Annotated in this window: 103 protein-coding genes; 59 read left to right on the top strand and 44 right to left on the bottom strand. The window is 66.2% G+C overall.

The genetic code is table 11. The features are described from left to right. Both D9X30_RS16425 and D9X30_RS16430 read left to right on the top strand, forming a co-directional pair. The coding region (locus D9X30_RS16425) for an IS30 family transposase (protein ID WP_249640989.1) at positions 1–713 on the top strand (713 nt) is incomplete at its 5' end. A gap of 69 nt (positions 714–782) precedes the next feature. Further along, complete coding sequence (locus tag D9X30_RS16430) at positions 783–1694, top strand: LysR family transcriptional regulator (protein WP_502799641.1); 912 nt, start codon at positions 783–785, stop codon at positions 1692–1694. A 99-nt stretch (positions 1695–1793) separates the two neighbouring features. Here D9X30_RS16430 and D9X30_RS16435 read toward each other — a convergent pair whose 3' ends face one another. The 4 genes from D9X30_RS16435 to D9X30_RS16450 form a co-directional block, all read right to left on the bottom strand. Further along, positions 1794–3182 (bottom strand): nucleobase:cation symporter-2 family protein, encoded by a 1389-nt coding sequence (locus D9X30_RS16435; RefSeq protein ID WP_153948265.1) that lies wholly within the window; start codon positions 3180–3182, stop codon positions 1794–1796. Positions 3183–3400: 218 nt separating this feature from the next. Then, entirely contained in the window at positions 3401–4843 is a 1443-nt protein-coding gene (locus D9X30_RS16440) for a UbiD family decarboxylase (RefSeq protein ID WP_153948266.1), read from the bottom strand. Between the two features lie 125 nt (positions 4844–4968). After that, positions 4969–5892 carry an amidohydrolase family protein gene (locus tag D9X30_RS16445; protein WP_153948267.1) on the bottom strand — a complete coding sequence of 308 codons (924 nt, stop codon included), beginning with the start codon at positions 5890–5892 and terminating at the stop codon, positions 4969–4971. A gap of 40 nt (positions 5893–5932) precedes the next feature. After that, positions 5933–6835: an amidohydrolase family protein gene (locus D9X30_RS16450; RefSeq protein WP_153948268.1), complete on the bottom strand. Its 903-nt coding sequence runs from the start codon at positions 6833–6835 to the stop codon at positions 5933–5935. Positions 6836–7222: 387 nt separating this feature from the next. On the opposite strand from D9X30_RS16450, the gene D9X30_RS16455 reads away from it, so the two are divergent. The 6 genes from D9X30_RS16455 (at position 7223) to D9X30_RS16480 (ending at position 14652) form a co-directional block, all read left to right on the top strand. Beyond that, positions 7223–8056 carry a p-hydroxycinnamoyl CoA hydratase/lyase gene (locus tag D9X30_RS16455; protein ID WP_153948269.1) on the top strand — a complete coding sequence of 278 codons (834 nt, stop codon included), beginning with the start codon at positions 7223–7225 and terminating at the stop codon, positions 8054–8056. A gap of 61 nt (positions 8057–8117) precedes the next feature. Then, a complete protein-coding gene (locus tag D9X30_RS16460) occupies positions 8118–9569 on the top strand; it encodes an aldehyde dehydrogenase (protein WP_153948270.1) in 1452 nt (483 codons plus the stop codon). Positions 9570–9679: 110 nt separating this feature from the next. After that, positions 9680–11542: a feruloyl-CoA synthase gene (locus tag D9X30_RS16465; protein WP_153948271.1), complete on the top strand. Its 1863-nt coding sequence runs from the start codon at positions 9680–9682 to the stop codon at positions 11540–11542. A gap of 47 nt (positions 11543–11589) precedes the next feature. Further along, complete coding sequence (locus D9X30_RS16470) at positions 11590–12693, top strand: porin (protein ID WP_153948272.1); 1104 nt, start codon at positions 11590–11592, stop codon at positions 12691–12693. Between the two features lie 89 nt (positions 12694–12782). After that, complete coding sequence (locus tag D9X30_RS16475; protein ID WP_153948273.1) at positions 12783–13772, top strand: tripartite tricarboxylate transporter substrate-binding protein; 990 nt, start codon at positions 12783–12785, stop codon at positions 13770–13772. Between the two features lie 19 nt (positions 13773–13791). After that, the gene (locus tag D9X30_RS16480) at positions 13792–14652 is read left to right on the top strand and encodes an amidohydrolase family protein (RefSeq protein WP_153948274.1); all 861 of its coding nucleotides are present in this window, start codon (positions 13792–13794) and stop codon (positions 14650–14652) included. A gap of 150 nt (positions 14653–14802) precedes the next feature. On the opposite strand, the gene D9X30_RS16485 is transcribed toward D9X30_RS16480, so the two are convergent. From D9X30_RS16485 to D9X30_RS16525, 9 genes are all read right to left on the bottom strand, one after another. After that, a complete protein-coding gene (locus D9X30_RS16485) occupies positions 14803–16140 on the bottom strand; it encodes an MFS transporter (RefSeq protein WP_153948447.1) in 1338 nt (445 codons plus the stop codon). An 81-nt stretch (positions 16141–16221) separates the two neighbouring features. Continuing rightward, positions 16222–17160, bottom strand: coding sequence for a PDR/VanB family oxidoreductase (locus D9X30_RS16490; protein ID WP_153948448.1), 939 nt, complete (start codon positions 17158–17160; stop codon positions 16222–16224). Beyond that, complete coding sequence (locus tag D9X30_RS16495; protein WP_153948275.1) at positions 17160–18224, bottom strand: Rieske 2Fe-2S domain-containing protein; 1065 nt, start codon at positions 18222–18224, stop codon at positions 17160–17162. The genes D9X30_RS16490 and D9X30_RS16495 overlap by 1 nt, the downstream gene beginning before the upstream one ends. Positions 18225–18302: 78 nt before the next feature. After that, positions 18303–19079: a GntR family transcriptional regulator gene (locus D9X30_RS16500; RefSeq protein WP_153948276.1), complete on the bottom strand. Its 777-nt coding sequence runs from the start codon at positions 19077–19079 to the stop codon at positions 18303–18305. A gap of 250 nt (positions 19080–19329) precedes the next feature. After that, positions 19330–19833 carry a MarR family winged helix-turn-helix transcriptional regulator gene (locus D9X30_RS16505; protein WP_153948277.1) on the bottom strand — a complete coding sequence of 168 codons (504 nt, stop codon included), beginning with the start codon at positions 19831–19833 and terminating at the stop codon, positions 19330–19332. Between the two features lie 245 nt (positions 19834–20078). Beyond that, on the bottom strand, positions 20079–20582 hold the full coding sequence (locus D9X30_RS16510) for a hypothetical protein (RefSeq protein WP_153948278.1): 504 nt from the start codon (positions 20580–20582) through the stop codon (positions 20079–20081). A gap of 226 nt (positions 20583–20808) precedes the next feature. Then, a complete protein-coding gene (locus tag D9X30_RS16515; RefSeq protein ID WP_194946527.1) occupies positions 20809–21336 on the bottom strand; it encodes a GNAT family N-acetyltransferase in 528 nt (175 codons plus the stop codon). Positions 21337–21696: 360 nt separating this feature from the next. Beyond that, entirely contained in the window at positions 21697–24372 is a 2676-nt protein-coding gene (locus tag D9X30_RS16520) for an excinuclease ABC subunit UvrA (RefSeq protein ID WP_153948280.1), read from the bottom strand. Positions 24373–24420: 48 nt separating this feature from the next. After that, complete coding sequence (locus tag D9X30_RS16525; RefSeq protein ID WP_194946528.1) at positions 24421–24642, bottom strand: hypothetical protein; 222 nt, start codon at positions 24640–24642, stop codon at positions 24421–24423. 242 nt (positions 24643–24884) lie between these two features. On the opposite strand from D9X30_RS16525, the gene D9X30_RS16530 reads away from it, so the two are divergent. Together D9X30_RS16530 and D9X30_RS16535 are read left to right on the top strand one after the other, a co-directional pair. Beyond that, entirely contained in the window at positions 24885–25754 is an 870-nt protein-coding gene (locus D9X30_RS16530; RefSeq protein ID WP_153948281.1) for a DUF72 domain-containing protein, read from the top strand. Between the two features lie 291 nt (positions 25755–26045). After that, positions 26046–26963, top strand: a complete 918-nt coding sequence (locus tag D9X30_RS16535) for a manganese catalase family protein (protein ID WP_153948449.1) — start codon at positions 26046–26048, stop codon at positions 26961–26963. 237 nt (positions 26964–27200) lie between these two features. Here the strand turns inward: D9X30_RS16535 and D9X30_RS16540 are convergent, their stop codons facing one another. The 4 genes from D9X30_RS16540 to D9X30_RS16555 all read right to left on the bottom strand — a co-directional run bounded on the left by D9X30_RS16540 (position 27201) and on the right by D9X30_RS16555 (position 30232). After that, the gene (locus tag D9X30_RS16540; RefSeq protein WP_153948282.1) at positions 27201–27815 is read right to left on the bottom strand and encodes a DUF4142 domain-containing protein; all 615 of its coding nucleotides are present in this window, start codon (positions 27813–27815) and stop codon (positions 27201–27203) included. Positions 27816–27849: 34 nt separating this feature from the next. Next, positions 27850–28035 (bottom strand): hypothetical protein, encoded by a 186-nt coding sequence (locus D9X30_RS16545; RefSeq protein ID WP_153948283.1) that lies wholly within the window; start codon positions 28033–28035, stop codon positions 27850–27852. A 58-nt stretch (positions 28036–28093) separates the two neighbouring features. After that, the gene (locus tag D9X30_RS16550) at positions 28094–28558 is read right to left on the bottom strand and encodes a hemerythrin domain-containing protein (RefSeq protein ID WP_153948284.1); all 465 of its coding nucleotides are present in this window, start codon (positions 28556–28558) and stop codon (positions 28094–28096) included. A gap of 357 nt (positions 28559–28915) precedes the next feature. Beyond that, a complete protein-coding gene (locus D9X30_RS16555) occupies positions 28916–30232 on the bottom strand; it encodes an Nramp family divalent metal transporter (RefSeq protein WP_153948285.1) in 1317 nt (438 codons plus the stop codon). A 399-nt stretch (positions 30233–30631) separates the two neighbouring features. Between D9X30_RS16555 and D9X30_RS16560 the strand changes: the two genes are divergently transcribed. The 4 genes from D9X30_RS16560 (at position 30632) to D9X30_RS16575 (ending at position 33762) form a co-directional block, all read left to right on the top strand. Continuing rightward, complete coding sequence (locus D9X30_RS16560; RefSeq protein ID WP_349632234.1) at positions 30632–32290, top strand: RecQ family ATP-dependent DNA helicase; 1659 nt, start codon at positions 30632–30634, stop codon at positions 32288–32290. A 210-nt stretch (positions 32291–32500) separates the two neighbouring features. Next, positions 32501–32935, top strand: coding sequence for a BON domain-containing protein (locus tag D9X30_RS16565; protein ID WP_194946529.1), 435 nt, complete (start codon positions 32501–32503; stop codon positions 32933–32935). A 343-nt stretch (positions 32936–33278) separates the two neighbouring features. Beyond that, positions 33279–33479, top strand: a complete 201-nt coding sequence (locus D9X30_RS16570) for a hypothetical protein (protein WP_153948287.1) — start codon at positions 33279–33281, stop codon at positions 33477–33479. Between the two features lies 1 nt (position 33480). Beyond that, positions 33481–33762, top strand: a complete 282-nt coding sequence (locus D9X30_RS16575; RefSeq protein WP_153948288.1) for a hypothetical protein — start codon at positions 33481–33483, stop codon at positions 33760–33762. A gap of 43 nt (positions 33763–33805) precedes the next feature. Here D9X30_RS16575 and D9X30_RS16580 read toward each other — a convergent pair whose 3' ends face one another. Together D9X30_RS16580 and D9X30_RS16585 are read right to left on the bottom strand one after the other, a co-directional pair. Next, positions 33806–34042: a hypothetical protein gene (locus tag D9X30_RS16580; RefSeq protein WP_153948289.1), complete on the bottom strand. Its 237-nt coding sequence runs from the start codon at positions 34040–34042 to the stop codon at positions 33806–33808. Between the two features lie 136 nt (positions 34043–34178). Then, a complete protein-coding gene (locus D9X30_RS16585; protein WP_153948290.1) occupies positions 34179–35348 on the bottom strand; it encodes a zinc-dependent alcohol dehydrogenase in 1170 nt (389 codons plus the stop codon). A gap of 190 nt (positions 35349–35538) precedes the next feature. Between D9X30_RS16585 and D9X30_RS16590 the strand changes: the two genes are divergently transcribed. The 4 genes from D9X30_RS16590 to D9X30_RS16605 all read left to right on the top strand — a co-directional run bounded on the left by D9X30_RS16590 (position 35539) and on the right by D9X30_RS16605 (position 42250). Beyond that, positions 35539–35898: a hypothetical protein gene (locus tag D9X30_RS16590; protein ID WP_153948291.1), complete on the top strand. Its 360-nt coding sequence runs from the start codon at positions 35539–35541 to the stop codon at positions 35896–35898. Between the two features lie 524 nt (positions 35899–36422). Then, positions 36423–39884: an autotransporter outer membrane beta-barrel domain-containing protein gene (locus D9X30_RS16595; protein ID WP_153948292.1), complete on the top strand. Its 3462-nt coding sequence runs from the start codon at positions 36423–36425 to the stop codon at positions 39882–39884. Between the two features lie 83 nt (positions 39885–39967). Further along, entirely contained in the window at positions 39968–40645 is a 678-nt protein-coding gene (locus tag D9X30_RS16600) for an HD-GYP domain-containing protein (RefSeq protein WP_194946530.1), read from the top strand. Between the two features lie 159 nt (positions 40646–40804). After that, positions 40805–42250 (top strand): DUF1254 domain-containing protein, encoded by a 1446-nt coding sequence (locus D9X30_RS16605; protein WP_228770949.1) that lies wholly within the window; start codon positions 40805–40807, stop codon positions 42248–42250. 96 nt (positions 42251–42346) lie between these two features. On the opposite strand, the gene D9X30_RS16610 is transcribed toward D9X30_RS16605, so the two are convergent. The 4 genes from D9X30_RS16610 to D9X30_RS16625 all read right to left on the bottom strand — a co-directional run bounded on the left by D9X30_RS16610 (position 42347) and on the right by D9X30_RS16625 (position 46772). After that, the gene (locus D9X30_RS16610) at positions 42347–43504 is read right to left on the bottom strand and encodes a DUF3300 domain-containing protein (RefSeq protein ID WP_153948294.1); all 1158 of its coding nucleotides are present in this window, start codon (positions 43502–43504) and stop codon (positions 42347–42349) included. Next, entirely contained in the window at positions 43501–44409 is a 909-nt protein-coding gene (locus D9X30_RS16615; RefSeq protein ID WP_228770950.1) for a DUF2950 domain-containing protein, read from the bottom strand. The genes D9X30_RS16610 and D9X30_RS16615 overlap by 4 nt, the downstream gene beginning before the upstream one ends. Positions 44410–44553: 144 nt before the next feature. After that, entirely contained in the window at positions 44554–45789 is a 1236-nt protein-coding gene (locus D9X30_RS16620; protein ID WP_153948296.1) for an NADH:flavin oxidoreductase/NADH oxidase family protein, read from the bottom strand. A gap of 152 nt (positions 45790–45941) precedes the next feature. Then, positions 45942–46772 carry an alpha/beta fold hydrolase gene (locus D9X30_RS16625; protein ID WP_153948297.1) on the bottom strand — a complete coding sequence of 277 codons (831 nt, stop codon included), beginning with the start codon at positions 46770–46772 and terminating at the stop codon, positions 45942–45944. 254 nt (positions 46773–47026) lie between these two features. On the opposite strand from D9X30_RS16625, the gene D9X30_RS16630 reads away from it, so the two are divergent. Beyond that, a complete protein-coding gene (locus D9X30_RS16630; RefSeq protein WP_153948298.1) occupies positions 47027–48331 on the top strand; it encodes an MFS transporter in 1305 nt (434 codons plus the stop codon). A 44-nt stretch (positions 48332–48375) separates the two neighbouring features. On the opposite strand, the gene D9X30_RS16635 is transcribed toward D9X30_RS16630, so the two are convergent. From D9X30_RS16635 to D9X30_RS16655, 5 genes are all read right to left on the bottom strand, one after another. Then, positions 48376–49155, bottom strand: a complete 780-nt coding sequence (locus D9X30_RS16635) for a DUF2894 domain-containing protein (protein WP_153948299.1) — start codon at positions 49153–49155, stop codon at positions 48376–48378. After that, positions 49148–49813 (bottom strand): OmpA family protein, encoded by a 666-nt coding sequence (locus D9X30_RS16640; RefSeq protein WP_153948300.1) that lies wholly within the window; start codon positions 49811–49813, stop codon positions 49148–49150. Before D9X30_RS16640 ends, D9X30_RS16635 begins: the two co-directional genes overlap by 8 nt. Beyond that, entirely contained in the window at positions 49810–52185 is a 2376-nt protein-coding gene (locus tag D9X30_RS16645) for a DUF802 domain-containing protein (RefSeq protein WP_153948301.1), read from the bottom strand. The genes D9X30_RS16640 and D9X30_RS16645 overlap by 4 nt, the downstream gene beginning before the upstream one ends. Before the next feature lie 6 nt (positions 52186–52191). Continuing rightward, positions 52192–52890, bottom strand: a complete 699-nt coding sequence (locus D9X30_RS16650) for a DUF3348 domain-containing protein (RefSeq protein WP_153948302.1) — start codon at positions 52888–52890, stop codon at positions 52192–52194. A gap of 186 nt (positions 52891–53076) precedes the next feature. Next, positions 53077–53805: an IclR family transcriptional regulator gene (locus tag D9X30_RS16655; RefSeq protein WP_153948303.1), complete on the bottom strand. Its 729-nt coding sequence runs from the start codon at positions 53803–53805 to the stop codon at positions 53077–53079. A gap of 222 nt (positions 53806–54027) precedes the next feature. Between D9X30_RS16655 and D9X30_RS16660 the strand changes: the two genes are divergently transcribed. The 7 genes from D9X30_RS16660 to D9X30_RS16690 all read left to right on the top strand — a co-directional run bounded on the left by D9X30_RS16660 (position 54028) and on the right by D9X30_RS16690 (position 60596). Next, complete coding sequence (locus tag D9X30_RS16660; protein ID WP_153948304.1) at positions 54028–54951, top strand: tripartite tricarboxylate transporter substrate binding protein; 924 nt, start codon at positions 54028–54030, stop codon at positions 54949–54951. Positions 54952–55000: 49 nt separating this feature from the next. Further along, entirely contained in the window at positions 55001–55699 is a 699-nt protein-coding gene (locus D9X30_RS16665) for an RraA family protein (RefSeq protein WP_153948305.1), read from the top strand. Next, a complete protein-coding gene (locus D9X30_RS16670) occupies positions 55696–56640 on the top strand; it encodes a hydroxyacid dehydrogenase (RefSeq protein ID WP_502799642.1) in 945 nt (314 codons plus the stop codon). The genes D9X30_RS16665 and D9X30_RS16670 overlap by 4 nt, the downstream gene beginning before the upstream one ends. A gap of 126 nt (positions 56641–56766) precedes the next feature. After that, on the top strand, positions 56767–57774 hold the full coding sequence (locus tag D9X30_RS16675) for a Bug family tripartite tricarboxylate transporter substrate binding protein (RefSeq protein ID WP_228770951.1): 1008 nt from the start codon (positions 56767–56769) through the stop codon (positions 57772–57774). Positions 57775–57783: 9 nt separating this feature from the next. Beyond that, a complete protein-coding gene (locus D9X30_RS16680; RefSeq protein ID WP_153948306.1) occupies positions 57784–58707 on the top strand; it encodes an SMP-30/gluconolactonase/LRE family protein in 924 nt (307 codons plus the stop codon). Beyond that, complete coding sequence (locus tag D9X30_RS16685) at positions 58704–59561, top strand: amidohydrolase family protein (protein ID WP_153948307.1); 858 nt, start codon at positions 58704–58706, stop codon at positions 59559–59561. Before D9X30_RS16680 ends, D9X30_RS16685 begins: the two co-directional genes overlap by 4 nt. Before the next feature lie 66 nt (positions 59562–59627). Then, positions 59628–60596, top strand: a complete 969-nt coding sequence (locus D9X30_RS16690; RefSeq protein WP_228770960.1) for a Bug family tripartite tricarboxylate transporter substrate binding protein — start codon at positions 59628–59630, stop codon at positions 60594–60596. Positions 60597–60697: 101 nt separating this feature from the next. Here the strand turns inward: D9X30_RS16690 and D9X30_RS16695 are convergent, their stop codons facing one another. Continuing rightward, entirely contained in the window at positions 60698–62260 is a 1563-nt protein-coding gene (locus tag D9X30_RS16695; protein ID WP_249640990.1) for a serine hydrolase, read from the bottom strand. A gap of 304 nt (positions 62261–62564) precedes the next feature. Between D9X30_RS16695 and D9X30_RS16700 the strand changes: the two genes are divergently transcribed. The 5 genes from D9X30_RS16700 (at position 62565) to D9X30_RS16720 (ending at position 67174) form a co-directional block, all read left to right on the top strand. Further along, positions 62565–63710 (top strand): DUF4382 domain-containing protein, encoded by a 1146-nt coding sequence (locus tag D9X30_RS16700; protein WP_194946535.1) that lies wholly within the window; start codon positions 62565–62567, stop codon positions 63708–63710. Between the two features lie 28 nt (positions 63711–63738). Continuing rightward, the gene (locus D9X30_RS16705; RefSeq protein ID WP_153948309.1) at positions 63739–63900 is read left to right on the top strand and encodes a hypothetical protein; all 162 of its coding nucleotides are present in this window, start codon (positions 63739–63741) and stop codon (positions 63898–63900) included. Between the two features lie 206 nt (positions 63901–64106). Continuing rightward, positions 64107–65141 carry an IS110 family RNA-guided transposase gene (locus tag D9X30_RS16710; protein WP_153948310.1) on the top strand — a complete coding sequence of 345 codons (1035 nt, stop codon included), beginning with the start codon at positions 64107–64109 and terminating at the stop codon, positions 65139–65141. Between the two features lie 545 nt (positions 65142–65686). Further along, positions 65687–66280, top strand: a complete 594-nt coding sequence (locus tag D9X30_RS16715; RefSeq protein WP_153948311.1) for a tetratricopeptide repeat protein — start codon at positions 65687–65689, stop codon at positions 66278–66280. A gap of 66 nt (positions 66281–66346) precedes the next feature. Then, on the top strand, positions 66347–67174 hold the full coding sequence (locus D9X30_RS16720; RefSeq protein WP_153948312.1) for a CsgG/HfaB family protein: 828 nt from the start codon (positions 66347–66349) through the stop codon (positions 67172–67174). A 111-nt stretch (positions 67175–67285) separates the two neighbouring features. On the opposite strand, the gene D9X30_RS16725 is transcribed toward D9X30_RS16720, so the two are convergent. Next, on the bottom strand, positions 67286–68020 hold the full coding sequence (locus D9X30_RS16725; RefSeq protein WP_153948313.1) for an ABC transporter substrate-binding protein: 735 nt from the start codon (positions 68018–68020) through the stop codon (positions 67286–67288). 260 nt (positions 68021–68280) lie between these two features. Here D9X30_RS16725 and D9X30_RS16730 point away from each other — a divergent pair, with 260 nt between their 5' ends. After that, positions 68281–68658, top strand: a complete 378-nt coding sequence (locus D9X30_RS16730) for a hypothetical protein (RefSeq protein WP_153948314.1) — start codon at positions 68281–68283, stop codon at positions 68656–68658. Here D9X30_RS16730 and D9X30_RS16735 read toward each other — a convergent pair. After that, positions 68652–69239 (bottom strand): histidine phosphatase family protein, encoded by a 588-nt coding sequence (locus D9X30_RS16735; protein ID WP_153948315.1) that lies wholly within the window; start codon positions 69237–69239, stop codon positions 68652–68654. The genes D9X30_RS16730 and D9X30_RS16735 overlap by 7 nt on opposite strands. A 261-nt stretch (positions 69240–69500) precedes the next feature. On the opposite strand from D9X30_RS16735, the gene D9X30_RS16740 reads away from it, so the two are divergent. The 5 genes from D9X30_RS16740 to D9X30_RS16760 all read left to right on the top strand — a co-directional run bounded on the left by D9X30_RS16740 (position 69501) and on the right by D9X30_RS16760 (position 73143). Beyond that, positions 69501–69713, top strand: a complete 213-nt coding sequence (locus tag D9X30_RS16740) for a CbtB domain-containing protein (protein ID WP_153948316.1) — start codon at positions 69501–69503, stop codon at positions 69711–69713. A 12-nt stretch (positions 69714–69725) separates the two neighbouring features. Next, positions 69726–70463 carry a CbtA family protein gene (locus tag D9X30_RS16745; RefSeq protein ID WP_153948317.1) on the top strand — a complete coding sequence of 246 codons (738 nt, stop codon included), beginning with the start codon at positions 69726–69728 and terminating at the stop codon, positions 70461–70463. Between the two features lie 159 nt (positions 70464–70622). Continuing rightward, on the top strand, positions 70623–71378 hold the full coding sequence (ydfG, locus tag D9X30_RS16750) for a bifunctional NADP-dependent 3-hydroxy acid dehydrogenase/3-hydroxypropionate dehydrogenase YdfG (RefSeq protein ID WP_153948318.1): 756 nt from the start codon (positions 70623–70625) through the stop codon (positions 71376–71378). Between the two features lie 118 nt (positions 71379–71496). Further along, positions 71497–72579, top strand: coding sequence for a catalase family peroxidase (locus D9X30_RS16755; protein ID WP_153948319.1), 1083 nt, complete (start codon positions 71497–71499; stop codon positions 72577–72579). Positions 72580–72591: 12 nt separating this feature from the next. After that, the gene (locus D9X30_RS16760) at positions 72592–73143 is read left to right on the top strand and encodes a cytochrome b (RefSeq protein ID WP_153948320.1); all 552 of its coding nucleotides are present in this window, start codon (positions 72592–72594) and stop codon (positions 73141–73143) included. Between the two features lie 36 nt (positions 73144–73179). Here the strand turns inward: D9X30_RS16760 and D9X30_RS16765 are convergent, their stop codons facing one another. After that, entirely contained in the window at positions 73180–73929 is a 750-nt protein-coding gene (locus D9X30_RS16765; RefSeq protein ID WP_153948321.1) for a creatininase family protein, read from the bottom strand. Positions 73930–73986: 57 nt separating this feature from the next. Beyond that, positions 73987–75273: an MFS transporter gene (locus D9X30_RS16770; protein WP_153948322.1), complete on the bottom strand. Its 1287-nt coding sequence runs from the start codon at positions 75271–75273 to the stop codon at positions 73987–73989. 164 nt (positions 75274–75437) lie between these two features. Here D9X30_RS16770 and D9X30_RS16775 point away from each other — a divergent pair, with 164 nt between their 5' ends. Continuing rightward, entirely contained in the window at positions 75438–76355 is a 918-nt protein-coding gene (locus D9X30_RS16775) for a LysR family transcriptional regulator (protein ID WP_153948323.1), read from the top strand. Between the two features lie 36 nt (positions 76356–76391). Here D9X30_RS16775 and D9X30_RS16780 read toward each other — a convergent pair whose 3' ends face one another. Continuing rightward, positions 76392–79520 carry an efflux RND transporter permease subunit gene (locus tag D9X30_RS16780; protein WP_153948324.1) on the bottom strand — a complete coding sequence of 1043 codons (3129 nt, stop codon included), beginning with the start codon at positions 79518–79520 and terminating at the stop codon, positions 76392–76394. Positions 79521–79928: 408 nt separating this feature from the next. Between D9X30_RS16780 and D9X30_RS16785 the strand changes: the two genes are divergently transcribed. From D9X30_RS16785 to D9X30_RS16810, 6 genes are all read left to right on the top strand, one after another. Further along, entirely contained in the window at positions 79929–81230 is a 1302-nt protein-coding gene (locus D9X30_RS16785; RefSeq protein ID WP_153948325.1) for a dicarboxylate/amino acid:cation symporter, read from the top strand. Between the two features lie 4 nt (positions 81231–81234). Continuing rightward, positions 81235–82149, top strand: coding sequence for an amino acid ABC transporter substrate-binding protein (locus D9X30_RS16790; protein WP_153948326.1), 915 nt, complete (start codon positions 81235–81237; stop codon positions 82147–82149). A 329-nt stretch (positions 82150–82478) separates the two neighbouring features. Beyond that, positions 82479–84791 (top strand): FdhF/YdeP family oxidoreductase, encoded by a 2313-nt coding sequence (locus D9X30_RS16795; protein ID WP_153948327.1) that lies wholly within the window; start codon positions 82479–82481, stop codon positions 84789–84791. Between the two features lie 22 nt (positions 84792–84813). Beyond that, positions 84814–85644, top strand: a complete 831-nt coding sequence (gene fdhD, locus D9X30_RS16800; protein WP_153948328.1) for a formate dehydrogenase accessory sulfurtransferase FdhD — start codon at positions 84814–84816, stop codon at positions 85642–85644. A gap of 51 nt (positions 85645–85695) precedes the next feature. Then, positions 85696–87132: an aminotransferase-like domain-containing protein gene (locus tag D9X30_RS16805; RefSeq protein ID WP_153948329.1), complete on the top strand. Its 1437-nt coding sequence runs from the start codon at positions 85696–85698 to the stop codon at positions 87130–87132. Next, positions 87129–87455, top strand: a complete 327-nt coding sequence (locus D9X30_RS16810; protein ID WP_228770952.1) for a helix-turn-helix domain-containing protein — start codon at positions 87129–87131, stop codon at positions 87453–87455. Before D9X30_RS16805 ends, D9X30_RS16810 begins: the two co-directional genes overlap by 4 nt. A 54-nt stretch (positions 87456–87509) precedes the next feature. Here D9X30_RS16810 and D9X30_RS16815 read toward each other — a convergent pair whose 3' ends face one another. Genes D9X30_RS16815 through wrbA form a run of 3 tightly spaced genes read right to left on the bottom strand, consistent with a single transcriptional unit; the run spans position 87510 to position 89940 of the window. Continuing rightward, positions 87510–88934, bottom strand: coding sequence for an FAD-binding oxidoreductase (locus tag D9X30_RS16815; protein ID WP_249640994.1), 1425 nt, complete (start codon positions 88932–88934; stop codon positions 87510–87512). Positions 88935–88948: 14 nt separating this feature from the next. Next, the gene (locus D9X30_RS16820) at positions 88949–89347 is read right to left on the bottom strand and encodes a DUF2069 domain-containing protein (RefSeq protein ID WP_153948331.1); all 399 of its coding nucleotides are present in this window, start codon (positions 89345–89347) and stop codon (positions 88949–88951) included. Then, positions 89344–89940, bottom strand: a complete 597-nt coding sequence (gene wrbA / locus D9X30_RS16825) for an NAD(P)H:quinone oxidoreductase (protein ID WP_153948332.1) — start codon at positions 89938–89940, stop codon at positions 89344–89346. The genes D9X30_RS16820 and wrbA overlap by 4 nt, the downstream gene beginning before the upstream one ends. Before the next feature lie 263 nt (positions 89941–90203). On the opposite strand from wrbA, the gene D9X30_RS16830 reads away from it, so the two are divergent. Then, on the top strand, positions 90204–91535 hold the full coding sequence (locus D9X30_RS16830) for a YihY family inner membrane protein (protein WP_153948333.1): 1332 nt from the start codon (positions 90204–90206) through the stop codon (positions 91533–91535). 34 nt (positions 91536–91569) lie between these two features. Here D9X30_RS16830 and D9X30_RS16835 read toward each other — a convergent pair whose 3' ends face one another. From D9X30_RS16835 to D9X30_RS16845, 3 genes are read right to left on the bottom strand one after another with little or no spacing between them, the layout of a single operon-like run. Continuing rightward, positions 91570–91887, bottom strand: a complete 318-nt coding sequence (locus D9X30_RS16835) for an Mpo1-like protein (RefSeq protein WP_153948334.1) — start codon at positions 91885–91887, stop codon at positions 91570–91572. A gap of 36 nt (positions 91888–91923) precedes the next feature. After that, the gene (locus D9X30_RS16840; RefSeq protein WP_153948335.1) at positions 91924–92739 is read right to left on the bottom strand and encodes an alpha/beta fold hydrolase; all 816 of its coding nucleotides are present in this window, start codon (positions 92737–92739) and stop codon (positions 91924–91926) included. Then, positions 92739–94049, bottom strand: coding sequence for an O-acetylhomoserine aminocarboxypropyltransferase (locus tag D9X30_RS16845; RefSeq protein ID WP_153948336.1), 1311 nt, complete (start codon positions 94047–94049; stop codon positions 92739–92741). The genes D9X30_RS16840 and D9X30_RS16845 overlap by 1 nt, the downstream gene beginning before the upstream one ends. 234 nt (positions 94050–94283) lie before the next feature. On the opposite strand from D9X30_RS16845, the gene D9X30_RS16850 reads away from it, so the two are divergent. From D9X30_RS16850 to D9X30_RS16870, 5 genes are all read left to right on the top strand, one after another. Next, positions 94284–94739: a CBS domain-containing protein gene (locus tag D9X30_RS16850; protein ID WP_092595912.1), complete on the top strand. Its 456-nt coding sequence runs from the start codon at positions 94284–94286 to the stop codon at positions 94737–94739. A 160-nt stretch (positions 94740–94899) separates the two neighbouring features. Continuing rightward, on the top strand, positions 94900–96804 hold the full coding sequence (locus tag D9X30_RS16855; RefSeq protein ID WP_153948337.1) for an MFS transporter: 1905 nt from the start codon (positions 94900–94902) through the stop codon (positions 96802–96804). A 2-nt stretch (positions 96805–96806) separates the two neighbouring features. Then, positions 96807–97583 carry a glutathione S-transferase family protein gene (locus D9X30_RS16860; protein ID WP_153948338.1) on the top strand — a complete coding sequence of 259 codons (777 nt, stop codon included), beginning with the start codon at positions 96807–96809 and terminating at the stop codon, positions 97581–97583. Positions 97584–97702: 119 nt separating this feature from the next. Beyond that, complete coding sequence (gene aroC / locus D9X30_RS16865) at positions 97703–98806, top strand: chorismate synthase (protein ID WP_153948339.1); 1104 nt, start codon at positions 97703–97705, stop codon at positions 98804–98806. Beyond that, a complete protein-coding gene (locus D9X30_RS16870; protein WP_249640991.1) occupies positions 98752–100017 on the top strand; it encodes an MFS transporter in 1266 nt (421 codons plus the stop codon). Before aroC ends, D9X30_RS16870 begins: the two co-directional genes overlap by 55 nt. Here the strand turns inward: D9X30_RS16870 and D9X30_RS16875 are convergent. Both D9X30_RS16875 and D9X30_RS16880 read right to left on the bottom strand, forming a co-directional pair. Next, on the bottom strand, positions 100014–101117 hold the full coding sequence (locus tag D9X30_RS16875) for an NAD(P)/FAD-dependent oxidoreductase (protein ID WP_153948340.1): 1104 nt from the start codon (positions 101115–101117) through the stop codon (positions 100014–100016). The genes D9X30_RS16870 and D9X30_RS16875 overlap by 4 nt on opposite strands. A gap of 43 nt (positions 101118–101160) precedes the next feature. Continuing rightward, a complete protein-coding gene (locus tag D9X30_RS16880; RefSeq protein ID WP_153948341.1) occupies positions 101161–101862 on the bottom strand; it encodes a FadR/GntR family transcriptional regulator in 702 nt (233 codons plus the stop codon). Between the two features lie 301 nt (positions 101863–102163). Here D9X30_RS16880 and D9X30_RS16885 point away from each other — a divergent pair, with 301 nt between their 5' ends. From D9X30_RS16885 to torA, 4 genes are all read left to right on the top strand, one after another. Beyond that, positions 102164–103126 carry a flagellar brake protein gene (locus D9X30_RS16885; RefSeq protein WP_153948342.1) on the top strand — a complete coding sequence of 321 codons (963 nt, stop codon included), beginning with the start codon at positions 102164–102166 and terminating at the stop codon, positions 103124–103126. Positions 103127–103355: 229 nt separating this feature from the next. Beyond that, on the top strand, positions 103356–104969 hold the full coding sequence (locus tag D9X30_RS16890; protein WP_502799643.1) for a c-type cytochrome: 1614 nt from the start codon (positions 103356–103358) through the stop codon (positions 104967–104969). Beyond that, complete coding sequence (locus tag D9X30_RS16895) at positions 104966–105616, top strand: TorD/DmsD family molecular chaperone (RefSeq protein ID WP_153948343.1); 651 nt, start codon at positions 104966–104968, stop codon at positions 105614–105616. Before D9X30_RS16890 ends, D9X30_RS16895 begins: the two co-directional genes overlap by 4 nt. Further along, entirely contained in the window at positions 105606–108086 is a 2481-nt protein-coding gene (gene torA, locus D9X30_RS16900) for a trimethylamine-N-oxide reductase TorA (protein ID WP_153948344.1), read from the top strand. Before D9X30_RS16895 ends, torA begins: the two co-directional genes overlap by 11 nt. 97 nt (positions 108087–108183) lie before the next feature. Here the strand turns inward: torA and D9X30_RS16905 are convergent, their stop codons facing one another. Further along, positions 108184–109863: an electron transfer flavoprotein-ubiquinone oxidoreductase gene (locus D9X30_RS16905; protein WP_153948345.1), complete on the bottom strand. Its 1680-nt coding sequence runs from the start codon at positions 109861–109863 to the stop codon at positions 108184–108186. Between the two features lie 433 nt (positions 109864–110296). Here D9X30_RS16905 and D9X30_RS16910 point away from each other — a divergent pair, with 433 nt between their 5' ends. From D9X30_RS16910 to D9X30_RS16930, 5 genes are all read left to right on the top strand, one after another. After that, entirely contained in the window at positions 110297–111082 is a 786-nt protein-coding gene (locus tag D9X30_RS16910) for an SDR family oxidoreductase (protein WP_153948346.1), read from the top strand. A gap of 109 nt (positions 111083–111191) precedes the next feature. Beyond that, complete coding sequence (locus D9X30_RS16915) at positions 111192–111791, top strand: TRAP transporter small permease (RefSeq protein ID WP_153948347.1); 600 nt, start codon at positions 111192–111194, stop codon at positions 111789–111791. Continuing rightward, a complete protein-coding gene (locus D9X30_RS16920) occupies positions 111788–113092 on the top strand; it encodes a TRAP transporter large permease (RefSeq protein WP_194946531.1) in 1305 nt (434 codons plus the stop codon). The genes D9X30_RS16915 and D9X30_RS16920 overlap by 4 nt, the downstream gene beginning before the upstream one ends. A gap of 40 nt (positions 113093–113132) precedes the next feature. Next, a complete protein-coding gene (locus D9X30_RS16925; RefSeq protein ID WP_153948348.1) occupies positions 113133–114161 on the top strand; it encodes a DctP family TRAP transporter solute-binding subunit in 1029 nt (342 codons plus the stop codon). Further along, positions 114161–114562 carry an acyl-CoA thioesterase gene (locus D9X30_RS16930; protein WP_153948349.1) on the top strand — a complete coding sequence of 134 codons (402 nt, stop codon included), beginning with the start codon at positions 114161–114163 and terminating at the stop codon, positions 114560–114562. Before D9X30_RS16925 ends, D9X30_RS16930 begins: the two co-directional genes overlap by 1 nt. Before the next feature lie 143 nt (positions 114563–114705). Here D9X30_RS16930 and D9X30_RS16935 read toward each other — a convergent pair whose 3' ends face one another. After that, complete coding sequence (locus D9X30_RS16935) at positions 114706–115251, bottom strand: PAS and helix-turn-helix domain-containing protein (protein WP_153948350.1); 546 nt, start codon at positions 115249–115251, stop codon at positions 114706–114708. Positions 115252–115343: the final 92 nt, after the last annotated feature.

The raw sequence follows: 115343 nt of genomic DNA on the forward strand, positions 1-115343 counted from the left end.
ATGCCCACCAGCATGCCCACCAGCCGGAGTTCCATGTGTCCCACGAGACGATCTACTGCGTGATCTACGCCACGCCGCGCGGTGAGCTGCGCCGCGAGCTAATCGGCAGCCTGCGTAAGGCCCASAAGGAGCGTCGTTCACGGGGCGCGGGGAACGATCGCCGAGGCAAGCTGCAGGATATGCGCTCGATCCACGAGCGGCCCGAGGAGGTGTTCGACCGGCTGGTGCCTGGCCATTGGGAAGGCGACCTGATCAAGGGCGCGGGCAATCGCAGCGCAGTGGCGACGCTGGTGGAACGCAAGACGCGCTTCGTGGTGCTGGCGAAGATGGACGGTTGCGGGGCGGAGGCAGCGCTGGAGGCKTTGACCAAGAAGTTTCGTCGTGTGCCGCTGGCGCTTCGCAAGAGCYTGACCTACGACCAGGGCAAAGAGATGGCGCATCACGCRGARYTGACCAGGCGRGTCAGTATCGAAGTGTTCTTTGCCGACCCGCACAGTCCGTGGCAGAGGCCAAGCAACGAGAACATGAACGGACTGGTTCGRGAGTATCTACCGAARGGCGACGATCTATCGGTCTTCTCGCAGGGGTACTTGAACAGAGTCGCGAAGGCGCTGAACTATCGGCCTCGGGCGGTTCTCGACTTCGCCACTCCCGCCGAAGCCATGGCCGAAGAGATCAACAAATTACGAACTGGTGTTGCATCTCAGACTTGAAACCGCCTCGTGTTACCCTCTGAATCACTGCCGCGACATCGTTGAGGCGGACCACAGAGCAGGGGAGACATGCCGGTCAATATGAGCGTTTCGCTGCGGCAACTGCGCGCCTTCGTGGCCGTTGCCGAGGAACTGCATTTCACGCGTGCGGCGGAGAAGCTGAACCTTTCGCAGTCATCGGTCAGCGCGCTGATCCACGAACTGGAAGGCAACCTGGGTATCAAGCTGTTCGACCGCCATACACGCCTGATGCAAATCACGCAGGCCGGCGCGGAACTGCTGCCAATGGTCAGGAAGGCCGTGGCCGACATCGACAGCGTGATCGACAGTTCCGCCGAGTTACGGTCGCTGGGGCGCGGGCGTGTGTCGATTGCCGCGTCATCGATCCAGGCGGCACTGATGCTGCCGCGTTTCATTCGCGAGTTCTGCGTGGGCCATCCGGGCGTGAAAGTGGAACTGCATGACGTCGCCGAAGATGAAGTGCCCCGCATGGTCAGCGCGGGCGAGGTCGACTTCGGTATCGGCACGATTCCTGAAGGTCAGCCCGATCTCAGCGCGCGCCGGCTATCGTCCGACGCGTTCGTGATCGTGATGCCGCCCAGCCATCCGCTGGCACGCCGGCGGGCGCTGAAGTGGGAGGACGTGGCGAAGCTGCCGGTGATCGGGCCGCACCGCGGTAATCCCATTCGCGACTGCCTGGATGCCGCACTGGCCATGCGCGGCATTTCGCTGACGCGCGTGCACGAGGTGTTCCTGCCGCTCACGATGGTCGGTATGGTCGATGCCGGATTGGGCATCGCGGTGATGAGCACGGCCGTCACGCGTCTGACGTCGGCGCTGGGCCTGGTGACAGTCATGCCGCAAGACCCCGTCATCTCGCGCGAGATCAGCCTGCTTGTGCATACGGACCGATCCCTGTCCCCACCCGCGCAGACGTTCCGTGATCTGCTGATGCGACATCGCAGCGATCTGGAGAAGTAGAAAGGACGCGTCTGCTTGCCGCCGCGGGGATTGCAGCCGCTGCGCCCTTTCTTCCGGCCCTTCTCACGTACGCGGGGCAAGAGCGAAGGCCACGAGCCGCTACGCCACGTTCTTCGCCAGCAACTGCGGGGCACGTTCGGCGCGGACGTTGAACAGCAGGTTCAGCGACACCGCGCACAGGGTGCCGAGCAGGATGCCGTTCTGGCAGAACCTGGCCAGCAGTTCGGGAAGCTGCGCGAAGAACCTGTCGGCCACCAGCGGAATCATCCCCAGCGCCACGCTCACGGCAACGATGTACGCGTTCTTCTTGTTTTCCACGAAGTCGACGTGCCCGAGTATGCGCACGCCCGTGGCCGCCACCATGCCGAACATCACCAGCGCAGCGCCGCCCAGCACGTATTGCGGAATCGACGCGGCGAAGAACGCGAGCTTGGGCAGGCAGCCCAGCACGATCAGGATGCCGCCGGCCGTGGCGCATACCCAGCGGCTGCGCACGCCGGTCACCTGCACCAGCCCCACGTTCTGCGCATACGACGTGTAGGTGAACGTGTTGAACACCGCGCCCACCAGCGCGCCTACGCCGTCGGCGCGCAGGCCGCGCGCCAGGTCGTCGGGCGTGACCGGACGTTCGACGATTTCGCCCAGCGCCAGGAACTGACCCACGCCTTCGATCATGATCACCACCATGACAACGCACAGCGTGATCGATGTCATGAGGTCGAAGGTGGGCCATCCGAAGTGGAACGGCGTGATCAGTGCCACCCAGCCGGCCGCATGCACGCCGGCAAAGGTGACCTTGCCCAGCACCACGGCGATCGCGAATCCCACCGTGATGCCGATCAGCACGGCAATATTGCAGAGGAAGCCCTTGAAGAACGCGATCATGCAGAGCACCGTCAGCAACACCACGGCCGCGATGCCGATATGCAAGGGCAGGCCGTAGGCGGGATTTGGCACGGGGCCTGCGGCCGTGTTCAGCGTGGGGTTGCCGCCGGCTGCCCAGTTCACACCGACGCGCATCAGCGAAATGCCGATCACCAGTACCACGGTGCCGGTCACCACAGGCGGAAACCAGCGGATGAGCCGGCTTACGTACGGTGCGGCTAGGAATGTGAACACGCCGGCCACCATCACCGCCCCAAAAACGGCCGGCAGCCCCAGCGACGGGTTCGAGCCGGTGGCGATGATCGGCGCGATGGCCGTGAACGTGACGCCCATCATCACAGGCAGACGGATGCCGATCTTGCCGATGCCGATGCTCTGGATCATCGTGACCAGGCCGCAGCAGAACAGGTCCGCCGCGATCAGGAACGCGATCTGGTCCTTTGGCAGATGCAGCGCACCACCGATGATCAGGGGCACCGCAATCGCGCCCGCGTACATCACGAGCACGTGTTGCAGGCCAAGCGCGGCCAGCCTGAGCGGGGGCAAGACTTCATCGACCGGGTGCGCCGGGCCGAACCCATGGGGGGTAGGGTTGTGGGTCATGCTGTCTCCTTCGTCTTCCAGGCCGGTATTGCCCGCGCGGTTGGTTCGGAAGGGGACAGCAGCTGTATCCCCATGGTCTGCGCCACGTGTTCCCGCCACCTGCGTGTCATTGTCAGGGCAGCATGCCAGCGTCCGGACATTGGGTAAATGGGGCGTTTGGATGAATGGATCGGGTTGCCCGATCAATGCCGCGCGCCTTCGATCAAGTGCTGTGAGACTCAGTGTTTTCCCGCATCCATGCGCGTGAGCAGCGCGGCGGCACGCGCCATCGCATCGTCATCGATCCGAGCGCGGACGCCGTCGAAGTGCGGCCCGCGCGTGGCGTCGAGTCCCATGCGCGACGTCGTGCCGACACCCGAAGCCGACGGGTCCAGCGCGCTGCCGGGCAAGCCGTCCACGATCACCACGTCCAGATGCGGCTGCAGATGCGTGGCCAGGGCCCATAGCACCTGCTCGTCGTTCGTGATGTCGATGTCGTGATCCACGGCGACCACGGTTTTCAGGTACGGGTCCCAGCCAAGGAGGCCCAGCATGACCTGGCGAGCCTCGCCCGGGCGCGACTGCCGCAGTGCCACGTACGCATGAAAATGCGTGCCCGAGCTGGGAAAGTGCACGGCGGTGACCGACGGAAATCGATCCTTGAGCTTTTCCACCATCTCGGATTCGCGCGGAATGCGCCCCAGGTTCAGGTGCTCTGCAGAGTTGCCGCCGACCACGTCGACCAGCCACGCGTCGCTGCGTCGCATCACGGTCTGCACGCGCAGCAGGTTGTTGGTGGAGCGGTCGGAAGAGTAGCCGGTGAACTCGCCGAACGGCCCTTCGTCCACGCGCGCGCCGGGATCGAGCACCCCTTCGAGCACGATTTCCGCATGCGCCGGGACCTCGATGCCGTATCGCGGAGTGCGCACGACTTCGAGCGGTGCACCGAACAGCCCGCCGGCCACCTGCCGCTCATCCACGCCATAAGGCAGACGTGCGGCGCCGGCGAGCATGAACAACGGATGCGCGCCGATCACCATGGCCACGGGCAGTGGCTTGCCCAGTTCGGCCGCGCGCTGGTACATGCGCCACAAGTGACCGCGCGAATGCAGGCTCGTGGCGATCTCGGTTGGCGAATGCAGCATCGAACGGTGGTAGCTGGCGTTGCCGATGCCCAGCTCCCGATCTTCGGCGATCAGGATGGCGTTGGTGATATACGGCCCGCGATCGGTGGCGAAATGCCGGATGGCAGGCAAGGTGGTCAGGTCCACCTGCTCCTGCACGATACCGGTTACCGCGCCCGAATCGAGCACGCGAGGCAACAGCAGACGTCGCGCGCGCGCCTGGTATTCGGCGTGGAGGCCGCTGGGCGAGACGCCGCCGAGCATGCGGCCCACGCGTTCGCGCGATGCGAACAGGTTGGTGATCAGCGGCGCGCCTAGCCCCGCCACGTCGTCGAACTTCACGACGGGATGACGCTGTTGCGCGGCCAGCGCCCATACCAGCGCAGTGGGGTCCTGGTTGGCGGTGACCGGCTCGCGCACGGTCAGGACGTCGTCGGGAAATGCCGCGCAATAGGCGGCCAGGAAGGTGTGAAAGTCCTGCGAGGTGTCATCGAACACCGGGCCGGAACCCTGGCCGGCATGTCGGTCGATACCTGGCTGGGAAGGTGAGGCAGTCATGGCATGGCTCCGCTTGGGATGCTTCAACGGGACACCGTTGCCGCGCACGGGCGCGCGCGTCGAGGGTGACGACGCGCCCGTGTGTGACCAGACGGGAAGAAAAAACGTCAGTGGCTGCGGCCGGATCAGGCGTAGCTGTGCTTGCTGGCGTAGGTGTCTTTCAGGCGTGCCTGAGCGTCTTCCTGGGTTTTCGGCGGCGGCGTGGTCTCGATGCCGACCAGGCGCGCGATGTTGTTGCCCATGTAGTCCTCCAGGCCGTCCTCATCGAGATCCATGCCTTGCGGCGCGGGGCCGCACAGCATTTCCAGCTCGCGTAGCCACATGCCGGGTTCGTTTGGCGGCGTGTCGGTGCCGAACACGATCTTGTCGCGCGGCAGCTGGCGCGCGAATTCGACTATGCGCGACTGGAAACACCAGCCCGATTCGCAATACACGTTCGGCGTGTCCATGGCCATCCAGAACGCCTCGAACGAATAGTTGCCGCCGGTCTGGATGCCGAAGTGTCCGATGACGAAATTGACCATCGGAAATTCGCGGATGACCGGATAGAACATCGTCGGAATGGTGTAGGGGCCGTCGCCGGTATGGATCAGCACCACGATGTTGTATTTGGCGCAGACCTTCATGGCGGGACGCAGCCAGTCCAGTGCGCGGTCCGGGCGGTAGCCGTGCATGTTGGCATGCAGCTTGAGCATCTTGAAGCCATATTCCTTGACGTGGAATTCCAGCTCCTGCGCCCCTTCCTCCGGGCCCCAGCGCGGGTTGAACGTGAAGTTGCCGATAAAGCGGTCAGGATACTTCTGGCACAGGCTGGCCACATAGGCCATGTAGTCGCGAATGCCCTCGCGGCCGCGGCGGTTGCCATCGCGATAGCCGGTGTTGCCCGGCGGCGGCTGGATGAATCCCATGTCGATGCGGCGCGGCTTGCCGTTGATGATGTAGGGCCCGTCCATCATCTTGAGCAGGCGTTCGCCGGTGAACGGCTCGCCCGTGTGTCGCCAGGCCTCGTCGACAAGGTTGGTCGGGTGCAGGTGGGTGTCGATGATCATGTTCGTATGCTCCGTCGGAATCTCTTGGGGGTGTCCGCGTTCATGCGGCCAGGCGCGCCTTGGCTTCTTCCAGCGAGCGCGGCACGGGCGTCGGCTCCAGGCCGATCATGCGGGCGACGTTGTTGCCGAGGTAGTCCTCGAGCGTGTCCTCATCGAGATTGAGTCCCTGGGGCGGTTCGAAGCACAGCACCTCCAGCAGGCGCAGCCACATGCCGGGTTCGTTCGGGGGCGTGTCGGAGCCGAACAGGATCTTGTGCCTTGGCAGCACCTTGGCGAATTCGACGATGCGGGATTGCAGGCACCAGCCGGATTCGCAATAGACATTAGGCATGTCCATGGCCATCTGGAACGGCTCGAAGCAATACACGCCGCCGGTCTGCACGCCAAAATGGGCCATGATGAAGTTGAGGGTCGGAAACTCCTTCATCATCGGCACCCATTCGGTGGGAATGCTGTAGGGGCCGTCGCCAGTGTGCAGCTTCACCAGCACGCCCAGTTCCGCGCATTTCTGCAGGGCGGGGCGCAGCCAGTCCAGTGCGCGATCCGGCCGGTAGGCGTGCATGTTGGCCTGGAACTGCACCATCTTGAAACCGAGCTTCCTCACATAGTGCTCGATGGCATTGACGCCATTTTCCACGCCGCACCGCGGGTTGTAGACAAAGCAGCCGATGAAGCGGTCCGGATACCTGGCCACCATCTCGCGCGTGTAGGCCATGTACGCGTCGATGGATTCGCCGCCCGACTTCACGCCATCGGTATAGGTGTAGATCGTGTTGCCTTGCGGCGGCTGGATGAACGCCTTGTCGATGCGACGCGGCTTGCCGTTGATCGTGAACGGGCCATCCATCATCTGGATCAGACGTTCGCCCGTGAATGGGTCGCCGTCATGGCGCCAGGCCAGGTCGACCAGATTGGTCGGATAACAGCTGGTGTCGATGATCATTGAGATTCCCTAACGAAGACTCTGGTGAAAGGCTTGGAGTCCTGCCAGGGGCGGTGGGACCGGTCGGGTCATGGCGCCACTGACGGGAACTCCGTCAGTGAGCAATCTCCAGATGAACCTCGCGGCATTGCGCCGCTGCTGTTCGATCGACCGCTTCTACCCACGCGTTCGTTATATAGCGTGCCGCCGACGCGCGTCAAGCGCGACTTGTGGTGCGATGCACGAAGCGCGAAGACGCCGTCCTGGACATCGGTGGCGCCGTCTCCTCGCGCTGGTGATGGCCGCATCGGGGTTTACGCGCAGAAAGGAAATTCCGCTTGAGATATCAGGTAGGTTGATAATACACTGACAAACATCGCGAAACCGGATTACCGAGGAGAAGCAGAGATGGCTGATTACGAAGGGCGCTGGAAGGCTGTGAAGGTCAGTGTGGAAGCGGGCATTGCGTGGGTGACGTTCAACCGTCCCGAGAAGCGCAACGCGATGAACCCGACGCTGAACGCCGAGATGGTTCAGGTGCTCGAAGCGCTGGAACTGGATGCCGACGCCAAGGTGCTGGTGCTGACCGGCGCTGGTGACGCCTGGACGGCGGGCATGGATCTGAAGGAGTACTTCCGTGAAGTGGATGCCGGTCCGGAGATCCTGCAGGAGAAGATCCGCCGCGATGCGTCGCAGTGGCAATGGCGGCTCCTGCGCATGTACAGCAAGCCGACCATCGCGATGGTCAACGGCTGGTGCTTTGGCGGCGGCTTCTCGCCGCTGGTTGCCTGCGATCTCGCAATCGCCGCGGACGAGGCCACCTTCGGCCTGTCGGAGATCAACTGGGGCATTCCGCCCGGCAACCTGGTCAGCAAGGCGATGGCCGATACGGTCGGTCATCGCAAGGCGCTGCACTACATCATGACGGGCGACACCTTCACCGGTAGCGAAGCCGCCGCGATGGGCCTGGTCAACGAGAGCGTGCCGCGCGCCCAACTGCGCGAGCACACGATTGCGCTGGCCGCAAAGCTGCTCGAGAAGAACCCGGTGGTGCTGCGGGCGGCCAAGATTGGCTTCAAGCGCAGCCGCGAACTGACGTGGGAGCAGAACGAGGACTACCTGTACGCAAAGCTCGACCAGGCGCAGCTGCGCGATCCCGAGCACGGCCGCGAGCAGGGCCTGAAGCAATTCCTCGACGACAAGTCGATCAAGCCGGGCCTGCAGGCTTACAAGCGCGCCTGAGCGGCCGTCAACCCCCGATCGAGACGGCGGCCCGAAGAGCCGCCGCCAGGAGACAACGCTGATGAACGAACTGACCATGCTGATTGGCGGGCAGGATCGGCCCGCCGCCAATGGCGCCACCTTTGCGCGCCGCAATCCGCTGAACGATGCCGTGGTGTCGCGCGCCCCGGCCGCCACGCTGGCGGATGCCGATGCCGCCGTCAATGCTGCCGCGGCCGCCTTCCCGGGGTGGGCCGCTCTGCTGCCGGGCGAGCGCCGCCGCCGGCTGCTGAAGGCGGCCGACCTGATGGACCAGCGTACGCAGGACTTCATCCGCATCGGCGTGGCCGAGACCGGCGCCATGCCGAACTGGTACGGCTTCAACGTGATGCTGGCGGCCAACATGCTGCGCGAGGCCGCCGCGATGACGACGCGTATCGAGGGCAGCGTGATTCCTTCGGACGTGCCGGGCAGTCTGGCCCTGGCCGTGCGCCAGCCGTGCGGCGTGGTGCTTGGCATCGCGCCGTGGAATGCGCCGGTGATCCTCGGCACCCGCGCCCTGGCGATGCCGCTCGCGTGCGGCAATACGGTCGTGCTCAAGGCATCCGAGGCGTGCCCCGGCGTGCATCGACTGATCGGGACGGTGCTGCAGGAGGCGGGGCTTGGCGACGGTGTCGTCAACGTGGTGACGAACGCCCCCGAGGATGCGGCGCAGGTGGTCGAGCGGCTGATCGCGCATCCCGCCGTGCGCCGCGTCAACTTCACCGGCTCCACGCACGTGGGCCGCATCGTCGCCGAGCACGCGGCCCGGCACCTGAAGCCGGCGCTGCTGGAGCTGGGCGGCAAGGCGCCGTTGCTGGTGCTCGACGATGCGGACCTCGATGCGGCAGTCGATGCCGTGGCCTTCGGTGCTTTCTTCAACCAGGGGCAGATCTGCATGTCGACGGAGCGCGTGATCGCCGACCGCAAGATCGCCGATCGCTTCGTCGAGAAGCTGGCCGCGAAGGCGAAGACGCTGCGGGCTGGCGATCCCGCCGATCCGGCCAGCGTGCTGGGTGCGCTGATCAGCAAGGATGCCGCACGGCGTATCGCCGCATTAGTGGAGGACGCGCGCGCACAGGGCGCAAACCTGCCCGTGGGCTTGCATGCAGACGGCGCGATCCTGCAGCCGGTCATCGTCGACGGCATTGCACCGGGCATGAAGCTCTACCGCGAGGAATCGTTCGGTCCAGTGGTGACGGTCGGGCGCGTGGATGGCGACGACGAGGCGGTGCGCATGGCCAACGACAGCGAATATGGCCTCTCCGCGTCGGTATTCAGCCGCGACGTGTCGCGGGCGATGTCGGTTGCCCAACGGATCGAATCGGGTATCTGCCACATCAACGGTCCCACCGTGCATGACGAGGCGCAGATGCCGTTTGGCGGCGTCAAGTCGAGCGGCTATGGCCGCTTTGGCGGCCAGGCGGCCGTGGCCGAATTCACTGAACTGCGCTGGATCACGATCCAGAACACCCCGCGCCACTATCCGGTCTGAACCGGCGGCCGACCCGCATACTCCCCGCAGAGGGAGGCAACACAACAGTGAGGAGACAGGACGTGAAAAACGTCTCGACGCAAGGCCCCCCGGGCCCCGGTGGCGCTGCCATGTCTTACCGCGACGTCGCCATCGGGCGCACGGAGGCCGAGTTCCGCCGCGATGGCGAGATCTGGCGCGTGCGTTCGCGGGAAGTGCTGCAGGACTATCCGGAACGGATGTCGGATTGCCTCGCCACCGGCGCCGCGCGTCATCCGGCGCACGTGCTTGCCGCGCAGCGCGGCCCCGACGGCAACTGGATCAACATCACCTATGGCGAGATGCTGGCGCGTGCACGGTCGATCGGGCAGGCGCTGCTGGACCGTTCGCTGAGCGCCGAGCGGCCGCTGCTGATTCTTTCCGGCAACGATCTCGAGCATTTGCAACTCGCGCTCGGCGCGCTGTGGGCTGGCGTGCCGTTCTCAGCCGTATCACCGCAGTATTCGCTGGTCTCCGGCGACTTCGGCAAGCTGCGGCACGTGTTCGATCTGCTGACGCCCGGCCTGGTTTACGCCGCCGATGGCCCCGCGTTCGCGCGCGCTATCGAAGCCGTGGTCCCTGCCGGCGTCGAGGTCGTGACCCGCGATGGCCATCTGCCCGGCCGCGCCGCGACGTCGTTCGATGTGCTGGCACAGACGCGTCCCGGCAGCGTTGACGCTGCCAACGCGGCGGTGGGTCCCGATACGATCGCCAAGTTCCTCTTCACCTCTGGCTCCACGCGGCAGCCCAAGGCGGTAACGACCACGCACCGGATGCTGTGCAGCAACCAGCAAATGCTGCGCCAGGCGATGCCCGAGCTTGGCCGTGTGCCGCCGGTCCTGGTGGACTGGCTGCCCTGGAACCATACGTTCGGCGGCAGCCACAACGTCGGCATCGTGCTCTACAACGGCGGCACGCTCTACATCGACGGCGGACGTCCGTTGCCGGGCGGCTTCGATGAAACGCTGCGCAACCTGCGCGAGATCGCGCCCACGATCTACTTCAACGTGCCGAAGGGTTGGGAGGAGCTCGGCAGGGCGCTGGAACAGGATGCCCGGCTGCGCGAGACGTTCTTCTCGCGCGTCAATCTCTACTTCTTCGCCGCCGCCGGCCTCTCGCAGGAAGCGTGGGACCGCCTGGAGCGCGTCACCGAGGCGCATTGCGGACAGCGCATCCATATCATGTCCGGCCTCGGCATGACGGAAACCGCACCGTCGAGCATGTTCACGACGGGCCCGGTCGCGCGCTCGGGCTATGTCGGCCTTCCGGCCGCGGGCTGCGAACTGAAGCTGGTGCCGGCCAACGGCAAGTACGAGGCGCGTTTTCGCGGGCCGCACGTCATGCCGGGTTACTGGCGCGCGGAGGCGGACCCCGACCGGCAGGTGTTCGACGAGGAAGGCTACTACTGCACTGGCGATGCGCTGCGCTTTGTCGATCCCGAGCGGCCGGAGCTTGGCTTCCAGTTCGACGGGCGCATTGCCGAGGACTTCAAGCTCAGTACCGGCACGTTCGTGAGTGTCGGGCCGCTGCGCGCGCGCGTGATCGGCGCCGGCGCGCCTTACGTCCAGGACGTGGTGATCGCGGGCGCGGACAGGGACGAGATCGGTCTGCTCGTCTTCCCGCACCTGGCGGAATGCCGCCGCCTGGCCGGCCTGCCGGCGAACGCGGGCACGCGCGAAGTGCTGGCGTCCGCGCCGGTGCGCGAAGCGTTCTCAGCGATGCTGCGCAAGCTCGACCTCACGGCCACGGGCAGCGCCACGCGCGTCAGGCGGCTGCTGTTGCTCGAAGCGGCGCCGTCGCTCGATGACGGCGAACTGACCGACAAGGGCTCGATCAACCAGCGTGCCGTACTGACGCGACGCGCCGCGCTGGTCGACGCGCTCTACGACGACGCCGGCAGCGATAGCCGCGTGATCCGTTTGCACGAAGCCGCGCCACAGAGCCGGCAAGCATGACAACAGCAACGCCGACAACGATCGGCCATGACAAGAGGAGACAGCAGATGAAGTTTGGACGGGCAGGTCTGGCAGCGCTGGCGGCAGCGCCGGCACTCGCGGGCGCGCAATCGGTGACGCTCTATGGCGTCGTCGATACCGGCGTCGAGTACGTCAACAACATCGGCACCGCGAAGAACAGTGTGGTGCGCATGCCAACGCTGACCGGCACGGTGCCGTCGCGCTGGGGGCTGCGCGGCACCGAGGATCTCGGCGGTGGCCTGAAAGGCGTGTTCGTGCTCGAGTCCGGGTTCACGCCCGACGCCGGCGCGTCGGGCCAGGGTGGGCGTCTGTTCGGCCGGCAGGCGCTGGTCGGGCTCTCCGGGCCCTGGGGCCAGGTCGGGTTCGGCCGACAGTACACGATGCTGTTCTGGGCGACGCTGGACGCCGATATTCTTGGCCCGAACGTCTATGCATCCGGCTCGCTCGACAGCTACCTGCCGAATGCCCGCGCCGACAACGCGATCGCATACAAGGGCACGTTCAACGGCCTGACGGTGGGGGCCACCTACAGCTTCGGCCGTGACACGGTCAATGCCGGACCGAGCCCGACGGGCCAGAACTGTGCCGGCGAGAACCCGGCGGACAAGCGGGCGTGCCGCGAATGGTCGGCAATGCTGCTGTACGAATTCAAGGGGCTCGGTCCGACGATCGGCGTGTCCGCCGCCTACGATTCGTTGCGGGGTGGGCCAGGTGCATTCGGGGGCCTCACAAGCAGCAGCTTCACGGACGACCGCCTGTTTGTTGGCGGCTACGCGATCTTTTCGCGAACCAAGGTCGGCCTGGGCTGGATTCGCCGCGACAATGATGGCAGCCCCACGCCGCGCAGCGACATGATCTACGGCGGTGTTTCCCACGACGTGACCCCGGCTTTCAATGTCGCCGGACAAGTCTATTACTACAAGTTCCACAACAGCGATAACAAGGCGATGCTCTACGCGCTGCGCGGCACGTACGCGTTCTCGAAGCGCACTTCCGTCTACGCGACAGCCGGCTACATCAATAACAGCGGCCAACTGACCCTTTCGGTCAGTGGCGGCGCCACGGGTTCCAATACCGGCCCGGGCGGCCAGCAGTTCGGCGTGATGACCGGCATCAAGCATATTTTCTGACCTCCGCCCGCAAGAGGCAGACCGGGGCGCCACGAGGCGGCGACGAGATACGCCAGGGCGCCCGACACACGACAACGAGGAGACAAGTCATGACAACACGCCGCGATCTTCTTCAGGCGTTGATGGCCGCATCCGCATGCGGTGCGCTGTCGCCCCTGGCCGCGCTCGCGCAGGCGGTCCAGCAGGCAAAGGTACTCTATGGTTTCCCGGCCGGCAGCGTGGGAGATCAGGTTGCCCGGCGCGTCGGCGAGAAGTTTGCCAACACGGCGTTCTCGCGCAGCGGCGCGGTGGTGGACAACCGCCCCGGCGCGGGCGGGCGCATCGCGCTCGAACTGCTGAAAGCGTCCCCGGCCGACGGTAGCGTGCTGGCGCTTTCGCAGGCATCGGCGCTGTCCACGTATCCGCACGTCTATACGAAGCTCAGCTATTCGGCCGCGGATTTCGCACCGATCTCCACGGCCGCATACATGACGTTTGCACTCGCCGTCGGACCGGCGGTGCCGGCCAACGTGCGGACCGTGAAGGACTACATCGCGTGGGCGAAGGCGCACCCTGCGGACGCCAACTACGGCTCGCCGGGCGCGGGCTCGACACCCCATTTCGTCGGTGCGCTGTTCGGCCTCAACGCAGGCCTGGACTTGCGCCACGTGCCGTATCGTGGTTCGCTGCCCGCGGTCAACGACGTGGTGGCCGGGCAGATCGCCTCGAGTTTCACGCTGACTGGCGATTACCTGCCATTCGTCAAGAGCGGCAAGCTGCGCGTCCTGGCCACCTCGGGTGCCACGCGTGCGCCATACCTGCCCGAAGTGCCAACGTTCGCGGAACTTGGCTTTCCGGAAGTGGTGGCCGACGAGTGGTTCGGCTTTCTGGCGCCGGCCAGGACGCCGGCCGCCGTTCTGGCCGCGGCCGGCACCGCGATCAACCAGGCGCTCAAGGACCCGGCCATCGTCGATGGTTTCCTCTCGATTGGCCTCGTGGCGAAAGGCTCGTCCGCCGACGACATGAAACGCGCGATGGACGCCGAGTACCGCAAGTGGGGTGTGCTCGTGAAGAAGGTCGGCTTCACGGCCGAATCCTGATAGCGTCCCGGAGCCCATGATGGATCACCAGAACCTTGTGGCGATCGACTTCCATACGCACGCGGAAGTCAGTTGCTGGAACCCGTTCGATAACTACGGCGAAGAGTACGATGCCGCCGCCGACAAATACTTCGGCAACAAGCGCCGGCCGACGATCGAAGAAACTGTCGCCTACTACCGCGAGCGAAGGATCGGCCTGGTCATGTTCACGGTGGACAGCGAGTCGAACCTCGGCCGGCGCCGGATTCCGAACGAAGAAATCGCTGCGGCGGCGAAGGCCAACGGCGACATCATGATGGCCTTCGCCAGCATCGATCCCCACAAGGGAAAGTTCGGTGCCCGCGAAGCGCGCAGGCTGATCGAGGAACACGGTGTGAAGGGCTTCAAGTTCCATCCGACCGTGCAGGGCTTTCATCCGAACGACAGGATGGCGTGGCCGATCTATGAGGTGATCAACGGGCACGGCCTGCCCGCGATCTTTCATACGGGACACAGCGGCATTGGTTCGGGCATGCGTTGCGGTGGCGGGCTGCGGCTTGAGTACAGCAATCCGATGCACCTGGACGACGTGGCGATTGCCTTTCCCGACATGCAGATCGTGATGGCGCACCCGAGCTTTCCGTGGCAGGACGAGGCGATCAGCGTGGCGATGCACAAGCCCAACGTTTGGATTGACCTGTCCGGCTGGAGTCCGAAATACTTTCCGCCGCAGCTCGTGCGCTACGCCAACACGCTGCTGAAGGACCGGGTGCTGTTCGGCAGCGACTTCCCGCTGATCACCCCGGAGCGGTGGATGGAGGACTTTAAGCAGGCCGGATTCCGGCCAGAGGTGATGCCAGGCATTCTGAAGGACAACGCCGTCCGGTTGCTGGGGCTTTGACGGCGCGGCGCATCGCGAAGATCGTCCGGACGCGCATTTCTCTCGCGCACTACCATGCGGCACGCAGGCCTGGACCGGGCTGCGTGCCGCTGTCGTTGAGATAGCCGGCACGCGGCCGGTATCGGATCAGTGCGCGGGTCAGTGCGCGGATCAGTGCGCGCCGACCCGCACGGGTTGGCCAACGGCCGCTGTCAGGCGCCCGAGCAGGCCGACGCTGGCAATGGCCACCAGCAGCGGAATCGCAAACACATAGTACAGATGCGCCGAAGGCCAGCCCGCATCGAGCAGCGACCCCGCCACGAGCGGGGCAAGCACCGCGCCGAACCGCCCCATGCCAATCGACCAACCCATGCCCGTGGTGCGCGTCTGCGCCGGGTACAGAATCGGCGCGTAGGCATAGAGACCGACCATGCAGCCAAAGATGCCGGCGCCAATCAGGACCGCCAGCGCCAGTGCCGCCGCCAGCGTGCTCGCGTACAGGCCAAAGGCGATCATCATCAGCGCGGTCAGGATAAAGCAGCTCCACAGCAGCGGGCGCAGTCCGATGCGCGCGGAGAGGAACGCGAACGCTGTGCCGCCGACGATGCCGCCCACGTTGAGCAGCACCCCGCCCGTGATGCCTTGCTGCGCCGACATCCCTGCAGCCACCAGCAGCTTCGGTGTCCATGAGAGCACGAAGTAGAAGGTGAACATCACGAGGAAGAACGACATCCAGATCATCAGCGTCTGCATGGCCAGGCTGCCTCGGAAGAGGCTGCGCACGTCGCCGGCCTCCCGCGCTTGTGTCGCCTCGTGCGCCGGTAACGCGGCGACAGTCGGGCGTCCCATGCGCGCGAGCAGCCGGTTGAGTTTGTCCAGCGCACCCTCGGGGCGCCGCGCGATCAGGAAGTCGAGCGATTCCGGCAGCCGCGCAAGCACCACCGGGACCATCGCCAGGGTGACCAGGCCGCCAAACACGAACACGCTGCGCCAGCCGTAATGGGCGAGCAGTATGCCGGCGATAGCACCGCCGATCGTCGCGCCAACCGGATAACCGGTCGCCTGCAGCACGATCGCCGTGCTGCGCCACTTGTCGGACGCGTACTCGCCCGTGATCACGTTGATGCTGGCGAGCATCCCCCCGATACCGAGCCCGGTCACGGCGCGCAGCGCCGCAAGCTGCGGCACGTTTTGCGCCAGCGCCGAGCACAGCATGCCGGCCGAGATCGTGCCGAGGCAAATCAGGATCAGCGGTCGGCGACCGATACGGTCCGCCCACGGCGCGAGGAACAGCGAACCGGCGGCCATGCCGAACAGGCCTGCGGAGAGCAGCACGCCGACCTCCTTGCCGGTCAGGTGCCAATCGGTGGAAATGTGCGATGCCGTGAAGGCCATCGCAAGCACATCGAACCCGTCGAGCATGTTGAGTACGATGCAGATGGCGATCGCCATTACCTGGGCGGGGCTCATCGGGCCGCGGTTGATGGTTTCCCGGATCTCTGGCTGCATTTGTCTACCTCCTTGTGTTTGTTGAAGTACCGCCACGTACGGGCGGTTTTTTGGGGTACGGCGTCTTGCAATACAGCGTGGCTACAGGTCCAGTACGAGCATCCCGGTCCTGGCGCGGGAGCAGCAGGGCAGGAACTGATCATTGGCGGCGCGCTCCTCATCGGTGAGGTAGGCGTCGCGATGATCAGGCGTGCCGGACAGCACACGCGTGAGGCAGGTGCCGCAGACACCTTGCTCGCAAGAGGTCTGGATCTGCACACCGTGCGCGGCCAGCGCCTGCACCACGGTCTCGTCCGCGGCGATGTCGATGACGCGGCCCGTGCTCTGCACGGTTACCTGGAAGGCGCCGCCTGGCTCGGATGGCGTTTCGGGCGCCGCGAAGTACTCGCGGTGCAGGTTCGACTCCATCCAGCCGGCGGCGCGCGCCGTGTCCAGTACGGCCGCCATGAAGCCGCTTGGCCCGCAGACGTAGAGATGCGTATCGGCGCGGGGCGCGGCTAGGAGACGCTGCAGGTCGGCGCGCTGGCCGTCGTCGTGGTACAGGAACGTGCGTTCGCGCAGGTCGGCGCCAGCGATCCGGTCCTGGAATGCCGTGCTGGCGGCGCTGCGCGTGCAGTAGTGGAACTCGAACGATGCGCCGCTGCGCGCGAGGCTCTGTGCCATCGCCAGGATCGGCGTCACGCCAATGCCTCCAGCGAGCAGCACCGAATGCCTGGCGTCGGCATGCAAAGGGAAGTGATTCTTCGGCGCGCTGATTTCCAGGATGTTTCCCGCCACGAGCGCGTGCATGGCTACCGAGCCGCCGCGCGATGCGGCATCGCGCAGCACGCCAAGCTGGTAGCGGTGCGTCTCGGCCGGGTCGTTGCAGAGCGAATACTGGCGTACCAGCCCATCGCCGAGATGCACGTCGACATGCGCGCCCGCGGTAAAGGGCGGCAGCGCGCCGCCATCGGCGGCGACCAGTTCGAACAGGGCGATGCCGTCCGCGGCCGCCGTCTTGCTTGCGATCCGGACCTGCATCATGCCGCTCCCGCCTGTGCAACCGCTTGCGCGGCCTGCGCCTGTTCCTGCGCGAGCAGCCGGTCCAGAATGCGGCGGGCCTGCACGCCTCCGGCGTCGATGTTCAGCTTTAACAGCTTGCGCGCGGGATTGGCCAGCAGGTTGCGCTGCTGCGCCTCCAGCATCTCCAGGTCCTCGCCAAAGATCTTGCCCTGGCCTTCGCGGATGGTCGCGGTGAGCGCCGCGTCGTCCGGCTTGAAGTTGCGCGCCATGCCCCAGAAATACCAGATCGACGTCTCCGTTTCCGGGGTGATGAAGTCTACGACGATGCTCGAAGCCTTGTGCTCGGCGGGCGCATCGTAGCCGCCCTTGCCTGCGTGGGCCACGCCGACCTCGATCATCACGTGGCTGGGCGGTGTGAAGCGGCATATCTGCCAGCGGTCGCACGGCACGTCGTCGGCAAGACCGTTGCCGCGCAGCGCGGCGGCCCAGAATGGCGGCGGCAGAATGCCTTCCATATGGCGGCTGGTAATGACCGAGTCACCCTCCACGCGCGTTGCCGGTGCGGATTCCTCGATCTCGGCCTGGCCGATGCTCGACGCGTGCACGTACGTCTCGTGCGTCAGGTCCATCAGGTTGTCGATCATCAGGCGATAGTCGCAGCCGATGTGGTACAGCCCGCCGCCATGGGCCCACTCGGGGCTCACCGCCCATTCGAGATGCGGGATCAGCGCATCATCGGCCAGCGCGGCATCGCCGGGCCAGACCCAGACAAAGCCGTATCGCTCCACGGCGGGGTAGTTGCGGATCGACGGAAAACCGCCCACGCGCTGACCGGCCATTGCTTTGCATTTGCCATCGCGGCCCATGGTCAGCCCGTGATAGCCGCAGACCAGTTGCCCCTCGCGCACGAAACCCAGTGACAGGGGTGCCCCGCGATGCGGACAGAAGTCTTCCAGCGCGGCGACGCTGTCGGTGCCATCCCGGTACAGCACCATCTTTTCGTTGCAGATGGTGCGGCCGAGCGGCTTGCCATCGAGTTCATCGGGCGTGCAGGCGACATACCAGGTGTTTTTCAGGAACATGACTTTCCCCTCCCGGCGCGCGCGGCGCCAGGATACGTTGGTTGACGAAGAGAGTGGTGAAGGAACCCGCGGTGCGGGTCAGGCGGTACGGCGGGCGCGCCGGATCAGGCTGCCGCCAAGTACTTGTGACATGGCCTGCTGGTTCTGCAATGCGAACTTCAGGTTTCGGTTGGCGATGCGGCTGTGCTCGCGCATCAGCGCCTCGGCACGCGCGCCTTCGCGCTGTTCGATGGCTTCGACCACCGCGCAGTGCTGGGACTGCGCCAGCAGCAGCATCTCGCGCGCGCTTTCGTCGATGGACTGCACCATGACGAAGGCGCTCGCGGAAGCGAACGGCAGGCTCGTCACCTTGTCGATCTGGCGCGCGACGAGCCCGCTGCCGCAGGCCTCTGCCAGCAATTGGTGAAACCGGGCGTTGAGGTCGACGTACTGCGAGAATTTCACGGCGGTCAGTTCGCCGGTCAGTGCGCTGTCGATCTGCGCGATGACATCGCGCATGGCGTGAAGAAGGCTCGTGCTAACGCCGCGCTCGGCGGCGAGGCGTGCGGCCAAGCCCTCCATCGTGCCGCGCAGTTCGATCGCGTCGCTGATTTCGTTCTCGTCGAACGAGCGCACGGCGAAGCCGCCGGACGGGATCGGCTCGACGAGCCCTTCCTCCTGCAGCCGGATCAGTGCCGCGCGGATTGGCGTGCGGGACACGCCCAGGCGCTCCGACACCCATACTTCCGAAATGCGTGCACCGGGCGGCAGTTCGCCGCCAAGAACCAGCTCGCGAAGGCCGAGCAGGGCGCGCACGGCCTGGGACGTGCTGGCGCCCGCCTTGCTGTCGCCGAGGTTGTGATTGTCCGTATCCATCAGGGTTGTCTCCGTGGGGGCGAGCCGCGCAGGACCAGGCGGCGTTTCAGCTTTGTTGTATACAGACTGTATTCAGTCTGCCTTGGAATGACAAGAGAAGACCCGGAAATCGAGGGTAAACGTGGATGGGATTGCGGGAATTTCAGGCGGGAAAGCGGTGGGGGTCAGAAAGTTGGATACAGCGCCCGGCGCGACGGCGCTGGTCGCTGCTGGCCAGCGCCGTCCTCGCCTGAGCGAGCGGTATGCGCTTTCAGCGCAGGTTACGCGCGCACGTTTTCAGCAGTTCTTGCAGCATGGCAGCGTGCGCGGCATCGATGCCCTCCAGCATGTCGCGCTCCATCGCTGCAACCGTGTCATCGCATTGCCGAAGCAAATGCCGCGCACTGTCGGTCAGGCTCAGCAGTACGATGCGCCCGTGCAATGGGTCCGGCTGGCGTACGATCCAGCCGCGCGCTTCCATCGTCTTGACCACCTCGTTGGCTGACTGAGGCGAGATGAGCGAGCGTTCGGCCAATTGCGCGTTGGAAGTCGGGCCTCGCGCATGCAACACGGAAAGGGCCGTGAACTGCGGCAGGGTCAGCCCGTGCGGGGCCAGCACCTCGCCCAGGCGGCGCTTGACGATCCGGTCGGTGCGCCCAATCAGGTAAGGCAACCGACTAGGCAGTGCCGTCGGGGCCTGCGCCGCCGACGGCGCGCCTTCTTTTGTCTGCTCGGTCGTTTGTGCCGAAGATGCCTTCGTGGTCCGGCGTGTCATTCTTGTCGTTTGTCCTGTCTTGGGCGGGAAGGTCGTTCCTTCTCCGATTCAAAGGTGCCGGTCAAGGCAATCGCGTCGGGGTTCCCAAGTGTGGATGATATGCCAATGGCAGGTGGCCTGACACCGGTTTGATGCCGATGTGGGTCCTTCGGGCGGCTTGTTTTTGGGCGGGGTTCGGGCGGCAAGTATGCGGCGCAGGGGTTGCACCGATACCTGTGAGAAGCCGCGGCAGGGCACGCGCGGCACTATTGCAACTTCTTGTCTTCGCGTTTTGCCTCTTCCATGGCCTCTGGTTCCAGCTCTTCCGCCGATCGATTCAGGTAGACGAACAGACCCCAGGCGGCCAGGAGCAAGGCTGTCGAGGCAATCAGTCCGGCCGCATAGCCGAGCTGCGACGGATCCTGGTGCAGCGCCTTGAAGGTTGCCACGAGACCTTCGATGGCCAGCGCGACCACGACGACCACCAGGAATCGCGACAGGAAACGTCGTACCCGTGTCGGGGCACTCACGTCAGCCTCCCGTATGACCTCTTCCTCCACGATAGTCTCGGCGATCTGCAATGCGACCACGGCTCCCGCCAGCAATCCAATGGCTTCAATGACCGCTTGCGCGCTGGCCTGGTCCCACTGGCTCACAAACACGGTCGCGCCGATGCGAGCCGCAATCGCAATCAACATCAGCGTTGCGCAGGTGAAGAGCAGGGCCATCAAACCATGGATGACCGTGAAGATGCGCACCGGGATCTTCATGGGGCCTCCGTCGATAGGTGGATCCGAAGGCAGATGCAACAAGCACGCCCGATTGGCGGTGCAGGTCCGGAAAGGGCGCGCGTGGCAACGTCAGCGTGCGGCGGCCCCAGTCTTTTGCGGTTCTTTGTTCGTGCATGACACCGATAGCGGGGACCGCAGAAGTTTCGCCGGCATGCAGTATTGACGTATGAAAATTACCGGGCAGTGCCGTGGGAGCCCGGACCGCTCAATCAAGCCGCCGGCACATGCACAGCATTCGCGCCCCAAACCGTCTTTGGAATTCACGCGACAGTTTTAGTTTTCGCGATACGGCATCCAGCGATGTCAGCGAAAAACCATGACGGGCAAAAAAGGTGGGATGGTCCGTGGTGAGTAATATTGCTGTCGTGCAACGATGGGTGCGGGCGCGCATCAGCAAAGCGCCAACCAGAAGCGTTGCAATGCCTTGCTGTCGGAGTTCGGGCAGGACGAACACCGCACGCACCACAAACGTCTCGTCAAGGCATTCTCCGAATGCCCATGCGACGATTTTTCCCTCCAGGCGGCCCACATGGTGAAGCCGTGTTTCATCCGCCGTGTCTGTCTGTGCCTCGATTTCCCACGCAGCACAGAATTCCGCGACGGCATGCATATCCGCAGCGCGCGCCGCTCCAAACCTGATTTCTCTCAACATCTCGAATTCGCAAAAAAGAGGCGTTATCCGCGCGGGAAACTGAACCACGTGAAACCAAGTGCTCTCTTTGGAGCATCTCATGCGCATTCGACGTCGCTATATCAATGTAGCGTACGCTTACATCGTGGCTGTATTATGGTTAACACAAATACGCGAAATAGATGAGTTGGTATCGCTCAAATTCGGAGAGATTTTGTGACGGGAAGAGCCCCAGCCACAGCAGTTTAGGATTTTTTTGCGGTTATTGCTGCGCAGAAACCCAGCGTTTTTATCGGGAATGGCGGGAGAAACGGCAGCAAAAACAGTCGTCCGCAGTCATGCGTTTCGAAAAACCCACGCGATTCGTGTCAGGAAAGGGCGCAATCAGGACAGCAAAATACAAACGATTATCACTGCACCACTAATAACATACCCTCACGATAATCCGGCTGCTACCTCGGCTTAGCCCAGTTCGTTCGCAAGGTAAGCCGCCGTCACGCTGGCGGGAGAAGTGGCGACGACATCGGGACGGCCGTTTGCCACGATGCGTCCCCCTTTGTCGCCGGCGCCGGGTCCGATGTCGATGACCCAGTCGGCCTGCGCCACCACCCGCATGTCGTGTTCGACCACAACCACGGTGTTGCCAGCGTCCACCAGCGCCTGCAACTGTACGAGCAGGCGGTCCACATCGGCGGGATGCAGGCCATTGGTGGGTTCGTCGAGCACGTACAGCGTGTCGCCGCGCTGTGCGCGCTGGAGTTCGGTGGCCAGCTTGATACGCTGCGCCTCGCCGCCCGACAGTTCCGTGGCCGGCTGTCCGAGTCGGAGGTAACCGAGCCCGATGTCGCGCAAAGCCGTTAGTGCGCGCATCGCGGGGGCTTCCTTGGCAAAGAATTCGCAGGCAGCGTCGACGGTCAGGTCCAACACTTCGGCGATGTTCCGCCCCTGCCAGGTGATTTCCAGCGTCTGTGGCCGGTAGCGCGTGCCGTGGCACGCCGAGCACGGCGCGTAGACGCTTGGCAGAAACAGCAGCTCCACGCTGACAAAGCCTTCGCCTTCGCAGGTCGGGCAGCGGCCCTGGGCCACATTGAACGAGAAGCGGCCGGCCGTGTAGCGCCGCTTGCGCGCGGCAGGCGTCGCGGCGAACAGCTTGCGCACGTGGTCGAACAGGCCGGTGTAAGTGGCCAGGTTCGAGCGAGGCGTGCGTCCGATCGGCTTCTGGTCCACGCGCACCAGCCGGCGCACCCCCTCCATGCCGCCAGCGATACGTCCCTCGGTCGGTGTGTCGGTGACGGCGAACAGCGGGTCGCGCTCGTCGTCGGCATCGCTGTCGTCGGTGCGTCCCAGATGCCGGTTCACGAGTTCGGGCAGGGCCTGACTGATCAGGCTGGACTTGCCGGAACCCGAAACCCCGGTCACTGCCGTGAAGCTGCCAAGCGGGATTTCCGCATCCACGCGGCGCAGGTTGTTGCGCGAGACATGGGCCAGCTTCAGCCACCCGGCCGGTTCGCGCGGCGCACGATGCTGCCGCGCCGGTGCGTCGAACAGGTAGGCCGCGGTGCGCGACGCCGTGATCCCCGCCAGGCCGCCGGGCGGCCCGCTGTAGAGCACGTGCCCGCCATGCTCGCCGGCGGCTGGCCCGACATCGACGATCCAGTCCGCGTGGCGCATGGTCTGCGTATCATGTTCGACGACAAACAGCGAGTTGCCGGCGGCCTTCAGGCGGCGCAATGCCACGAGCAACGCCTCGCCATCGGCGGGATGCAGTCCGGCCGACGGTTCGTCGAGCACGTACACCACGCCGAACAGTTGCGACGAGATCTGCGTGGCCAGTCGCAGCCGTTGCAGCTCGCCTGAGGACAGCGTCGGCGTGCTGCGGTCGAGCGACAGGTAGCCCAGGCCCAGATCGATCAGCGTGGCCAACCGTTCCATCAGTTCCTCGGCGATGCGTTGCGAGGCCAGACGCTTCTCGTCGGACAGATTGGGCGTGCGCCGCACGTCGGGGGCGGCCTTGTGCGCCGACCCGCCCGCCGCCAGACGCCGCGCCGTATCCGCGCGCGCCGCCTTGCGGCTCAGTACCGCGGCGGACCCGGCCGGGCCGGGCGATTCGCCTTGCGCGATCGGACGCATGATCTCGGCCACGCGGGCCAGGGGCAGGTGCGTGAGTTCGCCGATGTCCAGGCCGGCGAACGTTACCGACAGCGCCGCTTTCTTCAGCCGCTTGCCGTGGCATGCCGGGCAATCACGCCCGATCATATATTGCGCCACGCGCTTCTTCATCAGCGCACTCTGCGTGGTGGCGAAGGTCTGCAGCACATAGCGCCGCGCGCCGGTGAACGTGCCCTGATAGCTGGGCTCCAGCTTGCGCTTGAGTGCCGCGCGCACCTCACGCGGCGTGAAGCCCGCATAGACCGGCACGGTGGGCTGGTCCTCGGTAAAGAGGATCCAGTCGCGGTCCTTCTTCGGCAGGTCGCGCCAGGGCGTATCGACGTCGTAGCCGAGCGTGACGAGGATGTCGCGCAGGTTCTGCCCATGCCAGGCCGGCGGCCAGGCGGCCACGGCGCGTTCGCGGATGGTCAGGGAATCGTCGGGCACCATCGACCGCTCGGTGACATCGTAGATGCGTCCGAGCCCGTGGCATGTCGGGCAGGCGCCCTCCACGGTGTTTGGCGAGAAGTCCTCGGCGTAGAGCATCGGCTGGCGTGCCGGATAGGTGCCGGCGCGCGAGTACAGCATCCGTACCAGGCTCGACAGCGTGGTGACGCTGCCCACGGTAGATCGTGCGTTCGGCGCGCCGCGCTGCTGCTGCAACGCCACGGCGGGCGGCAAGCCTTCGATGCTGTCGACTTCGGGCACGCCAACCTGGTCGATCAGCCGCCTCGCATAAGGCGCGACGGATTCGAAATAGCGCCGCTGCGCCTCGGCGTAGAGCGTGCCGAACGCGAGCGAGGACTTGCCCGAACCGGACACTCCGGTGAACACTACCAGCGCGTTGCGCGGGATATCGACATCTACATTCTTGAGGTTGTGCTCGCGCGCGCCGCGCACGCGGACGAAGTTGTCGCCCTCGAGTGACGCGGGCGCCGTCGCCGGGGCATCGGTGTCCGAAAGCCGAACTGGCGGGATATCGTCGGTCATGCGGACCTTCGCTTGCATGAATTGCCGCGCGAACCCCGGTACATCCGCCTACTTGCGGCGCCGTTGGGTTGTGCGCTTGCGCGCGGGCTTGGACGGCGTCAGCGCGGCAAGCCACGCATCCGTTGCCGCCTTCGTGACGGCCGCGGCGGCCGTGGCCGTCTGGCGCCTGCCCTCGGACAGCGCGCGTCCGCGCGCCGCGCCGATCACGCCGTTGGCGCCGCTGAGCCACATGCTGAGCAACGGATTCTTCTTGAGCCAGGGGTTTTTCATCGCAGGGTCCTTTGAACGGTGTCCAGCAGCCATGGCAAAGGGCAGCAGGAAGCATGCCACGCACGGACCGTACCGTTGCAGGCGAGTGGCGGTTGCGGTACTGTCGATACAGGCGGCGGCATGAGCAGTCGGGGACACGATCCGGGAATGAAGATTGCGAACGGCCGGGATATCCAGGCTGACACGACAGCTCACATGATCGCTTTCCAGGGCAGTTCGAATTCGAGTCAATCGCGCGCGCAATGACAGTCCGCATCGGCATATCGGGTTGGCGCTATGCGGGGTGGCGGGGCGTCTTCTACCCGCCCAAGCTTCCCCAGCGCCGTGAGCTGGAGTATGCGTCGCGCCAGGTGGACACCATCGAAATCAACGGCTCCCATTATTCGCTGCAGTCGATAGAGAGCTGGCAGGCCTGGCACGATGCGGTGCCCGACGATTTTGTGTTCGCGGTAAAGGGGCCGCGATATTTGACGCACCTGCTGCGCTTCCGCGATGAGAAAGCCGTGCCGGCGATGGCCAACTTCTATGCGTCCGGGGTGCTTGCGCTTCGTCGCAAGCTGGGACCCTTCCTTTGGCAGTTTCCGCCCAACTTCCGCTTCGATGCCGAGCGGTTCGACAGATTCTTGTCGCTGTTGCCAAAATCTTCGCGCGAAGCGCGGGCGCTGGCGGCCCAGCACGATACCCGTGTCAGGTCGCCGTGGTATGGCACCAAGGGAAACAGCCGCCTTCGGCACGCGGTGGAGGTGCGACACGACAGTTTCTGCACCGCGGAGTTTCCCGCGCTGCTCCGCGAGCATCGGGTGGCATTGGTGGTGTCGCACGCCATTGCTGACTGGCCCTACGCGGAAGACGTGACCAGCGATTTCATCTACATGCGCCTGCACGGCGCCGACGCGCTGTACAGCGGCGCCTATCCCGATGCATCGCTGGACCGCTGGGCGGCCCGCATCTACGCGTGGGCACATGGACGGGAGCCTGCCGATGCGGTCCGCATCGCCCCACAGCCGCCGCGACGGGCCACCCGGCGCGACGTGTACTGCTATTTCGATAACGACAAGAAGGTGAACGCGCCATTCGACGCCAAGCGGCTGCGCGAGCGCGTCATCCCCTGATCTACAACGTCTCCACACGCGACTTGCAATTCGCGCGCCTTCCGGGATGGCGCATGCGGTGCTACGTCCCGCGCGCCTTGCCGGCTCCGTTGGACGTTGCGCAGGTACGTTCCATGCGGAACGCCTCACGACGGCTCCTCGGCGGAGCCGTTCATATCGTCTCCTCTCCTTTGGCCCGCGTTCGCGCGGGCCTTTTCTTGCCGGGGCGCTTCGGGCGTGAAGGTGGCACAACCGTTGCGAACGCCGGTAGGCGCGTTTGCCATCATTGGTGATCAACCTGGAGGATTCGTCATGTTCATCCACAACAAGCGATTGCAGTACACCGTGCGCGTTTCACGTCCCGATCCGGGCGTGGCGAATCTGCTGCTGGAGCAATTTGGCGGTCCGCAGGGAGAGCTGGCGGCTGCGTGCCGGTACTTTACCCAGGCGCTGGCGGAGGAAGATCCCGGCCGCAAGGACATGCTGTTCGACATCGCGACAGAGGAACTCAGCCATCTGGAGATCATCGGCTCGCTGATCGCCATGCTGAACCGGGGCGCCAAGGGAGAACTGGCGGAAGGCGTGCAACAGGAGGCGGAACTCTATCGCTCTCTGCAAGGTGCGGGCAACGACAGCCACGTGACGCAGATCCTGTATGGCGGTGGCCCCGCGCTGGTGAACTCGGCCGGGGTGCCGTGGACCGCGGCGTATATCGACACAATCGGTGAGCCGACCGCCGATCTGCGGTCGAACATCGCTGCCGAGGCGAGGGCGAAGCTGATCTATGAGCGGCTGATCAATGTCACCGATGATCCGAGCGTGCAGGAAGCCCTGGGGTTTCTGATGACGCGGGAGGTGTCGCACCAGAAGTCGTTCGAGAAGGCGTTGTACTCGATCACGCCAAGCTTCCCGCCGGGAAAAATGCCCGCCGATCCAAAATTTGCCAGCGTGTATTTCAAGATGTCCCAAGGCGGCGAGGTGATTCGCGGACCCTGGAACGCGGACAGTACGTTTTCCTTTGTGGATACGCCCACGCCCGCCGTCGATGGCGGAGATGGCTCGGCCAGCGTGGCCCTGCCGGCAGACCAGCAATCGACGCTGGAGGCATTTGCGATGCGAGGCCAGTCGGACGTCAATAGCGATCCGGTCACCGGCGCGGATCTGGGCAAGGCGGACGGCGATGTGGATGGCGTGGGAGATGCCGCAGCCGACGAGGCGCCGGCACGCTAGGAAGCCATCATGTCCCTCGCAGATTCCGCCGCTTTCCATTGGCGTCGGCACCCCGTCCGGATGTTGACGGGGATCGCGATCACCTTGGCGGGGATGATTGCCGCTGCCGGCCTGGTCTAGCCTGCGATCGCTGGCAAGCCACCCCTGTCGCTGCTGTGCGGCGACAGGGGCGACAGGGGCGACAGGGGCATATGCGCTACGCCCGGGGGCGAGTACGCTATCGCGGTGCTATTGCGGTCAGTCGTCGCCGACCTTCTTCTTCAGATCACGGGCCATCTGCAGATGGCCTTCCAGGTCGGGCAGATGCTTGGCGGCAAACGCCTTGACGTCAGCGTCTTTCGCCGTGTTCGACGCCTCGCGGAATGTCTTCACGGCGCTTTCGTGCGCGGCGACGCCTATGCGGCTTGCGTACATCTTGTCGAATTTGGCACCGCTGAGTGCGCTCAAGGCCTTGATCTCGCTCTTTTGCGTGGTGGAGGGTTCCTTTGGTGTCGTGACGCCTTTCTTGGCGGCCAGGGCATCCAGTTCAGCACCCACCTTGCCGTGGTCGTGGATCATCCTGTCGGCAAACGACTTGACATCCGCGTTCTGACTTTTTTGCTGAGCGAGCTTGCTTGCCTCGATTTCCGCGTGACCCGAGTGCGCGGCGTCTTCGATGAATTTGCTGTCGCTGTGAGCCGGTCGCGATGCGCCGGCCGAGCCGCCCGCCGTGGTGCCTTTCGTGCTATCCGGCGTGACATTGCCGGTGGTGCCCGAGGCTGGCGACAGGCTGGAGCCTTGCGCCACGGCCGCTGACGACCAGACGAGTACGCTGGCAATGGCGACCAGCGGACGCCAGAAGTGACTTTGCATAAGAGCCTCCGTTTCAGTGTCCTCGGCCCGGGATTTACTTCGGACCGTGGCGTTGTTTGGCGCCGCCGCCCGCACCGTGCGTCTTGCCCGCCTTCACGTGGCTCGCGGCATGGTGGCCGCTAGCGGGCTTCTTGCTCGGTGTCGTCGCGGCTTTGCCCGACTTGTCTTCTGCCCGGGCGTCCTGCTCCGAGCGGTTTGACGGTGATGCTGTCTTGGTCATGATCGATGACTCCTGTTGCGGAACGGATCGCTCCGAAGCGCGGGCGGCGGGTGGGGAATCAAGCCGGTTGGCCGGTGAGTTCGGCCTTGCGCGCTTCGAGCTGTTGCGCCACCTCCTTGAGATCGACCTTGGCGCGGATCACGGCCTGGAAGAGTTCGTTCTCTTCTTCCGCGACGTGGTGGCCCACGTACTCCGACAATACGGTGTAGTGCGCCTCCAGCATCTCGCTGTTGCCGGCCTCGATCTTGGCGATCAGGTCCTTCGCCACAGCGTGCTCGACCTTGGCCTCGTCGAGCATGTCGTCGATCTTGTCGCTGGCGCCGCGCAGGGCAGGGTAGAAGATCTCTTCCTCGATCTGCGCATGGACGGTCAATTGCTGGCAGGTCTCGGCCGCGATCGACTGCTTCTCGGCGTCGTCCTTGGCATCCTGAAATGCCTTGAAGAGTTTCTTGACGCTGCGGTGATCGTCCACCAGCAGGGAGAGTGCGGCGCGCTGTTCGACGGGTAGTTTGGATTTGTCCATGATGTCTCGTGCTGTGGGGTGGTTTGATGGTGAGACGGCCAAACCGAGTGCCGTCCCGCAAGGCCCCTGCAAGACGTATTCCAGCTCTGCAACGACGCCGCAAGGCGCGCGGGTGCTGCCATACGGTGGCGCGCCGCCCGGAATTTGTCGGCTACGCCGCCATAAACGCCACGAATTGAAAGAATGCCAGTCGGCCGGAGTCCCGGACATTTCGCGTAACACGGCGGAGCCATCCGATGGTGCGGTGCAAAAAATCAGACAGTCACCGACAGGGAACGCAGCGCCGGCACGCTAATGTGCCGCCATGCAGTCGTGAAGCTTGGGCCCGATCCATCTCCAGTGGCGGGCTTCTTTTTTTCAACCCGAAACGGCCGTCACGCAGAGAACGAGCACCGTCAGCCACATCACGCCCGTGGCGCACCACGCCAGGCGATGTATCCACGGCGACGGCGCGAATGGGCCCACGATCCGGTGGTCGCGGGACATCAGTTGCAGCATGACCATCGCGGGCGCGGCGGCGATTCCATTGAGGACGGCGCTCCATACCAGCAGCCTGGCCGGCTCGATCGGCGCGAAGCAGAGAGCTGCGCCGATGATCATCGAGACCGCAATGACCGCATAGAAGTGCCTGGCCGACAGCGGCTTTTCTTCGAGGCTTCGTCGCCAGCGCATCGCCTCGGCCGCCGCGTAGCCAACTGACCCAGCCAGCACCGGCACGGCAAGCAGGCCCGTGCCAATGATGCCGAGTGCGAACAGCAGTACGCCCCACTTTCCGGCAACCGGCTCCAGCGCCTTGGCGGCGTCGACGGACGACGCGATGTCGAGCACACCCTGTGCGTGCAGGGCGTAAGAGGCGGTCAGCATGATGCAGAGCGCTATCACCGCCGACACGACCATGCCGGTAATCGTGTCAATGTTGATGCGGCGAAGTTCCTGCCTGGCCTGCTCCGGCGCATCGCGTAAAGGATGGGCCGTGCGGTCCGCTTCGAGTTCCTCGACCTCCGATGCCGCCTGCCAGACAAAGAGGTACGGGCTGATGGTGGTGCCGAAGACCGCGACCAGCACCAGCAGATAGCCGTTGGATAAATGGACGTGCGGCAGGATGAGGGAAACCATCGCGTCGCGCCAGTTCACCTTGAGCATGAACATGGCGACGACGTAGACCAGCAGCGACAGGCTCAGCCAGCGTAGATAACCGGCATAGCGTCGATAGGGCACAAAGAGTTGGAGCAGCAGGGAGACGCCGGAAAACGCCAGCGTGTAGATCCAGCGATGCCCGCCTGCGACAAGCGCCAGCGCGTCGCCCATCGCAGCCAGATCGGCGCCGATGTTCAACGTGTTGGCCAGGACCAGCAGCACCACGAACCCGTAGGCCAGCTTTTGTGACTTGTGCCGGCGGACGTTCGCAACGATGCCGCTGCCAGAGATCCGGCCCAGGCGTGCGCAGACAAGCTGGATCGCAATCATCAGCGGCAACGAAAACAGCAGGCTCCACAGCAATCCGTTACCGAACTGGGCGCCGGCCTGTGCATAGGTAACGATGCCGCTGGGATCGTCATCGGCCGCCCCGGTCACGAGACCCGGGCCCATCAATTTGTACCATGGGGCGTCCTCGTGGCCTTTCGGATCGCTGGCGGCTGAATCACGGCTGTCCTCTGGCGTGTGCGCTTGCATGGGTATCTCCCTGTACGTCTGCCCGCGGTGCCAGGACGGGAACGACATGCACGCAAGGCGGGGACGGTTCGAGACCAAGGGATACGTGGTTGCGTGACATGCCGATGTCGGACGGACGCTGAAGCCGATGCCGGACTGCGGCCTATTGAGTCCTGCAGGCAGACTGCCCGGTCGCGCATGGGCAGGCATCGACCTACCGGACGCGCCAGCCCTGTGTGGTACGCAAGTTGCAGCGGTGCGGGATCGGGCGCGTACGGCAGTGACGTACCCATGCGCTGCGCCCCGCTTCAGGAGGTTGTGCGGAGACTTCATGGATATCGCTACCGAATCGCCCGGGCCGTGCGCGGCGGCATGTTCCGTTCCCGACCAGCAATGTCCCCGACGCTCCCGCCCGCTTTGATGCGGGTACTACGGCGCCGCTTTGGTGTCACGCGCTTGCGCCCTGGCCAGGCGGAGGTGCTGGCCAGCGTGCTGCAGGGACGGGACACTATCGCCGTCATGCCGACCGGCAGCGGCAAGTCGCTGTGCTTTCAACTTCCGGCGCTGATGCGCGACGGCCTGACCGTGGTGGTGTCGCCGCTGATTGCGTTGATGCAGGACCAGGCGACGAAGCTGGGTGCGCTCGATCTTGCCCCTGCCGTGCTCAATAGCGCGGTAGGCGATGCGGCGCTCGACGATCTGGCGCAGCGCCACGAGCGCATCCTGTTGACGACGCCCGAACAACTGGAGAACCCCGAAGTTCTGGATGTCCTGCGCCGCAATCGGATCGCCCTGTTCGTCGTGGACGAAGCGCACTGCATTTCGCAGTGGGGCCATGACTTCCGGCCCGCCTACCTGGGGTTGCGTGACGCCGCCGCCGCGTTGTCCCGGCCCCCGCTGCTGGCGTTGACCGCCACGGCCACGGAAGCGGTCATTGACGATATCGTCCGGGAACTCGGCATGCGGGACCCCCGCGTCGTACGCGCACCGCTGTTCCGGCCGAACCTTGCCTACGCGGTCGAGCATGTGTCCGGGGACGCCGCCCGGCTTGACGCTGTAAGGCGGCTCGTGTCCGCGCAAACGGGCGCGGGCATCGTCTATTCGGCGACGGTCGCCGTGGCCGAACGGTTGCATGGCGCCTTGCAGCAGACCGGCAGTCGCGTGGCGCTCTATCACGGGCGCCTGGCGGCGACGCAAAGGCGCGATGCGCAGGACGCCTTCATGTCCGGCGCGGTGGATGTGATGGTGGCCACCAACGCGTTCGGCATGGGCATCGACAAGCCCGACGTGCGGTTCATCGTGCACGCCCAGTCACCGGGCAGCCTCGATGCCTACTATCAGGAATCCGGCAGGGCGGGGCGCGATGGCGATCTTGCGCGCTGCACGCTGGTATTCGACGAAAAGGACAAGCGGATTCACCAGTTCTTCCTGGCCGGCCGATATCCGTCCGCAACGGATCTGCGCCGGATGGCGACGATGGTCCGCGAGACGCCAATGGACATGTTGTCGCTGCGTGCGGCACTGGACGATATCGGCATACGGCGCCTGCAGGCGGGCATGCGGATGCTGCGCGAATTTGGCATTGTGCAGCGCGACGGCCGCGGCCGGTTTTCGTTGCGCGATCGCGATGAAGCCGGTGTCGACAAGATCGCCGATTGCTACGCCGCGCGCAGTCGGGAGGACCACGCAACGCTTCAGGCCATGCTCGATTACGCTCGGAGCGGAAGCTGCCGGTGGGCGACGTTGCTCGCGTACTACGGCGAGACGGATGGGCCGGAACGCTGCGGCATTTGCGATAGCTGCCAGCGCCTGGCCGAGGTGGTGTCGCATCCGGCCAGTGACACCGCGCGTGCGCCGGCAGCGTTGCCGGCGTTGCCTTTCGCGAAGGGAGACGCCGTGCGGGCGCGCCGGTTTGGGGATGGCATCGCCGTCGACGTATCGGAGGAATGGGTCGACGTACGGTTTCCGGACGACAGCGTGCGGCGCTTCCTGCCGCAATTCCTGCGGCGCCAACGCAGGCGTGCAGCATCGAATGCCAGCAGCATGCCCATGCAGGGCGTCCCGGAATCACGCGAATAGCTGCCGACGCGGCAGCAGGCGAGGTGGGCGGGGCGTGCGAGCCACGGGCGAATTTCGGCGCACTTTTTGCCCCGCCCTGGGCGCGCCATCGACGTTAGCTCCCCAGTCACGGTTCTTGCGTCGCTCCGAGGTTTCGACGCCATTCAGGCCCAGGGTCGCCTGGGTCCGATGCCTGAGCGCCGAAGGAAACTGCAACAGGAGATCGTGGCCATGAACGAATACCCACAGCATACGAGGGCAGTCCCCAAGGGCTACACGCGCCCCGACGAGAGCATTCGGGAAGATCTTTGCCGGCGGCTGGCATACAGCGATGCCGTGGATGTGCGCGATGTCGAGGTCGGCGTCGATGGCGGCGTCGTGGAACTGAGCGGATGGGTCCAGGACCGGCGCCAGAAGCGGTGGATCGAGGAACTGGCTGCGCAAGTGCCTGGTGTGCGCGATGTGTTGAACCGGATACGGATGGCCCAGCAGCGTGCCAGCGCAAGCGCGGACGGGCATGTCAGCGGCATCAGCCATTCCAGCCCCGCCACGGGCTCTGCCGCAAGCAGTTATGGCGGCGGCGTCGAGCGGGGGGAGTCGAACGAATTTCCGAAGGGGCGTGATCCGTATGGCGGCACGACCAATCCCATGAAATCCGTGACATGAACCGTACCGGTGACGCGTCAGGGAGCCGCGCGAATCTACAACGTCTCCCGTCGCGAGTTGCAAGGTTCGTCGCGCGCGCACCGCGCATGCTGCACGCCGGAACTGCGATGCCGCCGCGCCCGGTAGGGTTGGGGCCGGGTACATTCCATGCGAGATGGACCCCGACGGCGCCTCCGGTGCCGTCCTTATCGTCTCCTCTCCTTTCGCCCGCGTTCGCGCGGGCTTTTTCTTGCCGGCCCGGTTCGACTGTCCGGAATGCTTGCCTTCCCTAACGCGCAGGCGCCGTGCCGATGGCGTAATTTTCAAAATAAAAAGAGCGAATTGCCATCGTTCCGGACAGATCATGAAAAACTTCAAGAGCGCCTTGCTCATCCACCGCTACATTGGCGAACTGGAAGGCCAGATCTCGGCGCAGGAGCGCCGTATCCGGGCGAGCCAGCAGTCCGGCTTGCCGGATGTGGACGCCGAGCGCCAGCTGGCCGCGCTGCGCGGGTCTCTGGAGGCGCTGCGTTTCCGCGCGCGCAGTATTCCTGGAGGGCGCTGAAATGTTCGCCGATCGCCCGCGGTTTCTCAGCGATGTGGTGCTGGACGTGACGCTGTATCGAGGCGCGCGCCGCGCGCTGCTGGTCCGCTCGGGACTCGAACTGGAAAATCTGCCGACCCATGTCCTGAAGTGGCTCGGCGAGATTCAATCGATGGAGAAAGCGGAATTTTCCGAAACCACCTCGCTGATCGGTATTTCGGCGCCAGCGGTCATGTACGACCTGCTCATCCACGGCTTCTACCTGATGGAGCCGGCCGCCATCGATCCTGCGCCCAAGCCGTAGGCCCAACGCGGGGCCGTCGGCATGAGGCCATCGGGGGAACGGATCAGCCACTCACGTGGGGCTTGTCGGACTGGTCGCGATTGCCTTGCTCGTCTCGCGGCGACACTTGCTCGTTCATGATCTCGTTGGGCGTCGGCTGCTTGCCGCCTTGCGACGCGCCGGGCCCCTCGGTCTGGGGATTGCGCCCCGGAATGGCATCGGCATCCGTCGATGGCTTCTGCCGTTCGGCGTTTGTGGGCTTGCGCGCCGGGTGGCGGCTGCTGGTTTCTTCGTGCTTCATGGCGGGTCCTCCAGGAAAACGTTGGGGCGCTCAAGCAGGCTGGCCGCGCGTACCCCCGCCGCGTCGCATGGAAATCGGCTGGGTGGCGGGCCGCCCAGCCAGGTGTTGCAAGACGCATTCCATCGCCGGTGGCGCGCTACATGGTCATGACGACCTTTATGCAGCCGTCCTGCTTGTCGCGGAATGTCTTGTACATGTCGGGGCCGTTTTCCAGTGCCACGCGGTGCGTGATGATGAAGGACGGGTCGATCTGGCCGTCGAGGATGCGCTGCAGCAGGTCGTCGGTCCAGCGATTCACATGGGTCTGTCCCGTGCGGATCGTGAGCCCCTTGTTCATCAGGGCGCCCATGGGGATTTTGTCGACCAGGCCGCCATAAACGCCAGGAATTGAAAGAATGCCAGCCGGCCGGCACACGTAGATCATTTCGCGCAGCACATGCGGCCGATCGGATTCCAGCATGACCGCCTGCTTGATGCGGTCGTAGACGGAATCGAGCGACGCCGTGGCGTGGGCTTCCAGGCCGACTGCGTCGATGCACTTGTCCGGCCCCTTGCCGTTGGTCAGTTCGTTGAGCGCCTCAACGACGTTGACCGCATCGAAGTTCACCGGCGAGGCGCCAAGCTGCTGGGCCATGGCCAGCCGCTCCACGACGTTGTCGATGGCGAGAATCCGTTGCGCGCCCATGATCTTTGCGCTCAGGATCGCGAACTGGCCCACGGGGCCTGCGCCCCATACGGCAACGACATCGTCTGGCTGGATGTCGCAGGCGGCTGCCGCCTGCCAGCCGGTGGGCAGGATATCGCCGAGGAACAGCACCGATTCGTCGCTGATGCCCTGGGGTATCTTGACCGGCGCAACGTCGGCATACGGCACGCGTACGAATTCGGCCTGGCCGCCTGCATAGCCGCCTGTCAGATGGGTGTAGCCAAACAGGCCGGCCGTGGCGTGTCCGAATACCTTGTCGGCAGTGGCCTTGTTGCGGTTGGTCCGTTCGCAGACCGAGAAATTGCCCCGGCGGCACTGATCGCATTCGCCGCAAACGATGGTGAAGGGAACAACCACGCGGTCTCCCACTTTCAAGCGCCGGTTCTCCGCGCCCACTTCGACGACCTCGCCCATGAACTCATGGCCCATGATGTCGCCCTTTTCCATGCCGGGCACGAAGCCGTCGAACAGGTGAAGGTCCGAGCCGCAGATGGCGCAACTGCTGACCTTGATGATGGCGTCGCGCGGATGCTCGATGGTCGGGTCGGGGACGGTGTCACAGCGGATGTCGTGCTTTCCATGCCAGCAAAGGGCTTTCATGTTTGGCTCCAGGCGGTGGGGGGGCGGCAGGGCCGGCCGTCATGACCGGCCCCGGATGCGGTCGCCGCACGCATCGAATGTGCCCGGCGGGTCCGGCGGCCCCGCCGGTACGCGAGATGCGAATGGAGATCCGCCGGGCACGCAATTTGCGCGCTACCGGAGGATGATTTGCCGACTGACGGAGATTCCCATGCCAACCATCGTTGCCGGATTTGCCGAGAGCGGCACGGCCGGGGCCGCGTGTCAGGCGCTTGTCGAGACGTACCCGGGGCTCAACGTGGCCTTGCGGCTGGCTGCCGAGAATGAAAGGGAAGCGGGTGGCGAAGGCCTTCTGGCGGACCTTCGGAGCCTGATGGTGGAAATCGTAGGGGTGCAGAGCGCCGACGGCGCCGAGCACCCGGATGGATACGCGGCACGACTGATCGTGTCCGATGTGCCGGTCACGCAACTGGACGCGGTAAAGGCGCTGCTGTCGGGGCACCGCGCCGTCTTTATCGGCGAACTAGCCGATGGGGACGTACGCGAACGAGCGCCCCATGGAACACCGTAAGGCAGAAGCCAGTCCGACCGGGTCCGCCGGCGGGTAGGGATCGCCCAAGGCCGTGGCAAGGACGCACTGGCTCACCAGAACAAGCCATGGCGGCACCGGCCTGCAGGGCCCGTACGGGTGCGCCCTGTGACGGCCGCCTGACCACGCCATCGCCGCCGTCCCACCATTCCGCCAAAATTCCGTCGTGGGGAGCCCGCCCGCCGCACGCACCGATTCTGACAATGCAGAAAACGTTAAAAACGGCATTAACGGTTAAAGGCTCCTCTTAATACGTTTTTTGAAATATTTCATATAGGTTCCCGGGACGCGGATTGTATTCTGAACCCATCGCGATTCCGGCCAGCCGTGCTGGCTCCCTGCATGGGGAAGCATGCCCGTCCAGGCGCGTGACGCCGCCGGCCAGTATCGGGCGCAGCATGCATGCCCGGCTTGCCATTCACTGCAATCGTTCCAGCGAGAGGTTTGCAAGCATGGTCAGATGCCGGTCCTGCGCCCGATACCCATTCCTCATCGTCGCCGTGTGCATGGCGCCCGGTGTTGTCAGATCCGCGCTGGCCGCCACGTACGGCCCGGGGACGATCACCACGCCAATCATTGTCAGCTCCGCCGACGGGACGGTGGCCGGGTCAACGACGATAACGGTCACGGGCAACGGCGTCAAAATCAATAGCGGCCGGACGGCAACGCTGGACCCGACGTTCGGGGCCTCGCCGGGCCCGATCGTCCTCAACGCCTCCGGCTATGGCCTGTATGTGTATGGCGGAACCGGTGTTATCAGCCCTGGGACGGGCGGGGTATCGATCACGACCACAGGAACCGGCAACAGTTCCACGGGCATTCTCGTCCAGACCGTTGGAGCGGCCGGCGGCACCTTGAATGCAGACGGCGTTTCGATCACGACGAACGGGAGCAGCGCGACCGGCCTTTGGCTGTACGGTACCGGCGCCAATGCCACGGTAAGCCATGCACGCATCGCGACGGGCGGGGCAAGCGGCGCATCGACGCTGGCATACGGCATGATGGTGAACGGCGGCGCCGGCGGATCGATATCGAACTCGACTATTTCGACGACCGGCCCGGGCGGGTTTGGCGTCTACGTGGCGGGCGCCGGCAGCAGGGCATCTGTCACCAACGTCGATATCACGACGGCGGGCAGCACGTTCCTATCGGGCACCGAGAACGGCGCCTACGGCGTCGTGGCGTCCAGCGGTGCGGCGGTCACGGTCAATGGGGGAAGCGTCACGACATCGGGCGCTTTTGCGGGCATCACGGGCGCCTACGGCGTCTTCGTCAAGGATGCAGGATCGAGCGGCATCGTATCGGGCACGACGATCACGACCACAGGCCAGATCGGCGGTGCCATCAATGCGCGGCTTGGCGGGACCGTGCAGGCCGATCACGTGACACTCAGCACCTCGGGCGAGGTCGCCGCCGGAAACATCGGTTCCTATGGCTTCAACATGCAGGAAGGGTCCAGCGGCACGCTCACTGCCAGCTCGATCAAGACCTATGGCACGACGGGCGTCGGCCTGCGGGCCTCGGAGTCGTCATCGATCAACGCAAGTACCACAACCGTGGAAACGTTCGGTACAAGCGGCACCGGGGCGTCGGCATCTGTCGGCGGCAATATCACGGTGAACGACACACAGTTTCAGACCCATGGCACGAGCGCCGCCGGGTTGCTGGCCTCGGGCACCAACGCGGCGGGCAACAGCCCATCGCGTGTGACGGCGACGGGTGGCAGCATTGCGAGCAGCGGTGCCTGGGCGCACGGGGCCGTGGCGCGGGGTGGCGGTGCGATATCGCTCGACACCGTTCCGGTCACGACATCGAACCAGCACGCTATTGGCCTGGCCGCGACCGGCGCGAACAGCCAGTTGCAGGCGAATGGCGGCAGCGTGACGACCACGGGGCTGGACGGCCACGGGGCCTATGCGGAGCAGGGCGGCCTGCTGACGCTCAATGGGACGACGATCGCCACCAGCGGCGATGGTGCCCATGGTCTGGTGGTGGATACCGCCGCCACCGCCATCGTCCGGCCTGCCGCCGGCGGCGGCAATGCTTCGCTTGCCACGACCGGCGCCAATGCCGACGTCGTGCGTGTCGGCAGCGGGGGACTCTTCACCGCGACGGGGGCCACGCTTCATGCGTCGGGGACTGGGGCCAATGGACTGACACTGATTGGTGGCACCGGGTCGGTCGGCCTTGGCACGATCCTGACCGGCGCAAGGGACGGCGCGGCCGATGCCAATGGCGGTGAATCCGAGCTGCTGCTGGCGCCCGCGTCTGTGATCGCGCCATCGCTGCTGCCGAAGGCCACCACGCCGCTGTCCGTGGAAACGGCCAACCTGACGGATACCGTGCTGAAGTCCGATCAGGGGGCCGCCATCGCTGTCATCGGACCGGACGCCACCGTCAACCTGACGCGCTCCACGGTCTCCGGCGCCACGGCGCTGCTGACCGTCTCGGCCGATGCGGCCGGCCCCGGCGTGGCCGTGGTCAACGCCGACGCTTCCACCTTGACCGGCGCCGCGCTCACCGATGCGGCCAGCACATCGACACTTAATCTGGCAAACGCCAGCACCTGGCATGTCACGGCGAACTCCACGCTGACAAACCTTGCCAACAATGCCAGCCTGATTGCGTTCACGCCGCCGGCAACGGGAGGATTCAAGACGCTGACCGCCCGGCACTACAGCGGCACGGGTGGCGTCATCGCGCTGAACACGGTGCTGGGCGCGGACGGCTCCGCATCGGACAAGCTGGTGATCCATGGCGGCACGGCCAGCGGCACGACCGGCCTGCGGGTGGCAAACGCCGGCGGCGCTGGGGCGCTGACCGTCGCCAACGGTATCCAGGTCGTGGACGCCATCCAGGGCGGCACCACTGCCGCCGATGCCTTTGCGCTCGATGGCCGGGCCGTCGCCGGTGCCTACGAGTATCGGCTGTTTCGTGGCAGTGTGGATGGGTCCAACGCGGATGCGTGGTATCTGCGTTCGGAGGCGGCGTCGCCAGCCCCCGATCCGCTCTATCGCCCGGAGATCGCCGCGTACCTTGCCAACCAGCGGCTGGTGGGGGAGATGTTCGTGCATAGCCTGCACGACCGCCTGGGAGAGCCGCAGTACGTCGAGGGCCAGGGCTTCAACCCGGAGCAGGACAAGCCGCGCGCCGGCTGGCTGCGGGTGGTGGGCAACTGGCAAGGCAGCAAGAGCGCCAACGGCATCTTCACCGCGCGCACCAACTCCTTCCTGTTGCATGGTGGCGCCGAGCTTGCCAAGTGGAAGGTATTCAGTGACGGGGGGGATCGCGGTCACCTGGGCCTGATGGGCAGCTACGGCTACGCCAATACCAACGCGTCCGCGCGGGGGAACCCGTTCTCCGCAAAGGGCACGGTCGAAGGCTGGAGCGTGGGCGGGTATGGCACCTGGTACCAGAACGACGAGCACAAGCTCGGGGCCTACGTGGACACGTGGTTCCAGTACGGCTGGTTCACCAACCATGTCGACGGGCAATACCTGCCATCGGTCCGTTACAACGCCCAGGGCTGGGCCGCGTCGGGCGAGACCGGCTATGCGGTGCCGCTTCGCAATGACTGGGTGATCGAGCCGCAGGGGCAACTGATCTATGTGGGCTACAACGAGTCGGACGTCACCGAGCCGAACGGCACCAGTGTCCGGGGCGCCAATGCCCACGGCTGGATCACGCGCCTCGGTGCGCGCTTGCACCGAACCTTCCTGCGTGCGGAGGATCGCAAGATCCAGCCGTATCTGACGCTCAACTGGTGGCACACCAGCGTATCGAGCAGCATATCGTTCAACGACCTGCCGCTGGGCAGCATGTATCCGAGCAACCGTTATGAAGTGAAGCTTGGCGTGAATGACGATCTGGGAAAACGCTGGACGGCATGGAGCAACGTGTCAGGCGCGTGGGGCGCGCAGAGCTTCTACCAGTATGCACTCAGGGTCGGTGTGAAGTACGCGTGGTAGGCGTCGCCCGGGAGGCCAATCACGCGTGTCGGGTGCAGTGATATTGAATGATCCGGGGGATCTCAATGACGACTGCAAATGAAATGCTGGTCAGGCATGCGCTGTCCTATGCGCGAGGGATGGGTCGTCCGATCGGTCCCTTCCATCGCGACACCCGCCTGCATCTGGACGACGTGGAGATCGCGCGCCATGGCTACAGGACTTCCCAGGTTGTCCGCGTCATGCTGAAGGTATTGCGGACGTGGAACCTGGACGGGTATGTCATCACCGCCGAGCAAGCCAGCTTGTTCGTGGTGGGCGCCCGCCATCACGACATCGGAAAGATCGGGGTGCCGCCGGAGGTTCTGCATAAGCCCGGGAAATTGAGCCAGGCCGAATACGGTGCCATGAAGCGGCACACGACGATCGGCAGCGATATCGCCGGGGCGACGCTGCGCGATTGCGCCACGCTGGCCGCGCAACTGCAATCCGTGGAGGTAGTCGCGCACTACCATCACGAGCGATGGGACGGTTCGGGGTATCCCGCCGGCCTTCGCGGGCGGGACATCCCGCTCTCCGCCCGCATCGTGGCGCTCGCCGATTCCTACGATGCGATGGTGAGCCCGCGGGTCTATAAGCCGGGCATGCCTCACGAACTGGCCATGGCGGCCATTTGCGCCGGGGCGGGAAGTCTGTATGACCCGGCTCTGGTCGACGTGTTTGCCGCCGCACTGGCAACGCCACCGTTTCGTCCGGACCCTTTGGCCGCTGGCCGGCCATGATCGCCCTGACACCTGTCCATTTCTCTTAAATCTCTCCATCAAAACATTCAACATCGGGCCGTCATGGGGCAGCTGCGCCTTGCGATATGCTCGTCCGGCGATTGCCATGCCTGCCATGATCCACATTGCGGCGCATGCCAACTTCCACGGAGAATCCGCATGACACGTTCCAGGATGATGCTGTTCACGCTGCTGGTAGCGGCATCGACCAGCAGCTTCGCCCAAGGCGCCACGGGGTATGTATTCGAGCGCGGCTATCCGACTGCGCAGACCACACAGGCCGCACGCAACGATGCGGATTTCCAGCGCGCCATGACGGCGTATCGGTTCTGGTATCCGACGGTGTCGGTGGAAGGCATCTTCAACGGCAACCGCGAGTTGGGGATCAAGGATGGAGAGTCATGGGGCATGGCGGCGGCTGGTCCGCGGCAGGTCGGCTTCACGCTGAATTCCGACACGCCCTATGCATCGGCCGTGATCGACCTGAGTCAGGGGCCGGTCGTCATCGAGTTGCCGCCCGGCCCCTATATCGGGCTGGTAGACGATCACAACCAGGGTTGGGTGCAGGACGTCGGCCTTCCGGGGCCGGATGCCGGCAAGGGCGGCAAGCACCTGGTGGTGCCGGCCGGCTACAAGGGAAAGATCCCCAAGGGCTACCACGTTGGCACGTCGCCGTCCGTAAAGAACCTGTTCGCGGTGCGCGCGCTGCCGGTCGGCGGAGACCTGCCCCGTGCGCTCAATGCCTTGCGGGCGATCCGGATCTACCCGCTGTCGTCGGCGGCGAGTCCGGTGCCGCTGAAGCTGGTCGATACGACCGAGCAGCGCATGGACAGCTCGTCGCTGCGCTGGGAAGGCAATCTCCAGTTCTGGCAGGTGTTGCAGAAGATCATCGACGAGGAACGGATCGTGCCGCAATTCCTGCCCATGTACGGCTTGCTGGCCGAACTGGGTATCGAGAAAGGCAAGCCGTTCCATCCCGATGCACGCATGAAGGACATCCTGGAGCGCGCGGCCAGGGCCGGGCGCGACCAGATGCTGGTGTCGGCCTTCGATAGCGCCCGCCCCGACCGGGTGAACTGGCCTGACCGGAAGTGGGAGTGGGTCGGCCTGACGCCGGGCAGCGCGCAGTTCGAGACGCCGGCAGGCATGGATCTGGAATCGCGCGACCGCTGGTTTGCCCAGGCCATCGTCACGTCGCCCGCCATGTTCCGGCGCAGCGCCGGCGCCAGTTCGCTGTACTGGATGGCCGTGCGCGACGGCAGCGGGGCATTCCTCGATGGCGGCAAGCACTACAAGGTGACCTTGCCCCAGCCAGTGCCCGGCAAGCTGTTCTGGTCGATCACCATCTACGATGCCGAAACGCGCTCGCAGGTGCAGACCGACCAGGACAAGGCAGCGCTGCGCTCCTTGTTTGAACTCAAGGATGTGCCGACCGACGCCCCGCTGGATCTCTATGTGGGCCCGACCGCGCCGGCCGGCAAGGAAGGCCGCTGGATCAAGACCACGCCGGGCAAGGGATGGTTTGCCTACATCCGCATCTACGGCCCGGAGGCGGCGGCATTCGACAAGAGCTGGAAGCCGGGCGACTTCGAACCGCTGAAGTGAGCCGGTGAAGTGAGCCGGCCGCTGCCTGCAGGCCCGATATGAGCGAACGGGGCGCGGCGATGCCGGCAGTGACGCCGGCAGCCGCCGGGGCCTCGCCTAGCGCCGCCCACCCCGGCCGCCGCCGCCGAATCCACGTCCACCACCACCACCACGGAAGCCGCCGGCATTTCCACGCGAGCCTGAGCCCAGGCTCGAATTGCCGCGGTTCATGTCGCGTTGCATCTCGCCACGGCCATTGCCGACGCCATTGAACCCGCTGTCACGGCCCGCGGTGCCGTCGCGGCCCCGGAATCCATTGCGGGCTTCCGCGCCGGGCGAACTGCGTCCGAACCGCTCGCGCGACGCGTTATCGCGGTAGGCCACGCCCTGGCGATGGCGGGCGTCATGCTGCCAGCGGTCTCCGCTCAGCTTGCTGGCATCGAAGTTTCGGTCGATATTGCGGGCCTTGTGATGTTCGACATGGACGTTGTTGTTGTTCCAGTCGCAGTTGCCGAAGATCGCCGCTGCCGTGATCAGCCCCACGCCGAACGCGATGCCCGAGCCGTAGCCGGGATAGTAGGCGGGGTAGGGCGGCCAGTAGTAGTACGGGTACGCGGGATAGGCCCACGGGCCGTACACGACGCCAGGGTCGTACGCCGGCACGTAGATGGTCTGCGGGTTGGCGGGCTCGATGATCACGACGCTCTGGCCCGTCGCGGTGGTCTGGGTGGTGACCGTCTGCTGGGCGTTGGACTGCAGGTTGCCGGCCTGCCGCGCCTTGGCGCGCAGCCGCTGGATGGCATCGAAGACATCCTTCTGCTGCGCCAGGAAGGCATCGCCCAGATTCTGCGTCCAGTCGATCTTGTCGTTCATCGGCTCCAGCACCTGCGGAAAGGCCAGCATCGACTTGACGCTGGCATCCCACGGCTCGTTTTGCGCGGCCTGGATGGCGGCGTCGCCTTTCAGGTCCGGATGGGCCTTCAGCCAGCGGGCGGCCAGGACGATTTCCATCGGGTAGGTGGATGCCATCAGCACCTGGGACAGCAGGCTGTCCGGATACAGGGCGATGGGCGCCACCAGCGCCTCGATCTCCTCGGGCTTGTACGCGGCACCGGCCGGTTTCTGCACGGCGGCCAGGCGGGCCTGGTCCAGTTGGGCCTGGGCAGACGTCTGCGATGGCGCGGCGCTGTCCGGGGCGGCCGTCGATGGCGGGTTCGTCTGGCACCCCGCCAGCATCAGCGCCATGCAGCCCGTAGCGATGGCCATGCGCTTCATGGGGATACCCGCCTCCAGCCCGGGGCTGGATCGAAGGTCTGGGTGGCGGACGCCTTCATGTCGGTCTGCGGGCCGAGATTGCGTTCATAGACGATGCCGAGGTGATTCACCATGAACGTCATCACGCCGGTGTCGCCATAGCGCACGGGCCAGGCGATCACCGCGAAGCCTCCGAATAGCTTGCCGTCCACCATGTAGTTCATCGCGCCGGACTGGGCATGCTTGCCCTGTGCCGTGAGCAGCTTGAAGCGATATCCGTTGTAGCCGTCCTCGCTCTGGTTCGGCCGGCTGGCATTGCTGAAGGCCTCGCCAAGCGGGCTCGGCGGCTCGTTGGGCCCGGTCGGCCAGTACAGGCCGTCGTGCCTGCCCGGCGAACTCGCCAGCTTGCTTGCGTAGACGTGGAGCTTTTCGCCGTCGTGCGTGGTCTCGGCGTAGTCGTCCTGCGCGTCGCGGATGGCCAGCAGGGTTTGTATCGCGGCAAGTTCGTTGCGGCCAATGCGGCGCACGCGCATTTCCTGCAGGCCGGCCCGGGTGTCGAATTGCCAGCCCGCGGGGCGTTTCACCAGCGGGACGGGCAGGGTCCAGCCGTCGTCGCCCACGACGATGAATGCATGGCCATTGGCCGTTCGAACGGTGTGGGACACGTTCCACGCGCGCACGAACGTCTCGCGGGCCGCGTCGCCGACGGGCGGGACGATGGCCCGGAAGTCATCGCCGAGCATTTGCGTGAGCGCGGGCTGGTCGTCGGCCAGCACGGCCTGGCCGAACGCCAGCATGCCGTCCTGGGCTGTGCCGAAAAGCTGCTGGGCCAGCGCCACCTGGGCCAGCAGGGATAACACCGTCGCCAGGCCCCACGATCGTGGCGAACCCAGGCGCATCCGGAACGGTCCCGGCCGCATGGTCATGTCATGGCTTCCTTTGCGCGTGGTGCCGGACATCGGCTGGCGCGGGCGGCGGCGCTCCCTGCGGCCCGCCCGCTACTTCATTTTATGGGCGCGCGGACGGGGCGCAATGGCACTTTGGGGTAACCCGTGCGGGCCTTCGGCCACTCAGGCCCTGACACGCTGCGCCGCCCAGCGCCGATACTTGCGCACGCGGCAGGCATCGGACACCTGTTGCAGGATCAGCGCGCGCAACGGCGACACCCCGGGGTGGGTGGCCTTGCCCCGGCTCAGGTTGCGCAGCTGGAACTTGACCGCCGCCATGTTGGCCAGCGACGCCAGCGCCTTGTTTTTCCACGTGATCGGCGGCAACGCCGGTGCGCTGTCCTTGCCGGCCAGCCAGTCGCGCGGCAGGTTGGGGTTGATGGCCAGGGCGGTGCCGATGCCGACCATGTCCACGCCGCTGCGGACCACCTGCTCGGCCACCGGCTGGCGGCGGATGCCGCCCGTGACCATCACGGGCATCGTCGCCACGGCGCGGATGTCCTGCGCGAACTCGACGAAGTAGGCTTCCCGGGCCAGCGTGCGGCCGTCGCGCGCCTGGCCCTGCATGGCAGGCGCCTCGTAGCTGCCGCCCGACAGTTCCACCAGGTCGACGCCCAGGTTGTCGAGCATCTTCACGACCTCGCGGGCGTCCTCGACGCTGAAGCCGCCGCGCTGGAAGTCCGCCGAATTGAGCTTGACCGCGACGGCGAACCCCGGCGAGACCGCCGCCCGTACCGCCTTGACGATCTCGACCAGCAGGCGGGCACGGTTCTCCAGCGGGCCGCCCCAGGCGTCGTGGCGCAGGTTGGTCAGCGGCGACAGGAACTGGCTCAGCAGATAGCCGTGCGCGGCGTGGATCTGGACACCTGTGAAGCCGGCCTGTTCGCCCAGTTGCGCGGTGCGGGCAAAGCGCCGGATCACATCCTCGATGACGTCCTGGGTCATCGCCTTCGGCGGGCTGAAGTGCCTGGACATATTGCCCAGCGCCATCGGCACGGCAGAGGGCGCCCAGGTGGGCTGCCGCAGGCTGGCGGGCATCTGGCGGCCGGGGTGGTTGATCTGCAGCCAGAACTGCGCCCCGTTGGCGCGTCCTGCGCTGGCCCAGCGCCGGAATCTGTCGAGGTGCGTGGCGTCTTCCAGCACAACGCCGCCCGGACCCGTCATGGCGCGGCCGTCCACCATCACGTTGCCGGTCAGCAGCAGGCCGGCGCCGCCGTCTGCCCACGCCCGGTACAGGCGAATCAGCGCCTCGGACGGCGCATGGTCGGCGTCAGCCATGTTCTCTTCCATCGCGGCTTTGGCGATGCGGTTCGGAATGCTGGAACCGTTGCGAAGGACGAGCTTGTCGAACACGTTCATGAAGTCACCTCGTTGGATCGAGGCTCGACTCTAAGATTAAAGTCAACTTCAAGGTCAAGGCCTTTTTGTGCGCCGATCCGGCGGCGCCATGCAAAAGGCCCCGCCGCGGAAATCCGGGCGGGCCAGGATGGATGGACCGCTTTCCCAGGTGATTAGCTGCGCACAAACGCCAGCAGGTCGGCGTTGATCGTGTCGGCGTTGGTCGTGGGCATGCCGTGCGGAAATCCCGGATAGGTCTTCAGCGTGCCGTTCTTCAGCAGCTTGGCCGACAGCGGGGCCGAGTCGGCATAGGGCACGATCTGGTCGTCGTCGCCGTGCATGACCAGGACGGGGATTGTGGCGCGCTTCAGGTCCTCGGTGAAATCGGTCTGCGAAAACGCCACGATGCCATCGTAGTGGGCCTTCGCGCTGCCCATCATGCCCTGGCGCCACCAGTTGCGTATGACCCCTTCGGACGGCTTGGCGTTGGGCCGGTTGTAGCCATAGAACGGTCCGGTGGGAATGTCGAGGTAGAACTGCGCGCGATTGGCCGCGACCTGCGCCTGGAAACCGTCGAAGACGTCCTTGGGCAGGCCGCCCGGGTTGCTTTCGGTCTTGACCATCAACGGCGGCACCGCGCTGACGAGCACGGCCTTGGCGACGCGGTCCTCGCCATGGCGGGCAACGTAGTGGATGACCTCGCCGCCGCCCGTGGAATGGCCAATATGGACGGCCTTCTGCACGCCCAGGTGTTTCACCACGGCCGCCACATCGTCGGCGTAGTGGTCCATGTCGTGTCCGTCCCAGACCTGGCTGGACCGGCCATGGCCGCGTCGGTCATGGGCCACGACCCGGTAGCCCTGCGCCAGGAAGAACAGCATCTGGGCGTCCCAGTCATCGGCGCTAAGCGGCCAGCCGTGATGAAAGAAGATCACCTGTGCGTCGCGGGGTCCCCAGTCTTTGTAGAAGATATCGACGCCGTCGCTGGTTGTGACGTATCCCATGATTCGCTTCTCCTGAGTGGTGCAGCCATCAAGCCTCGATGCGGGAATCCGGCCGGCGGCGCTGGTACGCCGCGGCTGGGCGCGGCCCGTCGTGCCGGGAATTGTCCGGCGCATCGTTCGGGCCAGAGACCACTGTAGGATTGAAGTCCACCTCAGGGTCAAGGTTTTTCAGCTGATGAGAATTGGCCACCGCCGGGGCCGGTGCCCCGATTTTTTCCTACACTTACTCCGGACAGGCTCAGGCAGGTGCGACGATGCGGGCCGATTCTGGTCGTGGGGACGACACGGGCAGCGACCGAACGCTGGTGTATTTCGGATGGCTGACGTTGTTCGTCTACCTGGCGACGCCGGCCGGCGCCCTGGTCGACATCCAGACGTCGTACATGCTCAAGAACGAGCTGCACGCCACGGCCACGCAGATTTCCACGTTCCGGCTGGTGACGGGCATCCCCGTCTATGTGGCGTTCGTGTTCGGACTGGCACGCGATCAGTGGAGCCCGTTCGGCATGCGCGATCGCGGCTATTTCCTGGTCTTTGCGCCGCTGACGGCGCTGGCCTGCGTCTGGATGGCCCATTCGGGCTTTTCTTATCCGGGCCTGCTGGTGGGCACGCTGATGGCCATGCTGGCATTCCGCTTCGTGGCGGCGGCCTGTCAGGGGCTGATCGCCCTGGTCGGCCAGGAAAAGCTGATGTCCGGCCGGCTCAGCGCGCTGTGGAACGTGATCAGCGCCGTGCCGGTGGTGGCAGGCGCCTTCGCTTCGGGCTACGTGTCCGACCACCTGGCCGCCAGGCAGGCCATCTACCTGGTGGCCGTCTTCAACCTGATGATCGTTGCGTTGGCGCTCTGGAAGCCGCCGTCGGTGTTCGGACAGCTCTATGACCGGAAGCAGGCCCGCGCCACCGACTTCGTGGGGAACATCAAACGGCTGGTCCGGCACAAGGCCGTCTATCCGGCGGTGCTGATCTGCTTCCTGTGGAACTTCGCCCCGGGTTCGGCCACGCCGTTGCAGTTCTACCTGACCAACGAGCTGCATGCGTCGGACTCCGTGTACTCGTACTACAACGGCATCTTCGCCGCCGCTTTCGTGCCGACCTTCCTGATCTACGGCTATCTGTGCAAGCGGGTCGCGCTGGGCAAGCTGTTGTGGTGGGGCACCATCATCGCCGTGCCGCAGATGATTCCGCTGGCGTTCATCCAGTCGGCCGATCTGGCGCTGGTGCTCGCGGCGCCCACCGGGTTGATGGGCGGCATTGCCACCGCCGCCTACCTGGATCTGGCGATGCGATCCTGTCCGCCCGGCCTGCAGGGCACGCTGATGATGCTGGTGGATGGCGTGCTCGCGCTGTCCGGGCGTGCCGGCGACCTGCTCGGGTCGTGGATCTACAACAGCGCGCCGTCGCACGGATTCGTGTACTGCGTGATGGCCACCACAGCCGTGTACGCGCTGATCCTGGCCTTGATTCCGCTCACGCCCAAGGCGTTGATTGCGACGCGCGATGGCGAGTCCGTCGCGGATGATCCTGCGCCCGCGTCGCCGCCGAGCCGGGAACCTGCCTGACCGGCGTCACCTGCCGGCCTGAGGGCGGTAGGGGCGCCGTCGGCTCAGGCCGTGCCGCTTCCCGACCGGGACGACCTGGCCCGAGCCTTGCGCGGGGCAGGGGCGCGTGGCGCCTCGCGGTCGGGCACGAGCGAGATGGCGTGCATGCCCTCCAGCCAGGACAGCGCATCGACGTACGACAGGAACTGCTCCAGATAGCCGGGCGACACCTCGCGCATCAGCGATAGCGAGCGATGCACCAGGTGATTCGTGTTCAACGGCCCGGCGTTTTCCGGCACACCGGCCTGCGAATCGCGCAACTGTCGATCGACGCTGACGCGCGCCCAGGTGTCGCGGAAATAGTCGGCCAGCGCCGGTTCGGCGTGGCGGGCGCGATGCGCGTTGACGGCAGCCGGCGTGCCGGATGCGCCCGGCACCTGGGACGCGGGGCGGGTGCCCGGCGGGGCGGCTGGATCTGCCGCCCGATGCGGGTCCGGAAGTGCGTCCTGCGGATAGGCCTGGCCAAGCCGCGCCGTGAGGGCGGCCAGGCCGGAGTGGGCGTCGGCCCGCTGCAGCGACGTGCCGGACGCAGGCGCCTCGATCCGGTCGCGCGACAACCGATCGCCAAAATCGGCAACCAGCCCCGCCAGGCGCTGCTCCAGCCGTCGCCGCGCCTCGCCATCGTAGGCGGATGCGCGCCGGGCCAGTGCGTCGATAAAGCGGAAGCGCACCGGATCGGCGCGGTCGGCGCCGCTGTCGCGCCAGCCGTCGATCCGGGCGCGGGCATCGTGGCGTTCCTCGCGCGGGTCGGGGGTTGGCCCGTCGCGCAATGCGTCGCTATGCATCGGGTTTGGGCTTGGCTGCCGTGGCGCCGGCACCCGCCGAGATGCGTGGCACCGGCGCAATTTCCACGCGGCGGTTCTTCGCCCGGCTTTCTTCCGTGGCGTTGGGCGCAACCGGCTGCTGCGATCCAAACGCCGCCGAGAACACCGACGCTGGCGGCACGCCCGACTCGATCAGCGCGCGGGTCACGGTCAGCGCCCGCTGGGCCGACAGTTCCAGGTTGTCGGCGAACCGCCGGTTACCTTCCCTGACCTGCTGGTCGTCGGTGAAGCCGCTCACCATCAGGATCTCGTCGCGCGCGCCCAGATAGGCCGACAGCGGCGCCGCCAGGCTCTTGAGCAGGGTGCGGCCCTCGGGCTGCAACTGGTCGGAGTTCAGCGCGAACAGCACGTTGCCGCTGATGCCGATGCGGCCATCCTTGAGCGTGACGCGGCCGGCTGCCAGCGGCCCGGCCAGTGCCTGTTCGAGCGTCTGGCGGCGCTTCAGCTCCGCCTGCCGCTGCTTGACCTCGTTCTCGAGCCGTGCCGACAGCTCCATCTGCACGCCGATGACGCCGAGCAGCACCAGCACGAAGGCGCCCAGCATCACCGACATCAGGTCGCCGAACACCGCCCAGGCCGGGACGGTCGGCTCCACGCCAGCGTCGATATCGTCCGTCATGCCGCCTCGACCCCAGACTGTTGCGCGGAAAACTGCTGCAGGTTCTCCAGGATCTGCTTCTGCGACAGCATGCTGAGGTCGACCACCTCGCGGGCCTGCGCCACGTAGTAGGCCAGTTGCTCGTCGCTACGGGTCATCGACTTGTCGAGTGCGGCCTCGATGCGGGCCAGGTGCTCGGCCAGCTTGTCGTTCGAGGCGCCGAACAGTTGCACCGCCGCGCCGAACGCTTCGCCCAGGCTCGCCACCTCGACGGCGCTGCTCGTGATCTGTGCGGCGATGCCGTCCAGCTTGCCGGCTTCCTGCGCCACCTGTTCGGTGAAGCGCGTGCCCACGCGTTCCAGCAGGTCGGCCGTGGTCGTGACCAGGCCGTCCACCGCCGTGCGCTGTTCGGTGGAAGCGTGATTCACGGCGTCGAGCAGTGTGCCCAGTGTCTCCAGCAGGCGGCCACGTTCCTCCAGCATCGCGTTGTCGCGCGCCATGCCGTCGGTCAGCTTCTGGCGCAGTTCGGCGATGACGTCGGCAGCCGCCTTGGGCGCCTCGGTTGCCACCTGGGCCAGACGCGCCACCTCGGCGATGGTCTCGCTGGCTTGCTGCTGCGTGTGCGTGGCGATGTCGCGGGCGGTCTGCGACAGGGCGTCGCGAATCTCCCGCTGATGATCGGCCGATTGCGTGCTGGCCTGCTGCCATTCGTCGCGCATGGTCGCGGCCATGGCGGCCAGCGTATCGCGCCAGGCGGTCAGGCGGGCTTCGTCGCGCGATGCCAGTTCGGCCTGCAGCGCGGATGCGGCCTGCAGCAGCCGGTCGATCTCGGCCACGGTGCCGGCGGCGTGGGCCTGGGCGTGCGTGGCGATGTCGCGCGCGCTTTGCGACAGGGCGTCGTGGACGTCCTGCTGGCGGGCCGCCGCCGTGGCGCTGGCCTGCTGCCATTCGTCACGCATGGTCGCGGCCATGGCCGCCAGCGTATCGCGCCAGGCAGTCAGGCGGGCTTCGTCGCTGGCGGCCAGTGCCGACTGGCGCGCTGTCTCCTGCGCGGCCAGTTGCGCTTGCAGGTCGGCGTGCGACTGGCTGACCGTGGCGGCGATGCCGGCGGCGTGTTGGGCAAAGGCGGCCGAGGCGTCGGCCATGGCCTGGCGGCTGGCGCCGGTGAGTGCGGCACCCGATTGCTCCAGGCGCGACAGCGCCGCATCCCACGTACGGGCCGCGCTGGCGTTGGCGGCGTCGAGACGGGCGCCGACTGCGTCGACCATTGCCGTCGAGCGAGCCGTGAAAGCTTCCCCGAAACCGTCAAGCGATGTCCGCAGGTCGGACGTCAGCGCCGTGTTCGCCTGCTGGTGCTGCGCCAGGGCTTGCCGCCAGGTATCGGTCACGGCGGCCGTCGTGGCCGCGAAGCGTGCGGACAGGCTGTCCAGATGGTGCTGCACGGTCTGCGTGACGGTGTCGCGCACGGTGGCGGCTTCGTGGGCAAGACCGGCCATCGTGGTGTCCACGGCGGGCCGGATGGCCGCGCTGGCGGCCCGCGCGCTGTCGGCGATGCCTTCCTTCAGCGACTGCCCCACGGTGTCGGCCAGCCGCGCATAGGCGGCGTCGGTGCGCGCGTGAAAGGCGTCCTGGTTGGCCGACAGGCGCTCGCCAAGGGCTTCGTTCTGGCGCGCCATCGCGGCGGTCATGGTTTCCAGCCGGTCCACGAGCGCGGGCATCAGCTCGGCCTGCCGCTGCAGCAGCGCATACACGGCGTCGTGCTGGTGATGGCGCGAATGCACGCGCAGCGTGGTGGCGATGCGCTCATCGAGCATTTGCGCCGCCTGCACCCGCTCGCGGCGCACCAGCGCGGAAAGCAGCCCGAGCATGGCGGACGTGGCCACGCCGGCCACCGACGTCCCGAACGCGAAGCCCAGGCCCTTGACCGGGGCCGCCAGCGACGCGCGGATGGCCTGCAGATCCGCGGCGCTTTCCAGCGCCACGCCGGTGGTGCGCAGTGTGCCGACCATGCCGAGGAAGGTGCCGAGCATGCCCAGCAACACCAGCAGGCCCACCAGATAGGGCGTCATGGCCGGGCCGGGCAGCGCCACGCGCTCGCCTTCCACGCGCAGGCGCACCGCGTTGCGCAGGCTCGGATGCAGGCGGTCCAGCCACGCTGCAAGGCTGGCCGGCGGCGTGGCCAGGTCGGCCAGCGCGGCGGTCAGCGTGGGCGTGGCGTCGCGGTAGCGGCGCAGTTCGAGTGCGCCGCCCACATAGAAGCCGCCGATGATCAACGTGACGGCCAGCGCCAGCGCATTCGTGCCGGCGTAGCCGGCGCCGACCCAGCCGACGACGGCCAGGCCCGCAAGGAAGACCGCCAGGGGTGCGGCAACGGTTGTGAAAGGTTTCTTCATGTCGATTCAGCTTTCGCGCAGGGCCGCGAGCAGCGCATCCACCGGCTGGAAGCGGATCTCCAGCTCGGCCAGCAGCACACTCTGCATGTCCCTGCGAAATTCGTTGAGCCACGCGCCCTCAGCGCCGCGCAGCCGTGTGAAATGCGGTTCCAGCATCCCCGGCACGGCCGCCAGCACGGCCTGTTCGCGCGGGCCGAGCACCTGCTCCATGACGGCATCCAGCATGGCCAGCCGTCCCGCCGGGGCCGTCCGCGCCGCCAGGGCCGTACGCAGCCGCGCACGCAGTCCGGCGATCTCGTGTTCCATTTGCTGCTGCAGCGCCACGTAGCGTTGGCGATGCACGGCGAAGTCGGCTTCGGCCGGATCGGGCGCGGCTGCGCGCGACGGCATGCGGCGGCGGGTATCGGCCGACGAGGCCTGGCCCGTGATCGCCGCGGTCAGCAGGGCGCGCACATGGGCGCCGGCGGCGTCACCAATCGATGCAGGCCTGCCACTGCCCGCCCGCGCAGGTGCTCCGGACGGCACTTCCGGCGGATTGCCGTTGAGCGCGGCCGATAGCGCGATGGCGTCGGTCCAGCCCAGCCACCGGCTCATCACCGCAGACAACGACGGCGGGGCGCCAGAGGCACAGGCATCCGTCAGGCGAGCCAGCAGGCGTAGCAGTTTCGGGCCGCTGAGACCCGTGCGCTGTGGCACTTGCATCATGTCGCCAGGATGAAAAAACGGGGAGTTTACACGGTCGGGGGCCGGTCGAGCCGCCAAATCAGGGAAGACGATGAAGATCGCCGGCTGGGCTGGCGGACACGCCACCTCTTGCCATTGCAGGAAGGCCCCCGATCGCCGGGGCGGCAATGCCGGGGGAGGGCGGCGGCCGATGTCACGGCACAGGCTTCAGTCGTGGGAGACGTTACCCGTGCCGTAGATCTTCTCGCACCATGCCGGACTCGCGCCCAGCAGCCTTGACAGTTTGGTGGCCGCCACCAGCTGCACGCGGCTGATCTCGGTGCGGTCCGCCGCCTCCAGGCGCGAGGCAGGGCCGGAAAGCGCAAGCGCGGCGATGAACTTGTCGCCGGCGCCGAACAGCGGCGTGGCGAAGGCCGCGGTGTAGATGTCGCGCACCCCGGCGGTGAACCACGGCAGGGGCTCGTCGCGCCGGGCCGATTCGTCTGCCTTGCCCCAGTACTTGAGCACCGACGCGATTGCCGTGTCGTCGAGCGGAAGGATGGTGCCAGGCAGGCGCGTCTCGCGCAGGCCTTCGCTCGGCTCGGCGCGATACGGGCACATGCGATGGTCGTCGCCGTGCAGCACGTAGTACGACGCGCTTTCGCGCGTGGCCAGCGCCAGTTCCTGCAACACGGGTTCGATCAGCGAGCCGAGCTGGAACGATTGCTCGTACAGCTTGCCCAGGTAAAGCACACGCGGCCCCAGCGCATAGCGCCCGTCGGCCGTGCGCACCACATAGCTCATCCGCTCCAGCGAATTCAGCAGACGGAACACCGTCGTCTTGTGCATGCCGGAGTTGCTGGACAGCTGCGCCAGCGACTGGACCTCCGCGCCAAGGCGGAAGCAGTCCAGCAAACCAAGCGCCTTTTCGACGGCGGCTACCCCGTGGTTACTCATCTTTGGCTCCGGTACGTCATTTCCGCCATTGTACTGTGTACAACGTCGTTGTGTACCGTACACGGGTATACGCCAAGTGGAGTCGGGACCTTTACGGACTATAGTTGTCTCAAATTTATGAAACGCTGTTGTACATAGTACAACGCAGCAAAACGGAGACAACCAATGCGTCAAGTCCGGTCCCCACGATCCTTGCGATCGCTTTTCGTCGCGGCGTTTGCGATGACGGCCGTGTCCGCGCACGCGGCCTGGCCCGACGACCGGCCCATCGAGGTCTACGTCGGCTTTGCCGCCGGGGGCGGCACGGACCTGCTGGCGCGCGCGATGGCGCCGTACCTGCAGAAGCATCTGGGCGGCAAGGCCCGCATCGTGGTGGTGAACAAGCCGGGCGCCTCGGGCGAGATCGCCTACTCGGCGCTGGCGCGGGCGGCGGCCGATGGCTACACGATCGGCATCGTGTCGACGCCTTCGCTGCTGACGATTCCGATCCAGCGCAAGCCCAAGTACGACCCGGCCGGCATCGTGCCACTGGCCCGCGTGGTCGACGATCCGGCCATGTTCGTGGTGGCGGGCGACAGCAAGCTGGGGTCGCTGGCCGATCTGGTGAAGCAGCTCAAGGGCAACCCCGAAGGCTTGTCGATGGGCAGCAACGGCATCGGCACCAATGGCCATATGGCCGCGCTGGCCTTGCAGCAGGCCACGGGCGCCCGCGTCAATCACATTCCGTTCGCCGGCACGTCGCAGACCAAGACGAGCCTGCTGGGCCACCACATCGACGTGATGGCCATGAGCACGACCGAATTCACCGAGGCCGACCGGGCGTCGAAGGACGTGAAGGTGCTGGCGCAACTGGGCACCGAGCGCCGCCCCGGTCTGCTGGCCGATGTGCCGACGGCCCGCGAGCAGAAGCTCGACATCACGATCTCGTCCGAGCGAGGCTTCGCGGCACCGCGCGGCCTGCCGCCCGAGATCGCCAGGCGTCTGCAGGACGCCATCGAGGCCACGACGAAAGACCCCGAATTCCTGGCCCGCGCCGTCAACGAGGCGCGCGGCATCTCGTACCTGTCCGGCACGGCGTGGACCCAGCACATGGCCACGCAGCGCGGCAAGTTCGAAAGCCTGTGGAAGCTCGCTTCCACAAAGTAATCCCCCCGAGTTGGACCCCCTTGTTTGTCCGTCATACCTGGAGTCGTACATGAGCACCCAAGCCAAAGTATCCCCCGCCATCCGCCGTGATTTCGAGCGCGTTTCGCCCGAACTGGTGGCGCGCGCGTCGAAGTTCCAGGCCGCCATCCTGGCCGATGTGGTGGGCCGTCGCGGCACGCTGAATGCCCGCGTGCAGGGGCTGTCGCCGGCCATGAAGGTGTGCGGCCCGGCACTGACCGTCGAAGTGCGTCCCGGCGACAACCTGATGTTCCACGTGGCGCTGGCGCTGGGCAAGCCCGGCGATGTGATCGTGGTGGACGGCAAGGGCGACCAGACGGCCGCGCTGTGCGGCGAGATCATGGCCACGCAGGCACAGGCCTCGGGCCTGGCCGGCTTCGTGATCGATGCCGCCGTGCGCGATTCGCACGAACTGGCCCATGGTGCGTTTCCGGTCTTCTCGGCCGGCACCAATCCGTGCGGCCCCACCAAGGCCATTGGCGGCCTGGTGAACTGGCCCGCTTCGGTGGCGGGCGTGGCCGTCAATCCGGGCGACCTGATCGTGGGCGACGCCGACGGCGTGGTCGTCATCCCGCGCGAAGACGTGCCGGCCATCCTGGAACTGGCGCAGAAGAAGGTGGATGCCGAAGCCAAGCGCATTGCCGCCATCAAGGCCGGCGAACTGCGTCCGGGCTGGCTCGACAAGGAACTGCGCGCGGCCGGCGTGCTGGCCGAAGGGGAATCGCTGTGAGCATCGTGAAGAAACCCGTACTGCTGGTCACGGGCAATGACCTGGCACCGCAGGCGCTGGAACTGCTCGAGGATTTCGAGGTGGTCTTCGCCGGCAAGCAATGCAGCGAGGAAACCGTGCTGGCGCTGGCCCGGGAAAAGGACCCCGTGGCCATCATCGTGCGCTACGGCAAGGTGGGCGCGACGGTCATGGATGCCGCGCCGTCGCTGAAGGTGATCTCCAAGCACGGCAGCGGCATCGACGTGATCGACCAGAACGCCGCCGCCCAGCGCGGCATCGCCGTGAGGGCGGCGGTGGGCGCCAATGCCGCTGCGGTGGCCGAACACGCATGGGCGCTGATCCTGGCCTGCGCCAAGGCCGTGCCGCACCTGAACGCGCGCATGCGCGCCGGGCATTGGGACAAGTCGATCCACAAGAGCATCGAGCTGAACGGCCGCACGCTGGGCATCGTGGGCCTGGGCGAGATCGGCCGCCGCGCCGCCGTGACCGGCGTGGCGCTGGGCATGCGCGTGATGGCGTTCGATCCCTATGCAAAGACGGTGCCCCAGGGCGTGACGCGGGTGGACAACCTGCCGCAGCTGTATCGCGAGGCCGACGTGGTGTCACTGCATTGCCCGCTGACCGACGACAACCGTGGCATGCTGAACCGCGAGACGCTGGCCCAGTTCAAGGACGGCGCGATCCTGGTCAACACGGCGCGTGGCGGCCTGATCGACGAACCGGCGCTGGCTGAGGCGCTGGCCAGCGGCAAGCTGCATGCGGCCGGCCTGGACAGCTTCGCGGTGGAGCCGATGACCGTGCCGCATCCGTTCCAGCAGATCGAGAACCTGATCCTGTCGCCGCATATCGGCGGTGTCAGCGACGCGGCCTACGTGAACATGGGCGTGGGCGCGGCGAAGAACGTGCTGGCCGTGCTGCGGGACGCCGCCACGGCGGCATAACGGAGTCACGGTGTAAGGGTGTAACGGTGTAAGGGTGTAAGGGAAGCCCCGGCTTCCACAGACAGAAACAGGCATCGCGGCGGGTTTGGCGTCAGCCCGACCCGCCACAGTTGCCAGGAGACAACGATGTTGCATCGCGCATTTTTCCCCTCGTTCTTCCGCTCGTGTGCCCGTCTGGCGGCGCCGCTGGCTGCCGCCGCGACACTGGCCGGCCTGGGCTTGCCCGCGCTGGCGGCGGCGTATCCCGACAAGCCGGTGCGGATCGTCGTGCCCAACCCGCCGGGCGGCGCCGTCGATGTGGTGACCCGCAAGGTGGCACAGAAGCTGACCCAGCAGACGGGCCAGAGCTTCGTGGTCGAGAACAAGCCGGGTGCCTCGGGCACGATCGGCACCTCGCAGGTGGTGAACGCGCCGGCAGACGGCTACACGCTGCTGGCCAACGACAATTCGTACACCACGCTGCCCTACGTCTTCAGGAAGCTGAACTGGGACCACCAGACCGCGCTGGTGCCCATCGCACCGTTTGCGTTCTCGCCGGTGGTGGTGGGCGTGAAGACCGATTCGCGCTTCAAGGACCTGCAGTCGCTGGTCAACTACGCCAAGGCGCATCCGGGCGAAGTGACGTTCGGCTCGGGCGGCCCCGGCAGTTCTCCGCATTTTGCCGCCGAGGCGTTCCAGCAGGCCGCCGGCATCAAGCTGATGCACGTGCCGTACAAGGGTGCCGGCGAGGCCATGGTGGGCCTGCTGGGAGGCAGCGTCGACCTGCTGGTGGTGTCCACGCCCACCGCGCTGGCGCCGGTCAAGGGCAACCAGATGCGCCTGCTGGCCATCAGCGGCAAGAGCCGTGTCGATGTGTTCCCGAACGTGCCGACGTTTGCCGAAGCCGGCCTGCCGGCCTTCAGCCTGTTCAACTGGTCGGGGCTGGCCGCGCCGAAGGGCACGCCGAAGGAAGTCGTCGACCGCCTGCAGGCCGAAGTCCACAAGGCGCTGCAGTCGCCCGACATGAAGGACTTCCTGGCCAGGATGGGTTCGCAGCCGGGCAATCTGGACAGCCCCGCGTTTGCGCAGCTGATCCAGCGGGAAACTGCGCAATGGGCCACCGTTGCGCAGAAGGCCAATATCGAAAAGCAATAGGAGGTCACGATGCTGCTGCTTCATCCTCCCACCGTCCGTGACGCCACGGTGCTCACCCGCCTGCCCGACGCGTTTCGCCGGCACGATCGGGACAACGCCTGGTCGCTGGCCAATCGCGGCGGCGCGGTCACCGATTCGTTCCTGGAAGGGCCCGTCTGGTCGGACGGCCATCTCTGGGTGACAGACATTCCCTACGGCCGGATTTTTCGCGTATCGCTGCAGGGCGACTGGGAACAGGTCGCCGAGTACGACGGCGAGCCCAACGGCATGAAACGCCTGGCTGGCGGAGATTTCCTGATTACCGACTACCGCAATGGGCTGATGCGCCTGGATGCCCGTACCGGCACCGTCACGCCGTTCCTGGAGCGGCGCAATTCCGAGCGGTTCCGGGGCGTCAACGATCTGACGTTCGATTCGGCCGGCAACCTGTATTTCACGGACCAGGGCCAGACCGGCATGCACGACCCCACGGGGCGCGTGTATCGGCTGGCGCCCGACGGCAGGCTGGATGTGCTGCTGGCCAACGCCCCCAGCCCCAACGGCCTGGTCCTGTCGCTGGACGAGAAGGTGCTGTACGTGGCCATGACGCGCGGCAATTGCGTGTGGCGCGTGCCGCTGCAGGCCGATGGCTCGGTCAGCAAGGTTGGCCAGTTCTTCACGTCGTACGGGCCGAGCGGCCCCGACGGGCTGGCCATGCGCGCCGATGGCTTCCTGCTGGTAGCCAATCCGGGGCTGGGCTATGTCTGGGTGCTCAACCACCGCGCCGAGCCGGTCGAAGTCATTCGCACGCCGGTCGGGGCATCGCTGACCAACCTGTGCTTCGGCGGGGACGACGGCAAGACGCTGCTGATGACCGAATCCACCACCGGCTCGATCCTGTGCGTGCCGATGCCGGAAGGTGGTGCCCCGGTGCATGGCGGGCGTTGGGCATGAGCAGCGGCGCGAGCCCCGCCGCCGCATTCGCTGGCGCCTGCGACTGCCATGTGCACGTCTATGACAGCCGCTATCCGGTGGCGCCGGGCGCGACGTTGCGGCCGCCCGATGCGTCGGCCGACGACTATCGCCAGGTCCAGCGCCGGCTGGGCACGCAGCGCGTGATCGTGGTGACGCCTTCGACCTATGGCACCGACAACGCCAGCACGACAGACGCCATCGCGGCATTGGGCCCGTGCGCACGGGGCGTGGCCGTGGTGGCCGCCGATGTCGCCGACGACGAACTGGCGCGGCTGCACCGGGCGGGCATTCGCGGCATCCGGCTGAACCTGACGCTGGCCGCGCCGGTATCGCTCGACGATCTGCCCACGCTGGCCGCGCGGATTGCCGCATACGGATGGCATGTCCAGCTCAACTTGCCACCCCAGTGGCTGCCCGACGCGGCCGGCATGCTGGCTGCGCTGCCAGTGCCCATGGTGTTCGATCACTACGGCCACTTGCCGCCTGGCAAGCCAGAGGCGGAGCCGGCCTTCCGCGTGATTGCGGGCCTGGTGGCAGCCGGCAAGGCGTGGGTGAAGCTGTCGGGCCCCTATATCGAATCGCGGGAAGGGGCGCCGCACTACGGCGACATGCGGCCGCTGGCGGCGCGCTACCTGAAGCTGGCGCCGGAGCGCATGCTGTGGGGGTCGGACTGGCCGCACCCTACGGCGCAGGCCAGGGGCGGCCGTCCTGTCGACGATGGCGCCGTGCTGCGCACGTTCCTGGATTGGTGTGGATCGTCGGATACGGCGCAGCAGGTGCTGGTTCGCAATCCGCAATCGCTTTACGGGTTCGGGGACATTGCCCCGGCCTGAGTCGTACCGCGAACAAGAACTGGAGACATGATGTTCACATCGTTTTGCCTGTCGGCCCGCATGCGCATGCTGGGCCTGTCGGTCTGCCTGACCGCCGCATCGTTCGCCGCTGGCGCGGTCCACGCGCAGACCGACTGGCCTGCCGGCAAGGTCATCAACTACATCGTGCCGTACCCGGCCGGCGGCACGACAGACATCCTGGCGCGCCTGGTCGCGCAGAAGGTGGGTCAGGCGCTGCACACCACGATCGTGGTCGAGAACCGGCCCGGTGCCACCGGCGCCATCGGCTCGGCCTTCGTGGCCCGCGCCGCGCCGGACGGCTACACGCTGCTCGGGGCATCGACGGCATCGCACGCGATCAACCCGGCGCTCAATCCGAAGCTGCCGTATGACGCGGTGAAGTCGTTCACGCCGGTGGCGCTGCTGGGCACCATCCCCAGCGTGCTGATCGTCGGACCGAACAGCCCGTACAAGAGCGTCAAGGACCTGGTGGCAGCCGCCAAGACCAGGCCCGGCACCGTGAGCTATGCCTCGGGCGGCAACGGCACGATCCTGCAGATGTCGGCGGAACTGCTGCAGCAGCAGGAAAACGTGCGCATGAATCACGTACCGTACAAGGGCGACGTCCCGGCGATCCAGGACGTGATGGCCGGCCACGTCGATTTTATGTTCGCGCCCACGGCGCCGATCCTGCCGCACGTGCAGGCCGGCAAGCTGCGCGCGCTGGCCGTGGCCACCGCAGTGCGGGTGCCAAGCCTGCCAGCCGTGCCGACGATGGCCGAAGCCGGCGTGGCGAACTTCGAGGCCGAGCAATGGCAGGGCATTTTCGCGCCGGCCGGCACGCCGCCCGCCGTCGTCCAGCGGCTCAACGCCGAGATCAACCGTGCGCTGCAGGACCCGGACGTCAAGGCGCAACTGGCCAAATTGGGGATCAAGGTGGTGGGCGGCGCGCCCGAGCGGCTGGCCGAGATTCAGAAGACCGATATCACCAAATGGAGCCACGTCGGCAAGGCCGCCAACATCGTGCTCGAATAACGCCGCGCGAGCCGTACCGGTCTGCAGGACAACCGGAGAAGACGTGGTATACCGCAGTCGCTATGGACTGGCGCTGCAGGGCCTGGCGGCGCGTCTTGCCCTCACCGCGAAAACACCCCCAGCCCCTCGTGATCGTAGTACTCCAGCCACACCCGGTCGCTGCCAAAGACGGCTTGCGAGATCGTGCCGGGTGTGGCGTTTTCGTTGTGGAGGGTGAACGTGAAGATGTCGCCGTCCCAGTGCGTGAGCGGCAGCGTCAGCGGCCGGGCGCCAAGCGTCATCAGCAGTGCGCCGCCTTGCTCGGTGACCTGCAGCGACCCGTAATAGTCGTTGCGATAGGTGCCGGTATAGGTTGACAGGGCCCGTGCCGGCAGCGGGCTGACTGGCGGCGACTGGCCGACCAGGCGGCCCTCCGGCAGCAGCAGTGACGCGAGGGCATCGGTGAAGATGGCGCCCCAGTCGCGGCGGAAGGCGCCGTATTGCACCAGGTCGAAGAACTGCGCGTTCAGTGTCTCGGGGATGCCGATGGGGTAGCCGTTGGTCAGCGTGACGATGGCCAGGTTCAGCGACGGCACGGCCGTAAAGGCGGTGGCCGCGCCCACCGCGAAGGCGCCCGAATGGCTGTAGGACGTCAGGCCCAGCTCGGTGGTGCCGACATTGAAACCATAGCCGTACCAGCTTGCCGGCCGGCCGTTGACGGGCGGGCCGCTTTGCATCTGCTGGTCCAGCGCGGGCGCCAGCGCCGCGGCATCGACGATGCGCTGGCCGCCGAACTCGCCCCTGACCAGCAGCATGATCAGCCATTTCGCCAGGTCGTTCACCGACGAACTGACGCCGCCGGCCGGCGATTGCGCATCGGGCATGGTTCCCAGCCCCTGCACCCAGGCGCCGTTCACCTTGACGTGGCCAAGCGCGCGGTTGTCGCGGGCGGCAAAGTCGGCGTAGCGCGAACTGGTGCGCGTCATGCCCAGCGGCTGGTAGATGGCCTGTTCCGACAGCGTGGCCCAGTCGATGCCGGCGGCGGTTGCCACGGCTTCCGCCCCGGCCGTCATGCCGAAGTTGGTGTACGCGTAGGCTGTGCGCAGTGGGTGGACGGGCAGAAAGCGCAGGCGTGTCAGTACCTGGCGGCGGTCGTAGCCCATGTCTTCGAGCCGGTCGCCGGCATGGTCGGGCAGGCCCGACCGATGCGCGTAGCAGTCGCCGACGGTCACGGCCTGGGTGGAATCGGCATCGGACAGGGCAAACCACGGCAATTGCGCGATGACGGGCGTGTCCCAATGGATGCTGCCGCGCCCCACCTGCCGTGCCACCACCGTGGCGCCGATCGGCTTGGAAACCGATGCCAACTGGAACACGGTATCGGCATCGACGGGCGCCGGGTCGGTCACCAGCCGCCGGCCGAACCCCCTGGCATACACCGTCTGGCCGCCGCGCACCACGGCGACGGCCATGCCGGGCACGCCGGAACTGGACATCAGGTTGGTCGCCAGCGTATCGACCTGGGCGATGGCCCGCGTGATCTGCGCATCGGGAACGGGAGGGGGCGCTGGCGCAGGCGCAGGTGCTGGGGCGGAATCGCCGCCGCCGCAGGCGGGCAGGGCCGGCACCAGCACGCCGCCCAGCGCGGCACCTAGAAAGCGGCGACGATCTCGCAGTGTGCCCACGGCGGTTCTCCTGGCTGGAAATGCTGAAAACGCTGCAAAGGGGGGCGCGGCTCGCGCACGTGGATACGCATCACTGTAGGCGAGCCGGTCGGTAGCGAACGTGCTGTGGCCCACTTAGGGCCTGCGGGCGATGCCGATCTGTTTCATTTTCGTTACGAATCGTTGCAAAAGCAGGTCCACGCCCGGGTGCGCCGATCGTATGCTTTGGGCACCACTGCGCCCTGAGGAGAGGCCTGTCATGAAAATCAGAAGCCAGCAGCTCGATCTGCCCAAATTCCTGGCCCGTACCCTGGCCATCTTGCCGATGCCGTTCCTGGTCGTCGCGTGCGGCGGCGGCGACGGGGGCAACGACAACACGACGTCCATCAACGGCACGTTGCATGTAGCGATGACCGATGCCCCGGCCTGCGGCTTCGACCACGTCTTTGTCACGGTCAGCAAGGTGCGGGTCAACGCCAGCACCGCGGCAGGCGACAACGACGGCGGCTGGACGGACATCGCCCTGCCCACGCCGCAGCGGGTCGATCTGTTGTCCCTGACAAACGGCGTGCTGTTCGACCTTGGGCGGGCGCCGCTGCCCGCCGGGCAGTACCAGCAGATACGGCTGGTACTGAGCGCGAACCAGGGCAATTCGTTGGCCAATGCGGTGGTGGTGTCCGGCACGACGGCCGAACTGCCGCTGGCCACGCCCAGCGCCACGCAGAGCGGGTACAAGATCATCCAGCCGTTCACGGTGCCGGCCAACACGCTGGTCGACCTGATCCTGGACTTCAACGCCTGCAAGTCGATCGTCCAGCAGGGCAATGGCGGATACAGCCTGAAGCCTGTGGTCACGGCCACGCCAATGACCGTCAGCGGGTCGATTACCGGCTTTGTGGCGCCCGCGCAGGCTGGCGCCACCGTCTACGCGGAGCAGAATGGCAAGATCGTTCGCGGCACCGTGGCCGATGCCAGCGGAAAGTTCGTGCTGACGCCGCTGGTGCAGAGCAGCACGGGCGGCAACTATGACGTGGTCATCGTCGACAACAGGCTGCCGTCCGGCCATGCCACCGGCATCATCGGCGGGGTGCCGGTGACGGCCAGTGCCACGACGTCGGTCGCCACGGCCGGGTCGCCGATCACGCTGCCGACTTCGACGACCAACACGGTGTCCGGCACGGCCACGGCTTCGGCGCAGGCTGCCGTGCGCGCGCTGCAGCCCATTGGCTCGGCGTCCTACGAGATTGCATCGACCAACGCCAACCTCGATACCGGCGCGTACTCGCTGGCCTTGCCGGCTGCCGCGCCGCTCGCCGGCACCTACAGCGCGACGCTGCCGATTGCGCTGTCGGCCGTGTCGTCTGCCGCCGGCCAGTACTCGGTGCAGGCCACCAGCGCGGGCGGGGCGACGCAGACCAGTCCTGTCAACGTGTTCAACGGCGGCCAGTCCGGCGTCAATTTCAGTTTTTAAACCCGGTGACTGACAGGCTCAGTCGCCCATGCCCACCATGAAAAACATCCTCATCATGCTTGTTACCAGCGCCACACTACTCGGTGGCTGCGCCTACTACGTGCCCGACAGTGGGCCGGCGGCCCGTCCGCAAGGCGGCCCCGGCAACGGATTCTGTCCGCCGGGCCAGGCGAAGAAAGGCAACTGCTGATCCGCGGCAAGTCCCGGACGCAACGGAGGGCCGGCCAACTGACCGGCCCTTTTTGTTGTGCCGCGCAGCAGCGTAGTGCAAACGAGAAGCGGCGATCGCAGTGCAACCATACGTAAGCAATGGGATGGACGCCCCCACCCGATAGCGGCATCAATGTGCCAAAGTGGAAGTGTCATCGACCACTCAAATCGAGAGGAGCGTCCACCATGCAGATTACGACAATTGGGCTCGACCTGGCCAAGAACGTGTTTCAGGTCCACGGGGCAAACGAGCGAGGAAAGGTGGTGCTGCGTAAGCAATTGCGTCGTGACCAAGTCGCTGCGTTCTTCGCCAATCTCCCGAGTTGCCTGATCGGGATGGAAGCGTGCGGCAGCGCACATCATTGGGCCCGGAAGCTACAGGCGCTCGGGCATACGGTCCGACTGATGGCGCCTCAGTTCGTGAAGCCTTATGTGAAGAGCAACAAGAATGACGTGGCCGATGCGCAAGCCATTTGTGAAGCTTTGACGCGACCGACGATGCGGTTTGTACCGATAAAGAACGTCGAACAGCAAACAGTGCTCTCACTGCACCGCGTGCGCCAAGGCTTCATAAAGGCTCGTACCGCGCAGGCCAACCAGATCCGTGGCCTATTGGCTGAGTACGGTCTTGTTGTGCCGCAAGGTATTTCCTATATCGCCCTGCGTGTGCCGGATCTGATCGAAGACGCGAACAACGAGTTGCCAGGCGCATTCCGGCAGCTTATCGACCGACTCCTCGAGCACCTCAAGTTGTTAGACCGACAGGTCGACGAGATCGAGGCCCAGATCAAGGCCTGGCATCGTGACGACGAGATCAGCCGCCGACTCGAACAGGTGCCGGGAATCGGTCCGATCACAGCTAGCGCGCTGGTTGCGACGGTCGGCGATGCAAAGAATTTCGACAATGGAAGACAGCTTGCAGCGTGGTTAGGACTTGTGCCACGACAGCATTCCACAGGCGGCAAAGCAAAGTTGCTTGGCATGAGTAAGCGGGGCGATGCGTACCTTCGAACATTGCTCATCCATGGGGCCCGGTCGGTCATCTACCGAGCGACGCAGAGGAACGATCCTGGCAGTTGGCTGGTCAAGCTGACTATGCGTCGAAACGGAAACGTCGCAGCAGTCGCGTTAGCCAACAAGACGGCAAGAATCGTCTGGGCTTTGCTTGCCCACGACCGAGAGTTCCGCCCCGACTACACGCCTGCTGTCGCAGCCGCGTAGTCAAGGCGGCCAGTCAGAACAAGCTGCATTGGCGGGAGGATCACACCACAGATTGCTCAGGCAATCACGAAGTGATGGCAAGACAGGTAAGACCGTGGTTGGCACAGCCCGGGTCGGGCGGGGCACCAAGAGTGCGTGTAAGCGATCGAGGCGCCGACCAGCAGATCCCATCAGGGACAGCAAGCATGTCATGCTTGCATCAAAAGTCCGAATGTACGGGAGCAATCTTCCTCTTCTCGTCGTCATGAACTGAAAGCTTGGCAAACTGGGGGCGTCCATGTACGCCGCCCGACCAGAGGCAGCGGGCGCGCGCCGGAGCGTTACCCACAGGGTGGGTACGCGGGCTGGCCACGTGTTTCGTGTGGACGCAAAAGCGAATGATTACTGTTGCGTATTGGGCACGCCCGCCTGCCCCGGGTGCTGGCAATGGGTACAAAGTATTGCAATCGCTACATGTACTATGGTTACAATCTAAACGTTTGCTTACAATGCGCTGTTGTAGCAAAACGAATAAAAACTAAACAAATCTTCGGGGTGGTCGTTTCATGCGTTTCTTTACTTCTTTGGTATTTACGGCAATTGTCGGCCTGGCCGCCTGTGCCCAGACGCCGGAATCGCAGTTGTCGCGGTCGCCCACCGTACGCCTGTGCAACGGCAACGCCTGCGCCGAGCAGGACCGCCGTGTCGCCACTTTCACCCCGGCAGGCCCGACCGAATCGGATCGGCGCATGCAGGCCCTGGCGGAAAAGGCGGAAGGCAATCCGAACGCCGCCTACGACCTGGGACTGCGCCTGCTGCGCGGCGACGGCGTGGAGCGCAACACCTACCAGGCGCTGGAATGGATGCGCAAGGCTGGCGACAACGGCCATGTGCAGGCGCAACTGGCGCTGGGCCGCCTCTATCTGATGGGCTTCGAGGAAATGGGCGCCGACCCGGCCGAAGCCGAGGCGTGGCTGACCCGTGCCGCTTCCAGGGGCAACAAGGAAGCCGCGGCGCTGATTCCGCAGGCCCAGGCCGCCAAGAAGGATGAACAGGCCCTGTACCGGGTGCGCGAAGCCTATCGCACGTCGTGGTACGCGTGGTACAGCGGCTATCCGTATTACTGGGTCTGGGGCCCCTCCGGCTGGTACCAGCGTTAAGCGCCGGTCGCCATTTCTTCCCTTCCCGATTTTTCCTTTTACTTCCGTCAACAGGAACGCGATTTCATGTCCAAGACAATCTCTCTGCGCGCGGCCGCACTGGCCGCGTCGATGGTGCTGGCCGGCTGCGCCAACATGGGTGGTGGCTCGATCAGCACCGGCACGGCGCCTACGGCGGCCACCGGCGCAGCAGGCGGCGCAACCAGCGTGAACGCCAACCCGACGCTGGAGCGTTGCGACACGCCGCTGGGCACGCTGGCCGTTGACGATGGCCGGGGCAAGGAATGGTATGCAAGCTTTGGCGCCACCACGAAGATCACGACCATCGAGCCGCTGATCCGTCTGGCCGTGCAGCAGTCGAACTGCTTCGTGATCACGTCGGTGGGCAACAACCGCACGGAAAGCAAGCTGTCGAACATCACCGACAAGCAGCGCAACTCGGGTGAATTCCGCGCCGGCTCGAAGCAGCAGAAGGGTCAGCGCGTGGCCGCCGACTACTACATGGAGCCGGCCATCATCATCGACAACGACCCCACGGGCCAGCTTGCCGCCGGCGTGGGCAGCCTGTTCGGCGGTGTTGGCGCGCTGGTGGGCGGCGCCATGGCCAGCAAGGCGTCGGTCGTGACGCTGACCATGTTCGACATCCGCTCGGGCGTGCAGCTGTCGATCTCGGAAGGCAATGCCACGGCGACGAACTTCGGCGCGGCGATGGGCGCGTTCGGCGGCGGTGCGGCCGGCGGCCTGGGCGGTTTCTCGCGCACGCCGGAAGGCAAGGCCACCGTGGCCGCGTTCATGGACGCCTACAACAACATGGTGGTGTCGCTGCGCAACTACAAGGCACAGGAAGTCAAGGGCGGCCTGGGTCGCGGCGGCCAGCTGAAGGTCGGCTCGTAATCCTGCCGGACGCCTCTCCCGCGCCGGCCCCGGTTGGCGGCAACCGGGACTGCGGCGCGGTGGATCTGCCAGGGCCACGCCCTGGCTTGCCGCATCCCGCTGCTGGCGGTTTCAGCCTTCGGCCGGGGCCACGTTGGCACCCTGGATGTTGTGCTTCTGCAAGGCCGCGGCCACCTGGCCGGACGCCTTCATCTCCTCGACGAATTTCGCCAGATAGGCCGCAGCGGCCTCGCCGCGCGACTTGTGCACGCCCATCGCCTGGCGGATCACCATGAACCGCTCGTCCAGCATGCGCAGGCCGGTCATGCCGGCGGTGTCGGCCTCCAACTGCTGCTTCACGCCGGCGGCCACATCGAGCCGGTCTTCCAGGAAGGTCTTGACGACAGCCTGCGACGACGGTGCGCGCACGATTTCGGCGTGTTGCAGTTCGCGGGTCAGGTAAAGATCGTAGGCGCTGCCCTTGCCAACCACCACGCGCGTGCCGGCACGGTCCACGTCGGCGTTGGCGCGTACCGGCGAATCGTCGCGCACCATGTAGTAGCCTTCGATCAGCACATACGGCGCCGTGAATGCAATGGTCGCGCCGCGTTTGGGGTCGATGGCGAAGAAGCCGATGTCGGCTTCCTCGTTCGATACCACGTCGACGGACTTGCCGGCCGTTTCCACCACCACCAGTTCCAGCTTCACGCCAAGCCGTGCAGCCAGCGCCGTGGCCAGGTCCACGGAGACGCCGCCGGCACTGTTGCCATCCTTGCGATGCGCCAGCACGGGGTTGCCCAGATTGATCGATGCACGCAGCACGCCGGTCGGCGCGAAGGCATCGAGAATGGCCTTGTCAGCAGTCATGTCGTTCCTGTCGATCGTCGCTTTCACCGGATGCGTCCGGGGTGTCGTGCATCACCACGCGGCCCGGCTAAACATTCCGATAAGTGATGTTTGGGGCGCAAAATTGGCCTTTGGGAGCGGGGGACGTCGTTCGCATCGCGCGATATTGCATAGCCATTGATAAAAACGCAATGAAGGTTGGCCTTCAGGCCAATGGAGCGCCGCCCGGGTGGGCAGTAGAGTGCATCGCATCAAAGGCGCCCAACGTGCGGGAGATATCGATGATCCGGCCCTTGCGCTTCACCATTCCGGCGTGTCTGGCTCCCGTGCTGCTGGCGGCGTGCAATACCGCGCCGATTCCACCCGGCAAGTCGGTTTCCGTGCAGGCGGCGCTCGACAACATTACGCGCGACATGTGCGCCTTCCGCCAGAAGTTCGCGCAATCCCCACAGGGCGCCGCGATCGATAGCTATACCGTCGAACTGGTGCTGACCGTCGATGCCGCGCGGCAGCCGCCGGTGGCCGTGGCGCCCGATATCGCGTTCATGCCGACCGTGACCTACGGCAACACGCTGATGATGGCCAAGGACAGCCGGCTCGTGGTGACCTTCCGCAATACCGAGCAGGGCGGGGCGGCGAACTGTCCGCCGACTCAGTAACGCGGCGCGTCGGGCTGTGCCACGGCCGGCACGGCGACCGACGTCAGGCGCCACGCCACGCCATGGCCTGACAGCGTCGTGAGCGTCTGCGGCGCGATTTCGATCTGCATGGCGGACCGCGCCGGCGCGCCCAGTGCATGCGCGACGACGGCCCGGATCACGCTGGCATGGGTCACGGCCAGCGTATGGCCAGGGGCGCGGCGCGACAGCCACAGGCCGGCACGGTCGTAGACACCGGCCAGCGATTCGCCACCGTGCGCGTGCATGTCCGGATCGGATAGCCACGCCGCCAGCGCCTCGGGCTCGGCGGCGCCGATATCCTTGAGCGATTGGCCGCGCCAGCGGCCGTAGTCCACTTCCCGCAACGCGTCTTCCGCCGTCGCGGCCAGGCCCAGGGCCCGCACGGTGTCGCGGGCACAGGCCATCGGGCTGCACAGCACGCGGTCAGGCTGCCCGAGCTTGCCCGCCCAGCGGGCGATCTGCACGGCGGCGCCTTCCTCCAGCGCGTCGTCGGCCGGAAAGCGTCCGGCGCGCAGGGCGGCCGTGGCGGGTACGCAGAGCAGGGTGAGGCGGCGGGTCATGTTGGCTGGCAATGGTGTGGCTGATACGGACGGCGGACGGCTGACGGCTGATGTGCAAGGGCGGCAACGATTAGGTGGATCGGCAGCCCCTCGACTAGAATGCACGGATTCCGAAGAGAGGAAGCCGGTGAGATGCCGGCACGGTCGCGCCACTGTATCCCGGGCTGCCCGCGTGTGATCGCGGGGGGTGCCGGCAAGTCAGACCTTCTCCTCGGGCACAACCATCCGTCTCGGGACGCGTCATCCTCAAGGAGAATCCTCATGCACGCAAGCGCCACTCTTGCGCCGGCCATCGCGCCGGTCACGATCCCTGTTCGCGAACTGCTGCCCTGGGCCATCTTCGGCGGCATGCTGCTGCTCCTGGCCATCTATTTCGTGGGCGTGGAAGAGGGCGCCGCCGCCATCTTCAACACCATGCACGTGCACGAGTTCGTGCACGACGGTCGCCATCTGCTTGGCTTTCCCTGCCACTGACAAGGCCCCCTCATGGTGAGAAGTCTGCTGGTCCGCGGCATGATCGCGGGCTTTCTGGCCAGCCTGCTGGCCTTTGCGTTCGCGCGCGTGGTGGGTGAGCCGCAGGTGGAGGCGGCCATTGCCTTCGAGGAACAGGCGACCCACGCGATGGGCGGCAGCCATGCGCACGAGATGCCGGAACTGGTCAGCCGCGACACGCAGTCGGGCGTCGGCCTGTTTGTCGGGCTGGGTGTGTTCGGCGCTGCGCTGGGCGGCCTGTTCGCGCTGGTCTTCGCGTTTGTCCACGGCCGTCTGGGCGCCCTGGGCGTGCGGGCCACCTCGGGCCTGCTGGCGCTGCTGGGCTATATCGCAATCGTGCTGGTGCCGTTCTTCAAGTACCCGCCGAATCCGCCGGCCATCGGCGATCCGTCCACCATCGGCCTGCGCACGGCGCTGTTCTTCACGATGATCGGCGTGTCGCTGGCGGCCATGGTGGTCTCGGTGGTGGCGGCACGCCGGCTGGGCGCGCATCGCGACGGCTGGACGGTGAGCCTTGCGGCCGGCGCGATCTTTTCGGTGCTGGCCACGCTGGCGCATGCGCTGCTGCCGGGGATCGACGAGGTGCCTGCGCATTTCCCGGCCACGCTGCTGTGGCAGTACCGCGTGGCGGCGTTCGGCATCCAGGCGGTGCTGTGGGCGGCGCTGGGGCTGTTGTTCGCCCGTCTGGCCGATCCGGTCATGGCGCCGGGCCGCCGCGCGTCGCGCGCGTAAGGTCGGCCCACCCGCTTTCGGGCGCGGGCCGCAGAGCCCGGCGCTGCCGGGTGATCGTGCCGCGCGCCGCGTAATATCGATCTGCATCCGCTGACACGCGGGTTTGCGGGCAACGGTGTAGTATCCGGGGCCCAATCTGATTCAAGCTGGAGAGCCAACATGATCGTATTCGTCACCGGAGCCACTGCCGGATTCGGCGCCGCCATCGCCCGCCGCTTCGTCAACGCCGGCCATCGCGTCGTCGCCGCCGGCCGCCGTGAAGACCGCCTGCAGGCCCTTGTCGACGAACTGGGTCGCGACAACGTGCTGCCGCTGGTGCTGGACGTGCGCGACCGCGATGCCGTATTTGCCGCCGTGGCAGGCCTGCCGGCCGACTACGCCCAGATCGACCTGCTGGTGAACAACGCCGGCCTGGCCCTGGGCCTGGAGCCGGCGCACCGCGCCGACCTGGACCAGTGGGAAACGATGATCGACACCAACGTCACGGGCCTGGTGACCATGACCCGCGCGGTGCTGCCGGGCATGGTCGAGCGCAACCGTGGCCACGTGATCAATATCGGTTCGGTGGCGGGTGCCTATTCGTACCCGGGCGGCAACGTCTACGGCGCCACCAAGGCCTTCGTGCACCAGTTCTCGCTGAACCTGCGTGCGGACCTGACCGGCACCCGTGTGCGTGTGACCGATGTGGCCCCGGGGCTGGTCGGCGGCACGGAGTTCTCCAATGTGCGCTTCAGCGGGGACCAGTCGCGCGTGGACAAGGTCTACGAAGGCGCCGACGCGCTGACACCCGAGGACATCGCCGAGACCGTGTTCTGGGCCGCCACGCTGCCGGCGCGCGTCAATATCAACTACCTCGAAGTGATGCCGGTGACACAGTCGTTCAGCGCCCTGTCGATTACCCGCGAGAAACCGTAAGCGGTTTCGGATTCGCCCGGCTTCGTCAGGCTGCCGGGCGATTTTTTTTCGGGCGGATGGAATAGCCGCCTGGTGTTGCGCGTATACCGGAGGAGTCCTCACACATCGGGAGTCCGCATTGACCGACAACACCCCCACATCACCATCGCGCGCGCGCATCTGCGTGCCGTGCCGCCTGGGCGCCATCGGCGCCGTGGTGCTCGTCCTGGCCGGCGGCTTCGCCTATACGGGCGGGTGGATCGCGCCGCACCGGCTGTCCTCCCAGGCCATCGTCAACCAGTTCCAGCGCAACGACGGCGTGCACGAAGGGTTTCGGCGCAATCACGCCAAGGGCGTCTGCGTCGAAGGCTATTTCGAGAGCACGGGCGCGGCCGCGCAGTTGTCGAAGGCTGGCGTGTTTGCCCAGGGCCGCACGCCCGTGATCGGGCGCCTGGCCATTCCGGGCGGCAACCCGCAGGCGCCCGACGGCAGCGTGCCGATCCGCAGCTTCGCGCTGATGTTCAAGCAGGCGGACGGCCAGCAGTGGCGTACCGGCATGAATTCGGTGCCGCTGTTCCCGGTACATACGCCCGAGCAGTTCTATGGGCTGCTGCAGGCCAGCCAGCCCGATCCGGCCACGCACAAGCCCGATCCCGCCCGCATCAAGGCCTTCGCCGAAGCCAATCCGGCGCTTGGCGCGTTCCAGGGCTGGATCAAGAGCCATCCGCCGTCATCGAGCTTCGCCAATGGCGCCTACTACAGCGTCAATGCGTTCTATCTGGTCGATGCGGCCGGCAAGCGGCAGGCCGTGCGCTGGTCGGTGCAGCCCGAGCTGCCTTATGCACCGGTCACTGACGCCGCGAAGGGCGAGGCATCGTTCCTGGCCGCCGATCTGACGCAGAAGCTGGCCGCCGGCCCGCTGCGCTGGCGCCTGATGCTGACGCTGGGCGCGCCCGGCGACCCTACCGACGATGCCACGCAGGCCTGGCCCGATGACCGCCGGCAGGTGGACGCCGGCACGCTCGTGATCGAGCGCGCCAGTTCGCAGGCCGATGGCGGCGTTTGCCGCGACGTCAATTTCGATCCCACCGTGCTGCCGTCGGGCATCGCCGCGTCGAACGACCCGCTGCTGGCCGCGCGCTCGGCGGCCTATGCGGTGTCCTACCAGCGCCGTACACGCGAGGAAGCCCTCGACGCGCACGGACAGCAGGCATCCCGATAAAAGGAACCAGGCATGAAGGCTACGCATACACAATTCAGCGGCTTGCAGAAGCTGTTGCACTGGCTGATGGCCGTGCTGATCCTGTCGATGCTGTTTGTCGGGGTCGGGATGGTCTTTACCGTTTCGCGCGCGCACGACACGCTGGTGGCGCTGCACCGGCCGCTGGGCATCGCCTTGCTGCTGCTGGTGATCGTCCGCCTGGCGGTGCGCCTGCGGCGTGGCGCGCCGCCGCTGCCGGACAGCATTCCCGCCGCGCAGCGGGTCATCGCCAAGGCATCGCACTACGTGCTTTACGCGCTGATGCTGGCCATGCCGCTGATCGGCTGGGGCATGCTGTCGGCGGGCGGCTATCCGGTGACGATGGCCGGCGGCTTCCACCTGCCGCCGATCCTGCCGGCCAACGTGACGCTGTTCGCGTGGCTGCGGACCTTGCACACGTGGCTGGGGCTGACGCTGTTCGGCGTGGTGCTGCTGCACCTGGCCGCCGCGCTGCTGCATGCGCTGGTGCTGCGCGACGGCGTGTTCCAGGCCATGGCACCGGGCGGACGCCGGCAGTATCGATGATCCGGCTGTTGGCTTCCGAAGCCGCCGGGGACCCCATCAACCCGGTACGGCTTCGTCCCCGAACGCCGCCAGTTCCTTGACCAGGCTGCTGGCCGCCAGCGCCACCAGGGCGCGGCCTTTTTCCGGCGTGGCCTGGTTCGGGTCCGAACCCATGCGGCCGTCGGGGAAGCGGGCGCGGAAGTCCAGCGCCTCGCGGATCGGGCCGGACGGCGCGATGCGCGGCGAGTAGTCGGCGTGCTTGATCGCATGCGCGTACGCGTACTGCGTGACGGCGATCTCCGATGGCGTCGCGTGCGCGCCGTGGCCGGTCGGGAACATCTGCCTGGCCAGTTCGTTCACCCCTTCCAAGTCCCACCAGTTGGTGAGCTTCATCGCAAAGCCGGCACGGCGCCCGGCGAAGCTGGACTCGGCATAGATCTCGGAAAACGCGGCTTCCACCGACGCGATATTGCCGCCATGACCGTTCAGGAACAGGATTTTCTCGAAGCCGTGGCGGGCCAGCGAGCGGGTCCAGTCCACGATGGCCGCAATGAACGTCGTCGGGCGCAGCGAGATCGTGCCGGCAAAGCCCAGATGATGCTGGGCCATGCCGATGTTGAAGGTGGGCGCCACCAGGATATCGGCCTGCTGTTCGGCCGCGCGGCAGATGATCTCCGGGCACATCCAGTCGGTGCCCAGCAGGCCCGTGGGCCCGTGCTGCTCGTTGGAGCCGATCGGGATGACGATGGTCCGGCTGCGCTTCAGGTATTGCTCGATTTCAGACCAGGTGGACAGGTACAGCAGCATGATTGACTCCTTGTCGTACGTGGGGTGTGGCGGGGAGAGCTTCGGATTGGATGGGGCTCAGTGTCGTGCGGGCAGCCGGTTGGCCAGGATGATCAGCGCGGCGGCGAGCGGCATGGCGGCGATGATCAGCACGCCCGGATGCAGGCTGCCGCTGGCCGACTTGGCCCAGCCGATGATGGCGGGGCCCCAGAAGCCGCCGGACAGCCCGATGGTGTTGATCAGCGCGATGCCGCCGGCCGCCGCCGGCCCCTTGATGTATTCGGACGGCATGGCCCAGAACACCGTGTAGGTCATCCAGAGCGTGGTGGTGCCCAGCGTCAGCAGTGCGATGGTGGCCGCCAGGTTGCCGTCGGCCAGCGTCGAGCCGGCCAGCAGCGCGGCGCCGGCCAGCGCCGGCACGGCGGCGTGGTAGCGGCGCTCGCGCTTGCGGTCGGAGCGGCGCCCCATGTAGAGCATGCCGATGGCACCGCCCACATAGGGCAGGGCCGTGTACCAGCCCAGCCGCACGGTGTCGGTGACGCCCTGTGCCTTGATCAGCGTCGGCAGCCAGAAGCTCAGCGCATAGATGGCGGCGATCACGCAGAAGTACGCGAACGCCAGCACATAGACCCTGGGGTCTCGCGCCACGGCGCCAAACGCGTGCTTGTGCGCGGCGGGCACGGCCAGTTCCTGTTCGAGCAGGCGCTTTTCGTCGGCGCTGAGCCAGTTCGCGTCGGCGGGCCGATCGGGCACCAGCTTCCAGGCCAGCACGCCCAGCACCAGGCAGGGCAAGCCCTCGACCAGGAACATCCATTGCCAGCCGGCCAGCCCGGCATGGCCAGCCAGCGCGGTCATCAGCCATGCCGACAGCGGACCGCCGACGATGCCGCCGATCGGACCGGCCAGGAACACGATGGCGATGGCGCGTGCCATGCGCTGCGGGCCGTACCAGCACGACAGGTAATAGATCATGCCCGGCGCAAAGCCCGCTTCGAACACGCCAAGCAGGAAGCGCATGGCGTAGAACGTGGGCACGTCGCGCACGAACAGCATGCAGGCCGACGTGATGCCCCAGAGCACCAGGATGCGGCTGAACGTCTTGCGCGCGCCAATGCGCGGCAGCATCAGGTTGCTCGGAATCTCGAACAGCACGTAGCCGATGAAGAAGATGCCGGCGCCCACGCCGTAGGCGGCATCGGAAAAGCCCAGGTCGCCCTGCATCTGGAGCTTGGCAAAGCCGACATTGACGCGGTCCAGGTACGCAAACAGGTAGCAGACCAGCAGGAACGGCAGCAGCCGCAGGTTGATCTTCTGGTACAGCGCGGCGGTGCCGTCTACGGCGGCGGGGTTCGACATCACTAACATTTGCCAGTCTCCAGAGCGTTGTGATGGTTGTGGGATTGGCTTCGATAGTGGCAGCCGCGTAGACTGACACCAACAGCAACAAAGTTCACACTTCGTTCTTCTGTAGGCAACGCACGGGCGCTTCGCGCACTAAAAGTGGCGTTTGGATAACAAAAGGAAAAGCGATGCGCGAAATCAATCAGCAGCGGCTGCGATATTTCCGGGAAGTCCTGGCGCACGGCACGATCCGGGGCGCGGCCGAGAGCCTCAATACGTCGCCGTCGGTCATCACGCGCCAGATCCGGCTGCTGGAAGAGGAACTGGGCACCACGCTATTCGAGCGGCAGGCGCGCGGCGTGCGGCCCACCGAGGCGGCCGCGCACCTGCTGGAGTTCTGGCGCGGCTACCGCTCGCACCAGGAAAAGCTTGAGGACCAGCTGCATGCGCTGATGGGGCTGCAGCAGGGCATGGTGCAGATCGTGCTGAGCGAGGGCTATGTCGATGCGCTGGTCAACGAGGTGGTGGCGCCGTTCTGCGCGCAGTACCCGATGGTCGATATCCGCATGGAGATCCTGCCCGTGGACGACGTGCTCAACGAGGTGGCCGAAAGCCGGGCCCATATCGGCCTGGCCTACAACCCGCCGCTGCACCCGCGCATCGAATACCGGGCCAGCTCGGCGCAGCCCATCGTGCTGCTGACGCGTCACGATCACCCGCTGGCGCTGCGGGGCGGGCCGGTCACCATCCACGACGTGATGGACTACCCGCTGGCGCTGATGCCCGAGTCCTACGGCATCGGGCACGCGGCCAGGATGCTGGAATTCGCCGAGAACATCCGCCTCCGGCCCACGCTGGTCACCAATTCGCTGTCGGCGCTCAAGCAGTTCGTGGCCTGCGACGATTTCGTGACGCTGATCGGCCAGTTCGCCGCCTACCGCGAGGTGGCCGCCGGCAGCCTGGCCACCGTGCCGATCGACCATCCGCTGTTCCGGGGCACGCAGGCCCGGCTGCTGGTCAAGGCCGGCCGCCCGCTGCCGGCGGCGGCGCTGGAGGTGCTGGCCTTTATCCAGCAGCGCATGGGCATCTTCGCCGAAGGGCGCTGAGCGGGGCCGCGGAAACGCTGGCCAGCCCGCACGGCGTCAGGCGCCGGTGGTGTCGGCCGTCGGGGCGGTTGTCGCCTTCCTGGCCGCCGACCATCGCGCAATCCACGCATACAGCAGCGGAATCACCAGGGTGCCCAGCAGCGTGGCGCCCAGCATGCCGCCCAGCACGCCGGTGCCCACCGCGCGCTGCGCGCCGGCGCCGGGCCCGGTGCTGATGGCCAGCGGCACCACGCCCAGGATGAACGCCAGCGACGTCATGACCACGGGCCGCAGCCGCTGACGGGCCGCCTGGGTCGCGGCCTGCACGCGCTCCATGCCGCCGCGCCGCAACTGCTCGGCGTACTCGACCACCAGGATCGCGTTCTTGGCCGCCAGCCCCATGATGACGACCACGCCCACCTTGAAATAGACGTCGTTGGGCAGCCCGCGCAGCCAGACGGCGGCGGCCGCGCCCATCAGGCCGGTGGGCACGATGGCCAGCACGGCCAGCTGCAGTGTCCAGCTTTCATAGAGCGCCACCAGGCACAGGAAGATGAACAGCAGCGACAGCGCGAACAGCCACGGCGCCTGCGTGCCGCTTTGCTGCTGCTCGAACGCGCGGCCGTTCCAGCGTACCTCGTAGTCGGCGCCCAGTTCCCGGACCATGGTTTCGAGTCTGGTCATCGCCGCGCCCGTGCTGACGCCTGGTGCCGTATCGGCGTTGATCCGCACCGATGTCAGGCCGTTGTAGCGTTCCAGCGTCGATTCGCTGTTGCCCCATTCCAGCGTGGCAAATGCGCCCAGCGACACCATCTGGCCGCTGGCGTTGCGCACGTGCACGCGCGCCAGGTGGGCCGCCTGCATGCGGAATGGCGCATCGGCCTGCAGGATCACGCGGCGTACGCGGCCTTCGCGGGCCAGTTCGTCGATATAGCGCGAGCCGATCGTGGCCGACAGCGCGTGATGGATCGCCTCTGCGTCCACGCCGAAGCTCTCGGCCTTGCGATAGTCGATGGCCAGGTCCAGCGCCGGCGTGGGCTGGCCGGCGGTGGCGCGGACCTCCGCAAACAGGGGATCGGCCTTGGCGCGCGCAATCAGCTTGTCGCGGGCGGCGTAAAGGTCCTGCCGGCCGCCTTCGCGGCGCGTCACCAGGCGCATGTCGAGGCCGCTGGTGCTGCCCAGTTCGGGCAGGGCGGTGCCGTTGTACGGATAGAGCTGGGCTTCGCCCCGGCCGGGCCACGCTTCCAGGCCCTTGCTCAGGCGCGCCAGCACCACGTCGGCCGCATGGGCGCGGCCACGCTGCTGCCAGTCGTCGAGCGACAGGAACACGCTTGCGCGCTGTTCGCCGGAGCCGCCGTTGTTCCAGCCCAGCAGCGAGAACGTGGTCTTGATCGGGAATTTCTCCTGCGTCATCCACTGTTCCAGCCGGGCGATGGTCTCGCGCGTCTGGGCCTGGGTGCTGCCCGGCGGCAGTTCCACGTCGATCACCAGCTCGCCGGTGTCTTCCTCGGGCAGGAAGCCGCCCGGCAGCTGCCAGAGCAGCAGCGCGCAGGCCGCCGTCATGGCCAGGTAGACCGCCAGCCAGCGCAGGCGCCGTTGCTGCAGCCGGTGGATACAGCCGGCATAGCGCGTGGCGAAGGCGGCGAAGCGGGCTTCGAACCAGGCCAGCGGGCCGCGCGCGGGCGCGGCGCCGTGGCGTAGCAGCGTGGCGCACATGGCGGGCGCCAGTGTCAGCGCAAAGAACAGCGAGAACGCGATCGAGATGGCCAGCGTCATGGCGAAATGGCGGTAGATCACGCCCACGGCGCTGTCCATGAACGTCATCGGCACGAACACGGCGCACAGCACCAGCGTCACGGCCAGCAGCGCGCCGGAGACCTCGCGCATCGAGCGCGACGCGGCCGTGAAGGCATCCACGCCGTCCTCGCGCATGATGCGCACGACGTTTTCCACGACCACGATGGCGTCATCCACCAGGATGCCGATGGCCAGCACCACGCCAAACAGCGTGATCACGTTCAGCGACAGCCCGAACGCCTGCAGGCAGGCCACCGTGCCCAGCAGCGACACCGGCACCACGACGCACGGGATCAGCGTGGCGCGCAGGTTGCCCAGGAACAGCCACAGGATCAGGAACACCAGCACCGTGGCCTCGCCCAGCGTCACCAGCGCGCGCGTGATCGAGTTCTGCACGAAGTGGGCGGTGTCATAGGAAATGTCGTATGCCACGCCGGCCGGAAAGCCCCGCGCGGCCTCGTCCAGTGCCGCGCGCACGGTGCGCGAGGCGGCCAGCACGTTGGCGCCATCGGCCAGTTTGAGGCCCATCGATGCGGCCTCGCGGCCATTGAGCGACGAGGTGTAGCGGAAGTCGGCGGCGGCCATTTCCACGCGCGCCACGTCGCGCAGCAGCACCGCCGAGCCGTCCCTGGCTGGCCGCAGCACGATGCGTTCGAACGATTCCGCGTTGGCCAGCGGCGCGGGGGGACGCACGATGGCCTGGAACGGCTGCCCGGGCGCGGCGGGCGCGCCGCCAAGCTGGCCAGGCGTGACGCTGCCGTTACGGGCGCGGATGGCGGTCTCGACATCGGCGGTGGTCAGGCCGTAGGCGTGCAGCTGGTCGGGGTTGAACCAGACACGCAGCGCGTATTCGGCGCTGTACGGTTCCACCTTGCCGATGCCGGGCAAGCGACGCAGCATGGGCAGCACCGTGCCGGCCGCATAGTCGGCCAGCGCGGTCTCCGACATCGTGCCGGTCTTCGAGATCAGCGACACGTACATGAACGGGCTGGCGCTGGCCTGGTCGACGTAGACGCCGCTGCGGCGCACCACCTCGGGCAGCAGCGGCTCGGCCTGCGCCACGCGGTTGCGCACGTTGACCTGCGCCAGTTGCGGATCGGTGCCCTGTTTGAACCCGATGGTGACCGTGGCCGTGCCGGCCTCGCTGTTCGAGTCGATGTAGAGCAGCCCCGGAATGCCGTGCATCTGCTGCTCCAGCACGGCGGTCACACGGTCTTCCACGGTGCGCGCGGTGGCACCGGGGTAGTCGGCGTAGAGGATCACCATGGGCGGGGCCACCGCCGGGTATTGCGCCACCGGGATGCGGTTCAGCGCGACCAGGCCCGCGACCATGGTCAGGATGGCCAGCACCCACGCAAACGCGGGCCGGCGGAGGAAGAAATGCGCCATAGATGACGAACGACTACTAACACCGTGCATCGCGCCCGGCCATGCGGCGGCGCGCCGAGACTCGGCGGGGGTTGGGTGGGTATTGCAATATCTGCCGCCGCTGGGCGGATGGGGGCCGGGCGGTCGGTGGGCCGGTGAGGCCCGGGGGCACGGTCAGCGCGGCCCGATGGCTCTGTCGGGCGGCGCAGCGCGCGCTTTTGGGTATGACGCTCCGGCCGCATCGGGCCGGTGGCGAGTGTGGCGAATTATAAACATCGCCCTGTGTTGGTGCAATCAAAGGAAATGCGATGCACAGGCAGGCGGCGGCAGGGTCTGTTTCTGGATTTGCCCCCCGCACACCCGCGACCTATCGTTACACGTGCAGACCTCGGCGCAGGACTTCCATACGGCCGCCCCCAAGGAGACGTCATGAGCAAGAAGTCGAATATCACGACCTGGATCCTGATTGCGATGATCCTGGGCGCAGTGGTTGGCTATGCCTGCAACACGGCGTTCCCTGATCCGAAGGTGGCCAAGGATATCGCCGGGTATATCTCGATCATCACCGACGTCTTCCTGCGGCTGATCAAGATGATCATTGCGCCACTGGTGTTCTCCACGCTGGTGATCGGTATCGCGCACATGGGCGATGCCAGCACGGTGGGGCGCGTCGGGGTCAAGGCGCTGGGGTGGTTCATCACCGCGTCGCTGGTATCGCTGACGCTGGGCCTGGTCATGGCCACGCTGCTGCATCCGGGCGTGAACATCGGCCTGCCGCTGCCCGACGTGGGTGCTGCCACCAACCTGAAAACCAACGCGTTCACGCTCAAGGATTTCGTGGCCCACCTGGTGCCCAAATCGGTGGCCGAGGCCATGGCCAACAACGAGATCCTGCAGATCGTGGTGTTTTCAATCTTCTTCGGCACGGCGATTGCCACGCTGGGCGAGCGCGGCGCGCGCATGGCCGCCGTGATCGAGGATCTGGCGCAGATCATGCTGAAGATCACCGGCGCGGTGATGTGGCTGGCCCCGGTTGCGGTGTTCGCGGCGATTGCATCGACGGTCACCACGCAGGGGCTGGGCATCCTGATCACGTTTGCCAAGTTCATGGGCAGCTTCTACCTGGCGCTGTTCGTGCTCTGGGGGTTGCTGACGCTGGCCGGCTTCGTGTTCCTGGGCAAGCGCGTGTTCGAACTGGTGAGGCTGATCCGCGAGCCGTTCCTGCTGTCATTCTCGACGGCCAGTTCCGAGGCCGCCTATCCGAAGCTGCTCGACTCGCTCGACCGTTTCGGCGTGAATCGCAAAATCTCCAGTTTTGTACTGCCGCTGGGCTACTCGTTCAATCTGGACGGCTCGATGATGTACTGCACGTTCGCGGTGCTGTTCATCGCCCAGGCCTATGACATCCACCTGCCGATGGGCACGCAGATCACGATGCTGCTGTTGCTGATGCTGACCTCGAAGGGCATGGCGGGCGTGCCGCGCGCGTCGCTGGTGGTGATCGCGGCGACGCTGAACCAGTTCGGCATCCCCGAGGCCGGGCTGCTGCTGATCATGGGCGTGGACCAGTTCCTGGACATGGGCCGCTCGGCCACCAACGCCGTGGGCAATTCGATTGCGGCGGCCGTGGTGGCCAAGTGGGAAGGGCAACTGGCCAGCGGGCCGGTGCCCGAGACCGAAAAGGACATACCGGGAGAGGAGCCCCGCACGCCCGGCACCGCGGAGGCCTGACACCATGCGCGCACCCGTCTGGAAGGTGGCGGCAAGGAGCCTGGCCGCGCTGGTGCTGCTGGGCTGTGGCGCGATGGCCGCCCACGCGCAGGATGCCGTGGCGCTGTCCGGCACGTTGAAGAAGGCCAGGGACACCGGCGTGCTGACCATCGGCTACCGGGAATCGTCGCTGCCATTCTCGTATCTGAATCAGGCAAAGCGGCCGATCGGCTATTCGATCGATATCTGCCAGGCCATTGTCGAGGCCGCCGCCGCCGAGATCAGCCGCAACCTGACCGTGCAATGGGTGCCGGTGACGTCCGAAAATCGCTTCGACGCCATCACGTCGGGCAAGGCCGACCTGGAGTGCGGATCGACCACGCGCAATGCCGAACGCATGCGCACGGTGGCGTTCTCGCCGGTCATCTTCGTGGCCGGCACCAAGCTGATGGTGCCGCGCAATTCGCCGGTGAAGACGTTCCGCGACCTCAAGGGCAAGACCGTGGTGGCCACGGCCGGCACCACCAACGTCAGCGCCATCGAGGATCTGTCCACGCGCTTCAACCTGGGCATCAAGCTGATCCGCGCCCGTGACCACGCCGATGCCTTCGAGGTGATGCGCCACGGCGGCGCCGATGCCTACGCCGGCGACGACGTGCTGCTGTACGGCTTCCTGGCCCACTACAACGCCGGCAAACAGTTCATCGTGACCAGCGAATTCCTGTCCTACGACCCCTACGGCATCATGCTGCGCCGGGGCGACCCCCAGTTCGCCGCCGTGGTGGACAAGGCGGTGCGCGACCTGATTACGTCGGGCGAACTGGGCCGCCTCTACAAGCAGTGGTTCCTGAACCGGCTACCCACCGGCGAGCGCCTGGGCATCCCGATGAGCGCCCAGCTGGAGGACATCATCGACGCCACGCCGCAGCAGCCGGAGTAGGGCTGGATGAGCGTGGCATAAGCAGCAGTAATCGCCATAACGCTTCCTATCACAAGCATATCGAGCGCATGTGTTTGATAAAGCACATAAATTCGGCGGTCCAAATCATGATGAAGCGGGCTGGATGCCCCACATTCATGCCAAACCGATAAGCACAGTTCTGGGTTTGTGCACCGCGATGGCGCAAACTGTACTCTTCCGGCCGTGCCTGTTCTGTACGTCCCCCGCGTCACATTCCGGGCCTAGTCTGCACGCATCGCAGCGAGCGCCCGGACATCACACGGAAAACCGGGCCGGGCACTCGGGCAATTGTTCTGGAAGTCGCCCCCATGAGTACTCCCACGCCCGAAAAGGGGCATATCGCCCCCTATACGCACCCGGCCGCCGGCTGGGGTGCGCTCAAGCAGGTCGCCATCAATCTGGTCAAGGAAAAGGTTGCCGGCGGCAAATACCGGACGCTGTTCAAGCAGAACCAGCCGGATGGTTTCGACTGCCCGGGCTGCGCCTGGCCCGACCGCCAGCACGCGTCCACGTTCGAGTTTTGCGAGAACGGCGTCAAGGCCGTGGCCGCCGAGGCGACCAGCAAGCGCGTGACCAACGCGTTTTTCGCGCAGTACACGGTCACCGAACTGATGCAGCAGTCGGACTACGAACTGGAACAGCACGGCCGCCTGACCCATCCGGTGCGCTACGACGCCGCCACCGACAAGTACGTGCCGGTGGCGTGGGATGACGCGTTCCGCCTGATCGCCGATCACCTGCGCCGCCTGGACACCCCCGACGCCGCCACGTTCTACACGTCGGGCCGCGCCAGCAACGAAGCCGCGTTCCTGTTCCAGCTGTTCGTGCGCATGTACGGCACCAACAACTTTCCGGACTGCTCGAACATGTGTCACGAGGCCACCAGCCGGGGCTTGCCGGTGACGGTGGGCGTGGGCAAGGCCACCGTGCTGCTCGACGACTTCCAGCTGGCCGACACGATCATGGTGTGGGGCCAGAACCCGGCCACCAACCATCCGCGCATGCTCAACGAACTGCGCGATGCGTCGAAGCGCGGCGCGAAGATCGTGTCGATCAACCCGCTCAAGGAGCGTGGCCTGGAGCGTTTTGTCAGCCCGCAGCATGTGACGGAAATGCTCGGCGGCAGCGGCACGCAGATCGCGTCGATGTTCGTGCGGCCCAGGCTGGCCGGCGACTTCGCGCTGCTCAAGGGCATCGGCAAGCGCGTGATCGAGCTTGACGACGCGGCCGTGGCCACGGGCGGCAAGCGCGTGGTCGATATCGCCTTCGTCAACGAACATACGGCCGGCTACGAGGCATTCGCCGCCGACCTGCGCGCCGAAAGCTGGGCCGACATCGTGGCCGAATCGGGCGTGACGCGCGAGGATATCGATGCCCTGGCCGACGTCTACGTCAACAGCGAGCGCACCATCATGTGCTGGGGCATGGGCCTGACGCAGCACAAGGAAAGCGTGCGCACGATCCAGCTGCTGTCCAACGTGATGATGCTGCGCGGCAATATCGGCCGTCCCGGGGCGGGCCTGATGCCGGTGCGCGGCCATTCGAACGTGCAGGGCGACCGCACGATGGGCATCGAGGAACAGCCCGACGACGCCTTCCTGGACCGCCTGGGCGCCACGTTCGGCTTCGAGCCGCCGCGCCACCATGGCCAGGATGTGGTGGCCGCCATCAACGCGATGCTCGAAGGCAAGGTCAAGGTGTTCGTGGGCCTGGGCGGCAATTTCTCGATCGCCACCCCGGACACCCCTCGTACCTGGCAGGCCCTGCGCCAGTGCGACCTGACCGTCAATATCGCCACCAAGCTGAACCGCAGCCACCTGGTGATCGGGCGCGATGCGCTGCTGCTGCCGACGCTGGGCCGCACCGAGGTGGACGAGCAGGGCGGCGTGCCGCAGGGCGTGACCGTGGAAGACTCGGTCTGCATGGTGCATATCTCGTATGGCATGAACAAGCCGGCGTCGCCGCACCTGCTGTCGGAAACCATGATCGTGGCGAAGATGGCGGACGCCACGCTGGGATCGAACAAGGTGGACTGGCTGTGGTTTGCGCAGGATTACGCACGCATCCGCGACGCCATCGAAAAGGTGATTCCGGGCTTCGAGCGTTACAACGAGCGCGTGGCGCAGCCGGGCGGCTTCCACCTGACGCCGGCCTCGCGCAACCGCGTGTGGCGCACGGCCTCGGGCAAGGCCGAATTCCTGGTGCACGCCATCGACCGCGACACGCCGATCAAGCGTGCCCGGGCCAAGTATGGCGACGACTTGCTGGTCATGATGACCACGCGCTCGCACGACCAGTACAACACCACGATCTATGGCCTGGACGACCGCTATCGTGGCGTGTTCGGCCTGCGCCGGGTGGTGTTCATCAACCGGGCCGATCGCGAGCGGCTGGGGTTTGCAGAGGGCGAACGCGTAAATATCACCAGTGTCTGGGAAGACGACGTGACGCGCCATGTGCAAGACTTCCTGCTCGTCGACTACGACATTCCGGCCGGCTGCCTGGGCGCGTACTATCCGGAGACGAATCCGCTGGTGCCGCTGGAAAGCATCGGCGACCGGTCGGGTACGCCCACGTCGAAGTCGATTCCGGTGCTGCTGCAGCGCGCCAGCCGGGGCTGAAGTCCACCGCAGGGGGAAGTCCATGGCCGAACGCGGCTACATCACGCGCGAGATCCGCCGCCACCAGGGCGACGCCGTCGCGCTGGAGATCGACAACGTGGCCGAGGAAGTACCGGTCGCGCTGGTCTACAACGACATCTCGCACGCGGTGATGATGGCCACGCCGCTGGACCTGGAGGCGTTCGCGGTCGGTTTCTCGCTGACCGAGGGCATCGTCGACAGCGTGCGCGAGATCTACGACGTCGAGGTGCAGCCCGGCTGCGATGGCATCGAGGTCCGCCTGCGGATCAGCCAGCGCGCCTTCATGGCCATGAAGGAACGGCGCCGCACGCTGGCCGGCCGTACCGGCTGCGGCGTCTGCGGCATCGAGAGCCTGGCCTTGCTCGACCTGGTGCCCGAGCCGCTGGCGGCAGTGCGCACCATCGCGCCGACGACGGCCATGATCCGGCACGCGGCCGATGCGCTGCGTGCCCGCCAGCAGCTGATGGCGGCCACCGGCGGCGTGCACGCCGCGGCGTGGTGCGGGGCCGATGGCCAGTTGTGTGCCGTGTTCGAGGACGTGGGGCGCCACAACGCGCTGGACAAGCTGATCGGCCATCTGGCCCGGGCGCACGAAACCTTCGGCGACGGGTTCGTGTTCCTGTCCAGCCGGGCCAGCTACGAACTGGTGCGCAAGGCCGCCCGCATGCAGATTCCGATGCTGGCGACGATTTCGGCGCCGACCTCGCTGGCCATCCGTATCGCGGAACAGGCCGGCGTGCGGCTGCTGAGCTTTTGCCGCCAGGACGGCTTCGTCGAATACACTTCGCCTGAATCCGTATTAGCATCCGATTCGCTGGTGACCGCAGGCTGACGCCTGGGCTGTCCGGCGCCCCCCGGACCCTCCAGTAAAGGCGAAGACCCGTTGGCAACCGCAACCCTGTACGAAAAGCTCGCGGCCGATATCGAGGCCCTGGTGCAGCAGGGCGTGCTGCTGCCCGGCGAAAAGATCCCGTCAGTGCGCCAGGCGGCCCAGCACCACCGGCTGAGCATCACCACGGTCATCCGCGCCTATCTGCTGCTGGAATCGCGCGGCATCCTGGAAAGCCGGCCCCAATCGGGCTACTTTGTGCGCGCCCGGCCCGGCGAGCCGGCCATCGACCTGCAGCCCTCGCGCCCGGCCGCGCGGCCGTCGGCTGTCGATGTCAGCGCGCTGGTGCTGTCCACGCTGCGCTCGATCCGCGCCGACGACGCCGTGCCGCTGGGCTCGCCATACCCCGATCCGAAGCTGTATCCGTGGCAGCGCATCATCCAGTACGCCAACGCCATCGGCAAACGCTATGACACCTGGAGCGTGCTCGATGACCTGCCGCCGGGGTCGCCCGAGCTGATCCGGCAGATCACGCGCCGCTACCTGGAAAACGGCTACACGGTCGATCCGAACGAGGTTGTCGTGACGATTGGCGCGACCGAGGCCATCAACCTGTGCCTGCAGGCCGTGGCCAGGCCGGGCGACACGATTGCCGTGGAGTCGCCCACCTACTATGCGATGCTGCACGCCATCGAACGGCTGGGCATGCGCGCCGTGGAGGTGGCCACCGATCCCGTGGAAGGCATCGACGTGCAGGCACTGGCCCGGCTGATCGACGAACGGCCCGTGGCCGCCTGCATGGTCATGCCGAACTTCCAGAATCCGCTGGGCTTCCAGATGCCCGACGCGCGCAAGCAGGCGCTGGTGGCCCTGCTGACCGAGCGCGACATCCCGGTCATCGAGAACGACGTCTATGGCGAGCTGTACTACGGCGACGCCCATCCAACTTCGCTGAAATCCTATGACACGGCCGGCATCGTGCTGCACTGCTCGTCGTTCTCGAAGACGCTGACCAACGCCTACCGCATCGGCTGGGCACTGCCCGGGCGCTACAAGGAGAAGGTGGAGCGGCTCAAGTTCCTGAACACGCTGACCACCTCGACGATTCCGCAGTTGGCCATCGCCGAGTTCCTGCGCCGCGATGGCTACGACTATCACCTGCGCCGCGTGCGCAAGGCCTACGCCCAGCAGGCCAACATCATGGCGGCCGCCGTGCGGCGATTTTTCCCGGCAGGCACGCGCGTGTCGCGCCCGGCCGGCGGCTATGTGCTGTGGGTGGAACTGCCCGAAGAGGTGGACGCCATGGCGCTGTACCACGCCGCGCTGGAGCGGCGCATCACGGTGGCGCCGGGGCACATCTTCTCGCCGGTGCCCACCTACACGAACTGCATCCGGCTGAACTACAGCGGCGCGTGGTCCGAAGCCATGGAATCCGCCGTGATCACGCTGGGCAAGCTTGTGGCGACATTACAAGAAAGGGAGACGACATGACCAACGACGCAGCGGACGACATGCCGGAAGGCGAGGACGATACCCTGGACCCCGTGGTGGGGGCGATCCTCAAGACGCTGTGGGACCACGGCCAGCGCGGGGCGGACAAGGACCTGTCCCTGGCCCGGCTGAGCAAGCGGGCCAGCGTGCAGATGAGCGTACTGCGGCGCGTGCTGACCCAGCTGGGCGCCGCCGAACTGGTCGACACGGTCATCGAGGAAGATGGCCGCGGCACGGCACGGCTGACCGAGGAAGGTCAGGCGGTGTGCGCGCAGTTGTTTGGCGAGCCGGATGGGGGCGACGCGGCACCGGTGCTGCATTGAAGCCGGCGATGTCTCCCCCTCCCGTTGGAGAGGGGAAGGGGAGCCGATATCCCCTCACACCACCTTGCCCGGATTCATCAGTCCCTGCGGGTCCAGTGCCTGCTTGATCGCGCGCATCATGGCCAGTTCGACGTCGCTCTTGTAGCGGCGGTTTTCCTCGAGCTTCAGCTGGCCCAGGCCATGTTCGGCCGAGATCGAGCCGTTGTGGGCGTGGACGCTGTTGTGGACGATCAGGTTGATGGCGTCCTGATGCTTCAGGAACTGGTCGCTGTCCACACCGACCGGCGGCGACACGTTGTAGTGCAGGTTCCCATCGCCCAGGTGCCCGAACGTGACCATGCGCGATCCGGGGAAGGCGTCCTGCAGCAGTGCGTCGGTGGTCTCGATGAAATCGGCCACGCGCGAGATCGGCACGGCGATGTCATGCTTGACGTTCTTGCCTTCCTCCACCTGGGCCAGCGGAATATGCTCGCGCAGGTTCCAGAAATCGCGCGACTGTTGCACCGATTCCGCCACCACCGCGTCGGTCACCACGCCGGCGTCGAAGGCCGCTTCCATCATGGTCTCGAAGATGTGCCGGGCGTGGTCCTCGCTCTCGCTGTCGGACAGTTCCAGCAGCACCAGTTGCGGATGGTGCTCGCTGAACGGATAGCGCAGCTGCGGAAAGTGCCGGGTCACCAGGTCGATACACCGGGCCGACATCAGTTCGAAGCCGGTAAGCATGGCGCTGGCGTGCGACTGGGCGATGGCCAGCAAGGCCAGCGCGGCGCGCGGGCTCTTGACTGCGGCCAGCGCCGTCACGCGGGCGCGCGGCGCCGGGAACAGCTTCATCACGGCGGCGGTGATGACGCCCAGCGTGCCTTCGGCGCCGATGAACAGGTCGCGCAGGTCGTAGCCGGTATTGTCCTTGCGCAGCCCGCGCAGGCCGTCCCAGACCTCGCCGCGCACGTTGACCACTTCCAGCCCCAGGCACAGTTCGCGCGTATTGCCATAGCGCAGCACGGCCGTGCCGCCAGCATTGGTCGACAGATTGCCGCCGATCGTGCAGCTGCCCTCGGCCGCCAGTGACAGCGGAAACAGCCGCCCATGCTCGCGCGCCACGTCCTGCAGCTGCTGCAGGATCACGCCGGCTTCCACGGTGATCGTGTTGTTGAGCGGGTCCACCTGGCGCACGCGGTTCATGCGCTGCAGCGACAGCACCACCACGCCCCGCGCGGCGGATTCGCCAGCCCCGGGCGTGGCGCCGCCGCACAGGCCCGTATTGCCCCCCTGCGGCACCACGGCCAGCCGGTGCGCGTGGCAGGCGCGCATCACGGCGGCCACTTCCTCGGTGGTCCCGGGGCGCAACACGGCCAGCGCGTCGCCGGTATAGCGGCGGCGCCAGTCGGTCAGGTATGGCGCCTTGTCGGCCGCATCGGTCAGCACGTTTTGCGGACCGATGGCGGCGCGGCAGAGATCGAGGAACGAGTCGGAATGCACGGCGGTCATGGCAGTCAGGAGGGTTGGGACGTTTTGGCGATGGCCTTGGCGCGGCGCTTGTAGGGCCGCAGGTACAGGATCGTGGCGACAAAGAACACCAGCGTCAGGGCCACCTCGCCCCAGGCTAGCCACGACGACGGGGCGCGGTCGCTGGTGGCGCGCACGATGCCCTCGGTGAAGTACAGCAGGATCAGCATCGACGACCACTGCATGGTGTAGCGGTTGCGCGCCCAGACGCCGCGCAGCACCGGCAGCAGCAGCACGCACTTCAGGACCAGCCACGATCCGCCCGGGCGCAGGGGCGCCAGGAACCATTCCCAGGCAATGCACAGCGCGATCAGCGCGATCAGGCTGGCCAGGCTCAGGCGCCAGAGCGGCGGGCTGTGCAGCGCGCGATCGTCGGGCGTCTTCATCGCGCGGCCAGCTTCAGGGCCGTCTGCGCCAGCCGGCGCCCCATGGCTGTGGCCAGCGTGGCTTCCTGGTCGGTGACCGGCCCGTGGTTGTCGACGTGCGCGTGGTGGCTGGGGCCGTAGGGCGTGCCGCCGGCCGTGGTGGTCATCAGCCCGGGCTCGGAATAGGGCAGGCCCACGATCACCATGCCGTGGTGCAGCAACGGCAGCATCATCGACAGCAACGTGGTTTCCTGGCCGCCATGCAGGCTGCCGGTCGACGTGAACACGCAGGCCGGCTTGCCCGTCAGCGCGCCCGACAGCCACTGGGCGACCGTGCCATCGAGGAAATACTTCATCGGCGCGGCCATGTTGCCGAAGCGGGTGGGGCTGCCCAGCGCCAGGCCGGCGCATTCCTCCAGGTCGCGCAGTTCCGCATAGCGCGCGCCTTCGGGCGGAATGTCGGGCGCGGTGGCCTCGCAGACGGTGGATACGGGCGGCACGGTACGCAGGCGGGCCTGTGCGCCGGGGACGCTCTCGATGCCGGTGGCGATCAGTTCGGCGAGCTTGCGGGTGGCGCCGTGGCGGCTGTAGTAAAGGACGAGGATGTCGGTCATGAGCGGGACAGGCGCGCCGGGCAGGGACCGGCAGGGGCCGGCGCCATGGATAAAGGTGGAGAACGGCGCAAACGGCGGGATCAGCGTGAATCGGTGTGAATCAGCGGAATCGGCGCCGCGGGACGATCCGCGTATTATAGTTGGGGCGCCGCCGGAAGTGACGCCCCCGATGCCGTGCCGGCCATGCCCGCGCCCCCGGCCCGGCGCGCAAGCGATGGACCGGCGTCGCATCCTTATTTGAAATCCACGGAGAAAGCCCCCGCATGTCCGCCGTCCGCATTGCCCGCCTGCGCAGGGAATGGAACCTGCAGAAGGTGCGCGCACTGGCCCGCTACGCGCTGCGCCGCGCCGGCGAAAACCGGCTGCCCCAGGTGGCCGCCAGCCTGACATTTACAACGTTCCTGTCCGTGGTGCCCGTGCTGACCGTGGCATTCGCGCTGCTGGCCGCGTTTCCGGTGTTTCGCGAGTTTCGCGGCCAGATCGAGGGCTTCCTGTTCCAGAACCTGATCCCGGGCGGCAATATCAGCGATTCGGTGTCGCGCTACCTTGGGCAGTTTTCCAAGAGCGCGCGCGGGCTGACCGCCCTGGGCCTGGGCGGCCTGATGGTGACGTCGGTGCTGACCATGCTGACCGTGGAAGACGCGCTGAACGCCATCTGGCGCGTCAAGCGGCGCCGCCCGCTGGCGCAGCGGGTACTGGTGTTCTGGGCGGTGCTGACGCTGGGGCCGGTGCTGATCGGCGGCAGCCTGTCGGTCAGTTCGTACCTGATTTCGGTCTCGATGGGCTACGTCGGCAACCTGCCGTTCGGCATGAGCCTGGTGGTCGGGCTGATACCGATCGGCCTGACCGCGCTGGCCTTTGCCTTCCTCTACATGGCTGTGCCGTATGCCTACGTGGACTGGCGCGACGCGATCTTCGCCGGCATCGTGGCTGCCGTGGCCTTCGAAGTGGCCAAGCGCGCCTTTGGCTATTTCATTACCCATATTCCGACCTACACGGCCGTCTACGGCACGTTTGCCGTGCTACCGCTGTTCCTGCTGTGGATGTATGTGAGCTGGCTGGTGACGCTGCTGGGCGCAACCATCGCGGCGAACCTGCCGGTGATCCGCGAAGGCCACTGGCGCCGCCGCACGTTCGCGGGCAGCGAGTTTTTCGACGCGCTGGGCGTGCTCTACGTGCTGTACCGCGCCCGCGAAGAAGTGCCGCGCAGCGTGGGAGAACTGGACATGGGACGCAAGCTGCGGGTGGAGGCCGACTACCTGGCCGGGCTGCTGGCCAAGCTCAAGGCGCTGCACCTGGTGGGCAAGCTGCAGCAGGACCATGGCCAGGCCCACTGGGCGCTGCTGTGCGATCCGTCGCAGGTCACGCTGCGCACGCTGCACGACCGGCTGGTGCTGAACATGGCGCGCCTGCCGCGCACGGCGCTGGCGCAGCAGATGCAGGGCGTGGAAGTGCTGCGCGGCATCCTGGACAACCCGCAGCTGGACCAGCCGCTGGAAGCCGTGTTTCGCCAGCAGACCGCGAATGCGGCCGCCAACGAAGCGGCCGGCCCGGCAATCCAGGCGGTGCCGCCCGGCCGGCACGGGCAGGGCTGAGCGCGCCGCCGATGCCCCGCGTGCCGGCCCGGATTCAGAACGGAATCCTGCCGCGCAGGATATCGGCGTACATCACCCAGTCGCCCATCAGGCTGTAGAACGGATGCCGGAAGGTGGCCGGACGGTTTTTCTCGAAGCCGAAATGCCCGACCCAGGCAAAGGCATAGCCCGATACCAGCGCCGCCAGCAGCCACCAGGCGTTGCCGGTGACCGCCAGCGTGACCAGGCAGGCCAGCGCCAGCGTGGAACCCGCGAAATGCAGCCGGCGGCAGGTGCGGTCGCGGTGCTCGCTCAGGTAGTACGGATAGAAATCGGCAAAGCTGGCGAATTCCTTGGCATGGACCTGGGCCATCGCAGTCTCCTGATTTTTGGTCTTTTTCCGATCTTTCTAGAGTGTAGACCTTGCAAACGCGGCCAGCGCGTCGAGCACCTCGTCCGGTCTTTCACCCATCATCGCGTGGCCGCTCGGCACCGTCACGACGCGGGCCTTGGGCATCTTGCCGGCCAGCGCCTGGGCCGCTTTCGGCGAGGTCATCATGTCCTTGCTGCCGACGATGAACAGCGCCGGGCAGGTCACGGCCGCGGCGGCTTCGTCGCCGTGGGCATAGCCATTGCAGGCCGAGAAATCGGTGTGGAACACATGGGCGCCGGGGTTGCGGGCGCTGACGCGCTCCATCAGCCGCTGGCTGCCGCCATGCATCCACGCGCCGGGCCCCGGCGACGACGGCTTGCTGGCCAGGCTGGAAATGGACCACTGGTTGACCATCGCGATGGCATCGCCTTCGCGGTGCAGGGCGGCGTCGAGCAGGGCGTCGGATACCTTCATCGGATACGCGGTGGCCAGCAGCCCGATGCCGCGCACGGCCTGTGGATGGCGGGCCGCGCATTCGAGCGCGATCAGCGACCCCATGCTGTGGCCGAACACCAGCGCCGGGGCCGCGACGCCGGCCGCGCCGGCCAATGCCATGACCCAGTCGGCCATGTCTTCGACGGTGGTCAGCGGCGCGCCCGCGCTGCGGTTGTGGCCGGGCAGGTCCACGGCCAGCACCGAGAAGCCGTGATTGGCGAACCAGCGCGTCTGCAGCCCCCAGACGCTGTGATCGTTCTGGGCGCCGTGGACGAAGATCGCGCAGGGCAGGGCACGGTCGAACGGCTTGCCGCCCGTGTAGGCATAGGCCGGGTGGCCGGAGACGGTCAGTTTCATTACGCCTTGCCCCCCATGGCCTTTTCGGCGGCCTTGAGGCCGCGTTTCAGGTCGTCGATCAGGTCGTCCGGATCTTCCAGGCCGATCGACAGCCGGATCGTACCTTCGCCAATGCCGGCGGCCTTCAGCGCGGCGGCGTCCATGCGGAAGTGCGTGGTCGATGCCGGATGGATCACCAGCGAGCGGGCATCGCCCACGTTGGCCAGGTGCGAGAACAACGCCAGGCTCTCGATAAAGCGTTGCCCGGCCTTGCGGTCGGCCTTCAGGTTGAAGCTGAAGACCGCCCCGCAGCCGCGTGGCAGTAGCCGTTTCGCCAATTCATGGTCGGGGTGCGATTCCAGTTCAGGGTAGGCCACCGATTCCACCATCGGGTGCCCGGCCAGGAACTGCACCACGCGGCGCGTGTTGTCGACGTGGCGGCTCATGCGCAGCGGCAGCGTCTCGATGCCCTGCAGCAGTTGCCAGGCGGCCATCGGATTCATGCACGCGCCAAAGTCGCGCAGTCCTTCGCGGCGCGCGCGCAGCAGGAACGGCGCCACCGTGCTTTCCTCGGTGAACACCATGTTGTGGAAGCCCTCGTATGGCTCGGACAGTTCCGGGAATTTGCCCGAGGCCTCGAAATCGAACGTGCCGCCTTCGGCCAGCACGCCGCCGATGGTGGTGCCGTGGCCGCCCAGGAACTTGGTGGCCGAGTGGTAGAGCAGGCCGGCGCCATGGTCGAACGGGCGCAGCAGGTAGGGCGTGGTGAACGTGGAATCCACCAGCAGCGGAATGCGGTGGTCCTGGCCGATCTGGGCCACGGTGGCGATATCCAGCACGTCCAGGCCGGGATTGCCCAGCGTCTCGCCGAACAGCAGCTTCGTCTCCGGACGGATGGCGGCGCGCCAGGCGTCGATATCGCGCGGATTGACGAAGGTGGTCTCGATGCCGAAACGGCGCAGCGTGTAGTGCAACAGATTGTGCGAGCCGCCATACAGCGCGGTGGACGCGACGATATGCGCGCCGGCCCCCATCAGCGTGGCCACGGCCAGGTGCAGCGCGGCCTGGCCAGAGGCCGTGCCGATGGCCCCGGCGCCGTTTTCCAGCGCGGCCACGCGTTCCTCGAACACGGCGACGGTGGGGTTGCTGATGCGCGAATAGACGTGACCGGCGCGTTCCATGTTGAACAGCGACGCCGCGTGCTCGCTGTCGCGGAACACGAACGACGTGGTCAGGTGGATCGGTGTGGCGCGGGCCCCGGTGGCGGGGTCGGGCGCAGCGCCGGCGTGCAGGGCCAGCGTGTCGAAGCGGCTGCCAGACGATGTGGACATGGCGGGAAGGGGCCCGGTTGGCCGGACCGCGGGTGGTTGTCTCCGACCGGCATCCTAGCACCATGCGACACACGGGGCAGCCCGGGTTTTTCCCGCCGCCAGGCGGCCACGGGCCCGCCTGGCAGGCCTCTGGAGGCCCCGCTCGCTTTACTTGAGACGGCGGTTTGGGCTAGCATCGGCCATCAAACCTGAGCCACAGACCCTGCGACACAAGGCAGCCCCGGAGACACCATCATGAAAGTCAGCGACATCCTGCAGATCAAGGGCAACACGCTCTTTACCGTCACGCCGGATACGCCGCTGCAGCAGGCGATCCAGACCATGGCCGAGCACGACATCGGCTCGCTGGTGGTCATGGAGTACGGCGACCTCGTCGGCATGCTGACCTTCCGCGAAATCATCGAGGTGCTGGCCGCCAACAACGGCACGCTGGGCCCCGTGGGCATCCGCAAGGTCATGGACGACGCGCCGCTGACCTGCACGCCCGAAACCGACGTGAACGAGGTGCGCCGCATGATGCTCGAGCGCCACACCCGCTACCTGCCGGTACTCGAAAAACGCACGCTGATGGGCGTGATCTCGTTCTACGACGTGGCCAAGGCCGTGGTCGAAGAGCAGAGCTTCGAGAACAAGATGCTCAAGGCGTACATCCGCGACTGGCCGGAAGAAAAGGAACAGCCCGCGCGCTAAGCCCTTGCCCCGTCCGGTGCCGCCCTGGCATCGGACTTCCTTCGGCGTGAGACTTGTCTAATTTAAGCGTCTCCCCATAGCCGATCCTGCCCGCTGCTGGCATGATGGCGGCGAACTGATGCCCCGGCGGGTCACCGGGGTCAACTCCTGTTTGCCATTGATGAGCCAACAAAGCCAGTTTCGCCTGCTTGGCGTGCGCCGTTTCGCCCCGTTTTTCTGGACGCAGTTCCTGGGGGCCATGAACGACAACGTCTTCAAGGTCGCCTTCACCTCGCTGGTCACCTATCACGCCGCGCTGTTCGACGGTGTCGATCCTCATAGCGCCGCCTTTCTGATCTCTGCCATCTTCATCGCGCCGTTCGTGCTGTTTTCGGCCACCAGCGGGCAGATCGCCGACAAGATCGAGAAATCGCGGCTGATCCGGCTGGTGAAGTCGCTGGAGATCGGCATCATGCTGCTGGGGCTGGCCGGCTTCTACCTGCACAGCGCCACGCTGCTCTACATGGGCACGTTCCTGATGGGGCTGCACTCGACGCTGTTCGGGCCCGTCAAGTTCGCCTATCTGCCCCAGCACCTGGACCAGACCGAGCTGGTGGGCGGCAACGGGCTGGTGGAAATGGGCACCTTCGTCGCCATCCTGCTGGGCACGCTGCTGGGGGGCGAACTGGCCGGCCTGACCGGCGCCGACGGCAAGGTGGTCGGGCCGCTCTACGTGGGCATGGTCTGCGTGGTCATCGCGCTGGCCGGGCGGGCCGTGTCGCAGGGTGTGCCGCTGTCTCCCGCGCCGCAGCCGGACCTGCGCATCAACTGGAACCCGTTTACCGAGACGTGGCGCAACCTGATCCTGGCGCGCCAGAGCCGCGTGGTGTTCCAGAGCCTGCTGGGCATTTCCTGGCTCTGGTTCCTGGGCGCCACCTTCCTGACGTCGTTCTTCAGCTTCGCCAAGGATGTGCTGGGCGGCGACCAGAACGTGGTCACGCTGCTGCTGGCCGTGTTCTCGGTCGGCATCGGCATCGGGTCGCTGCTGTGCGAGCGGCTGTCGGGGCGCCATGTGGAAATCGGCCTTGTGCCGTTCGGGTCGATCGGCATGACGGTGTTCGCGGTGGATCTCTATTTCGCCACGCACGGCCATGCCACGAGCGGCACGCTCAGCGGCGTGGGCGGCTTCCTGGCGCAGCCGGGCCACTGGCGAGTGCTGATGGACCTGTTCTGCGTGGCGATGTTCGGCGGCTTCTACAGCGTGCCGCTCTATGCGTTGATCCAGAGCCGCTCGGCGCCGACTCACCGGGCACGCATCATCGCCGCCAACAACATCCTGAACAGCTTCTTCATGATCGCCGCGTCGCTGCTGGGCGTATTCATGACGCAGGCAGGCTATTCGATCCCGCAGCTGTTCCTGGTGGTGGGGCTGCTCAATGCCGTGGTGGCCATCTATATCTATACGCTGGTGCCCGAGTTCCTGCTGCGCTTCATCGCCTGGCTGCTCGTGCATACGATCTACCGCCTGCGCCGCGTGAATGCCGAGCGGATTCCGGAAGAGGGCGCTGCCGTACTGGTCTGCAATCACGTGAGCTTTGCCGATGCCGTGGTGCTGATGGCGGCCAGTCCGCGTCCGGTGCGCTTCGTGATGGATCACAATATCTTCAAGGTGCCGGGACTGTCGTGGTTTTTCCGCCAGGCCAAGGCCATTCCGATTGCGCCGGCGCGCGAGAACCCCGCACTGCTGGCCCGCGCCTACGACGCCGTGGCAGCCGCGCTGGAAGACGGCGAACTGGTCTGCATCTTCCCGGAGGGCAAGATCACGGCCACCGGCGAAATCAACCCGTTCAAGACCGGGGTCACGCAGATCATCCAGCGCACGCCGGTGCCGGTGGTGCCGATGGCGCTGCGCGGCCTGTGGGGCAGCTTCTTCTCGCGCAAGGGCGCGCCGGCCATGACCCGGCCGTTCCGGCGCGGCCTGCTGAGCAAGCTCGAACTGGTGGTCGGCGAGCCGGTGCCACCGGAGTCAGCCACCCCTGAAACTCTGCAACAGATGGTGCTTGCCCTGCGCGGCGACTGGAAATAACGATGATCACCCTGTTCACGTTTGGTCCCGCGTTTGGGTTGCCCGACGCCAGCCCGTTCGTCATCAAGGCCGAGATGCTGCTGAAGCTGGCCGGTCTGCCCTACCAGACACAGCGCGGCAATGTGCGCCGGGCGCCCAAGGGCAAGCTGCCGTACCTGGACGACATGGGGCGGCAGGTGGCCGATTCGACGCTGATCCGCTGGCATATCGAAAAGACCTACCACGTGGATTTCGACGAGGGGCTGACGCCGGCCGAGCGCGGCGCGGCCTGGGCGGTGGAAAAGCTGCTCGAAGACAATCTCTACTGGGCCGTGGCGCGCGTGCGCTGGCTGGAAGGCGACAACTTCGAGCGCGGGCCCGCGCAATTCTTCAACGTGGTGCCGGGGCCGCTGCGCGGCATGGTCAAGGCGCTGGTCAAGCGCCGCGTGCGCCAGATGCTGTGGTCGCAGGGCCTGGGGCGCCATAGCCTGGACGACATGACCGCGATCGCGGTGCAGGGCGTGCAGGCCGTGGTCGACATCCTGGGCGACAAGCCGTACCTGATGGGCGACCGGCCATGCGGCGCTGACGCCACCCTGTTTGCGTTTGCGGCCAGCCTCCAGTCGCCGGTGTTCGAGACGCCGATCCGGGCCGCGGCGCAGTCGCACGCCAACCTGCAGGCATACCTGGCACGCATGCGGGCGCAGTTTTATCCCGATTTCGTGGGCAGTGGCGTGTTCGCACCCGATTTCGGCCAACCGGCGGCCGGCATTGGGGCCACCGCCGCCGCAGGCGCGTGAGTTGGCGTCGGGCCCGCCGTCAGGCGGCCGTCCGGCGCGGCATGCGGCTACCGGGCGTCTGTCCGGACGCTAATGGCCGTACAATGTAGCCCGTCCCCCAATTCCTGCGCATTTCAACCATGTCTGGCAATACCCTCGGCCTGCTTTTCACAGTCACCACGTTCGGCGAATCGCACGGACCGGCCATTGGCGCGGTTGTGGATGGCTGCCCGCCGGGCATGTCGCTGACCGAAGCCGACATCCAGATCGATCTGGACCGCCGCAAGCCCGGTACGTCGCGCCATGTGACGCAGCGCCAGGAGCCGGACCAGGTGGAAATCCTGTCGGGGGTGTTCGAAGGCAAGACCACGGGCACGCCGATCTGCCTGCTGATCCGCAATACCGATCAGCGCAGCAAGGACTACGGCAATATCGTCGAGACGTTCCGCCCGGGCCACGCCGACTACACCTACTGGCACAAGTACGGCATCCGCGACTATCGCGGCGGCGGCCGTTCGTCGGCGCGCCTGACGGCGCCGGTTGTGGCTGCGGCGGCCATCGCCAGGAAGTGGCTGCGCGAGCAGTACGGCACCGAGATCCGGGGCTACATGTCGCAGCTCGGCGAAATCGAGGTGCCCTTCACCGACTGGAAGCATGTGCCGGAGAACCCGTTCTTCGCGCCGAACGCCGACATCGTGCCCGAGCTGGAAACCTATATGGATGCCTTGCGCCGCGATGGCGACTCCGTCGGCGCGCGCATCGAGGTGGTGGCCAGCGGCGTGCCGGTGGGCCTGGGCGAGCCGTTGTTCGACAAGCTCGATGCCGATATCGCGCACGCGATGATGGGCATCAACGCGGTCAAGGGCGTGGAGATTGGCGCCGGCTTCGACAGCGTGGCGCAGCGCGGCACCGTGCATGGCGACGAACTGACGCCAGAGGGATTCCGCACCAACAACGCCGGCGGCGTGCTGGGTGGCATCTCCACCGGGCAGGACGTGACCGTGTCGCTGGCAATCAAGCCGACGTCGAGCATCCGCACCGCGCGGGAATCGATCGACAAGGCGGGCCAGTCGGCCAGCGTCGAGACGTTCGGCCGCCACGACCCGTGCGTGGGCATCCGTGCCACGCCGATTGCCGAAGCGATGCTGGCGCTGGTGCTGATGGATCACGCACTGCGCCATCGCGCCCAGTGCGGCGACGTGCGCGTCGAGACCCCGCGCATCGCGGCGCAGGCCAAATCCTGAGTACCGCCTCTTACCGGCCGGGGTCGATCGACCCGGCCACCTATCTCCGTTTCGGACTTTTCTACCTCGGCTACTACGGCTACGTCGGCGTCATCTCGCCGTATGTGAGCCTGTTCTTCGCCGATCGCGGCTTCTCGCCCGTGCAGATCGGCGTGCTGATGGCCTGCTTCCAGCTAAGCCGCATCGTCGGACCGTATCTGTGGGGCTGGCTGTCGGACGTTACCCATACGCGCGTGAAGCTGCTGCGGCTGGCGGCCGTCGCCTCGCTGCTGGCGTTTCTGGCCGTGCCGGGCGTTCACAGTTATGGCGGCATGATGGCGATGATGATCGGGCTCAACCTGATTACCAGTGCCATGTCGCCATTGGGCGATGCGCTGACGATTTCCACGCTGCGGCGCCATGGCGCGTTCGACCACCGCTATGGCCGCGTGCGCATGTTCGGCTCGGTGGGGTTTATCGCGGCTGTGCTGCTGGGCGGCGCGCTGTTCGAACACTTCGGCATGCCGGCTTTCCCATGGCTGGCCAGTGCGATGCTGGCGCTGTTCGCCGTGGTGGTCTTCGGGCTGCGCGATGCCGAAGACGAAGGGCCACGCGTGAAGCCGCCCCCGGCGTTGCCGCTGCTGCGCCGGCCCGACGTGGCGTGGTTCCTGGCGTCGGCCTTCCTGATGATGTTCGCCCACGCGGCGCTCTACGTGTTCTATTCGCTGTACCTGGAGCAACTGGGCTATAGCAAGATCGCCATTGGCGTGATGTGGACCATCGGCGTGGTGGCCGAGATCGTGTTCTTTTTCTATCAGGGGCGGCTGTTTGGCGCGCTGGCACTGCGCACGATCCTGGCGGGCACTTTCGTGCTGGCGGCATTGCGCTTCGGGGTGACCGGATACTTCGCGCAGTACGCCTGGCTGATGGCGGCCGTGCAGGTCCTGCATGCGGCCACGTTTGCCGCGCACCACAGCGCCAGCCTCAAGCGGCTGCAGCGTTGGTTCGCCGGGCCGCTGCAAGGGCGCGGGCAGGCACTCTATACGGGCATTTCCTACGGTCTGGGCGGCACGCTCGGCGGCCTGGTCATGGGGTGGACGTGGAAGACGCTGGCGCCGATGCATACGTTCGGCCTGGCGGCGCTGGCCGCGGCGCTTGGGGCCGGCTGCGCCGCGATGAGCTCCCGGGACGAACGCCCGGAGGCCCACCCGGAAGCTGCGACGCAGGCCTAGGCCAGCAATCCGGCGACTTTCTCGGCAATCGCCAGCGACGACGTCAGCCCCGGCGATTCGATCCCGAACAGATTGACCAGTCCCGGTACGCCATGCACCTGCGGGCCGTCGATACGGAAATCGGCGGCGGCCTCGCCCGGGCCGCTGATCTTCGGGCGGATACCGGCGTAGCCCGGCTGCAGGGCGCCATCGGCCAGGCCCGGCCAGTAGCGGCGCACCTCGTCATAGAAGCTGTCGGCGTCGTGCGGTGGCACGCTGTATTCGATCTCGTCGATCCAGCGCACATTGGGGCCAAAGCGCGCCTGACCGCCCAGGTCCAGCGTCAGGTGTACACCCAGGCCGGCGGCTTCGGGCACCGGGTAGATCAGGCGCGAGAACGGCGCCCGGCCAGCCAATGTGAAATAGCAGCCCTTGGCGTAGAACTGGCCAGGAATGTGCGCGGGCGGGATGCCGTCGATGCGGCGCGCCAGTTCGGGCGCGGTCAGGCCCGCCGAGTTGACCACCGTGCGGGCCAGCAGCGTCGTTTCGCCATCTTCCCCGGCCACTTCCAGCCGAATGCCATCGGGCGTGACGGCGCCCGATACCACGGGCGACTGCACCGCCAGCATCGCGCCGGCCTGTTCGGCATCGCCCAGCAGGGCGGTCATCAGGCCGTGGCTGTCGATGATGCCGGTCGATGGCGACAGCAGGGCGGCGTGGCATTCGAGCTGGGGTTCCAGGGCGCGCGCTTCGTCGCGCGTCAGCAGCCGCAGGTCATGCACGCCATTGGCCTCGGCCTTGGCACGGATGCCGGCCAGCGTGGCCACCTGGGCCTCGCTGGTGGCGACGATCAGCTTGCCGCAACGCTGGTGCGTCACGTGGTGGCTGGCGCAATAGTCATACAGCATGGCCTTGCCGCGCACGCATAGCTCGGCCTTGAGCGAGCCGGCGGGATAGTAGATGCCGGCATGGATGACTTCGCTGTTGCGGGCGCTGGTGATCGTGCCGAACGCGTTTTCGCCTTCGAGGATGATGACCTCGCGGCCCTGCTGCGCCAGCGCGCGTGCCACGGCCAGGCCCACCACACCGGCGCCAATCACGACGCAATCCACGTTTTCCATCTGTCTGCTCCTGTTTTGTTCGGTCTTTTCCGATGTCTGGTGTTCAGTCGAGGCCCATCCGTTGCGCGGCGGCGCTCAGGTGGGCGGATGCGGCGGCGCGCGCGGCTTCGGGGTTGCTGGCGGCGATGGCATCGACCAGCGCGGCATGTTCGGCATCGGCGGCACGCGGCGCCCCCTGGGCAGCGTGGAGCCGGGCGCTGTTTTCCCATGCATGCTGGCGTGCCACCAGCAGCTGCTGGCTGACGAAGTCGGTCAGGCCCGTGAAACATGGGTTATGGGCGGCCTGCGCGATGGCGTGATGGAACGCGATGTCGGCCGCTGCCGCGCTGGGGAAATCGGCGCCGTGGCGCTGCATGCTGACCAGGGCGTCGCGGATCCGCCGCAAATCGGCTTCGGTCCGGCGCAGCGCCGCCATTTCGGCGCAGGCCGTTTCCACTACCCGTCGCAGTTCGAACAGTTGCGCCAGGGTGGGGCCGCCGTCCGGCGTGCTGGCCACACGCCAGACCTGGCCGCCGGGCGTCTCGGACACATAGGCGCCGGAGCCCTTGCGCGTGATCAACACGCCGTCGGCCTTGAGCAGGGCAATGGCCTCGCGCACGATGGGCCGGCTGACATCGAATGCATCGGCCAGCGCCGCCTCGGCTGGCAGGCGCGCGCCGGCGGCAAAGCGTCCGGCGGCAATGTCGTCGCGCAAGGTCTGGGCGATGCGGCTGGCAAGCGAAGCGGGGCGAGGCAGGCGATCCATGTTGGTCCGGGATGCTGTCAGGCTGTCTGACAGCTTTTCGTCGAACGCTGATTCTGCAAGGTCGAATGACGGCCGTCAAGCGGCGATTGATCTCCCGGTGGCCGAATGACGGTGACGGCACATAAACGGTCCCGAAAGCGAACGCCACCAAGGTGGGGGTCAAGGTTCTGTCACATTGGTCGATAGCTGACGCAACAGGATCGGCGTGTCCGTCACAGGTGATGGCAGGCAACGGTCCGTCACGATTTCCTCGCGTCGGCGCACCGTGTGCCGGCGCGCTTCATGGAGAGTCCGCTACGCCATGATTCCGCTTACGCCGCAAGACCTGCCCGTCGGGCAGCCGCTTCCCTGGTCCTTGCTGGACGGACAGGGCAACCTGATGCTGGGCAGCGGCAGCATCATCCCCGATGCCCGCGATCTGGCGCTGATGTTCCGGCACGGCACGGTTTGCCGGCCTGACGACATGCCCGAAGCCGGCAACGAGCCCGACGCCCTGGCCGGATCGCGCCTGAGCGCAGGACCGCTGGGCCTGCAGGTGGGAACGCTGCTGCACGTCAAGACCCCGGGAGAGCAGTCGCGGGCCGCCGCAAGCCGCCTGATCGGCTTTATCGAACAGGGGTTGTTTGTCACCTGGCCGACGCTGGGCGGGCGCGAACTGGCCGTGCGTGCCGGCGAAGACCTGCTGCTGCGCGGATTCTCCGGGCACGCTATCCACAGCTTCACGTCGACGGTCACGGCGGTATGCCGCAGCCCGTTCCGATACCTGGTGCTGTCGGCACCGGCCCAGACGGAGCAGATGCCGGTGCGCCGCGCCGCGCGCGTCCCCACGCGTCTGGCGGCCTATCTGCTCGATGCCGATGATGCGGGTGCCGAGGCGGTCGAAGGTGGCAGCGGCAACGGCGGCAACGGTATCGACAACGTCCCCGGCCAGAGCGTCCCCGATCTGTCCGTCGAACAGCGCATGGGTGAGGGCCTGGCACGGCTGGGACTGCTGTCCGACCTCAGCACCGGCGGCGCGCTGGTGCAGACATCGTCCCCCGCCCCGGCGGTGGGACAGAAGGTGCGGCTGCGCTTCCAGTTGCGCACCGGCGCGCTGGACGCCGAAGTCCTGATCGATGCCACGGTGCGCAGTGCGCCGGGGCAGGAAGATGAGGAGTTCCCCGCGTTCGGCGTGGCGTTCGACGCGCTGGGCGAGCGCGAGCTGACGCTGCTGCAGTGCTTTATCTACGAGCAGCTGCTGGCCACGACCTGCATGCCGGTTTGATCCGGCATCTGCCTCCGCCTTTTCACCTGCCCCGATAGCCGGCAGCGCGGCGATGCGCTCACGTGACATGGCATCTCCGGTGCCATCAACGCGCTCGCTCCCGCACTGACGCGCGCCTCTTTGTACCAAATTGCTCCAGCTCATGTGGCAGTTGCTTCGCATCAATCATTGTTAGCCCTAGAAGGCATACGGTTACGGCATTCCGCGGATTGCTCAATGAGGTCACCGTATGACAATGATAAAAAGAAGGTCCCTGAAGATCGGCGCCATCGTGGCGCTGGTTTGTGTCGCCGCTTTCCTGCTGCTGACGGCGCCCAGTGCCTGGCGCCTGCTGCACGCTTCCCGCGACTTGCCGGACGCATCGACGCCGGACCTGGTCAACGGCCGCACGCAGTTCATTGCTGGAGACTGCGCCACGTGCCACGCATCGGTCGGCAAGGGTGATGAAACCCTGCTGGGTGGCGGGCGGTCGCTCGACACCGCGTTCGGTGTGTTTCACATGCCCAACATCTCGTCCCACCCGAACGATGGCATCGGCGGCTGGACGATCGAGCAGTTCATCATGGCCATGCGCGAGGGCGTGATCCCCGGCAAGGGCAACGCCTATCCGGCCTTCCCGTACACGTCGTACCAGCGCATGACGGCCAATGACCTGCGCGACCTGTTCGCGTATATCCAGACCCTTCCACCGGTGGCCGGCAAGGTGGCCGATCACGACCTGAAGTTCCCGTTCTCCGTGCGCCGTGGCGTGGGGTTATGGCGGCTGGCCTTCCTGGACGGCGAGCCCTTGCGTGACGATCTGTCCAAGGGCGAGCAGTGGAACCGTGGCCGCTATCTGGTGGAAAGCTCGGCACACTGCGTGGAATGCCACTCGCCACGCAACGTGATGGGTGCCATCCCGTTCGCCCGGCGGTTCTCTGGCGGGCCGAATCCCGAGGGCACCGGCCATATCCCCAACATCACGCAGGACGAGACCGGCATCGGGTACTGGTCGGTCAATGACATTGCGCGCTATCTGGCAGAAGGCGTCAATCCCATCGGCATCAAGGCCGGTGGTGACATGAAGGAAGTCGTCGCGAACACCGCACGCCTGTCGGAGGCCGATCGGCTGGCCATGGCCGTCTACCTGAAATCGCTGCCTGGCGTGGAAGCGCCCAATGCCGGCGCTCCACGGCCGAACCGGACCGAGGAAGTGGTGGTGCTGCCCGCGGACCAGGGGCACGCCGGGCCTTCGCGGCTGGCCTCGCTGGCGGCGCCGCCCGACGTGATTGCCGACAAGGACCAGTTGTACGTGGTGTCGCCGACCCCATTCACGCTGGAAGCGGATGGCACCGGCGAAGATGGCAAGCTGCTTGGCGCCACGCGGCTGGCGGTGATGAAGCGCGAGGCCGGACGCTTGCAGGTGCGCGTGGAAGGCTGGCAGCAGGATGGCTCCGACAGCGCCATGTACGCGCTCAAGGGGCAGCGCATCATGCAGGCCGTGCTGTCTCCGGAGGCGATTGCCACGGTGCAACGCGTCAAGACGGAGCGCGACGAAGAGACCGGGCAGGATTGGCACGAGGCCCATCTGACAGTCTGGATTCCTGCTACCGGCCTTTCTGCCGATCTCGCGCAGCTCTGGAAACACGGCGACGAAACCTTTCGGCAATCGTGCGCCAGTTGCCACGCCTTGCCGCATACCGACGAGTACCTGGCAAACCAATGGATTGGCACGCTCGGGGCGATGAAGCGCTATACGTCGCTTGACGATGCCGAATACCGGCTGATGCTGTCCTGGTTGCAGAACCACTCCAAGGACGTGGGCGGTGGCGCACACGGCAAAACGCACGGTGTTGCCGAATGACCATGGCACACGTGGTGGACTATGCACAGTGCGAGCTAAGGGGGCTCGCCATCGACCGCGTGGCGGGCTGGCTGGCGGCGCCTCCAGACGAACATGTCGTCGCACAGCTTCAATCAGCCAGCGGGCAGGCAATGCTGGACGCGCTTGCCGAGGAATTCGAATGCAAGGCGGAGGCGCGGGCCCTCTGCCTTTCGTTGGCCGGCGCATCACCGGCCACGGTCGCACATGACATTGCGGTGTCCTGGACACGGCTCTTCGAGGGCGTGATGGGTACCCCGGCAGTGCCAGCCTATGAAAGCACCTATGCGAACGACCCCGCAACGCCGAGCGCACGCACGCACGGCGAGGCGGTCGACGAAATGAACGATCTGCTCGCGCGCTTTGACATGTCACTGGTGCACCCGGGCGAGCCATCGGACCACGTCGCGGTGGAACTCGCCCTCTACGCGCATCTGCTGCGCCGCGGCGACAGGGACGGCATCGCGCTGATGCGTGAACGGCTCTACGGCTGGGTTCCAGAGCTGATCGCGCGATGCCGCCAGATCGATCCCGGCGGTTTCTATGGCGCCAGCGCCAGTCTGCTTGGCGTGCTGCTCGAGCACACCCCGGACCCTGCACCACAAGAATGGAGTCATCATGCCGAATGAATGCAAGAACCTGCAATTGAGCACGTCGCGTCGTCAATTCATCAAAGGGGTACTGGCTACAGGCGCCCTCGCTTCCAGCCCTTCGCAGCTGGCCGCCGGTGCGGCCAGCCCGGCGGCACCAGCCGGCGCTTCCGAAGTGCTGACGGGCTCGCACTGGGGCGCGTTCTATGCACGTGTGGAGAAGGGGCGCATCACAGGTGTCCGCCCATGGGAAAAGGACCCCAGGCCATCTCACCAGTTGCCAGGTGTTATCGACGCGATCTATTCACCGACGCGCATTCGCTATCCGATGGTGCGGCGCGCCTGGCTGGAGAAGGGCCCAGGCGCCGACCGCGCCGGCCGGGGCAAGGGCGACTTCGTTCGCGTAAGCTGGGAGCAGGCGCTGGACTTGGTGGCGAAGGAACTGGAGCGGGTGCGCCGCAAACATGGCCCGACGTCCATTTTCGCCGGGTCGTATGGCTGGAAAAGCCCGGGCAAACTGCACAACTGCCAGACGCTGCTGGCGCGCGCGATGACGGTCAATGGTGGCTTTGTCAGCCGCAGCGGCGACTATTCCACCGGCGCGGCACAGGTCATCCTGCCTTATGTAGTGGGCTCGATCGACGTGTACGAGCAGCCGACTGTCTGGCCCGTGCTGGAAGCCCACACCGAGTTGATGGTGTTCTGGGCGGCCGACCCGATGGTGACCAACCAGATCGGTTGGCAGGTACCTGACCACGGCGCGTATCCGGGCATGGAGGCGCTCAAGAAGAAGGGCGTCAAGGTGATCTGCATCGATCCGGTCCGTACGGAAACGTGCCAGTACTTCGATGCGGAATGGATTGCGCCGCGACCGCATACCGATGTGGCGCTGATGCTCGGCATTGCCCATACGCTGTACGTGGAAAATCTCCATGACGCGAAGTTTCTGGCGCGCTACACCACAGGCTTTGATCGCTTCGTACCCTACCTCACGGGCAAATCGGACGGCGTGCCAAAGGATGCAGTATGGGCGGCGGCCATCTGCGGCATTCCGGCCGACACGATCCGCGCGCTCGCCCGCCGCTTTGCGGCGAATCGGACGATGCTGGCGGCGGGATGGTCGATCCAGCGCCAGCATCACGGCGAGCAGTCGCACTGGATGCTTGTCACGCTGGCGTCCATGCTCGGCCAGATCGGACTGCCCGGCGGAGGCTATGGCTTTACCTATCACTACGCCAACGGCGGCAGCCCGACGGCAACCGGACCGGTGCTACCGGGGATTATTGGCGGGGCGAAGCCGCCGGCAGGGTCCGAATGGCTGGAGGCGGGCGGAACGGAATCGATTCCGGTGTCGCGCATCGTCGACATGCTCGAGAACCCGGGCAAGCCATACGACTTCAACGGCAGGCGATCGAAGTATCCCGATATCAAGCTGGCCTACTGGGTCGGCGGCAATCCGTTCATGCATCACCAGGATCGCAACAGGATGCTGAAGGCGTGGCAGAAGCTGGACACCTTTATCGTGCACGACTTCCAGTGGACAGCTACCGCGCGGCACGCTGACATCGTCCTGCCATGCACCACCAGCTACGAACGTAACGATATTGAAGGAATTGGCGATTATTCGATGAGCCATATCCTGGCCATGCGCAAGGTGGTCGATCCCGTCTTCGAAGCCCGTAATGACTACGATATCTTCGCCGACATATGCGAACGGATGGGTACCGGCAAGGCCTTCACCGAAGGTCGCGACGAGATGGGGTGGATTCGGTCCTTCTACGAGGCTGGGCGTGTGCAGGCGCGCGGCAAGCGCATGGAGATGCCGGTGTTCGATGTGTTCTGGAACAGCAACAAGCCGCTGGCCTTTCCGATCAGTGCCGAGGCCAAGGGGTTTATCCGGCACAAGGCATTTCGCGACGATCCATTGCTCAACGCGCTGGGTACTGCGTCCGGGCGCATCGAGATCTATTCGGCCAATATCGCGCGGATGAAGTACGACGATTGCCCCCCGCATCCGACCTGGATGGAACCCATCGAGCGATTGGGCGGCCCAGGGACAAAATACCCGCTGCATATCGTGAGCAGCCATCCCAAGGACCGGCTCCATTCCCAGCTATGCGGGACGATATTGCGCAAAAGCTATGCGATCCAGGGACGGGAACCATGCTTGATGCATCCGGACGACGCGAAGGCGCGCGGCATCGCCGATGGCGACATCGTCCGCGTATTCAATGATCGTGGGCAGATTCTGGTGGGTGTGAGGCTGACGGCCGATATCCGGCAAGGTGCCATCCGCATCTGCGAAGGCGGCTGGTACGACCCGGCCGAAGGCGGCAAGCCGGGGTCGCTGTGCCGGTATGGCGATGTCAACAACCTGACGACCGGAATCGGCACGTCGAAGCTCGCGCAGGGCAACTGCGGCCATACGGGGATGGCGCAGGTGGAGAGATTCCGAGGCAAGGCGCCGGACGTGGATGTGTTCCACGCGCCGCGCGGCGCGGATGCGTGACGCAACGGCGCATCTTGCCTGGTCTGCGTAAGCGCCAAAGCAAAACGCCGGCCACTGGCCGGCGTTCTCCGTGACTACGCGGGGGGCGCAGTGTGTCTTACATGCCAACGTAGTTCGGGCCGCCACCACCTTCCGGCGTGACCCACACGATGTTCTGCGTCGGGTCCTTGATGTCGCAGGTCTTGCAGTGCACGCAGTTCTGCGCGTTGATCTGCAGGCGTTCCTTGCCATCGTCGTTCTGCACGAATTCGTACACGCCGGCCGGGCAATAGCGCGACTCAGGGCCGGCAAACTTGTCCCAGTTGACGTTCACCGGCACGCTGGCGTCCTTGAGCGTCAGGTGAGCGGGCTGGTTTTCTTCGTGGTTGGTGTTGCTGATGAACACCGACGACAGGCGGTCGAACGTGAGCTTGCCGTCCGGCTTCGGGTACTCGATCTTCTGGCACTCGGCGGCCGGCTTCAGGTACACGTGGTCCGGCTTGGTGCGGTGGATGGTCCAGGGCGGGTTGCGGATGCCGAGCTTCGGCAGCAGCCACTGCTCGATGCCGGTCATCAGCGTGGCCGTGGTGCGGCCCTTCTTGAACCATTGCTTGAAGTTCTTGGCCTGCAGCAGTTCCTTGTGCAGCCAGCTTTGCTCGAAAGCCGCCGGATAGGCCGTCAGTTCGTCGTGCTGGCGGCCGGCTTGCAGCGCGTCATAGGCGGCTTCGGCGGCCATCATGCCGGTCTTGATCGCGGCGTGGCTGCCCTTGATGCGCGATGCATTCAGATAGCCGGCATCGCAGCCAACCAGCGCGCCGCCCGGGAACACGGTCTTGGGCAGCGACAGCAGGCCGCCGGCCGTAATGGCACGGGCGCCATAGCCGATGCGCTTGCCGCCTTCGAAATACTGGCGGATTTCCGGATGGGTCTTGAATCGCTGGAATTCCTCGAACGGCGACAGCCACGGGTTGGTGTAGTCCAGGCCCACCACGAAGCCGACGGCGACCTTGCCATCTTCCATGTGATAGAGGAACGAACCGCCGTAGGTGGCCGGATCGAGCGGCCAGCCGGCCGTGTGCACTACCAGGCCGGGCTTGTGCTTTGCCGGGTCGATTTCCCACAGCTCCTTCAGGCCGATGCCGTAGCTCTGCGGATCGCGGCCGGCGTCGAGCTGGTACTTCGCGATGAGCTGCTTGCCCAGGTGGCCACGCGCGCCTTCGGCGAAGATCGTGTACCTGGCATGCAGTTCCATGCCCAGCTGGAAGTTCTCGGTAGGCTCGCCTTCCTTGTTGATGCCCATGTTGCCGGTGGCCACGCCCTTGACCGAACCGTCGTCGTTGTAGAGCACCTCGGCTGCCGGGAAGCCCGGGAAGATCTCCACGCCCAGCGATTCGGCCTGCTGGCCCAGCCAGCGCACGAAGTTCGACAGGCTGACGATGTAGTTGCCTTCGTTGTGGAAGCACTCGGGCAGCAGCGGGGCAGCCTTGGAGCCGGATTCGTCCAGGAACAGGAACTTGTCTTCGGTGACGGGCTGGTTCAGCGGGGCGCCCAGTTCCTTCCAGTTCGGGATCAGCTCGTTCAGCGCGATCGGGTCCATGATGGCGCCCGACAGGATATGCGCGCCGGGCTCCGAGCCCTTTTCCAGTACGCACACATTGACGTCGCCGCCTTTTTCCGCGGCAAGCTGCTTCAGGCGGATGGCGGTGGCCAAGCCGGCGGGACCGCCGCCGACGATGACCACGTCATATTCCATGGCTTCGCGCGGGCCGAACTGCTCGACGAGCTGTTGCTGATCCATTGTCTCTTACCCTCAGTTTCTTCTGGGCGGCAATACTGCCGCATGGTGCAGCCCTCTCCAGGCGTGCGGATTGTGGGATGCGGTAATCGTGGCTCTGCGGAACCTGGGCCGTCCGGGGGTGCGAGGCGGGTTCGACGTATGGCGGCACGCGTCTGCCCGGTGCGGGCGCGGCGGGGCATGCGCGCTGACCTGGCTATCGGCGGGTGACCGGACCGGATCTAGGCGTTTTTCCTCTTTCCCTTTGGGGACCAAGTTCTTAGAATCTCCGGCATTGTCCGGGACTCGACACCCTCAGGCAAGACATTTTTTTGAACGACCGTTCTTTTTTTTGATAAGCTGCGGCCGTATATCGGCAGGTGCCTCGCGAGGCGCCCGCGATGCGGAACAGCGGGCCGTGCCGGGCCGGCGCGGCTGCTCCCACACCGAGGTAACTATGGGTTTGTCGATCAATCTGGAAGGCAAGGTCGCGCTGGTGACCGGGGCGTCGAGCGGACTGGGTACGCGGTTTTCGCATGTGCTGGCTGCCGCCGGTGCCAAGGTCATCCTGGCCTCGCGCCGCGTGGAGCGGCTCAAGGAATTGCGGGCAGCGATCGAGGCAGATGGCGGCAGCGCGCACGTGGTGCGGCTGGACGTGACCGACCCCGACAGCATCCGCGCCGCCGTGGCGCACGCCGAAACCGAGGCCGGCTCCATCGATATCCTGGTGAACAACTCGGGCGTGTCCACCACGCAGAAGCTCACCGACGTCACGGCCGACGACTTCGATTTCGTCTTCGATACCAACACGCGCGGCGCGTTCTTCGTGGCCCAGGAAGTGGCCAAGCGCATGATCGCGCGGGCCAAGGGCGCCGAGAAGACGGGCAATCCGCTGCCGCAGGCCCGCATTGTCAATATTGCGTCGGTGGCCGGTCTCAAGGTACTGTCGCAGATTGGTGTCTACTGCATGAGCAAGGCCGCCGTGGTCCACATGACCAAGGCCATGGCTCTGGAGTGGGCGCGTCACGGTATCAACGTGAACGCGATCTGCCCCGGCTATATCGACACCGAAATCAACCACCACCACTGGGATACCGACGCGGGGCAGAAGCTGATCCAGATGCTGCCGCGCAAGCGCCTGGGCCAACCCGAAGACCTCGATGGCCTCTTGCTGCTGCTGGCGTCCGATGCATCGCGCTTTATCAATGGCGCGGTGGTCACTGCCGACGATGGCATGGTCTGACCGCTGACCCTTTAGGGGGCGGGGGCGGGCCTAGAAGAATAAGCAACAGGAGAAACGTCTCGGACGGCCAGCTGGCCAGAGGCGGCCCGGAACCGGAGGCCGGGTTTTGATGGCTCAAGAAGAACAGGCACGGCGCGACGCCGGGCCGCAGCACGTCGTCGATTCGGTGATCGTTCCCGAAGCCGCCGACGAGGCGCGCGACAGCGAATTCCGCATTTCACCGCGTATCGAGGACTGGGTTGGCGTCATTGTGATGGTGTTGCTGGTGGCCATCACATTTGCCAACGTGGTGGTCCGCTATTTCACCGACGAATCGTTCGCGTGGACCGAGGAATTCTCGGTCTTCCTGATGATCGTGCTGGCGCTGGTGGCCGGCAGCGCCGCCGTGGCGCGCGACCGCAATATCCGTATCGAGTATTTCTTCGAGCGGGGCAGCGCGGCGCGCCAGAAGCGGCTGGCCGTCCTGTCGGCCGTGGCCGTGGCGGTGATGTTCCTGGCGCTGGCGGTGCTCGGCGCGCGGATTACCTGGGATGAATACGCGTTCGGCGAGACCTCGCCGGGCATCGGCGTGCCAAGCTGGTGGTATTCGATCTGGCTGCCCGTGCTGTCGGGCGCCATCGCGCTGCGCGCGCTGGCGCTGGCCCTGCGCAATGTGCGCGCGCTGAAGGCCCTGCATGCAGCGAACAAGGATGGAGGCCAGCCGCAATGACGCTGGTCGCCATCATTCTCTTCGTGGTGTTCATCGGCCTGATGCTGCTGGGCGTGCCGATCGGCGTGTCGCTGGGGCTGGGCGGCCTGGTGGCCATCGGCTTGTCGAACCTGGACACGCAGATGTTCGGCCTGCTGGCCGTGCCGCAGAACTTTTATGCCGGGCTGGCCAAGTATCCGCTGCTGGCGATTCCGATGTTCGTGCTGGTGGGGTCGATCTTCGACCGCTCCGGCGTGGCGCAGCGGCTGGTGACCTTTGCCATCGCCATCGTCGGGCGCGGGCCGGGCATGCTGCCGCTGGTGGCCATCCTGGTGGCGATGTTCCTGGGCGGGATTTCCGGCTCGGGCCCCGCCAATGCGGCGGCCGTGGGTGGCGTGATGATCGCGGCGATGTCGCGCGCCGGGTATCCGGGTTCGTACAGCGCGGCGGTGGTAGGCGCGGCGGCGGCCACAGACATCCTGATTCCGCCTTCGGTGGCCTTCATCATCTATAGCGTGCTGGTGCCGGGCGCGTCGGTGCCGGCGCTGTTCGCGGCCGGCATGGTCCCGGGCATCCTGGCCGGCGTGGCGCTGATCGTGCCGGCCGTGTGGCTGGCGCGCAAGCACAACATGGGGCATATCGAGGCTGCGCTGCCGCGCCCACCGTTCTGGAAGAGCCTGCGCGAGGCCGCGTGGGGGCTGGTGGCGCCGTTCCTGATCCTGGGTGGCATGCGCGCGGGCTGGTTCACGCCCACCGAGGCCGCCGTGGTGGCGGTGGTGTACGGTCTGTTCGTCGGCATGGTGATCTACCGCAGCATTGGCATGCGCGACCTGTTCACCATCTTCCAGGAGGCGGCCGAAACGTCGGCCGTGATCCTGCTGGTGGTGGCGCTGGCCGGCATCTTTGCCTACGCGCTGTCCACGCTGGGCGTGATCGACCCGCTGGCCAATGCCATTGCGCATTCGGGCCTGGGCGAATACGGCGTGCTGGCGCTGATCGTGCTGCTCCTGATGACGGTGGGCATGTTCCTGGACGGCATCTCGATCTTCCTGATCTTCGTGCCGCTGCTGCTGCCCATCGCCAATGCCTTCCACTGGAACCCGGTATGGTTTGGCGTGGTGCTGACGCTGAAAGTGGCGCTGGGCCAGTTCACGCCGCCGCTGGCCGTGAACCTGATGGTGTCGTGCCGTATCGCCCGCGTGCGCATGGAAGAAACCGTGCCCTGGGTGATCTGGATGCTGCTGGCGATGTTCATCGCCATGCTGATGGTGCTGGCTTATCCGCCGCTGGCCACCTGGCTGCCCGACTACCTGGGCTACTGATTTGAACGACAAGACGAAGATGAAACGAGGAGATTCCCGCATGAAACGCCGTGCCCTGATGCTGTCCGTTGCCGCCTCGATCGCCGCTGCTGCCTTTGCCGCGCCGGCCGCCATGGCCCAGACCTACAAGCCCGAATACAAGATGTCGCTGGTGCTGGGCCCCGCGTTCCCGTGGGGCAAGGGCGGCGAGATCTGGGCAGACCTGGTGCGCCAGCGCACCAGCGGCCGCATCAATATCAAGCTGTATCCGGGTACGTCGCTGGTGGCCGGCGACCAGACGCGCGAGTTTTCGGCCATCCGCCAGGGCGTGATCGACATGGCCGTGGGCTCGACCATCAACTGGTCGCCGCAGGTCAAGGAGCTGAACCTGTTCTCGCTGCCGTTCCTGATGCCCGACTACAAGGCGCTGGATTCGCTGACGCAGGGCGAAGTTGGCAAGTCGATCTTCGGCATGCTGGAAAAGGCAGGCGTGGTGCCGCTGGCCTGGGGCGAGAACGGCTTCCGCGAAGTGTCGAATTCGAAACACGAAATCCGCAAGCCCGAGGACCTCAAGGGCCTGAAGCTGCGCGTGGTCGGTTCGCCGCTGTACATCGAGACCTTCAATGCGCTGGGCGCCAACCCGACGCAGATGAGCTGGGCCGATGCGCAGCCGGCCATGGCCTCCGGCGCGGTGGACGGCCAGGAGAACCCGCAGAGCGTGTTCGCCGCCGCCAAGCTCTATACGGTCGGCCAGAAGTACGTGACGACCTGGGGCTACGTCGCCGATCCGCTGATCTTCGTCGTCAACAAGCAGATCTGGGAAAGCTGGACCCCGGCTGACCGCGAGATCGTCAAGCAGGCCGCCATCGACGCCGGCAAGCAGGAAATCGCGCTGGCCCGCAAGGGTCTGGTGGAGCCGGGCGCGCCGGCCTGGAAGGACATGGAGCAGCACGGCGTGAAGGTGGTCTCGCTGACCCCGGCCGAGCACGACGCGTTCAAGAAGGCCACGGCCAAGGTCTACGACAAGTGGAAGAAGCAGATTGGCGCCGACCTGGTGACCAAGGCCGAAGCGTCGATCGCCAAGCGTTGATGAAGCACGTCTTCACCTGCGTGATGCCGATCCGGTGGGGTGACATGGACGCCATGGGCCATGTCAACAACACCGTCTACTTCCGCTACCTGGAGCAGGCGCGAATCGAGTGGTTCGCGTCGATCGGCCGCAATGGCCGGGACGGCAACGGCCACGGGCCCGTGCTGATCAACGCCCACATGACGTTCCTGAAGCAGCTGCGTTACCCCGGCGCTATCGAATGCCGGGTGTACGCGGGCCAGCTGGGACGGTCGAGCTTCGAGACGAAGATCGAGATCCGCCGGACCGACCTGCCTGATGTGGTCTGGGCGGAAGGCGGCGCCAAGGTGGTGTGGTGCGACTACGCGGCGGAGAAGAGCGTGCCGGTGCCGGAGGAAATTCGGCGTTTGATCGAGGCGTAGGCCTTTAGCCCGCACTCGGCAGGTCCCCTCTCCCGTGAAACGGGAGAGGGCGGAGGGAGAGGGTAAAGAGGTTCTGCTTGCCGATCTGTGGCCGCTTGCACCGCCGGGCCCTCTGGCCCTGTGCGGGCAAGGGCAGCGAGCCGTCAATGATTCACCAGCCGCTGCACCAGATCGACGGCGGTATGCGCGCCATACTTCTTCATCAGTCGCGCCCGGTAGATATCGACGGTGCGCGGGCTGATGGCCAGCAGCTTGCCGATCTGCTTGCTGGTCTTGCCTTCCACCAGCTGCGCGGCGATGTCGCGTTCCCGGGCGGTCAGCTCGGCCGTGACCGGCCGCTTCTGCGACAGGTCCTCGAATGTCCAGATGCCGGCGCCGAGCGGATCGTTGCGGTCCAGTGCGCGGCCCGTGACATGGCACCAGAACAGCTCGCCGCTGGCGCGCTTCATGATCCGTTCGTCGGAATACAGCCCCTTGGTGTTCATGACCGGCACGATGCGCGCGCCGGTGCGCTCGAACTCGTCGGCGGTGGGGTAGAGCACCTGGAACGACTGCCCCATCAGGGCTTCGCGCGTGGTGCCGAAGATCCGGCAGACCTCGCTGTTGCAATCCTCGATCATCCGGGCGCGCGAGAGCACCAGGCCGACCGGAGCCAGCTGGAATGCGGTCTGGTAGTCGATGGCCGGCATTATCCCTTATGTACTTTTACGTAATGGCGTTCGCGGCATCCGTTGACGTATCCTTTGTGGCGTCAACGGCGGCGCCTGACCGCCGATTGTAC

It is taken from the genome of Cupriavidus sp. U2 (genome assembly GCF_009663685.2).
Lineage (GTDB): Bacteria > Pseudomonadota > Gammaproteobacteria > Burkholderiales > Burkholderiaceae > Cupriavidus > Cupriavidus necator_C.

Coding starts and splice junctions, on each gene's coding strand:
- D9X30_RS16430 (WP_502799641.1), top strand. CDS start 783: ATGCCGGTCAATATGAGCGTTTCGCTGCGGCAACTGCGCGCCTTCGTG.
- D9X30_RS16435 (WP_153948265.1), bottom strand. CDS start 3,182: ATGACCCACAACCCTACCCCCCATGGGTTCGGCCCGGCGCACCCGGTC.
- D9X30_RS16440 (WP_153948266.1), bottom strand. CDS start 4,843: ATGACTGCCTCACCTTCCCAGCCAGGTATCGACCGACATGCCGGCCAG.
- D9X30_RS16445 (WP_153948267.1), bottom strand. CDS start 5,892: ATGATCATCGACACCCACCTGCACCCGACCAACCTTGTCGACGAGGCC.
- D9X30_RS16450 (WP_153948268.1), bottom strand. CDS start 6,835: ATGATCATCGACACCAGCTGTTATCCGACCAATCTGGTCGACCTGGCC.
- D9X30_RS16455 (WP_153948269.1), top strand. CDS start 7,223: ATGGCTGATTACGAAGGGCGCTGGAAGGCTGTGAAGGTCAGTGTGGAA.
- D9X30_RS16460 (WP_153948270.1), top strand. CDS start 8,118: ATGAACGAACTGACCATGCTGATTGGCGGGCAGGATCGGCCCGCCGCC.
- D9X30_RS16465 (WP_153948271.1), top strand. CDS start 9,680: ATGTCTTACCGCGACGTCGCCATCGGGCGCACGGAGGCCGAGTTCCGC.
- D9X30_RS16470 (WP_153948272.1), top strand. CDS start 11,590: ATGAAGTTTGGACGGGCAGGTCTGGCAGCGCTGGCGGCAGCGCCGGCA.
- D9X30_RS16475 (WP_153948273.1), top strand. CDS start 12,783: ATGACAACACGCCGCGATCTTCTTCAGGCGTTGATGGCCGCATCCGCA.
- D9X30_RS16480 (WP_153948274.1), top strand. CDS start 13,792: ATGGATCACCAGAACCTTGTGGCGATCGACTTCCATACGCACGCGGAA.
- D9X30_RS16485 (WP_153948447.1), bottom strand. CDS start 16,140: ATGCAGCCAGAGATCCGGGAAACCATCAACCGCGGCCCGATGAGCCCC.
- D9X30_RS16490 (WP_153948448.1), bottom strand. CDS start 17,160: ATGCAGGTCCGGATCGCAAGCAAGACGGCGGCCGCGGACGGCATCGCC.
- D9X30_RS16495 (WP_153948275.1), bottom strand. CDS start 18,224: ATGTTCCTGAAAAACACCTGGTATGTCGCCTGCACGCCCGATGAACTC.
- D9X30_RS16500 (WP_153948276.1), bottom strand. CDS start 19,079: ATGGATACGGACAATCACAACCTCGGCGACAGCAAGGCGGGCGCCAGC.
- D9X30_RS16505 (WP_153948277.1), bottom strand. CDS start 19,833: ATGACACGCCGGACCACGAAGGCATCTTCGGCACAAACGACCGAGCAG.
- D9X30_RS16510 (WP_153948278.1), bottom strand. CDS start 20,582: ATGAAGATCCCGGTGCGCATCTTCACGGTCATCCATGGTTTGATGGCC.
- D9X30_RS16515 (WP_194946527.1), bottom strand. CDS start 21,336: ATGAGATGCTCCAAAGAGAGCACTTGGTTTCACGTGGTTCAGTTTCCC.
- D9X30_RS16520 (WP_153948280.1), bottom strand. CDS start 24,372: ATGACCGACGATATCCCGCCAGTTCGGCTTTCGGACACCGATGCCCCG.
- D9X30_RS16525 (WP_194946528.1), bottom strand. CDS start 24,642: ATGAAAAACCCCTGGCTCAAGAAGAATCCGTTGCTCAGCATGTGGCTC.
- D9X30_RS16530 (WP_153948281.1), top strand. CDS start 24,885: ATGACAGTCCGCATCGGCATATCGGGTTGGCGCTATGCGGGGTGGCGG.
- D9X30_RS16535 (WP_153948449.1), top strand. CDS start 26,046: ATGTTCATCCACAACAAGCGATTGCAGTACACCGTGCGCGTTTCACGT.
- D9X30_RS16540 (WP_153948282.1), bottom strand. CDS start 27,815: ATGCAAAGTCACTTCTGGCGTCCGCTGGTCGCCATTGCCAGCGTACTC.
- D9X30_RS16545 (WP_153948283.1), bottom strand. CDS start 28,035: ATGACCAAGACAGCATCACCGTCAAACCGCTCGGAGCAGGACGCCCGG.
- D9X30_RS16550 (WP_153948284.1), bottom strand. CDS start 28,558: ATGGACAAATCCAAACTACCCGTCGAACAGCGCGCCGCACTCTCCCTG.
- D9X30_RS16555 (WP_153948285.1), bottom strand. CDS start 30,232: ATGCAAGCGCACACGCCAGAGGACAGCCGTGATTCAGCCGCCAGCGAT.
- D9X30_RS16560 (WP_349632234.1), top strand. CDS start 30,632: ATGCGGGTACTACGGCGCCGCTTTGGTGTCACGCGCTTGCGCCCTGGC.
- D9X30_RS16565 (WP_194946529.1), top strand. CDS start 32,501: ATGAACGAATACCCACAGCATACGAGGGCAGTCCCCAAGGGCTACACG.
- D9X30_RS16570 (WP_153948287.1), top strand. CDS start 33,279: ATGAAAAACTTCAAGAGCGCCTTGCTCATCCACCGCTACATTGGCGAA.
- D9X30_RS16575 (WP_153948288.1), top strand. CDS start 33,481: ATGTTCGCCGATCGCCCGCGGTTTCTCAGCGATGTGGTGCTGGACGTG.
- D9X30_RS16580 (WP_153948289.1), bottom strand. CDS start 34,042: ATGAAGCACGAAGAAACCAGCAGCCGCCACCCGGCGCGCAAGCCCACA.
- D9X30_RS16585 (WP_153948290.1), bottom strand. CDS start 35,348: ATGAAAGCCCTTTGCTGGCATGGAAAGCACGACATCCGCTGTGACACC.
- D9X30_RS16590 (WP_153948291.1), top strand. CDS start 35,539: ATGCCAACCATCGTTGCCGGATTTGCCGAGAGCGGCACGGCCGGGGCC.
- D9X30_RS16595 (WP_153948292.1), top strand. CDS start 36,423: ATGGCGCCCGGTGTTGTCAGATCCGCGCTGGCCGCCACGTACGGCCCG.
- D9X30_RS16600 (WP_194946530.1), top strand. CDS start 39,968: ATGCTGGTCAGGCATGCGCTGTCCTATGCGCGAGGGATGGGTCGTCCG.
- D9X30_RS16605 (WP_228770949.1), top strand. CDS start 40,805: ATGACACGTTCCAGGATGATGCTGTTCACGCTGCTGGTAGCGGCATCG.
- D9X30_RS16610 (WP_153948294.1), bottom strand. CDS start 43,504: ATGAAGCGCATGGCCATCGCTACGGGCTGCATGGCGCTGATGCTGGCG.
- D9X30_RS16615 (WP_228770950.1), bottom strand. CDS start 44,409: ATGACCATGCGGCCGGGACCGTTCCGGATGCGCCTGGGTTCGCCACGA.
- D9X30_RS16620 (WP_153948296.1), bottom strand. CDS start 45,789: ATGAACGTGTTCGACAAGCTCGTCCTTCGCAACGGTTCCAGCATTCCG.
- D9X30_RS16625 (WP_153948297.1), bottom strand. CDS start 46,772: ATGGGATACGTCACAACCAGCGACGGCGTCGATATCTTCTACAAAGAC.
- D9X30_RS16630 (WP_153948298.1), top strand. CDS start 47,027: ATGCGGGCCGATTCTGGTCGTGGGGACGACACGGGCAGCGACCGAACG.
- D9X30_RS16635 (WP_153948299.1), bottom strand. CDS start 49,155: ATGCATAGCGACGCATTGCGCGACGGGCCAACCCCCGACCCGCGCGAG.
- D9X30_RS16640 (WP_153948300.1), bottom strand. CDS start 49,813: ATGACGGACGATATCGACGCTGGCGTGGAGCCGACCGTCCCGGCCTGG.
- D9X30_RS16645 (WP_153948301.1), bottom strand. CDS start 52,185: ATGAAGAAACCTTTCACAACCGTTGCCGCACCCCTGGCGGTCTTCCTT.
- D9X30_RS16650 (WP_153948302.1), bottom strand. CDS start 52,890: ATGATGCAAGTGCCACAGCGCACGGGTCTCAGCGGCCCGAAACTGCTA.
- D9X30_RS16655 (WP_153948303.1), bottom strand. CDS start 53,805: ATGAGTAACCACGGGGTAGCCGCCGTCGAAAAGGCGCTTGGTTTGCTG.
- D9X30_RS16660 (WP_153948304.1), top strand. CDS start 54,028: ATGACGGCCGTGTCCGCGCACGCGGCCTGGCCCGACGACCGGCCCATC.
- D9X30_RS16665 (WP_153948305.1), top strand. CDS start 55,001: ATGAGCACCCAAGCCAAAGTATCCCCCGCCATCCGCCGTGATTTCGAG.
- D9X30_RS16675 (WP_228770951.1), top strand. CDS start 56,767: ATGTTGCATCGCGCATTTTTCCCCTCGTTCTTCCGCTCGTGTGCCCGT.
- D9X30_RS16680 (WP_153948306.1), top strand. CDS start 57,784: ATGCTGCTGCTTCATCCTCCCACCGTCCGTGACGCCACGGTGCTCACC.
- D9X30_RS16685 (WP_153948307.1), top strand. CDS start 58,704: ATGAGCAGCGGCGCGAGCCCCGCCGCCGCATTCGCTGGCGCCTGCGAC.
- D9X30_RS16690 (WP_228770960.1), top strand. CDS start 59,628: ATGCTGGGCCTGTCGGTCTGCCTGACCGCCGCATCGTTCGCCGCTGGC.
- D9X30_RS16700 (WP_194946535.1), top strand. CDS start 62,565: ATGCCGTTCCTGGTCGTCGCGTGCGGCGGCGGCGACGGGGGCAACGAC.
- D9X30_RS16705 (WP_153948309.1), top strand. CDS start 63,739: ATGCCCACCATGAAAAACATCCTCATCATGCTTGTTACCAGCGCCACA.
- D9X30_RS16710 (WP_153948310.1), top strand. CDS start 64,107: ATGCAGATTACGACAATTGGGCTCGACCTGGCCAAGAACGTGTTTCAG.
- D9X30_RS16715 (WP_153948311.1), top strand. CDS start 65,687: ATGCGTTTCTTTACTTCTTTGGTATTTACGGCAATTGTCGGCCTGGCC.
- D9X30_RS16720 (WP_153948312.1), top strand. CDS start 66,347: ATGTCCAAGACAATCTCTCTGCGCGCGGCCGCACTGGCCGCGTCGATG.
- D9X30_RS16725 (WP_153948313.1), bottom strand. CDS start 68,020: ATGACTGCTGACAAGGCCATTCTCGATGCCTTCGCGCCGACCGGCGTG.
- D9X30_RS16730 (WP_153948314.1), top strand. CDS start 68,281: ATGATCCGGCCCTTGCGCTTCACCATTCCGGCGTGTCTGGCTCCCGTG.
- D9X30_RS16735 (WP_153948315.1), bottom strand. CDS start 69,239: ATGACCCGCCGCCTCACCCTGCTCTGCGTACCCGCCACGGCCGCCCTG.
- D9X30_RS16740 (WP_153948316.1), top strand. CDS start 69,501: ATGCACGCAAGCGCCACTCTTGCGCCGGCCATCGCGCCGGTCACGATC.
- D9X30_RS16745 (WP_153948317.1), top strand. CDS start 69,726: ATGGTGAGAAGTCTGCTGGTCCGCGGCATGATCGCGGGCTTTCTGGCC.
- ydfG (WP_153948318.1), top strand. CDS start 70,623: ATGATCGTATTCGTCACCGGAGCCACTGCCGGATTCGGCGCCGCCATC.
- D9X30_RS16760 (WP_153948320.1), top strand. CDS start 72,592: ATGAAGGCTACGCATACACAATTCAGCGGCTTGCAGAAGCTGTTGCAC.
- D9X30_RS16765 (WP_153948321.1), bottom strand. CDS start 73,929: ATGCTGCTGTACCTGTCCACCTGGTCTGAAATCGAGCAATACCTGAAG.
- D9X30_RS16770 (WP_153948322.1), bottom strand. CDS start 75,273: ATGTTAGTGATGTCGAACCCCGCCGCCGTAGACGGCACCGCCGCGCTG.
- D9X30_RS16775 (WP_153948323.1), top strand. CDS start 75,438: ATGCGCGAAATCAATCAGCAGCGGCTGCGATATTTCCGGGAAGTCCTG.
- D9X30_RS16780 (WP_153948324.1), bottom strand. CDS start 79,520: ATGGCGCATTTCTTCCTCCGCCGGCCCGCGTTTGCGTGGGTGCTGGCC.
- D9X30_RS16785 (WP_153948325.1), top strand. CDS start 79,929: ATGAGCAAGAAGTCGAATATCACGACCTGGATCCTGATTGCGATGATC.
- D9X30_RS16790 (WP_153948326.1), top strand. CDS start 81,235: ATGCGCGCACCCGTCTGGAAGGTGGCGGCAAGGAGCCTGGCCGCGCTG.
- D9X30_RS16795 (WP_153948327.1), top strand. CDS start 82,479: ATGAGTACTCCCACGCCCGAAAAGGGGCATATCGCCCCCTATACGCAC.
- fdhD (WP_153948328.1), top strand. CDS start 84,814: ATGGCCGAACGCGGCTACATCACGCGCGAGATCCGCCGCCACCAGGGC.
- D9X30_RS16810 (WP_228770952.1), top strand. CDS start 87,129: ATGACCAACGACGCAGCGGACGACATGCCGGAAGGCGAGGACGATACC.
- D9X30_RS16820 (WP_153948331.1), bottom strand. CDS start 89,347: ATGAAGACGCCCGACGATCGCGCGCTGCACAGCCCGCCGCTCTGGCGC.
- wrbA (WP_153948332.1), bottom strand. CDS start 89,940: ATGACCGACATCCTCGTCCTTTACTACAGCCGCCACGGCGCCACCCGC.
- D9X30_RS16830 (WP_153948333.1), top strand. CDS start 90,204: ATGTCCGCCGTCCGCATTGCCCGCCTGCGCAGGGAATGGAACCTGCAG.
- D9X30_RS16835 (WP_153948334.1), bottom strand. CDS start 91,887: ATGGCCCAGGTCCATGCCAAGGAATTCGCCAGCTTTGCCGATTTCTAT.
- D9X30_RS16840 (WP_153948335.1), bottom strand. CDS start 92,739: ATGAAACTGACCGTCTCCGGCCACCCGGCCTATGCCTACACGGGCGGC.
- D9X30_RS16845 (WP_153948336.1), bottom strand. CDS start 94,049: ATGTCCACATCGTCTGGCAGCCGCTTCGACACGCTGGCCCTGCACGCC.
- D9X30_RS16850 (WP_092595912.1), top strand. CDS start 94,284: ATGAAAGTCAGCGACATCCTGCAGATCAAGGGCAACACGCTCTTTACC.
- D9X30_RS16855 (WP_153948337.1), top strand. CDS start 94,900: ATGAGCCAACAAAGCCAGTTTCGCCTGCTTGGCGTGCGCCGTTTCGCC.
- D9X30_RS16860 (WP_153948338.1), top strand. CDS start 96,807: ATGATCACCCTGTTCACGTTTGGTCCCGCGTTTGGGTTGCCCGACGCC.
- aroC (WP_153948339.1), top strand. CDS start 97,703: ATGTCTGGCAATACCCTCGGCCTGCTTTTCACAGTCACCACGTTCGGC.
- D9X30_RS16875 (WP_153948340.1), bottom strand. CDS start 101,117: ATGGAAAACGTGGATTGCGTCGTGATTGGCGCCGGTGTGGTGGGCCTG.
- D9X30_RS16880 (WP_153948341.1), bottom strand. CDS start 101,862: ATGGATCGCCTGCCTCGCCCCGCTTCGCTTGCCAGCCGCATCGCCCAG.
- D9X30_RS16885 (WP_153948342.1), top strand. CDS start 102,164: ATGATTCCGCTTACGCCGCAAGACCTGCCCGTCGGGCAGCCGCTTCCC.
- D9X30_RS16890 (WP_502799643.1), top strand. CDS start 103,356: ATGACAATGATAAAAAGAAGGTCCCTGAAGATCGGCGCCATCGTGGCG.
- D9X30_RS16895 (WP_153948343.1), top strand. CDS start 104,966: ATGACCATGGCACACGTGGTGGACTATGCACAGTGCGAGCTAAGGGGG.
- torA (WP_153948344.1), top strand. CDS start 105,606: ATGCCGAATGAATGCAAGAACCTGCAATTGAGCACGTCGCGTCGTCAA.
- D9X30_RS16905 (WP_153948345.1), bottom strand. CDS start 109,863: ATGGATCAGCAACAGCTCGTCGAGCAGTTCGGCCCGCGCGAAGCCATG.
- D9X30_RS16910 (WP_153948346.1), top strand. CDS start 110,297: ATGGGTTTGTCGATCAATCTGGAAGGCAAGGTCGCGCTGGTGACCGGG.
- D9X30_RS16915 (WP_153948347.1), top strand. CDS start 111,192: ATGGCTCAAGAAGAACAGGCACGGCGCGACGCCGGGCCGCAGCACGTC.
- D9X30_RS16920 (WP_194946531.1), top strand. CDS start 111,788: ATGACGCTGGTCGCCATCATTCTCTTCGTGGTGTTCATCGGCCTGATG.
- D9X30_RS16925 (WP_153948348.1), top strand. CDS start 113,133: ATGAAACGCCGTGCCCTGATGCTGTCCGTTGCCGCCTCGATCGCCGCT.
- D9X30_RS16930 (WP_153948349.1), top strand. CDS start 114,161: ATGAAGCACGTCTTCACCTGCGTGATGCCGATCCGGTGGGGTGACATG.
- D9X30_RS16935 (WP_153948350.1), bottom strand. CDS start 115,251: ATGCCGGCCATCGACTACCAGACCGCATTCCAGCTGGCTCCGGTCGGC.